This window comes from Blautia stercoris (assembly GCF_054657695.1).
In genome coordinates this window covers 1,026,029-1,135,000 of record NZ_BAAHYF010000002.1, presented here as the reverse complement: position 1 = coordinate 1,135,000, position 108,972 = coordinate 1,026,029, and the positions used below count along the sequence as shown (strand labels likewise).

Annotated in this window: 89 protein-coding genes and 1 riboswitch (2 of these 90 only partly in view); of the genes, 18 read left to right on the top strand and 71 right to left on the bottom strand. The window is 38.4% G+C overall.

The window, feature by feature from the left end:
* The 7 genes from ispD to tsaE all read right to left on the bottom strand — a co-directional run.
* Positions 1–512 carry the 5' portion of a 2-C-methyl-D-erythritol 4-phosphate cytidylyltransferase gene (gene ispD, locus ACYQ2D_RS14975; protein ID WP_022302609.1) on the bottom strand. It extends 187 nt beyond the left edge of the window, so the window shows 512 of its 699 coding nt (coding positions 1–512); it begins with the start codon at positions 510–512; its stop codon lies off the left edge, out of view.
* Positions 513–528: 16 nt separating this feature from the next.
* The gene (tsaD, locus tag ACYQ2D_RS14970) at positions 529–1,563 is read right to left on the bottom strand and encodes a tRNA (adenosine(37)-N6)-threonylcarbamoyltransferase complex transferase subunit TsaD (protein ID WP_022302610.1); all 1,035 of its coding nucleotides are present in this window, start codon (positions 1,561–1,563) and stop codon (positions 529–531) included.
* A gap of 126 nt (positions 1,564–1,689) precedes the next feature.
* Positions 1,690–2,604, bottom strand: a complete 915-nt coding sequence (locus ACYQ2D_RS14965) for a ribonuclease Z (protein WP_022302611.1) — start codon at positions 2,602–2,604, stop codon at positions 1,690–1,692.
* 75 nt (positions 2,605–2,679) lie between these two features.
* On the bottom strand, positions 2,680–2,928 hold the full coding sequence (locus ACYQ2D_RS14960) for a hypothetical protein (protein WP_022302612.1): 249 nt from the start codon (positions 2,926–2,928) through the stop codon (positions 2,680–2,682).
* A gap of 151 nt (positions 2,929–3,079) precedes the next feature.
* Positions 3,080–3,538 carry a ribosomal protein S18-alanine N-acetyltransferase gene (rimI, locus tag ACYQ2D_RS14955; protein WP_459786012.1) on the bottom strand — a complete coding sequence of 153 codons (459 nt, stop codon included), beginning with the start codon at positions 3,536–3,538 and terminating at the stop codon, positions 3,080–3,082.
* Positions 3,531–4,253 (bottom strand): tRNA (adenosine(37)-N6)-threonylcarbamoyltransferase complex dimerization subunit type 1 TsaB, encoded by a 723-nt coding sequence (gene tsaB / locus ACYQ2D_RS14950; RefSeq protein ID WP_372555304.1) that lies wholly within the window; start codon positions 4,251–4,253, stop codon positions 3,531–3,533. Before tsaB ends, rimI begins: the two co-directional genes overlap by 8 nt.
* Positions 4,254–4,289: 36 nt before the next feature.
* Positions 4,290–4,733 carry a tRNA (adenosine(37)-N6)-threonylcarbamoyltransferase complex ATPase subunit type 1 TsaE gene (gene tsaE, locus ACYQ2D_RS14945; RefSeq protein ID WP_117457158.1) on the bottom strand — a complete coding sequence of 148 codons (444 nt, stop codon included), beginning with the start codon at positions 4,731–4,733 and terminating at the stop codon, positions 4,290–4,292.
* 498 nt (positions 4,734–5,231) lie between these two features.
* Between tsaE and ACYQ2D_RS14940 the strand changes: the two genes are divergently transcribed.
* On the top strand, positions 5,232–5,750 hold the full coding sequence (locus ACYQ2D_RS14940; protein WP_022303615.1) for a peptidylprolyl isomerase: 519 nt from the start codon (positions 5,232–5,234) through the stop codon (positions 5,748–5,750).
* A gap of 93 nt (positions 5,751–5,843) precedes the next feature.
* On the opposite strand, the gene ACYQ2D_RS14935 is transcribed toward ACYQ2D_RS14940, so the two are convergent.
* The gene (locus tag ACYQ2D_RS14935; protein WP_459786010.1) at positions 5,844–6,500 is read right to left on the bottom strand and encodes a YigZ family protein; all 657 of its coding nucleotides are present in this window, start codon (positions 6,498–6,500) and stop codon (positions 5,844–5,846) included.
* A 174-nt stretch (positions 6,501–6,674) separates the two neighbouring features.
* Between ACYQ2D_RS14935 and ACYQ2D_RS14930 the strand changes: the two genes are divergently transcribed.
* Positions 6,675–9,170 (top strand): transglycosylase domain-containing protein, encoded by a 2,496-nt coding sequence (locus ACYQ2D_RS14930; protein ID WP_459786009.1) that lies wholly within the window; start codon positions 6,675–6,677, stop codon positions 9,168–9,170.
* Positions 9,171–9,270: 100 nt separating this feature from the next.
* Here ACYQ2D_RS14930 and ACYQ2D_RS14925 read toward each other — a convergent pair whose 3' ends face one another.
* The 4 genes from ACYQ2D_RS14925 to ftsH all read right to left on the bottom strand — a co-directional run bounded on the left by ACYQ2D_RS14925 (position 9,271) and on the right by ftsH (position 15,234).
* Positions 9,271–10,218, bottom strand: coding sequence for an ROK family glucokinase (locus ACYQ2D_RS14925; protein ID WP_459786007.1), 948 nt, complete (start codon positions 10,216–10,218; stop codon positions 9,271–9,273).
* Positions 10,218–11,159 carry an HPr(Ser) kinase/phosphatase gene (gene hprK, locus ACYQ2D_RS14920; RefSeq protein ID WP_117457160.1) on the bottom strand — a complete coding sequence of 314 codons (942 nt, stop codon included), beginning with the start codon at positions 11,157–11,159 and terminating at the stop codon, positions 10,218–10,220. Before hprK ends, ACYQ2D_RS14925 begins: the two co-directional genes overlap by 1 nt.
* A gap of 180 nt (positions 11,160–11,339) precedes the next feature.
* The gene (uvrC, locus tag ACYQ2D_RS14915) at positions 11,340–13,205 is read right to left on the bottom strand and encodes an excinuclease ABC subunit UvrC (RefSeq protein ID WP_459786006.1); all 1,866 of its coding nucleotides are present in this window, start codon (positions 13,203–13,205) and stop codon (positions 11,340–11,342) included.
* 79 nt (positions 13,206–13,284) lie between these two features.
* Positions 13,285–15,234: an ATP-dependent zinc metalloprotease FtsH gene (ftsH, locus tag ACYQ2D_RS14910; protein WP_022303621.1), complete on the bottom strand. Its 1,950-nt coding sequence runs from the start codon at positions 15,232–15,234 to the stop codon at positions 13,285–13,287.
* A gap of 215 nt (positions 15,235–15,449) precedes the next feature.
* Between ftsH and ACYQ2D_RS14905 the strand changes: the two genes are divergently transcribed.
* Entirely contained in the window at positions 15,450–16,925 is a 1,476-nt protein-coding gene (locus ACYQ2D_RS14905) for a DUF1846 domain-containing protein (RefSeq protein ID WP_459786004.1), read from the top strand.
* A gap of 86 nt (positions 16,926–17,011) precedes the next feature.
* On the opposite strand, the gene galE is transcribed toward ACYQ2D_RS14905, so the two are convergent.
* The 4 genes from galE to proA all read right to left on the bottom strand — a co-directional run bounded on the left by galE (position 17,012) and on the right by proA (position 21,397).
* The gene (gene galE, locus ACYQ2D_RS14900) at positions 17,012–18,028 is read right to left on the bottom strand and encodes a UDP-glucose 4-epimerase GalE (protein ID WP_117457162.1); all 1,017 of its coding nucleotides are present in this window, start codon (positions 18,026–18,028) and stop codon (positions 17,012–17,014) included.
* A 101-nt stretch (positions 18,029–18,129) separates the two neighbouring features.
* Positions 18,130–19,053: a nucleotidyltransferase family protein gene (locus ACYQ2D_RS14895; protein WP_372555308.1), complete on the bottom strand. Its 924-nt coding sequence runs from the start codon at positions 19,051–19,053 to the stop codon at positions 18,130–18,132.
* Between the two features lie 350 nt (positions 19,054–19,403).
* Positions 19,404–20,123 (bottom strand): CPBP family intramembrane glutamic endopeptidase, encoded by a 720-nt coding sequence (locus ACYQ2D_RS14890; protein ID WP_459786002.1) that lies wholly within the window; start codon positions 20,121–20,123, stop codon positions 19,404–19,406.
* Positions 20,120–21,397, bottom strand: a complete 1,278-nt coding sequence (gene proA, locus ACYQ2D_RS14885) for a glutamate-5-semialdehyde dehydrogenase (RefSeq protein WP_117457165.1) — start codon at positions 21,395–21,397, stop codon at positions 20,120–20,122. The genes ACYQ2D_RS14890 and proA overlap by 4 nt, the downstream gene beginning before the upstream one ends.
* 238 nt (positions 21,398–21,635) lie before the next feature.
* Between proA and trkA the strand changes: the two genes are divergently transcribed.
* Both trkA and ACYQ2D_RS14875 read left to right on the top strand, forming a co-directional pair.
* Positions 21,636–22,994, top strand: a complete 1,359-nt coding sequence (gene trkA, locus ACYQ2D_RS14880) for a Trk system potassium transporter TrkA (RefSeq protein ID WP_459786000.1) — start codon at positions 21,636–21,638, stop codon at positions 22,992–22,994.
* Positions 22,995–23,025: 31 nt separating this feature from the next.
* Positions 23,026–24,474, top strand: coding sequence for a TrkH family potassium uptake protein (locus ACYQ2D_RS14875; protein WP_118701100.1), 1,449 nt, complete (start codon positions 23,026–23,028; stop codon positions 24,472–24,474).
* A 50-nt stretch (positions 24,475–24,524) separates the two neighbouring features.
* On the opposite strand, the gene ACYQ2D_RS14870 is transcribed toward ACYQ2D_RS14875, so the two are convergent.
* The 10 genes from ACYQ2D_RS14870 to ACYQ2D_RS14825 form a co-directional block, all read right to left on the bottom strand.
* Positions 24,525–25,880, bottom strand: a complete 1,356-nt coding sequence (locus ACYQ2D_RS14870) for a sensor histidine kinase (protein ID WP_459785998.1) — start codon at positions 25,878–25,880, stop codon at positions 24,525–24,527.
* Positions 25,877–26,551: a winged helix-turn-helix domain-containing protein gene (locus tag ACYQ2D_RS14865; RefSeq protein ID WP_459785996.1), complete on the bottom strand. Its 675-nt coding sequence runs from the start codon at positions 26,549–26,551 to the stop codon at positions 25,877–25,879. The genes ACYQ2D_RS14870 and ACYQ2D_RS14865 overlap by 4 nt, the downstream gene beginning before the upstream one ends.
* Positions 26,552–26,592: 41 nt before the next feature.
* On the bottom strand, positions 26,593–28,377 hold the full coding sequence (locus ACYQ2D_RS14860; protein WP_459785995.1) for a Na/Pi cotransporter family protein: 1,785 nt from the start codon (positions 28,375–28,377) through the stop codon (positions 26,593–26,595).
* A 136-nt stretch (positions 28,378–28,513) separates the two neighbouring features.
* Positions 28,514–29,335 carry a purine-nucleoside phosphorylase gene (locus ACYQ2D_RS14855; protein WP_459785993.1) on the bottom strand — a complete coding sequence of 274 codons (822 nt, stop codon included), beginning with the start codon at positions 29,333–29,335 and terminating at the stop codon, positions 28,514–28,516.
* 62 nt (positions 29,336–29,397) lie between these two features.
* Positions 29,398–29,895, bottom strand: coding sequence for a transcription elongation factor GreA (gene greA, locus ACYQ2D_RS14850; protein ID WP_022303633.1), 498 nt, complete (start codon positions 29,893–29,895; stop codon positions 29,398–29,400).
* A 14-nt stretch (positions 29,896–29,909) separates the two neighbouring features.
* Positions 29,910–30,434 carry a transcription repressor NadR gene (locus ACYQ2D_RS14845; protein WP_117457172.1) on the bottom strand — a complete coding sequence of 175 codons (525 nt, stop codon included), beginning with the start codon at positions 30,432–30,434 and terminating at the stop codon, positions 29,910–29,912.
* 40 nt (positions 30,435–30,474) lie between these two features.
* Positions 30,475–31,332: a carboxylating nicotinate-nucleotide diphosphorylase gene (gene nadC, locus ACYQ2D_RS14840; RefSeq protein WP_459785992.1), complete on the bottom strand. Its 858-nt coding sequence runs from the start codon at positions 31,330–31,332 to the stop codon at positions 30,475–30,477.
* Entirely contained in the window at positions 31,329–32,648 is a 1,320-nt protein-coding gene (locus ACYQ2D_RS14835) for an L-aspartate oxidase (protein ID WP_187559300.1), read from the bottom strand. The genes nadC and ACYQ2D_RS14835 overlap by 4 nt, the downstream gene beginning before the upstream one ends.
* Positions 32,649–32,794: 146 nt before the next feature.
* Positions 32,795–35,536, bottom strand: coding sequence for an NYN domain-containing protein (locus ACYQ2D_RS14830; protein ID WP_459785990.1), 2,742 nt, complete (start codon positions 35,534–35,536; stop codon positions 32,795–32,797).
* Between the two features lie 301 nt (positions 35,537–35,837).
* A complete protein-coding gene (locus ACYQ2D_RS14825; protein WP_459785988.1) occupies positions 35,838–43,664 on the bottom strand; it encodes a DUF5695 domain-containing protein in 7,827 nt (2,608 codons plus the stop codon).
* A gap of 308 nt (positions 43,665–43,972) precedes the next feature.
* Between ACYQ2D_RS14825 and ACYQ2D_RS14820 the strand changes: the two genes are divergently transcribed.
* Positions 43,973–45,013: a LacI family DNA-binding transcriptional regulator gene (locus ACYQ2D_RS14820; RefSeq protein ID WP_372555323.1), complete on the top strand. Its 1,041-nt coding sequence runs from the start codon at positions 43,973–43,975 to the stop codon at positions 45,011–45,013.
* Between the two features lie 42 nt (positions 45,014–45,055).
* On the opposite strand, the gene ACYQ2D_RS14815 is transcribed toward ACYQ2D_RS14820, so the two are convergent.
* Both ACYQ2D_RS14815 and ACYQ2D_RS14810 read right to left on the bottom strand, forming a co-directional pair.
* The gene (locus ACYQ2D_RS14815; RefSeq protein WP_459785986.1) at positions 45,056–46,453 is read right to left on the bottom strand and encodes an alanine/glycine:cation symporter family protein; all 1,398 of its coding nucleotides are present in this window, start codon (positions 46,451–46,453) and stop codon (positions 45,056–45,058) included.
* A 110-nt stretch (positions 46,454–46,563) separates the two neighbouring features.
* Positions 46,564–47,397 carry a DNA adenine methylase gene (locus ACYQ2D_RS14810; protein WP_459785985.1) on the bottom strand — a complete coding sequence of 278 codons (834 nt, stop codon included), beginning with the start codon at positions 47,395–47,397 and terminating at the stop codon, positions 46,564–46,566.
* A 229-nt stretch (positions 47,398–47,626) separates the two neighbouring features.
* Between ACYQ2D_RS14810 and ACYQ2D_RS14805 the strand changes: the two genes are divergently transcribed.
* Positions 47,627–47,884 carry a hypothetical protein gene (locus ACYQ2D_RS14805; RefSeq protein WP_022303640.1) on the top strand — a complete coding sequence of 86 codons (258 nt, stop codon included), beginning with the start codon at positions 47,627–47,629 and terminating at the stop codon, positions 47,882–47,884.
* Positions 47,885–48,257: 373 nt separating this feature from the next.
* Here the strand turns inward: ACYQ2D_RS14805 and ACYQ2D_RS14800 are convergent, their stop codons facing one another.
* Positions 48,258–49,091 carry a helix-turn-helix domain-containing protein gene (locus tag ACYQ2D_RS14800; RefSeq protein ID WP_459785983.1) on the bottom strand — a complete coding sequence of 278 codons (834 nt, stop codon included), beginning with the start codon at positions 49,089–49,091 and terminating at the stop codon, positions 48,258–48,260.
* Positions 49,092–49,861: 770 nt separating this feature from the next.
* Between ACYQ2D_RS14800 and ACYQ2D_RS14795 the strand changes: the two genes are divergently transcribed.
* The gene (locus ACYQ2D_RS14795) at positions 49,862–50,101 is read left to right on the top strand and encodes a DUF6061 family protein (RefSeq protein WP_055306835.1); all 240 of its coding nucleotides are present in this window, start codon (positions 49,862–49,864) and stop codon (positions 50,099–50,101) included.
* A 122-nt stretch (positions 50,102–50,223) separates the two neighbouring features.
* Here the strand turns inward: ACYQ2D_RS14795 and ACYQ2D_RS14790 are convergent, their stop codons facing one another.
* The 10 genes from ACYQ2D_RS14790 to ACYQ2D_RS14745 form a co-directional block, all read right to left on the bottom strand.
* A complete protein-coding gene (locus tag ACYQ2D_RS14790) occupies positions 50,224–50,370 on the bottom strand; it encodes a hypothetical protein (protein ID WP_182436987.1) in 147 nt (48 codons plus the stop codon).
* A gap of 21 nt (positions 50,371–50,391) precedes the next feature.
* On the bottom strand, positions 50,392–53,505 hold the full coding sequence (locus ACYQ2D_RS14785; protein WP_270362727.1) for a type I restriction endonuclease subunit R: 3,114 nt from the start codon (positions 53,503–53,505) through the stop codon (positions 50,392–50,394).
* Positions 53,505–54,617 (bottom strand): ATP-binding protein, encoded by a 1,113-nt coding sequence (locus ACYQ2D_RS14780; protein WP_055306837.1) that lies wholly within the window; start codon positions 54,615–54,617, stop codon positions 53,505–53,507. The genes ACYQ2D_RS14785 and ACYQ2D_RS14780 overlap by 1 nt, the downstream gene beginning before the upstream one ends.
* A gap of 21 nt (positions 54,618–54,638) precedes the next feature.
* The gene (locus tag ACYQ2D_RS14775; protein ID WP_243093982.1) at positions 54,639–55,253 is read right to left on the bottom strand and encodes a restriction endonuclease subunit S; all 615 of its coding nucleotides are present in this window, start codon (positions 55,251–55,253) and stop codon (positions 54,639–54,641) included.
* On the bottom strand, positions 55,246–56,586 hold the full coding sequence (locus tag ACYQ2D_RS14770; RefSeq protein ID WP_459785981.1) for a restriction endonuclease subunit S: 1,341 nt from the start codon (positions 56,584–56,586) through the stop codon (positions 55,246–55,248). The genes ACYQ2D_RS14775 and ACYQ2D_RS14770 overlap by 8 nt, the downstream gene beginning before the upstream one ends.
* Positions 56,579–57,595 (bottom strand): virulence RhuM family protein, encoded by a 1,017-nt coding sequence (locus ACYQ2D_RS14765; protein WP_055306838.1) that lies wholly within the window; start codon positions 57,593–57,595, stop codon positions 56,579–56,581. The genes ACYQ2D_RS14770 and ACYQ2D_RS14765 overlap by 8 nt, the downstream gene beginning before the upstream one ends.
* Before the next feature lie 2 nt (positions 57,596–57,597).
* Complete coding sequence (locus tag ACYQ2D_RS14760; protein WP_055306839.1) at positions 57,598–59,145, bottom strand: type I restriction-modification system subunit M; 1,548 nt, start codon at positions 59,143–59,145, stop codon at positions 57,598–57,600.
* 169 nt (positions 59,146–59,314) lie between these two features.
* The gene (locus tag ACYQ2D_RS14755; protein ID WP_459785980.1) at positions 59,315–60,679 is read right to left on the bottom strand and encodes a plasmid recombination protein; all 1,365 of its coding nucleotides are present in this window, start codon (positions 60,677–60,679) and stop codon (positions 59,315–59,317) included.
* 241 nt (positions 60,680–60,920) lie between these two features.
* Positions 60,921–61,925, bottom strand: a complete 1,005-nt coding sequence (locus tag ACYQ2D_RS14750; RefSeq protein WP_055306841.1) for an AAA family ATPase — start codon at positions 61,923–61,925, stop codon at positions 60,921–60,923.
* 189 nt (positions 61,926–62,114) lie between these two features.
* Positions 62,115–62,357, bottom strand: a complete 243-nt coding sequence (locus ACYQ2D_RS14745) for a hypothetical protein (protein WP_055306842.1) — start codon at positions 62,355–62,357, stop codon at positions 62,115–62,117.
* Between the two features lie 148 nt (positions 62,358–62,505).
* Between ACYQ2D_RS14745 and ACYQ2D_RS14740 the strand changes: the two genes are divergently transcribed.
* On the top strand, positions 62,506–62,940 hold the full coding sequence (locus ACYQ2D_RS14740) for a helix-turn-helix domain-containing protein (protein WP_055306843.1): 435 nt from the start codon (positions 62,506–62,508) through the stop codon (positions 62,938–62,940).
* 56 nt (positions 62,941–62,996) lie between these two features.
* Entirely contained in the window at positions 62,997–64,052 is a 1,056-nt protein-coding gene (locus tag ACYQ2D_RS14735) for a tyrosine-type recombinase/integrase (RefSeq protein WP_055306844.1), read from the top strand.
* Positions 64,053–64,055: 3 nt separating this feature from the next.
* On the opposite strand, the gene ACYQ2D_RS14730 is transcribed toward ACYQ2D_RS14735, so the two are convergent.
* The 11 genes from ACYQ2D_RS14730 to ACYQ2D_RS14680 all read right to left on the bottom strand — a co-directional run bounded on the left by ACYQ2D_RS14730 (position 64,056) and on the right by ACYQ2D_RS14680 (position 74,672).
* On the bottom strand, positions 64,056–64,199 hold the full coding sequence (locus ACYQ2D_RS14730) for a hypothetical protein (RefSeq protein WP_182436986.1): 144 nt from the start codon (positions 64,197–64,199) through the stop codon (positions 64,056–64,058).
* 175 nt (positions 64,200–64,374) lie between these two features.
* Positions 64,375–64,767, bottom strand: a complete 393-nt coding sequence (gene rpsI, locus ACYQ2D_RS14725; protein ID WP_117457180.1) for a 30S ribosomal protein S9 — start codon at positions 64,765–64,767, stop codon at positions 64,375–64,377.
* A 16-nt stretch (positions 64,768–64,783) separates the two neighbouring features.
* Positions 64,784–65,212, bottom strand: coding sequence for a 50S ribosomal protein L13 (rplM, locus tag ACYQ2D_RS14720; RefSeq protein WP_459785977.1), 429 nt, complete (start codon positions 65,210–65,212; stop codon positions 64,784–64,786).
* 206 nt (positions 65,213–65,418) lie between these two features.
* The gene (locus tag ACYQ2D_RS14715; protein WP_022304325.1) at positions 65,419–66,060 is read right to left on the bottom strand and encodes an endonuclease III domain-containing protein; all 642 of its coding nucleotides are present in this window, start codon (positions 66,058–66,060) and stop codon (positions 65,419–65,421) included.
* Between the two features lie 54 nt (positions 66,061–66,114).
* The gene (larB, locus tag ACYQ2D_RS14710; protein WP_459785975.1) at positions 66,115–66,858 is read right to left on the bottom strand and encodes a nickel pincer cofactor biosynthesis protein LarB; all 744 of its coding nucleotides are present in this window, start codon (positions 66,856–66,858) and stop codon (positions 66,115–66,117) included.
* 300 nt (positions 66,859–67,158) lie between these two features.
* On the bottom strand, positions 67,159–69,975 hold the full coding sequence (locus tag ACYQ2D_RS14705) for a bifunctional diguanylate cyclase/phosphodiesterase (RefSeq protein WP_459785973.1): 2,817 nt from the start codon (positions 69,973–69,975) through the stop codon (positions 67,159–67,161).
* Between the two features lie 230 nt (positions 69,976–70,205).
* On the bottom strand, positions 70,206–71,123 hold the full coding sequence (nadA, locus tag ACYQ2D_RS14700; protein WP_459785972.1) for a quinolinate synthase NadA: 918 nt from the start codon (positions 71,121–71,123) through the stop codon (positions 70,206–70,208).
* Positions 71,124–71,234: 111 nt separating this feature from the next.
* Complete coding sequence (locus ACYQ2D_RS14695; RefSeq protein WP_459785970.1) at positions 71,235–72,422, bottom strand: PP-loop family protein; 1,188 nt, start codon at positions 72,420–72,422, stop codon at positions 71,235–71,237.
* A 6-nt stretch (positions 72,423–72,428) separates the two neighbouring features.
* Positions 72,429–72,752: a branched-chain amino acid transporter permease gene (locus ACYQ2D_RS14690; protein ID WP_118701111.1), complete on the bottom strand. Its 324-nt coding sequence runs from the start codon at positions 72,750–72,752 to the stop codon at positions 72,429–72,431.
* Entirely contained in the window at positions 72,749–73,429 is a 681-nt protein-coding gene (locus tag ACYQ2D_RS14685; protein ID WP_459785968.1) for an AzlC family ABC transporter permease, read from the bottom strand. The genes ACYQ2D_RS14690 and ACYQ2D_RS14685 overlap by 4 nt, the downstream gene beginning before the upstream one ends.
* 145 nt (positions 73,430–73,574) lie before the next feature.
* Entirely contained in the window at positions 73,575–74,672 is a 1,098-nt protein-coding gene (locus ACYQ2D_RS14680) for a hypothetical protein (RefSeq protein WP_459786191.1), read from the bottom strand.
* Between the two features lie 262 nt (positions 74,673–74,934).
* Here ACYQ2D_RS14680 and ACYQ2D_RS14675 point away from each other — a divergent pair, with 262 nt between their 5' ends.
* From ACYQ2D_RS14675 to ACYQ2D_RS14665, 3 genes are all read left to right on the top strand, one after another.
* On the top strand, positions 74,935–76,266 hold the full coding sequence (locus ACYQ2D_RS14675; RefSeq protein ID WP_459785967.1) for an MATE family efflux transporter: 1,332 nt from the start codon (positions 74,935–74,937) through the stop codon (positions 76,264–76,266).
* 159 nt (positions 76,267–76,425) lie between these two features.
* Positions 76,426–76,812, top strand: a complete 387-nt coding sequence (locus ACYQ2D_RS14670) for a cupin domain-containing protein (protein WP_444138935.1) — start codon at positions 76,426–76,428, stop codon at positions 76,810–76,812.
* A 95-nt stretch (positions 76,813–76,907) separates the two neighbouring features.
* On the top strand, positions 76,908–77,927 hold the full coding sequence (locus tag ACYQ2D_RS14665; protein WP_459785966.1) for a M42 family metallopeptidase: 1,020 nt from the start codon (positions 76,908–76,910) through the stop codon (positions 77,925–77,927).
* Between the two features lie 194 nt (positions 77,928–78,121).
* Here ACYQ2D_RS14665 and ACYQ2D_RS14660 read toward each other — a convergent pair whose 3' ends face one another.
* A complete protein-coding gene (locus tag ACYQ2D_RS14660) occupies positions 78,122–79,060 on the bottom strand; it encodes a GTP-binding protein (RefSeq protein WP_459785965.1) in 939 nt (312 codons plus the stop codon).
* Between the two features lie 204 nt (positions 79,061–79,264).
* Here ACYQ2D_RS14660 and ACYQ2D_RS14655 point away from each other — a divergent pair, with 204 nt between their 5' ends.
* The gene (locus tag ACYQ2D_RS14655) at positions 79,265–80,650 is read left to right on the top strand and encodes an MATE family efflux transporter (RefSeq protein ID WP_459785964.1); all 1,386 of its coding nucleotides are present in this window, start codon (positions 79,265–79,267) and stop codon (positions 80,648–80,650) included.
* A gap of 110 nt (positions 80,651–80,760) precedes the next feature.
* On the opposite strand, the gene ACYQ2D_RS14650 is transcribed toward ACYQ2D_RS14655, so the two are convergent.
* The 7 genes from ACYQ2D_RS14650 to ACYQ2D_RS14620 form a co-directional block, all read right to left on the bottom strand.
* Positions 80,761–82,377 carry a glycoside hydrolase family 36 protein gene (locus ACYQ2D_RS14650; RefSeq protein WP_459785962.1) on the bottom strand — a complete coding sequence of 539 codons (1,617 nt, stop codon included), beginning with the start codon at positions 82,375–82,377 and terminating at the stop codon, positions 80,761–80,763.
* A 10-nt stretch (positions 82,378–82,387) separates the two neighbouring features.
* Entirely contained in the window at positions 82,388–83,299 is a 912-nt protein-coding gene (locus tag ACYQ2D_RS14645; RefSeq protein ID WP_117457196.1) for an AraC family transcriptional regulator, read from the bottom strand.
* A gap of 17 nt (positions 83,300–83,316) precedes the next feature.
* Positions 83,317–84,225: an AraC family transcriptional regulator gene (locus ACYQ2D_RS14640; protein ID WP_117457197.1), complete on the bottom strand. Its 909-nt coding sequence runs from the start codon at positions 84,223–84,225 to the stop codon at positions 83,317–83,319.
* A gap of 3 nt (positions 84,226–84,228) precedes the next feature.
* Entirely contained in the window at positions 84,229–86,520 is a 2,292-nt protein-coding gene (locus ACYQ2D_RS14635; protein ID WP_459785961.1) for an alpha-galactosidase, read from the bottom strand.
* A 63-nt stretch (positions 86,521–86,583) separates the two neighbouring features.
* The gene (locus ACYQ2D_RS14630) at positions 86,584–87,426 is read right to left on the bottom strand and encodes a carbohydrate ABC transporter permease (protein WP_117457199.1); all 843 of its coding nucleotides are present in this window, start codon (positions 87,424–87,426) and stop codon (positions 86,584–86,586) included.
* Positions 87,427–87,441: 15 nt separating this feature from the next.
* Positions 87,442–88,341 (bottom strand): carbohydrate ABC transporter permease, encoded by a 900-nt coding sequence (locus ACYQ2D_RS14625; RefSeq protein WP_117457200.1) that lies wholly within the window; start codon positions 88,339–88,341, stop codon positions 87,442–87,444.
* A gap of 97 nt (positions 88,342–88,438) precedes the next feature.
* Positions 88,439–89,752 carry an ABC transporter substrate-binding protein gene (locus tag ACYQ2D_RS14620; protein WP_459785960.1) on the bottom strand — a complete coding sequence of 438 codons (1,314 nt, stop codon included), beginning with the start codon at positions 89,750–89,752 and terminating at the stop codon, positions 88,439–88,441.
* Between the two features lie 470 nt (positions 89,753–90,222).
* Between ACYQ2D_RS14620 and ACYQ2D_RS14615 the strand changes: the two genes are divergently transcribed.
* The gene (locus tag ACYQ2D_RS14615) at positions 90,223–90,882 is read left to right on the top strand and encodes a YesL family protein (RefSeq protein ID WP_459785959.1); all 660 of its coding nucleotides are present in this window, start codon (positions 90,223–90,225) and stop codon (positions 90,880–90,882) included.
* Between the two features lie 62 nt (positions 90,883–90,944).
* Here the strand turns inward: ACYQ2D_RS14615 and ACYQ2D_RS14610 are convergent, their stop codons facing one another.
* Both ACYQ2D_RS14610 and tnpA read right to left on the bottom strand, forming a co-directional pair.
* A complete protein-coding gene (locus ACYQ2D_RS14610) occupies positions 90,945–91,508 on the bottom strand; it encodes a DUF4430 domain-containing protein (RefSeq protein WP_459785958.1) in 564 nt (187 codons plus the stop codon).
* A gap of 78 nt (positions 91,509–91,586) precedes the next feature.
* On the bottom strand, positions 91,587–92,009 hold the full coding sequence (tnpA, locus tag ACYQ2D_RS14605; protein WP_459785957.1) for an IS200/IS605 family transposase: 423 nt from the start codon (positions 92,007–92,009) through the stop codon (positions 91,587–91,589).
* A gap of 96 nt (positions 92,010–92,105) precedes the next feature.
* Here tnpA and ACYQ2D_RS14600 point away from each other — a divergent pair, with 96 nt between their 5' ends.
* On the top strand, positions 92,106–93,485 hold the full coding sequence (locus tag ACYQ2D_RS14600; RefSeq protein ID WP_459785956.1) for an RNA-guided endonuclease InsQ/TnpB family protein: 1,380 nt from the start codon (positions 92,106–92,108) through the stop codon (positions 93,483–93,485).
* Positions 93,486–93,578: 93 nt separating this feature from the next.
* Here ACYQ2D_RS14600 and ACYQ2D_RS14595 read toward each other — a convergent pair whose 3' ends face one another.
* The 4 genes from ACYQ2D_RS14595 to ACYQ2D_RS14580 all read right to left on the bottom strand — a co-directional run bounded on the left by ACYQ2D_RS14595 (position 93,579) and on the right by ACYQ2D_RS14580 (position 98,090).
* Positions 93,579–94,460 carry an ECF transporter S component gene (locus ACYQ2D_RS14595; RefSeq protein WP_330600377.1) on the bottom strand — a complete coding sequence of 294 codons (882 nt, stop codon included), beginning with the start codon at positions 94,458–94,460 and terminating at the stop codon, positions 93,579–93,581.
* Positions 94,454–96,217 carry an ABC transporter ATP-binding protein gene (locus tag ACYQ2D_RS14590; RefSeq protein WP_459785954.1) on the bottom strand — a complete coding sequence of 588 codons (1,764 nt, stop codon included), beginning with the start codon at positions 96,215–96,217 and terminating at the stop codon, positions 94,454–94,456. Before ACYQ2D_RS14590 ends, ACYQ2D_RS14595 begins: the two co-directional genes overlap by 7 nt.
* 34 nt (positions 96,218–96,251) lie before the next feature.
* The gene (locus tag ACYQ2D_RS14585) at positions 96,252–97,211 is read right to left on the bottom strand and encodes an energy-coupling factor transporter transmembrane component T (protein WP_459785952.1); all 960 of its coding nucleotides are present in this window, start codon (positions 97,209–97,211) and stop codon (positions 96,252–96,254) included.
* Between the two features lie 112 nt (positions 97,212–97,323).
* Positions 97,324–97,513, bottom strand: a riboswitch (cobalamin riboswitch).
* 112 nt (positions 97,514–97,625) lie between these two features.
* Positions 97,626–98,090: an 8-oxo-dGTP diphosphatase gene (locus tag ACYQ2D_RS14580; protein WP_459785951.1), complete on the bottom strand. Its 465-nt coding sequence runs from the start codon at positions 98,088–98,090 to the stop codon at positions 97,626–97,628.
* A gap of 145 nt (positions 98,091–98,235) precedes the next feature.
* On the opposite strand from ACYQ2D_RS14580, the gene ACYQ2D_RS14575 reads away from it, so the two are divergent.
* Complete coding sequence (locus tag ACYQ2D_RS14575) at positions 98,236–98,748, top strand: DUF6512 family protein (RefSeq protein WP_459785949.1); 513 nt, start codon at positions 98,236–98,238, stop codon at positions 98,746–98,748.
* Here ACYQ2D_RS14575 and ACYQ2D_RS14570 read toward each other — a convergent pair.
* The 6 genes from ACYQ2D_RS14570 to ACYQ2D_RS14545 form a co-directional block, all read right to left on the bottom strand.
* Complete coding sequence (locus ACYQ2D_RS14570; RefSeq protein ID WP_459785948.1) at positions 98,745–101,297, bottom strand: ATP-binding response regulator; 2,553 nt, start codon at positions 101,295–101,297, stop codon at positions 98,745–98,747. The two genes, ACYQ2D_RS14575 and ACYQ2D_RS14570, sit on opposite strands and share 4 nt — an antisense overlap.
* A complete protein-coding gene (locus ACYQ2D_RS14565; protein WP_459785946.1) occupies positions 101,260–102,093 on the bottom strand; it encodes a substrate-binding periplasmic protein in 834 nt (277 codons plus the stop codon). The genes ACYQ2D_RS14570 and ACYQ2D_RS14565 overlap by 38 nt, the downstream gene beginning before the upstream one ends.
* Positions 102,094–102,137: 44 nt before the next feature.
* Positions 102,138–103,013 carry an alpha/beta hydrolase gene (locus tag ACYQ2D_RS14560; protein WP_118701123.1) on the bottom strand — a complete coding sequence of 292 codons (876 nt, stop codon included), beginning with the start codon at positions 103,011–103,013 and terminating at the stop codon, positions 102,138–102,140.
* A gap of 101 nt (positions 103,014–103,114) precedes the next feature.
* A complete protein-coding gene (locus ACYQ2D_RS14555) occupies positions 103,115–103,396 on the bottom strand; it encodes a hypothetical protein (protein ID WP_459785945.1) in 282 nt (93 codons plus the stop codon).
* Between the two features lie 72 nt (positions 103,397–103,468).
* The gene (locus ACYQ2D_RS14550; protein WP_459785943.1) at positions 103,469–105,010 is read right to left on the bottom strand and encodes an HAL/PAL/TAL family ammonia-lyase; all 1,542 of its coding nucleotides are present in this window, start codon (positions 105,008–105,010) and stop codon (positions 103,469–103,471) included.
* Between the two features lie 51 nt (positions 105,011–105,061).
* A complete protein-coding gene (locus ACYQ2D_RS14545) occupies positions 105,062–106,645 on the bottom strand; it encodes a BCCT family transporter (RefSeq protein WP_459786189.1) in 1,584 nt (527 codons plus the stop codon).
* Positions 106,646–107,018: 373 nt separating this feature from the next.
* Here ACYQ2D_RS14545 and ACYQ2D_RS14540 point away from each other — a divergent pair, with 373 nt between their 5' ends.
* Complete coding sequence (locus ACYQ2D_RS14540) at positions 107,019–108,677, top strand: sigma-54 interaction domain-containing protein (RefSeq protein WP_459785942.1); 1,659 nt, start codon at positions 107,019–107,021, stop codon at positions 108,675–108,677.
* A 66-nt stretch (positions 108,678–108,743) separates the two neighbouring features.
* Here the strand turns inward: ACYQ2D_RS14540 and ACYQ2D_RS14535 are convergent, their stop codons facing one another.
* Positions 108,744–108,972: the 3' portion of an ATP-binding protein gene (locus ACYQ2D_RS14535; protein ID WP_459785941.1), read on the bottom strand. 509 nt of this gene lie beyond the right edge of the window; 229 of the gene's 738 nt are visible here — the last part of the coding sequence; its start codon lies off the right edge, out of view — the gene reads right to left on this strand; the stop codon is at positions 108,744–108,746.

Below are 108,972 nucleotides of genomic sequence, written 5' to 3'. Positions count from 1 at the left end.
ATTTCCGGATAGGAGAAAATCTGAGGAGTCTGAATATTCCAGACTCGAGCCCGTTTTGGCGTAGATTCTACAAATCCCTCTTCATCCGTAATTTTCACTGTATCTTTGGATGGTACGCCTAAAACACACGCTCCACCTGCAATCACCGCTTTTTTTCCGCGCTCTATCATTTCCTCTGTTACAAATGGTCTTGCGCCATCATGAATAAACACATAATCACAGTTTTGACATGCCTTAAGTCCTTCATAAACAGAATCATAGCGTTCTTTTCCACCCGTAACGACTGCTTTTACCTTTTGGAATCCAAACGGCTCTACAATCTCTCTTTTTACATATTCAACGCTTTCTGCACCTGTTACAATAATGATATCATCAATTTCACTGCTCTTTTCAAAACAAGAAATACTATAAAACAGAACCGGTTTCCCTTTTAACAAAAGAAACTGCTTCTGTATTTTACTCTTCATTCGTTTTCCCTGGCCTGCTGCCAGCACAATTGCTGTACAGTTCATATTATCGCCCCTTATACTAACGTTCTCCCAATTTCAGGTTTGGAACTGCATTTAAATCCATTCCATGTCTCGTTCCCTTTAAAAATTCGTAATACGCAGCCACACCAATCATTGCTGCATTGTCCGTGCAGAAAATTGGTGATGGATGATAAAATTTTATCTGATTTTTTTTACATGCTTCCTCCATCGCACTGCGAAGTCCGCTATTTGATGCAACCCCTCCGGCAATCGCCAGTTTTTTAATATGATAATCTTTTGCCGCCATAATTGCGTGTTCCACAAGTACCTCAACCACACAGCGCTGAAAAGAGGCTGCAATATCTGCTGCTACAATCTCTTCCCCCTGCATTTTGCACTTGTTTAAATGATTTAATACCGCTGATTTTACCCCACTAAAGCTAAAATCATAAGGAGCATCTTCAATCTTAGCCTTTGGAAAATCAAACGCATAAGGATTTCCCTCTTTTGAAAGTTTATCAATTTTCGGTCCACCTGGATATCCCAATCCAATTGCTCTTGCAACTTTATCAAATGCCTCACCTGCTGCATCATCTCTGGTACGTCCTAAAATTTCAAACTCACCATAATCTTTTACAATAACCAGATGTGTATGACCTCCCGATACAACCAGACATAAAAATGGCGGTTCTAAATCCAGATTTTCAATATAATTGGCAGAAATGTGCCCCTCTATGTGATGCACGCCTACCAGTGGTAAATCTTTTGCAAAACTAATTGCTTTTGCCTCTGCCACTCCGACTAAAAGCGCACCGACAAGCCCAGGTCCATAAGTCACCCCAATCGCATCTAAATCATCTAAAGTAACCCCCGCTTCTTTCAGTGCCTCTTCAATCACCTGATTAATTTTTTCAATATGTTTTCTTGATGCAATTTCCGGCACTACTCCTCCATAAAGTTTATGAAGGTCTATCTGTGAAGAAATCACATTTGATAAAATAGTACGTCCATTTTTCACAACGGATGCCGCAGTTTCATCACAGGAACTTTCAATTGCAAGAATTTTAATATCTTTTTGTGTTTCTGTCTCCACGTTTTTTTCTCCTTTCCCATGTACTCCATTCCAATGTACGCTCGAAATTTTTCTGTTAAAAGCTCTCAAAACTCAAAACGTACCTCAATATCTACAATATCTATCTGATATCATCTTAAGTTTCTGCTACTCTTCTTCAAACTGCAGTTCTACCGACTGGCGATCTCTTGCTGCAATCGTATTTTGGAAAATTTTTGTTGCCTCTCCCAATGCTTCTTCCGGTCTTACCAGCGACGGACTGTAATGTGTCAGCCAGAGTTCCTTTACATTGGCACTTTTTGCTAATGTTGCAGCTTCTTTAAACGTCATGTGTTTATGTGCCTTTGCCTTTTCCTCTTCTTTATCCTGCTCTCCATACATTCCTTCACAGATAAATAAATCTGAGTCTTTCGCATGCTCTTCTATAGATTTGACCGGTCTGGTATCTGTCGTATAAGTCAGTTTAATTCCCTTTCTTGCCGGTCCTAATACCATATCAGGAGTATAAAGCATGCCATCTGCCTCTACTGTCTCCCCTTTTTGCAGTGGATTCCAATATTTTAACGGAATATTCTGTTCCTTTGCTCTTTTTGCATCAAATTTTCCATTTCTCTTGATTTCTATCGTATATCCATAACAAAGTACATTATGATTTACTTTATATGCCGTAATCTCATACCCATATAAAGTAAAAGTCTCTTCTGGCTGAGTCAACTCAATACATTCAATTTCAAAAGGCAGTTCCGGTGCAATCACACGAAGCGCATTTACCACACGGACAAGACCTTTTGGTCCAATCAAAGTAAGAGGCTCGGTTCGCTCTGCATTTCCCATTGTCAAAAGCAGTCCTGGAAGCCCACTGATATGATCTGCATGATAATGGGTAAAACAAATCACATCAATCGGCTTAAAACTCCAGCCTTTTTCCTTTACAGCAACCTGAGTTCCCTCTCCACAATCAATCATTAAATTACTTCCGTTATAGCGTGTCATTAAAGCAGTTAATTTTCGTCTTGGAAGCGGCATCATTCCACCGGTTCCTAACAGACAAACATCCAGCATCTATCTTTTATCCTCATTTCTCTCTGATTTTGCAGAGATATCTGCGTTTTTTATCTTAACACACATTTTTGACTGCTACAACAATTCCTTTTCTTTTTTCACGGTAAGCGGAATTACAAAATCTGCGGTTATTCTATCATAGCACGCTTCACATAAATCAAATTCATGGTGTTCTGTATCTTTATTTGAAAAATATCCCCATAAAATCTCTCCATGAAACATTCCTTCCTGAATCATTTCGTTTTTTATGGTTATTTTTTTTCCACATCCATTACAATAAATTTCTGCCAGTTTTTTTTCTTTTTGATTTTTATATTTTCTCATCCTTATCCTCCAAACGGATGTCATATACTTTCAAAATCTCTCTTTTTGATTTACTTTGTACTCTCGACTTGTTTCTTCTGTATTATACCGAATTTTTTTCAAAAATCCTATATGAAACCATTTTCAAATATAGAAAAAGATAGCAATTCTGCTATCTTTTACACATAACGATTCCATCTTCGACCGGCTCTTCATAAAACTTTTTCCGCACATCAATCTCTTCAAATCCAAAGGAACGGTATAACTTTCTTGCACGTAGATTACTCTCTCGCACTTCTAAAAAGAAAGACATCCCCCCTCTTTTTTTCGCTTCTTTTAAAAATTCCTCCATAAGATGCGTTCCGGCTCTTTGTCCCCAGCAGGACTTTTTAATTGACACATTTGTAATCTCGCCCTCATCTAATACAAGCCACATTCCTGCATAACCAATGATTTCATCTTGATTCTCAATCACCATGTACAACGTATTTTTAGAACGAACTGCATCTTCAAAATCCTTTTGCTTCCACGGCTTTGAAAAATTTTCAGCTTCAATTTGAGCAGTTTCTTCTGCATCCTCTATTGTCATTTCACGCACTTTTAATAAATTTTTTTTGATATTCTCACTCATGTTTTTCTTGTTTCAAACGTTCTGCACGTTCTCTTTCTGCCTGAGAAACACGAAGATACTCCGGCTTATGTTCTGCTGCACTTTCTGTTTTTCCCTCTTTAAAATAAAGAGTACCAAGCATGCCAACCGCCCCTGCACGCTGTCTGCTTAAATGTGCCGGTGCAAATGAATACGGCACTTTACAGCTTTCCTGAATCAATTCTTTATAAACCGGAACAGCGTCGCCAAGAAAAATTACCGGTCTTTCCATTTGATTTAATTCTTTTATCAATTCCTCTAATGCAACTGCATCCTGTTCTTTTACCACCTGCATCTGATGATTTAAAAAGCAATACATTCCTGTATAAACCTGTTTTCTTCTTGCATCCATAATCGGACAGATAATCGTATCTTCATCGGTATCATATAAATTATAAGCTAGTGCATCTACCGTCGGCACGCTGATTAACGGCTTATCTAATGCAAGTCCCAGTCCTTTTGCTGTCGCCGAACCAATTCTAAGCCCTGTAAAAGAACCTGGTCCTGCTGCCACTGCAATTGCATCAATTGAACTTAAATCCAAATCAATACTCTTTTTTATTTCTTCTAACATCGGAAGCAAAGTCTGGGAATGTGTTTTTTTATAATTCATCGTATACTCTGCCACAAGTGTTTCTTCTTCTATCACAGCCACAGAAGCTACAAGCCCCGAACTGTCAATTGCTAATAATTTCATTGTCTTCTCTCCTCTCTGGTTTCTTGTTCTGCTTTTTTATTCCATTTCTGTCTTAGCTAAACCATCTATTGTGATTTTTCGATAATCAAATCCTTTTTCCGGATTTTTTTCAATTGTAATTGCAATGATAGACTCCGGCAAAAGCTCTTCTATTAATTCCGCCCATTCAATCAGGCAAATTCCTTTCCCAAAAAAGTAATCATCGTATCCGATTTCTTCCATTTCTTCAATATCTCCAATTCGATAGACATCAAAATGATAAAATGGAAGCCGACCGCCTTCATATTCTTGAACAATCGTAAACGTCGGACTGTTTACCGGTTCTTTGATTCCAAGTCCTACAGCCACTCCTTGAGTAAATACGGTCTTTCCGGTTCCCAAATCTCCATTTAAGGTATAAATCTGTCCTGCAACCGCTTTTTCTCCAAGCCGTTTCCCAAGTTCAAATGTTTCCTTCGCACTATTTGTTTCTATTATCATATTTTGACTCACTTTCTGTTTCTATACAAAATGACATCATTTTTTGTTTCTTTCATCCGAGCGAGTATTCGTCAGAATATCGTTACGGTAAAACAGACATTTGCAATCCGCTTTGTTACTTGCTCACCACTTAGTGATCTGCGCACTTGAAGCAGGAGAATGCTTATCTGCGGTAAAGCGGACATTCGCAATCCGCTTCGCTACTTGCTCATGAACGCAGTCGCTTCGCGATCTGTCAGTGGGAGCTTTCAACTCCCACTGACAGAAGCATCCCCCTCACCCGCCGTTTAGTGCTCTGCGCACTTGAAGCGGGGGGAATGCTTATCTGCGTTCAAATCTCGATTCTACATTATAACACAGAAAATTATGGCTTGCACCTTTTATTTTTCCAGATTATAATGGTATCTGAACCTTTTGGTGCTGCCGGTTTTATTGTTTTGATAAGACTTTTTAAGTGCAGTAACCTGTTCGCAAAAAAAATTAAAGGAGATACAAATTATGGCTAATCCAATTGTAACCATCACAATGACAGATGGCAGTGTTATGAAAGCTGAATTATATCCGGAAGTTGCACCAAATACTGTAAATAACTTTATTAGTCTGGTTAAAAAAGGCTTCTATGATGGTCTTGTATTCCACAGAGTCATCCGCGGATTTATGATTCAGGGCGGCGACCCACAGGGAACCGGAATGGGCGGTCCTGGCTATTCCATCAAAGGAGAATTTACCTATAACGGTTTTTCCAATGATTTAAAACATACACCAGGTGTTCTTTCCATGGCTCGCGCAATGGACCCAAACTCAGCCGGAAGCCAGTTCTTCATTATGCATGAAACTTCCCCACATCTGGATGGACAGTATGCTGCATTTGGAAAAGTAACTGACGGACTTGACGTGGTAAATAAAATCGCTGAAGTTCCAACTGACTACAGTGACCGTCCTCTTGAACCACAGATGATTCAGAACATGACTGTAGATACTTTCGGAGTTGAATATCCAGAACCGGAAACTGTATAACAACCGTACTCATACCGGGGACAAGTCACCTTTTGTCCTCAATCTATACAAATGCAGGCCTTGTCAAATGAAGGCTACGATAAAATAATTTTATCAGTCTTCAAATGTAAGAACTTCTTTATCAAGAGTGGCATAATACAGTTCTTTTTCTGCCGTGACAGAAGCTTTTCCACTCGTTGCTTCCGTCACGGCTTTTTTTATGCGTTCTTCTTCTTTTTTCGGAACTAATACTTCAAATTCTACACTTTCTGCGTATCTTGAATCTAAAATCGGAAGATTCTCCTGTCCAAACAAATACTGCAGTTTTCCGACTCCATTATAATCTGTTCCAACTAACAAACATACTCCATGGTTTTTGGTAATTAAAATACTGTTTTTTAATCCTTCCTGAACGGCTTTTGAATATGCCCTCACAAGTCCTCCCGTTCCAAGCAAAGTTCCGCCAAAATATCTGGTTACTACAACCGCAATATTATACAGTTCTTCTCCAAGCAAAACATCAAGCATTGGTTTTCCTGCCGTTCCCTGTGGTTCTCCATCATCACTGCAGCGCATAAACTCTTTTCTTTCTCCAATCACATAAGCATAGCAGTTATGTCTGGCATCCCAGTATTTCTTTTTTATCTCCTCAATAAATTTTAAAGCTTCTTCTTCTGTTTTTACCAGACGGACAGTTGCGATAAAACGTGACTTTTTTTCTACAATTTCGCCCTCTCCGCCCTGATAGACTGTTCTATATTGTTCTAACATCTTTCTTATCCTTACCTGATTCTTTTTAAATTTTCTTCATCATACCACAGAAATTTACAGGTGCAAAGCAATAATTTCCCCCTGAAAAGTATCAAAAAGTGTGAATTTTATCAAGTTAGACTTTATTTCACACAGGGCATTTGCTATAATAAACCGGTAAAGGAGGCAAAATACATGAATTTTGGAAAACGTGCGACAAACAGAAAACGAAACGCCCTGTCCTCCCACTCCACAATGATAGGGAAAAAAGCAAATGTTTCTGTTCTACGCATTCTGTTTATTTCACTGATTGCAGTTTTTACCATCTGCTTATGCATCGGGGTAGGAGCTCTTAGAGGTCTGATTGACAGCGCACCGGATATCAATGATGTCAATATCATGCCTGTCGGCTCTGCAACTTTCATTTATGACTCAGACGGCAATCAGCTTCAGAAACTCACTGCGCCTAATTCCAATCGTATGCCGGTATCGATTGACCAGATTCCACTTGATTTACAACATGCAGTTGTTGCAATCGAGGATGAGCGATTCTACGAGCATAACGGAATTGACCTCCGCGGTATTATGCGTGCCGCTGTAAAAGGTATTACGCATGGATTCAATTTTTCAGAAGGTGCCAGTACCATTACACAACAGCTTTTGAAAAATAATGTGTTTACCGACTGGACAAATGAATCTACAATTGAACGTTTTAAGCGAAAATTTCAAGAGCAGTACCTTGCAGTCCAGTTAGAAAAGGAACTGAAAGACAAACAGACCATTCTTGAAAATTATTTGAACACAATCAATCTTGGAGATGGAAATTATGGAGTGCAGGCAGCCGCACACGGATATTTTAATAAAGATGTCAATGAACTGACCCTTTCAGAGTGTACGGTTCTTGCCGGAATCAGCCAGAACCCAACCCGCTATAATCCTGCTACAAATCCTGAGGAAAATGCAAAGCGTCGAAAAGAAGTACTCGACCACATGCTTGCCCAGAATTATATCTCGCAGGAGCAATACGATGAATGTCTTGCTGACAATGTTTATGAAAGAATTCAGCAGGTAGAGGCAGAAACTTCTCAGGAAGACACCACTTACAGTTACTTTGTCGATGAACTGACCAAACAGGTTGTCAGTGACTTAAAGACCCAGAAAGGATATTCTGACCAGCAGGCTTACAATGCACTTTACAGTGGCGGACTTCGTATTTATACGACTCAGGACCCTAATATTCAGCAGATTTGTGATGAAGAATATTCGAATCCTGCCAACTTTCCTTCTGGTACTCAGGTGGAACTGGAATATGCACTGACAATCCGCCGTCCGAACGGAACGGAAGAAAACTTCAGTCAGGAAATGATGCAGTCTTATTTCCAGCAGCAGGAAGGAGAAAATTTCAATCTGCTCTTTGACAGCGCAGAACAGGCTCAGAATTATATCGACACCTACAAAGCTGCTGTTACCTATGATGGCTCTGAAGTGCTCTCAGAAAGCATTACAATGGCACCTCAGCCACAGTCATCTGTGGTAATCATGGATCAGCACACCGGATATGTAAAAGCGATTGTCGGCGGACGCGGGGAGAAGACCAGCAGTCTTTCCTTAAACCGTGCAACATCCACTCTAAGACAGCCTGGTTCTACTTTCAAATTAGTATCCACTTATGCACCTGCTTTAAATGAATGCGGAATGACTCTTGCAACCACTTATACAGATAAACCAATCACTTATAAAGACGGTACACCGGTTAAGAATGCAACAAATTCTTATCGCGGAGAAACAACCATCCGCGAGGCAATTATTCATTCTATTAATACCGTAGCTGTTCAGTGCTTTACCGATGTCACTCCACAACTTGGATATGAGTATCTGAAGAAATTCGGATTTACCACTGTTTATGACAATATCAGTATTAATGGTAAGATTTATACTGACATTCAGCAGCCAACTGCACTGGGCGGTATTACGCGCGGTGTCAGCAATCTGGAACTGACTGGCGCTTATGCTGCAATTGCTAATTCCGGAACTTATATCAAACCAATGTTTTATACTAAGATTCTGGATGAGGATGGAAATGTTGTCATCGACAATACCCCAGAAGAAAGAAAAGTCATTAAACCAAGCACCGCTTATCTTTTAACCAGTGCAATGGAAGATGTTGTAAGCGAGGGTACCGGTACAAGACTTCAGCTTTCTAATATGCACGTTGCAGGTAAAACCGGTACAACCGATACCTACAATGATGTATGGTTTGCAGGATTCACCCCATATTACACCTGTACAATCTGGTCTGGATATGACGATAACACCAAAATTCCGGATACCGGAAATTACAGAACCTATCATCAGGACTTATGGAATCGTATTATGAGCCGGATTCATGAAAATCTCGAAGATAAAGATTTTGACAAGCCGGCTACTGTTGGTGAAGCAACCGTCTGCAAAGACACTGGCATGCTTCCAACTTACAATTGTCCAACTGTAACAGAACTGTTTGATACCACTGAGCTTCCAAACAAACGCTGTACCAAACACGGCGGTGGAGGCAGCAGCCGAAGCTATAATTCTTACAGTTCAAGAAATTCCTACAGTTATTCGGATAATGAAGATGACGACGAAGAAGATGATACCGATTCTTCTTCCTCTGATGACGAGGAAGATAATACCGATAACGAAGAAGAATAAACTGTAAAAATTTAAAAACACAACAAAAAAGACTCCGTTCTCGAAAAAGTTGAGAACAGAGTCTTTTTATTTACTATCCTGATTTTTTACTACAATCTTCTTAATTATCTTTGCTTAAAATTAATTTTGCAGCTCCATAAATTCCAGCATCATTTCCCAGTGTTGCCAGTTTAATCGGAGTTTCTTTGCTTGCAGTAAATGCATGTGCTTTATAATATTTTTCTACTGCATCAATTAAAACTTGTCCGGCTTTTGATACCCCACCACCGATTACAAATACATCAGGGTCAGAAACACAGGCGAATACAGCCAGTGCATTGCCAAGATAAGCAGCAAATTTATCAACAATTTTACCTGCCAGTACATCCCCTTCTTTATAGGCATCGAATACACTCTTTGCTGAAATATTTTTTACAGTTCTAAGCACAGAATCTTCTGCTTCACTTTCCAGCGCCTCTTTTGCAAGACGTGCAATACCGGTTGCAGAAGCATACTGCTCCAGACAACCCTTATTTCCACAGTTGCATGCTTTGGTTTCTGCCGGATTTACAAACGCATGACCGATTTCACCACCTGCTCCGTGTGCTCCGGTTACAATTTTTTCATTTATGATGATTCCACCGCCTACACCCGTACCTAAGGTGACCAGAATCAGGTTCTTTGCACCCTGTCCGCCACCTTTCCACATTTCACCAAGCGCTGCAACATTTGCATCATTTCCGGCTTTTACTGCAAGTCCGGTTAAATCACCAAGTTCTTTTTCAATATTTTTTCTTCCCCAATGAAGATTCACGGCGCATGGAATTTCTCCTGTTTCTTCTACCGGTCCTGGTACACCGATTCCAACACCTGCAACTTCTGCCTTATCAATTTTCTTTTCTTCAATTTTTGCAAGAATTGTTGCCGCTATATCCGGAAGAATTGCTTCTCCATTATTTTCTGTACGGGTCACAATCTCCCATTTTTCTTCTACTGTTCCATCCGTCTGAAACAGTGCACATTTTACAGTTGTACCACCAAGGTCAATTCCAAAACACCACTTTGCCATTATTCATCTTCCTCTTTTCTCTTTTTTGACATATTTTCCTGTACACGACGATACAGTTCCTGAGCTGCATTATAGCCCATCTTCTTCTGTCTGTGGTTAACCGCAGCCGACTCTACAATAACAGCCAGATTTCTACCTGGACGAATTGGCAGAGAATGGCATACTACACGGTTTCCCAAAAATTCAGTATACTCTTCTTCCAATCCAAGACGGTCATATTCTTTGTCTTTATCCCACTCTTCCAGCTTGATAACCAAATCAATAGACTGAGTATCTTTTACACTTTCTACACCAAACAGGGTCTTTACATCAATAATTCCAATACCACGCAGTTCAATAAAGTGACGGGTAATATCCGGTGCAGAGCCAACCAATGTTGCATCACTGACACGACGAATTTCTACAACATCATCGCTAACCAGACGGTGACCACGTTTGATTAACTCCAGGGCAGCTTCACTCTTACCGATTCCACTTTCACCCATAATCAGTACACCTTCACCATATACATCGACTAATACGCCATGAATGGAAATGCACGGTGCAAGCTCTACATTCAACCAACGGATAATCTCTGCCATAAAGGTAGAAGTTGTCTGGTCAGTTACAAAAATCGGCACATCATATTTAATTGCAAGATTAATCATATCTTCATCCGGTTCTGTCTTTGTACTGAAAATCACACACGGAATTTTACTTGCTACAAAACGTTCAAACGCTTCCATCTTCTTTTCTCTGGATAAATGCAGAAGATATGTGTATTCTACATATCCGATAATCTGAACTCTTTCATTTTCAAAATGTTCCAGATATCCGGTCAGCTGTAATGCTGGACGGTTAATATCCGGCAGGGTAATCCTCTTTTTTGAGATATCCACATCCGGTGTTTTATTATGCAGATTTAATTCCTGCACCATTTTGCTTAATTGTACACCTTTCACTTTTTAGGCCTCCTTGTTTTCCCTGAACGCAACCTTATGATAAACTATTTTTTGCGCACATTCGCTTTGATAATAGTTTATCATAAGGTGTTTAGAAGTTCAACTGCAACCATATCAAGAATTCGTCAACTTATGCCGTCAAAATCATATGTCAGTTCTTACAAATGTTTAACTTAAATTTCACGCATTTGCTTTATGAAAAAAGTCATACACTGCCTGCGCTGACTTTTCATTCATCGAAGAAACTTCAGCCAGTTCTTCCACTGTTGCCTCTTTTATTTTTTCCACACCCATAAAATGTTTCATCAAAGCTTTTCTTCTTGCCGGACCAATCCCTTCAATCTCATCAAGCACAGAATGAATCTGATTTTTACTTCTCAAAGAACGATGATATTCAATTGCAAACCGGTGTGCTTCATCCTGGATTCTTGTAATCAATCGAAACGCTTCACTGTCTTTTTCAATCGGAATTTCCTGATTTTGATAATAAAGACCTCTGGTTCTGTGTTTATCATCCTTTACCATTCCACAAACCGGAATCTCAAGTTTTAATTTTTCAAGCACGGACAACGCAGAATGAACTTGTCCCTTTCCTCCATCCATTAGAATCAAGTCCGGAAATTTCGTAAAGCTTCCATACTGTTCTTCCTGATTTTTTTCTTCCTGCTGTTGTTTTTCTTCCATTCCATGTTCAAATCGTCTTGTCAGCACCTCTTCCATGCTTGCATAATCATTTGAACCTTCCACAGTCTTTATCCGAAATTTGCGGTAATCACTCCGCTTTGGTTTTCCATTTTCATACACAACCATTGAACCAACCGACAAAAATCCACTGATATTGGAAATGTCATAAGCCTCCATTCTCTGCGTACTTGAAAGATTTAAAAGTTTACTGATTTCTTTTACCGCCCCGATGGTTCGTCCTTCTTCCCGCTTTAATCGTTCTTTATCTTTTTCAAGTACCAGCCTGGCATTATTTTTTGCAAGTTCTACTAATTTTTCTTTTGTTCCTTTCTTTGGCACACGAATCTGTACCTTTGTTCCTCTGCGGTTTGAAAGCCAGGTTTCGATTATTACACGATCCTCAATTTCGCTCTCAATCATAATTTCCTTTGGAATCATTGCAGTTCCTGCATAAAACTGTTTGATAAAACTCGATAAAACCACTGCTTTTTCTTCTCCTGCCGTGTGTAAAAAGAAATGGTCTCTTCCAATCATTTTTCCTCCACGGATAAAAAATACCTGAGCTACTACATCGTCATTTTCCTGTGCCACTGCAATCACATCCCTATCTTCTCCATGCTGGTCTGTGATTTTCTGACGCTCTGCAATCTTTTTTACGCTCTCTATTAAATCACGATACTGTGCCGCATCTTCAAAACGCAGTTCTTCGGACGCCCTTAACATCTTTTGTTCCAGTTCTTTTAAAATTTCTTTATGATTTCCATTCAAAAACGAAATCAGCTCTTCTACCTTTTTATGATACTCCTCTTTTGAAATATACCCCTGACAAGGCGCCTCACACTGATGAATCTGATAATACAGACAGGGTCTTTCTTTTTTGATGTCCTTTGGCAGATTTCGGTTGCAGGTTCTTAGACGGTATAGTTTTGTCACAAGTTCCACCACCTCTTTTACTGCAAAACCACTGGTATACGGACCATAATACTTTGCTTTATCCTTCTTCATCTGCCGGACAATCTGAATCCTCGGATATTCTTCCTGCAAAGTTACTTTGATAAATGGATAAGTCTTATCATCCTTTAACATGGTATTATATTTTGGTCTGTGTTCTTTAATCAAATTACATTCCAATACCAGTGCCTCTAACTCTGAATCCGTTACAATATATTCAAATCTTGCAATCTGTTGCACCATCTGTTCTTTCTTTATCCCCAGATTTCGACTGCTTTGAAAATACTGCCGAACACGATTTTTTAAACTGATTGCCTTTCCAATATAGATAATCGTATCCTCTGCATCATGCATAATATAAACCCCTGGTTTTCCCGGGAGCTTCTTTAATTCCTCTTCAATACAAAACAATTTTTCCCATCCTTTCTCCCTGTATTGAAAGAAGCTATCACATTCCTGCGATAGCTTCTCTGTTTCTTTAATCGTTTCTTTAATCATTTAGTTCGTTTTTAGCCAGTACTACTTTTGGTGTTTCCTTTTCTTCCACCTTATTTTCTACGATACGCGGTTTTTCTTTTGGTTCGCTTTCTCCCTTGATTTCACGGAAAATCTTCATAAATTCTTTTCCGGTAATCGTTTCTCTTTCAATCAAGAATTCGGCAATCTTATCAAGCGCTTCTCGGTTTTCGCTTAAAAGCCGTTTTGCTTCATCGTAGGAATATTTTAACAATTTCATAACTTCATGGTCGATTTCTGTTGCAGTGGAATCTCCACAGTTCATCACGGCTCTGCCATCGAGATACTGGTTCTGCGTTTCCGCAAGTCCCATCAGACCAAAGCGTTCTGACATACCATATTGAGTAATCATGGCTCTTGCCACTTTGGTTGCCTGCTCGATATCATTTGCTGCACCGGTTGTAACGGTATCAAATACAATTTCTTCTGCTGCACGTCCGCCAAGATAACCAACCAGCATTGCCTCGAGTTCTTTTTTGGTATTTAAGTATTTCTCTTCTTCCGGAACATGCATTACATAGCCAAGTGCGCCCATTGTACGCGGTACAATCGTAATCTTCTGTACCGGCTCAGAATCTTTCTGGAGAGCGCTGACCAGTGCATGTCCGACTTCATGGTAAGAAACGATTCTTCTCTCTTCCATGCTTAAGATACGGTCTTTCTTTTCTTTACCAACTAATACAACCTCAACGGCTTCTAATAAGTCTTTTTGCGAAACCGCTTTTCTTCCATTTTTTACAGCAAGAATGGCAGCTTCATTAATCATATTTGCAAGGTCAGATCCGACTGCTCCTGAAGTTGCAAGTGCAATTCCCTCTAAATCAACAGTTTCATCTAAAGATACATTTTTCGCATGTACTTTTAAGATGCTGACACGACCTTTTAAATCCGGACGGTCTACAATAACACGTCTGTCAAAACGTCCCGGACGAAGCAGTGCAGGGTCTAAGACTTCCGGACGGTTTGTCGCAGCAAGAATCAAAAGCCCCTTAGAAGTATCAAATCCATCCATTTCTGCTAACAACTGATTTAAAGTCTGTTCCCTTTCGTCATTGCCTCCAAAACGGGAATCCCTTGTTTTACCAATCGCATCCACCTCGTCGATAAAAATAATACAAGGTGCATTTTTCTTTGCTTCTTCAAATAAATCACGTACTCGTGATGCACCGACACCGACAAACATTTCCACAAAGTCTGAACCAGACAATGAGAAAAACGGTACGTGCGCTTCTCCGGCAACTGCCTTTGCAAGCAGGGTTTTACCGGTTCCCGGAGGTCCTACCAGCAGTGCCCCCTTTGGAAGTTTCGCACCAATCTCGGTATATTTTCCGGGATTATGCAAGAAATCAACAACTTCCTGCAAGGATTCTTTTGCTTCATCCTGACCGGCCACATCTTTAAATGTAACTCCTGTTTCTTTTTGTACATAAGCTTTTGCCTTACTCTTGCCAACACCACCCATCATACCACCGCCTTTATTCATACGGCGGAAGAATAATGAAATCAGTGCAAACATTAGTACAACCGGCACAACAAAACTTAAAATTGCATATAAGAGTTCCCCTGCCATGTTTGGTTTTTCACGTTTGAACTCTACATTTGCCTCATCAAGTCGTTTTGTCAACTCATTTTCATCTTCCGTGGCAATAACGGTTTTTGTGCCATTCCCTAATTTCCCACTGTTTTTCAACGTTACTTTCAAATCATCAGAATTTATCACTACACTTTCTACCTGACCCTTATCAAGCAGTTGGATAAACTCACTATAGGAAATTTCGCTGGATACATTACTTGTCATTCTGGACAGCATATTCATTCCAAACAGACTGACCATAATACAGATTAAAAGTACCAGAAGGGATTGTTTATTCTTAGGTCCCTTATTATTATTCGGGTCCTGATTGCGGTTTTGATTTTGATCCATCTTATTCCTCCTCATTCTGTCCTTTCTATTATACGAATAGCTTGTTAAAAAATCAATTAAAAAACTCGCTTCAAATCTAAAACTTTCATGAATTTATTTGTTATTCTGCCAAAAGTTTCTTTTTTTTGTTTCCCCTACTAGAATTTTGCCTGCTCTTTGTAGTATAATAAATTTTGTATGAGTAAAAACAGAGTAAAAAGAAAGGCATAAAGAAAATGAAGATAGGATTTGATAACGAAAAATATTTATCTATGCAGTCTGAACACATTCGTGAACGCATCAACCAGTTTGACAACAAACTGTATCTTGAATTTGGCGGAAAGCTTTTTGATGACTATCATGCATCAAGAGTTCTTCCGGGATTTGCACCGGACAGCAAACTGCGCATGTTAATGCAGTTAGCCGACCATGCAGAAATTGTCATTGTAATCAGTGCTGGAGATATTGAAAAAAATAAAGTTCGTGGTGACCTTGGTATTACTTATGATGCTGATGTACTGCGTCTTAGAGAAGTTTTTCAGGAGCGTGGACTTTATGTCGGAAGCGTTGCAATCACACAGTTTTCCGGTCAGCCGGCTGCTATTAATTTCAAAAAGAAACTGGAAAAACTCGGCATCAAAGTATATATTCTCTACTCCATTGATGGCTATCCAAGCAATATTCCGCTTATTGTTAGCGATGAAGGTTATGGAAAAAATGATTACATCGAAACAACAAGACCACTTGTAGTCATCACCGCACCTGGACCTGGAAGTGGAAAGATGGCAACCTGCCTCTCCCAGCTCTACCATGAACATAAACGTGGAGTTCATGCAGGATATGCCAAATTCGAGACTTTCCCAATTTGGAATATTCCGTTGAAACATCCTGTCAATTTAGCTTATGAAGCTGCAACTGCCGACTTAAACGATGTCAATATGATTGACCCGTTCCACTTAGAAGCTTACGGTGAAACAACAGTAAACTACAACCGTGACGTTGAAATTTTCCCTGTTCTTCGTGCAATTTTTGACCGTATTTTCGGAAAATGCCCATATCAGTCCCCAACTGACATGGGGGTCAACATGGCCGGAAACTGTATTATTGATGACGAAGCCTGCTGCGAAGCATCCCGTCAGGAAATTATCCGTCGTTACTATCAGGCAGTAGACGGACTTGCAGATGAGACTAAGACCCAGGACGAAGTGTTTAAAATTGAGCTGTTAATGAAACAGGCAAATATCTCCTTAGAAGACAGAAAAGTAACGGTTGCCGCAAAAAAACGTGCCGAAGAAACCGGAGCACCTGCTGCTGCAGTCGAATTAGACGATGGACGCATCATCACAGGAAAAACTTCTGATTTACTTGGTGCTGCTTCTGCGCTCTTATTAAATGCGTTAAAAGACCTTGCAGGGCTTCCTCACAATCTTCATGTAATTTCTCCGGCTTCTATTGAGCCAATCCAGAAATTAAAAACATCCTATCTTGGCAGCAAAAACCCTCGTCTTCATACAGATGAAATTTTAATTGCACTTTCAAGTTCTGCCGCAACCAGCGACGCTGCAAGACTTGCATTAGAACAGCTTCCAAAATTAAAAGGATGCCAGGTTCATTCTTCTGTTATGCTTTCTTCAACTGATAAAAAAACATTCCAGAAATTAAAAATGCAGGTAACCTGCGAACCGATTTTTGAACATAAAAAACTATATTAAGATTTCAAAAAGGGACAGACACAGCTAATCCGCTGTATCTGCCCCTTTCCTTTTTATTTACCAATTTTACCAATCAGAATTATCAATTAATCATCATAACCATTCGGGTTATTAGACTGCCATCTCCAGGAATCTTCACACATTTCTTTGATTCCATATTCTGCGGTCCATCCAAGTTCTTCTTTTGCTTTTTCTGCACTTGAATAGCAGGTTGCAATATCTCCAGGACGACGTGCTTTAATAACATAAGGAATTTTTACACCTGTTGCAGCTTCAAAATTCTTTACGATATCAAGTACGCTGTAACCTTTTCCAGTTCCTAAGTTATAAATCTTAAGACCTGCTTTTTCTTCAATTTTCTTAAGTGCTTTTACATGTCCTTTTGCAAGGTCTACTACATGGATGTAATCACGTACTCCTGTTCCATCCGGTGTATCGTAATCATTTCCGAATACACCCAGCTCTTTTAATTTTCCTACTGCTACTTGAGTGATGTATGGCATTAAGTTATTCGGAATACCGTTTGGATTTTCTCCGATTGTTCCGCTCTTATGTGCTCCGATTGGATTGAAATAACGAAGCAGTACTACGTTCCATTCAGGGTCTGCTTTCTGAATATCGGTTAAAATCTGTTCCAACATGGATTTTGTCCATCCATAAGGATTGGTACACTGTCCTTTCGGGCATTCTTCTGTAATTGGAACAAATGCAGGATCTCCATATACTGTTGCGGAAGAAGAGAAAATAATATTTTTTACTCCATGTTTTCTCATTACATCAACTAAAGTTAAAGTACCTGCAATGTTATTTTCATAATATTCCCACGGTTTTGCCACGGATTCACCAACTGCTTTTAAACCTGCAAAATGAATACAGGAATCGATGGATTCTTTCTCAAATACTTCATTTAATGCATCTCTGTCAAGAATATCTGCTTTATAGAAAGTCACCGGTTTTCCTGTGATTTTTTCTACTCTCTCCAGTGATTTTTCACTCGCATTACTTAAGTTATCTAAAACAACCACATCATAGCCTGCGCTCTGCAGTTCTACTACGGTATGGCTTCCAATATATCCTGCTCCACCTGTTACTAAAATTGCCATTTGTTGTTCCTCCTTTTAAAACCTCTAAGTTTTCTGTTTAGAAACATCTTTTATGTTCTATATTACTTTACCATTTTTTTTTGAAAAAGAAAAGCCTTAATTTATTTTTCCCATAAATATTCCGGATACAGACCTTCTGCTTTCATACGTTTAATTGCAGCCACAACTACCGGTTTGTCTTCTTTATAGGTTACACCATACCATTTATCTGTAGATTTTAAAACCTGAACAGTCGCTTTTTCTTCTGCCAGCAATTCTCCGACTACAGAAGGCAGGAAGTATTCACATTTTAACGGATTCTTTTCCAGATTTTCTTCTAAGAATTTCGGAAAACGATTTTTTAACTCTGTCAGCATACTCGGTGTAAATCCCCACATATTCATGGATACAATACTGTCATTTGGAAGTGCTGTCCATGTTTTTCCATCATCTTCTGTATATTCTGCCTGTTCTCCATGTTTTTCAATACGGGTTCTTTCACAGATTCCTACCAGATGACCGTTTTCATCCGTCTCGCAGACTCCTCTTGCCACATGTCCGTTTTCGGTCAATGTATTTTCCAGCACATAGCCAACCATAGTATAGCGGTATTTTTCATCATCTTCGTGTGTGGTTAAGAAATCATAGATTACCTGGAACGCATGAGAACCATAATAATCATCTGCATTGATAACTGCAAACGGAGCATCTACTTCGTTGATACAGCTTAAGATAGCATGACCTGTTCCAAATGGTTTGATACGTCCTTCCGGAACGGTAAATCCCTCCGGAATATTTTCCAGTTTCTGATAGACATAACTTACATCAATCACTTTGCTTAAGCGATCACCGATTGCTGCTTTAAAGTCTTTTTCATTTTCCTCTTTTATAATAAATACTACTTTTTTAAATCCTGCTTTTACTGCGTCGTAAATGGAAAAGTCCATAATGATATGACCCTGTTCATCTACCGGGTCAATCTGTTTTAATCCTCCGTAGCGGCTTCCCATTCCTGCTGCCATAACGACCAATATCGGATTTTTCATAATCTATTTCCTCCTTATAAAATCATCAGATTTCTTTCTAATTTTACCACATAACTATCTGTATCGTAAAGCTGACTTGAATTTCTCAACGAAAAAAGAGCCATTTCTTCTAATTTCGATTCTTATTTATTTTATATGATGCTAGGGTCAAAAGGTCAAAAAGCCGTTCATGCTTGCATGATAAGGCTTTTGAACTTGGGACCCGCCAAACATGAGAAAGTAGCGATTTACGTAGTAAATCAGCGGATTTCGAATGTTTGCAGAATTGCGGGAGCTGCTTCGCAGCGGAGCAATTCGTAGGCATCAGTTGGGGGCAAAATACCTTTTGACCCCAATATCTTTATATTAATTTAAAGCAGACTTAAAAGCTGTCCACTGAAATTAATTACAAAATGTAAATACATCGATGCTTTCAAAGTTCCATAACGTTTTACTACAGCACCAAGTACCATCCCCAATAAAAACGCATAGATTCCCTGTACCAGATTCAGATGAATCATACCAAAATAAAATGCCTGAATGATATTTGCCACCCAGAATGGAAACTCTTTTCTTAAAATCACAAGGCAAAGCCCCCTCATAAGCATTTCCTCTACAATTGGTGCCGTAATCACCACATAAAATACAGAAAAGAGACTCGGATTTCCACTTCCCAGATTCTCCATTACTTTTGTATAATTCTGCATCACATCCGGTCGAACAATATACACAAGATTCAAAAGAAAACTGATTGAAAACTGAACAAAAATTCCTAATACTGCAAGTTTTAAAAGTGCCGGCAGATTCAGATTCTTTTGTTGATCCCAGACCGGATATTTTCCGCCTGCCCGCATCCGTTTATACCAGAATACCCCAATCACAAAAAATATAAGGTATGCCAGAATACTAATCAGGTACAGCCCTTCCTGCTCTAAAAATCCAGAAAGCCAGTTACCAAATACTGTTCCTGACACCGCAGTCATTCCAATCATTCCTGTAAAAGTACAGCCACATGAAACAAGAATTTCTATTATAAAATAAACTGCAATCGGTGTCAGACTTAATAATAATGTCTTTATCTTTCTGCTCATAATTCTTTAAAGTGAAACTGGCTGTTTCCCTGTGCATAATCTGCCACAATCTGTCCCTGTCCGTATAATTTATATTTATAAGTAACAAGCCCCTCCAGTCCAACCGGACCTCTTGCGTGAATCTTTCCTGTACTGATTCCTACTTCTGCTCCAAATCCATAACGGAATCCGTCCGCAAATCGGGTGGAACAGTTTTGATAAACCCCTGCAGAATCCACTAACTGCATAAATTTTTCTGCAATTTCCTGATTTTCGGTAAGAATACAATCCGTATGATGCGAACCATAATGATTGATATGTGCAATCGCTTCTTCTTCGTCTTCTACCAGTTTAACTGAAAGCACCAAATCCAGATATTCTGTATGAAATTCTTCTTCTCCCATCACTTCACAAGAAATGATTTCACTGACTTCTTTTGTTCCACGAATTTTCACTCCTGCTTCTTTTAAAGCAGTTTCAAGTTCCGGTAAAAATTCTTTTGCAATTTCTCTGTGAACCAACAAGGTTTCCACTGCATTGCAGGCTGCCGTATATTGAGTCTTTGCATCCACAATCACCGGAATGGCTTTCTTTTTGTCATACTCTTTGTCTACATAAATATGGCAGACGCCGTCTGCATGTCCCATAACCGGAATCTTTGTATGATTCATAATATACTGAACAAAAGAATTTGAACCTCTTGGAATCAATAAATCGACCGATTCATGACAGGATAAGAGTTCATCAATCTCATTATGTTGTTCTGCCTGAAGCATACAGCCTTCCGGCACTCCGACCGAAGTTGCTGCCTTATAAATAATATCAAACAAAATCTTATTGGTTCTTGCAGTTTCTTTTCCACCTTTTAAGATAGCGCAGTTTCCGCTTTTTAAGCAAAGCGAAGAAATCTGAACCAGCGCATCCGGTCTTGCCTCAAAGATAATTCCAATCACGCCAATCGGACAACTCACACGATAAAGATTTAGTCCATCATCTAACTGTCGTGCCAGCTGTACTTTTCCAAGCGGATCCGGCAGTTTGATTAATTCGCTGATTCCGTTTACTACATCCATCAGTTTGTGTTCATCAAATTTCAGGCGTTTTTTCACCGCCGGTGCGATTCCCATTTTTTCTGCAGCTTCCATGTCTTTTTTATTTTCCAGAAAAATTGCTTCCCTATTCAAAAGGAGAGCCTCCTTTACCTTTTCAAGTGCCAGATTTCTCTGCGCTTCTGAAAGTCCCGCCAGCTTTGGGCTGTCCTGCTTCATCTTTTTTGTTGCTTCTTTCATATTCATACTGCCGATTCCTCCTGATTTTCGGGGATAATTTTACTTCTTACCGCTCATTATAGCTCGAATTTTCTTTGCTTGCAATCCCAATTGGAACAAAGTACATCATGTACCCAATTTTACCAAATGAAAATCTAAATTTTTTCATAATCCTTATTTAAAAATAGACATAGCAGTGCTATAATGTTCACACGGCATATCATAGTGATATGCAATTTTTCATATTCTTTAATTGGAGGATTTTATGAACATTATTATAGTAGGGTGTGGAAAAGTCGGACGCACCCTTGCCGAACAACTCAGCAATGAAAAGCATAATATCGTCATTGTTGATATTATTGAGAAAAAAATTCAAGACACTACCGAAGACATCGATATTATGGGATTTCTCGGAAATGCATCAAGTATCAATACCCTTCTCGATGCCGGAATTGAAACAGCAGACCTTTTAATTGCCGTGACCGGTTCTGACGAACTAAACCTGCTTTGCTGCCTGATCGCAAAAAAGGTAAGCAAATGCCACACTATCGCAAGAGTGCGTAATCCGGTCTACAGCAAAGAACTTGGATTTCTCAAGCAGAGTCTCGGAATTTCCATGATTATTAATCCGGAACATGCTGCTGCGATTGAAATTGCACGTATCTTACGTTTTCCATCCGCAATTAAAATCGACACCTTTGCCAAAGGCCGTGTGGAATTATTAAAATTTAAAATTAAGCCGGAATTTAAATTAAACAATATGTCCGTTATGGAATTTGGTGAACGCTATAAAAACCTGATTCTGATTGGTGCAGTCGAACGTGGAGAAGAAGTCAGTATTCCATCCGGTAATTTTATTTTAAAGGATAATGATACTGTGTCTGTCATCGCTTCACCAATCAACTCCGCTTTGTTCTTTAAAAAAATCGGAATCCATACACATCAGGTAAAAAGCACCATGATTGTAGGCGGTGGTACTCTTTCTTATTATCTTGCCAAGATTCTCTTAAGTATGAAGATTCGTGTTTTAATTGTGGAATCCAACGCTGCCCGCTGTGAACAGTTAAGTGAATTATTACCGGACGCTACCATTATCCACGGAGACGGAACCGATAAAAATCTGCTCTTAGAAGAAGGATTGACCCGTGTGGAATCTTTTGTTACTTTAACTAATCTGGATGAAGAAAACATCCTGCTTTCTTTATTTGCCAAGAAAAACAGTAATGCAAAATTGGTTTCAAAAGTAAACCGGATTGCGTTTGATGATATCATTGAAGGTCTTGATATCGGAAGTGTGATTTATCCAAAATACATTACTGCCGATTATATTCTTCAATATGTCCGTGCCATGCAGAACAGTATCGGAAGCAATGTGGAAACCCTTTATCAGATTCTTGATAATAAAGCGGAAGCTCTTGAATTTTCCATCCACGATGACTGTCCGTTTTTAAATATCCCGCTGGCTGACTTAGATATCCGTGACAACCTCTTAGTTGCCTGCATTAACCGAAATGGTGTCATCCTGATTCCAAGAGGTCAGGACTCGATTCAGGCAAACGATACAGTCATTGTTGTCACTACAGTAAAAGGACTCAATGATATTCAGGATATTCTGAAAAAATAGTTTACTTTATTACTAAAAGGAAAATTAAATTATGAATTACTCAATTATTGCTTATATCATTGGATGGATTTTAAACTTTGAAGCTTTATTTATGGCACTTCCCTGTATAACTGCAATTTTCTACCATGAACATTCCGGCTGGGCATTTTTCTTATCTGCTATGTTCTGCCTCTTAATTGGAATTCCACTGGTACAGAAAAAGACAAAAAATAAAATCTTTTATACCAGAGAGGGCTGTGTTACAGTTGCACTAAGCTGGATTATCCTTAGTATTATGGGTGCACTTCCATTTTTAATTGGCGGTGTTATTTCAAATCCAATTGATGCCGTATTTGAAACCGTCTCCGGTTTTACGACTACCGGTGCAAGTATTCTTCTGGATGTAGAATCGCTTCCAAAGTGCATGTTAATGTGGCGAAGTTTTACTCACTGGATTGGCGGTATGGGTGTTCTGGTCTTTATTCTCTGCCTGCTTCCATTAACAGGAGGTGACGGCGGTTATCATGTCAACCTGATGAAAGCCGAAAGCCCTGGACCATCTGTCAGTAAACTCGTTCCTCAGGTTCAGTCTACTGCCAAAATTTTATATTCGATTTATCTGACTTTAACCGTTATCGAATTTGTATTACTTTTATTTGGTAAAATGTCTGTTTTTGATGCACTTACCACCTCATTTGGTACAGCCGGAACCGGTGGGTTTGGCATTAAAAATGACAGTATAGCGGGTTACTCGCCTTATATTCAATATGTAGTTACGATATTTATGATTTTATTTGGAATTAATTTCAGTGCTTATTTCCTGCTTTTAAGCAAGAAACTCAGACAGGCAATCCATATGGAAGAAGTACGCTGGTATCTGATTATCATCTTTGCTTCCATTGTCTTTATTTCTTTTAATGCAAGAGCAATGTTTTCTACTTTAGAAGAAACCATAAGACATGTCTCATTTCAGGTAGCTTCGGTTATTACGACAACTGGTTTTGCTACAACGGACTTTGATTTGTGGCCGGAATTTTCACGTACGATTCTGGTTATTTTAATGTTTATTGGCGCTTGTGCCGGAAGTACCGGTGGTGGAATCAAGGTTTCCAGATTTATTTTATTAATCAAGACCATGAAAAAAGAACTTCACACTTACCTGCATCCAAGAAGTGTAAGAAAAATTCAGCTGGATGGCAAAGTGGTAGAACACAATGTCCTTCGTTCTACGAATGTTTATATGATTGCCTATATTCTGATTTTTGTGGCCTCGGTTTTACTAATCAGCCTTGATAACTTTGACCTTACCACAAACTTTACAGCAGTTTCTGCAACCTTAAATAATATCGGTCCGGGGCTTGAACTGGTTGGACCGACCCAGAACTTTAGCCTCTTTTCCAATGGAAGCAAGCTGATTTTGATTTTTGATATGCTTGCGGGACGTCTGGAATTGTTCCCACTTTTACTTTTATTTGTAAGAGATTCCTGGAGAAGATTTTAACCGAATAAAAGAAGTCTTCCTCACTGAAATACCAAAAAAGCAGATGAACATCACTTCTGATGAACATCTGCTTTTTTTAATATCAATATAATCTTTGTTCCTCTTTCCGGCTCACTGTCAATTTCAATCCTTGCATCATGGAGAATCGCTCCATGTTTTACAATCGAAAGTCCAAGTCCTGTGCCTCCGGTCTTTTTTGAATGACTTTTATCTACACGATAGAACCGCTCAAAAATACGTTCCTGTTCTTCTTTTTTAATTCCAATTCCATTATCTTCAATGGAAATTTTCACCTGATTTTGATTCTTCTTAACCTTTACTTTTACATAACCACCTTCATGATTATATTTAATCGCATTATCTGCCACATTGTACATCATTTCATATAAGATATGGCGCACTCCATTTACCATTGTCTGCTTTTCTGCTTCCACAGACAGCTTAATCTTTCGTTTTTCTGCTTCCACAAGCAGAGTCGTGCCGATTTCTTCTGCCAGCTCACTGACATCCACCAGTTCAAACGGCATGCTGATTCCCTCATCCAGCTTTGAAATTTCAATAATGTCCTGTACCAGATTTGTCAGTCTGCTTGCCTCTTCATAGATTCGTCCGGCAAAATCAGGAACTTTATCCGGCGGAACCATATCATTCTTCATAATCTCCGCATAACCGGAAATTGACATTAACGGTGTTTTTAATTCATGAGAAACATTTGCTGAAAATTCTTTGCGAACTTCTTCTGCTTTTTTTAGTTCTTCCAACTGTTGTTTTAACTGATGATTCTGGTCGTCAATTCTTACCAGCAGTGGTCTCAGTTCTTCATACACCACACTGGAAAGTGGTTCTTCTAAGTCCAGCTGGTTAATCGGTTTGATTAATTTTGAAGTCTGTTTTTCAACTAATACGAAGGCAAATGCCAAAATTAAAATCAGCAGGATTCCCATCAAAAAAAGTCCGGAAAACATGGTTTGAAATACACTGTCTGTCGTTTTTGCCACACGCACCAGTCGTCCATCATCTAATCTCAGGGCATAATAAAAGGTCTTTTTTGATAAGGTCTCTGAGAAACGAATGGTTTCTCCTTCCCCTTCTTCCATCGCCTGTTTTACTTCCGGGCGATCCTTATGATTTCCCATTGTTGCAGAATCTTCTTCCGAATCATACTGAACAGTTCCATCTTCATTTAATATGGTGATTCTGCTGGTTGTAAATGTTCCTGCCTGTTCTTCCCATCCACTGTCTGTCGTCTGCTCTAAAAGCAGACGGACGTACTGTGCTTCATTTCGTACGTCCTGTTCCATCCATTCATTTGTCTTTACATACATAATGACGCTTGCTGACACGAAGGTCAGCACCATCGAGAGAATAATCATAAACCCTACATAATTTAAGATTCTTTTTCTCATTTTCTGTCTCCAATTCGATATCCTACCCCTCGGATAGTCTCGATCAATGCTCCTGATTCTCCGAGTTTCTGTCTCAATGTCCGGATGTGTACATCTACTGTTCGAGTTTCTCCATCAAAATCATAGCCCCAGATATGTTCCAGCAATTTATCACGAGTTAACACAATGCCCTGATTCTCCATCAGATAACGGAGCATTTCAAATTCTTTGTATGTCAGTTCCACCTGACGTTCTCCATCTAATACCCGGTGGCGTTCCACATCAATTGAAAGATTTCCACAGCTTAAAAGTGTATCTTTCATCTGTTTTTTGCTCCTTCTAAGCACTGCTTTTACTCTGGAGATAAACTCCATCATTCCAAATGGCTTTGTAATATAATCGTCTGCTCCACTATCGAGTCCACGCACTTTATCATACTCTGCTTCTTTCGCAGTCACCATAATCACCGGAATATCTCTGGTCTTCGGATCTTTTTTTAACTTTTCAAGAATGCTGTATCCGTCCTGACCCGGAAGCATGATATCCAGCAGAATCAAATCCGGCAATTCTTTTTCCAGACATCGGAATAATTCTTTTCCTTCCTGAATTCCTATTGCTTCAAATCCTGTTGTTTCTAATGTATATACTAACAACTCACGAATATTTCTTTCATCTTCTACACAATAAATCATACTTCCACCTCTTCTGGTTTTTCTCTACCAGAAAAGTATACTTAATTTTTTACGGAAATACAAGATGGGAGCGCATAGCGTGCCCGTGCAACTCGGGTAACACTTTGAAATTCTACACTGCTTTTCTTCATTTTTTCCAGGTAGCTGTGTGTATCAAAGGCATCCTCCTGCACCTGACAGATACAGACTGCCACATTCGAACAATGGTCCGCCACTCTCTCAAGACTTGCTGTAATATCGGAAAGTACAAACCCCTGCTCAATCGTACAGTTTCCATTTCTAAGACGTCTGACATGACGGTTCTTTAATTCAATCTTTAATTCGTCAATGACTTCTTCAATCGGCTCTACGCTTCTTGCAATACTTTCATCTTTTGTTTCAAATCCTTTTACGGCAGCCTCAACCACATCTTCTACTGCTTTTGTAATTACTTTTAACTCCGCAAGTGCTTCATCCGAGAATTTTAGATTTTTCTCATACAGCTCTTTTGCCGAGCGCATGATGCTGACTGCATGGTCGGAAATTCGTTCGAAATCACCGATGCAGTGTAACATGATCGATAAGTCATGGCTATCCTTTACATTTAAATCTTTCTGACTCAATTTTACCAGATAAGTTCCAAGTCCATCCTCATAGCGGTCCACCTGCTCTTCTTCCGCTAAAACCTGTTCTGCTTTTTCCGAATCATAATGTTCGATAAGCCCAATTGCTGTATTGATTGCATCTTTTACTTTATTTGCCATTTCAACTGCAACTCTTCGACTTTGTTCTACTGCTAAAGCCGGTTTATCTAAGAAACGGCTGTCCAAAAGTTCCATTCCGGTTGCTTCTGTTTCTTTCTTATCTTCCTCTTTGTCACGAATCGTAAGAATTGCAAGTTTTTCAAGTACTTTTGAAAATGGAAGTAACAAAAGGGTTGCAAATACATTAAAAGTCGTATGCACAACTGCGATTCCTGCTGCATTTGCTGCCTGATTCATAAACGGAAACTGTACAACTGCATTGATTGCATAAAACAGTACCATAAAGACAACTGTTCCAATAATATTGAAGTAAAGATGTACCATTGCTGCACGTTTTGCATTTTTCTTTGCACCAATTGCAGATAATAATGCCGTAATACAAGTACCAATGTTCTGACCCATGATAATCGGAATGGCTGCACTGTAGCCGACTGCTCCCGTTACGCAAAGTGCCTGTAAAATTCCGACAGATGCAGAAGAACTCTGAATCACTGCGGTTAAAATCATACCTGCCAGAAGACCTAAAATCGGATTGGAAAATTTTGTTAAAATTCCGGTAAATTCCGGTACATCAGCAAGTGGTTTTACTGCGCCGCTCATACTTTCCATACCAAACATTAATACTGCAAATCCGATGAAAATCGTTCCAATGTCTTTTTTCTTTTCACTTTTTGCAAACATTAAAAATGCAACACCAACTAATGCCAGAACCGGTGAGAATGTAGTCGGCTTAAATAACTGGATAAAAAAGTTATCACTCTGAATACCAGATAAGCTTAAAATCCAGGAGGTAATCGTAGTACCGATATTTGCTCCCATGATAACGCCTACTGCCTGAGATAATTTCATAATTCCAGAGTTTACAAAACCTACAACCATAACTGTTGTAGCCGATGACGATTGGATAACTGCGGTTACCGCAGCTCCTAAACCAACTGCCTTAAGTGGATTCGAGGTAAGTGTCTCTAAGATTTTTTCCATCTTACCGCCCGAAACCTTTTCCAGACCGTCCCCCATCACATTCATTCCATATAAAAACAGGGCAAGTCCTCCAAGTAAAGTCAAAATACTAAAGAAATCCATAATTTCCTTCCTTTCTCTTTCATTTGACCTTATTCTATCTATCTTATGTTAAATTCTTTCGAGACAAATGTAAAATCTATGTAAAATAATAATAGATGAAGCCATCGCACAAAAGTACCCTGACTTCATCTATTGTTTAAATTGCCTGAATCAGTTCTGTAATCAATTCCTTAAATCTTACAGACACTTTGTCAGCAGTCTCCTGTACTTCTTTATGAGAAAGAGCCTGTTTGCTCATCCCTGCTGCCAGATTTGTAATGCAGGAAATTCCGCATACTTCCATTCCAAGATGCCTTGCTGCCATTGCTTCACATGCTGTACTCATTCCAGCCGCATCTGCTCCCCAGCTTCTTGCCATCCGGATTTCCGCCGGTGTCTCATAATTCGGTCCGGTAAACTGCACATAAACCCCTTCCTGAATCGGAATCTCCAGCTTCTTAGCACAAAAGATTGCTATTTCACGCATCCTTTCGCTGTATACTTCACTCATATCCGGAAAACGCGGTCCTAATTCTTCTATATTCTCTCCAATCAACGGACTTGGAACTGCTGTTGTGATATGGTCTTTTAAAAGCATAAAATCACCTGGGCGATAATCAAAATTAATTCCCCCCGCTGCATTCGTGAGAATCAGCTTCTTTGCTCCTAAAAGTCCCATCAGACGAATGGGCAAAACCACATCACTCATCGGATATCCTTCATAGTAATGCACTCTTCCCTGCATGATGACAACCGGAACGCTTCCAATATAGCCAAATACAAATCTTCCCTTGTGTCCGGCTACTGTAGATACCGGAAATCCCTCAAGGTCTTTGTAATCCACAGTTTCTTTCACTTCAATGTGTTCTGCATAATCTCCAAGTCCCGAGCCAAGCACCAGTGCTACTTCCGGCTTAAAATCTGTTTTTTTCTTCAGACTTTCCAGACACGAAAATAATTTTTTCCTTACCTGATTCATAAATTATCCTCCAATCATACATTACTGTGAACTACTCGGCTACAAGTAACCGAGCTTCTTACTTAAAAACTGCGGATATCATCCTCCCCATCCGCTTCCTGAATGGAACGGATTTCTACCGGATAGCTCACAGAATCATTGACCTGTACTAAAACAGTCTCCCCGGCTTTATGTCCAAGGATTGCTTTTCCAAGCGGAGATTCTATGCTGATTCGGTTATCCAGAGAATTTCCACGAATCGATGTTACCAATTTATAAGTCTCTGTCTCATCATCCTCCGGGAAATAGATTTCTACCAAATCATTTAATCCTGCTTCGTCTTTTTTTGTTGTATCTGTTACAATCTTTGCAGTTTTTAACATTCTTTCCAAATATCGAATACGGCTCTCATTTTTATTCTTATCTTTTTTTGCCGCATAATACTCAAAGTTTTCGCTTAAATCCCCTTGTGCTCTTGCTTCTTTTACTGCCTCAATTGCATTTTTACGCACGACTAATTTTCGGTAGTCAATTTCTTCCTGTATTTTTTTTACATCACTTTCCGTCAATTGTTCCTGCATAATCTTCACCTCTTCTATGATATCTTAGAATCCACCTGTGCCAGAAATCCTCTGCGTGCCAGTTCTGCTTCAATATCATCTAATGTGCTTTCACTGTCCGCTAAGATTGTATGATAATGATATCCCGAAGTAATATTTTTAAGCGGGCTTGACTGCCCACTTTCAATTTTTGCCACAAAATCGCCAATCTTCTTTCTTGAATCAAGTCCAAGTTCTGCAGACAGACAACCATAAATCTTATGATTGATAAATACATCCGCTACTTTTCCGCCACAATCTACAATCAGATTCAGCTCCTCCTGAATTTCTTTATCCGTATGGCAGACATAAATGACACGTGACGCAAACACCGGTGTCTGCAGCACATATCCTCTATGTGTTGAAAGAATATCCTGATTTTGTGCACGTAAAAGTGCAACATCCTGTACAATTACCTGACGGCTGACGTCAAATTGTTTTGCCAGTTCCGTGCCGGAAACGGGCTTGGGACTCTGCCCGATAAATTTTAAGATTTCTTTTCTTCTTTCTTCACCGTTCATCCTTCACCTCTTCCTTCCTGTTACGTCTTGCAACAGAACTCTATTGATTTACAGGATGAAGATTTTTCATGGAAATATCAAGTATCGGTGCAGAATGTGTTAATGCTCCGCTTGAAATATAATCCACTCCGACAGAAACCAGTCTTGACACATTTTCTTTTGTGACATTACCGGAACACTCTGTCTGTGCTCGTCCGTCGATGATTTTGATTGCCTCTCTCATTTCATCCGGTGTCATATTATCTAACATGATAATGTCTGCACCTGCTTCCACTGCTTCTTTTACCATTTCAAGATTTTCTACTTCGATTTCAATTTTACGGACAAACGGAGCATATTCTTTCGCCATCTCAATTGCTTTTGCAACACTTCCGGCTGCTCCGATATGGTTATCTTTTAATAAAATACCATCGGATAAGTTATATCTGTGATTACATCCACCGCCTACTTTGACCGCATATTTTTCAAATACACGCATATTTGGTGTCGTCTTTCTGGTATCAAGCAGTCTGGTCTTACTACCTTCTAACAAATCGACAATGCTTCTTGTATAAGTTGCAATTCCACTCATACGCTGTAAGTAATTTAACGCAACTCTCTCTCCGGAAAGCAGAACGCGAATATCTCCACGAACCACACCCATCAGCTGTTTATTTTTTACGACATCACCGTCTTTTACATAAAATTCAACTTCAGTTTTTTCATCTAATAATTCAAATACTCTTTTATAAACTTCAAGACCTGCAATGACACCGTCCTGTTTACAGATTAACTGAACTTCTCCAGGGCAGGCTTCTCTCATCACTGCATTTGTTGTAATGTCCTCACTTGTGATATCTTCTTTTAATGCCTCCATAATCAAATGGTCTGCATTTAATTTCATTGTAATCTGGTTCATACTGCTTCTTCCCTTACCCTTTCAATTTCTTTTCTTACGCTTTCTGCATATAATTTCTGAAGTTCTTCTTTTCCTAAGAATTTCGTTGCGTCTGCTTTTTTAAGCAGTGCATTTTGTACATTTTCTTCTTCGGCAGTTTCTTTTGTTTCTAAAATCTTTGTAATCTGTCCTGCGGCACGTTTTGCAAATACCAGACTTTCTAATAAAGAGTTACTTGCCAGACGATTTGCTCCGTGAACTCCATTACAGCTTGTCTCACCGGATGCATACAGACATTTCATGGTTGTGCGGCTGTATTTATCTACTTTTACTCCACCCATGAAATAATGCTGTGCCGGAACAACCGGAATACATTCTTTTGTCACATCAAAGCCTTCTTCCAGACATTTCTGATAAATATTCGGAAAATGTGTTTTAATCTGTGCTTCTCCGAGTGGACGCATATCAAGCCATACATAAGGTTTATGGTCAATCTCCATCTGTTTTCTTATCTCAGCTGTCATCAAGTCCCTTGGCAGAACTTCATTTGCAAAACGTTCCATTTTTGCATTGTATAATTTTGCTCCCTCTCCACGCACGGATTCAGAAATTAAAAATCTTCTTCCTGGTTTTGGAGAATACAAAGTCGTCGGATGAATCTGAACATAATCCGGATGTTCCAGTTCAATTCCATGTTTTAAGGCAATTGCCAATGCATCTCCGGTTAAATGTGGGAAGTTCGTAGAATGTTCATATAATCCTCCGATTCCACCACAAGCCCATACAACCGCTCTTGCAGTCACTGCAAACAATGTTTTGTCCGCGCTTCTTGCCACGATTCCATAGCACTGGTTTTTCTCTTCCAGTATATCAATCATTGTGGTCTGTGTCAAAAGTTCTACATTAGAAAGTTTCTGTACACAGGCAAGCAGCTTACTTGTAATTTCTTTTCCTGTCACATCCTGATGATATAAAATTCTTGATTTAGAATGTGCGCCTTCTCTTGTATAAGCCAGCTCTCCGTTTTCTTTTTTATGGAATTCTACTCCGCAGTCGATCAGTTCGTTAATCACTTCTCTTGAAGAACGAATCATAATATCCACGGATTCTCTGCGGTTTTCATAATGACCGGCTTTCAACGTATCTTCCATAAAAGAATCATAATCCTCTTCATTTCGCTCCACACAGATTCCGCCCTGTGCTAAAAAAGAATCACTGTTTTCAAGTTCATCTTTCGTAATCATAAGAATTTTTTTGTCTTTTGGTAAATGTAAAGCGGCAAATAATCCTGACACGCCCGTTCCTACAATTACCACATCTGCTTTTACGTGTTTCATTTATTTCCTTCTCCTATCCCTTCACATTAAAATTGCTCAGTTTTTGAAATTATACATCTTTTCTTTACATCTGACAAGACAGATGTAAACTTGTACTAAAACAAGTACAAAAAAAGAATCCCAGCCAAGGGATTCTCTTGTCTTTTTTATTTCTGAAGTTTTTTCTTTCCCAACCGTACTTCTTCCATCAAATCTGCCATTTCTTCATCTAAATGGTCAAACAGATAATTTTTCTCTTTCGATGTCTTTTTTTGCACTTTCTTTGAAATCTCGGCTTCTACTGCTTCTACTTCTTCTAAAAGATTTGCAGCAGAAAGCCGGTTTCCACCCTGCCCTAAGATAATCACCTGTTCTAAGGCATCCGAAGTGGCAACTGTAACCTGATATTTTCTGCCAATTTCATGTACTGTTTTTTCAATATACTGGTCGGCGGTTTCTGCTTCTTTGGTATAGACCACATAAATATTGTGGTATTTCATTACACTTCCTGGATTGCCTTTGACTTTATAAGCATCAAAGACCAGAATCAAAGTCATTTTTTTATACCCCTGATAATTACTTAAACGGTCCATCAGCTTATTTCTTGCACTTTCAATATTGATTTTTGAAAGTTCATTTAGATCTTCCCATGCAAATATAATATTATAACCATCCACAAGCAGATATTCTTTTATCGGTTCTCGTTTTTTCTCTTTTCTGGTATTTTCTGTCTCACTGCTTCTGACACTTGGATTTCTGTTTGGATTTCTTTTTGAAACCCGCTCCCAGCCCTGTCGTTCTCTTTTTACTGCACCATACGTACGCTCAAAGATGGCTCTTAGTTCTTCTTCATTTTGAACCCCTTCTTTTAGATAAGCTTCGGCTTCTTTTGGGGTTCTTTTTGGCATTGGAAGTTCTTCTTCTACCCGTTTTTCCGTCGGTGTCTGCAGTTCCAGATGCATATAGTCTTCTACTTCATACCACGGCACAATAAATCCTGCCCCATGCGCACAAAAGACAGAACCTGTTGGATTTTCCAAATCGCTTTCGGAATCGTAGTTCATCTCTTCAATCACTTCATCCGCATTATGGCACGGCATATAGCCTTTCAAGGTACAAAACAGTCTGCCGTGCCCGCTTGTATAAGCCATCACTTCTTTTTGATAATCACGCATCAAAGAAACCGGCGCAAAACCAGTCACTACGGAATATTCTCCTTCGCTGTCTGAAAGCTGAAATTCCCCATACATTTTCTGAATATCCGCCATTGCCCTTCCCACTTTATCTGCAGGCAGTTCCAGCCGAAATTCATAGACCGGCTCTAATAAGACACTCTTTGCTTTTTTCAGTCCCTGACGCAGCGCACGATAAGTCGCCTGTCTGAAATCTCCACCCTCGGTATGTTTTAAATGTGCCCGCCCGCTTATCAGCGTAACCTTCATATCTGTAATTTCCGAACCGGTTAAAACTCCTTTATGCATTCGTTCTTCTAAGTGCGTCATCACCAGTCTCTGCCAGTTCCTGTCTAATAAATCTTCACTGCAGTCTGCAAAGAAATGAAGTCCTGTGCCTCTTTCCGCCGGCTCTAATCTTAAATGCACTTCGGCATAATGGCGAAGCGGTTCAAAATGTCCGACTCCCTCGACGCAGTCTTCAATCGTCTCTTTATAGACGATTTTTCCGCTGCCAAACTCCACTTCTGTCTTATAGCGTTCCCAAATCATGCGCTTTAAAATTTCAATCTGCACTTCGCCCATAACCTGTGCATGGATTTCCTGTAATCTCTCATCCCACACAATATGAAGCTGCGGTTCTTCTTCTTCCAGTTCTTTTAGTTTGATTAACATACTGTGCACATTACAGCCTTCAGGCAGTCCGATTTTATAAGTTAAGACCGGCTCTAAAACCGGTAAAAACGTATGGGCTTCGATTCCAAGCCCCTGTCCACAGTAAGTATGAGAAAGTCCCGCCACCGCACAGACGCTTCCGGCTTTGGCTTCTTTTACTACCTCAAAAGAATTTCCGGAATAAATCCGAATCTGTTCTGCTTTTTCTTCCCAGAGTTCTTCTTTTCCTTCTCCTGCCTCTTTTTCATTTGATAACAGCATTTTTACTTTTAAACTTCCGCCGGTTATTTTTAAATAAGTTAATCGGTTTCCCTGTGCATCTCTTGCAATCTTAAAGACCCTTGCACCGAATTCTTCAGGATAGGCACATTCTCTTGTAAAGGTTTCGATTCCTCTTAAAAATTCTTCGACACCCTGAATCTTTAAAGCCGAACCAAAATAACAAGGAAAGACTTTTCTCTTTGCTATTAAGTTTATGATTTCTTCTCTCTCAATTTCTCCGCTTTCCAGATAATGTTCCAATACTGCCTCATCACAGACTGCAAGATTTTCCTTTGCCTCTTCTGTTTCAAGTCCGGCACTGAAATTAATACATTTTCCATCCAATCTTTTGGTTAATTCTTCCATCAGTGCATTTTCATTGGTATCCGGCTGATCCATTTTATTGATAAATAAAAAGACCGGTATCCCATACTGTTTTAAAAGACGCCATAAGGTCTGTACATGTCCCTGTACGCCATCTGCTCCACTGATAACCAAAATGGCATAATCCAATACCTGAAGGGTCCGTTCCATCTCAGCCGAAAAATCCACGTGTCCCGGGGTATCAAGCAGGGTAACTTCCCGCTCTCCTAATCTAAGTTCCGCCTGTTTGGAAAAAATAGTAATTCCACGCTCCCGCTCCAATTCATAAGTATCCAAAAATGCATCCTGATGATCCACACGCCCCAGTTTCCGGATGCTGCCTGTCAGATATAAAATACTTTCTGCAAGCGTCGTTTTTCCGGCATCGACATGTGCCAGAATCCCGATTGTCAGTTTGTTTGTATTCTCTAAATCCATCTATATTATAAACCTACACTTTCTGCATTTGACTTTTTTGTATTATATCAAAAAGAACGTGAAAAAGCAAAACAGGGACAAAAGCCCTTTGATAAGCTTCTGCCCCTATTTTTTGTTTCATTAGTCAAGCGGATATTCGCAATCCGCTTTCGCTACTTGCTCATAACCAAATAGCTGCTACGCAGCTTATCAGAAGGGGCTTGCCCCCTCCTGATACAAGCAAGTCCCCACCCCTGCTTATTGCTTTTTGCAATTGAAGCAGGGGACTTCCTTGATTTGGTTAAATCCTTTTAAAAGAGTTTTATTTGCTCTTTTTTGTTTTGCTCCAAACTCCGGAGTTATCTAAGTAATAATCGCCAACCCATACATTACTCTTCATAGAACCATCCTGTTCTCCTCCAAAGTAATACCATTTGCCGTTGATTTTCTGCCAGCCGGTTTTCATTGCGCCATCGTTTGCACTTCCAAGGTAATACCATTTACCCCAGATTTTCTGCCAGCCTGTCTTCATTGCTCCGTCATTATTATTTCCAAAGAAGTACCATTTACCGTTAATCTGCTGCCAGTAAGTCTTCATGGAACCATCTTCAGCAGAGCCAAGATAATACCATTTACCGTAAACCTGCTGCCAACCGGTCTTCATTGCGCCATCGTTTGCACTTCCGAGGTAATACCATTTACCGTAAACCTGCTGCCAGCCGGTCTTCATTGCGCCATCGTTTGCACTTCCGAGGAAATACCATTTGCCCCAGATTTTCTGCCAGTAAGTTCTCATGGCACCATCGTTTCCAAAGAAATACCATTTACCGTTAATCTGCTGCCAGTAAGTCTTCATTGCTCCGTCGTTTTCCTCTCCGAAGTAATATTTCTTACCGTCGATTTCCTGCCATCCTGTTTTCTTTATACCGTCTTCGCCATAATAGTATTTCTGACCATTGATTACCTGCCATCCTGTCTTGGACAGTAATGCTTCCATTGCTTTTTGCAGGTTTTCTTTTGCAGCTTCGATTTCTGTCTGCGTTGCATCGTCTAAGTCGAGCACTGCTTTTGCAGCTTCTAATGCCTGTGCAAAATTGTCCCAGGTAGATGCTACATAGTCGTCTTTGTTTAATTCTTCCGCTTTTTCTACTAATGCTTTGAGCTCTTCAACAGATGGTTTTTCTTCTCCACCATCTACTTTTTCAAGCTGTGCCATTGCACTTTCCAGTCCGCTTACTGCTTCGTCTACTTCTTCCTGTGCTGCATTTTCATTTCCAGCTACTCTCTGTGCTTTTTCGAGTGCTTCTGCAAAAATGTTCCAGGTTTCTTCTGTATAGTCTGCTCTTGTTAATGCTTCTGCTTTTTCAAGTGCAGATTCCAATTTGCTCTTATCTGCCGGATTTTCCGGTTCGGTTGGTTTTGCAACCAGATTTGCCATTGCTGCATTTAATAATGCAGTCTGGTTATCCACTTCTTCCTGTGCTGCATTTTCATCTGCATAAACTTCTTTTGCAGATTTTAATACACGTTCAAAGCTTTCAAAACTTTCTTCTGTGTAATCCTCTTTTACTTTCTTGTCTGCTTCTTCAATTGCTGCCTGTAATGCGCCTTTGTTTACTTTCTGTTTTTCAACAAGATTCTGCATTGCTTCTGCAAGTGCAGTTTTTGCCTCATCTACCGCACTCTGTTCTGCATTATCATCTGCGGCTACCTTTTCGGCTACATCCAATGCAGTCTTAAATATTTCAAAGCTTTCTTTTGTATAGTCTGCTTCGTTCTTTTCTTTTGCACGTTCGATTAATGCAGTTAATTCTGTCTTGTCTGCTTTTTCTTTTAATGCTTTCATAGCAACTTCAAGTGCAGATACTGCCGCATCTACTTCTTCCTGAGTTGTATCTTCTTTTGCATAAACTTCTTTTGCCACATCGAAGGCTTCCTTAAATGCATTCCAGCTATCTGTTGTATATGCATTTTCTTCTTTCTGTTCTGCAAGCACTAAAGCTGCAGATAATGCTTCTTTATTTACGATTTCCGGTTCTTCTTTTGCGTAAACTCCATTTACTTTCCATTCGATGATACCGGTTCCTCTTGAGGCGTCTTCTGTTGCGCCTTCACGAAGCTGTGGTACTACAGTCAGGCGTACTGCTGTTGTCTTAAGCTTTCCAAGTGCAATTGTATTGTATTTATCTGCTGCACATTCTAAGTTCTGTGCATCTGCAACTTTTACCCAGTTACCATTTTCATCTAAATATTCTACGCCTGCGGACTGTGGCAGGAAGTTTCCGCCGCCATCCTGGAAATAATACACATCCATGCTTTCAATTTCAACCGGTTTTTCCCATGTATAGGAAACCCATCCATCTACAACACTTCCGTCTTCTGCATAGCGATTATGCCAGTTGTGCCATACACCATTTGAGGTATCTGCGGAATTTGCCGGTTCTTTTTCGTTATTCAAGCTTGCAAGACCACCAAGGTCATCGATTCTGCCGTCTAAACCGTCATAGTTGCAAAGTCCGTCTGTTTTTGCATCTGGTGCAAGATTTTTTACCTCTGTATCCGGTTTGGATAATTCAAGATTTGCCATTGCTTCTTTCAGCTTGGAAAGTGCTTCTTCAATCTGTTCTTTTGTAGCGTTTTCTGCTTTTTCTACTTCTTTTGCCGCATCAAGTGCTGTCTTAAATGCATTCCAGGACTCTTCTGTATAAGCTTCCTGCTGTTTGGTTTCTGCTTCTTGAATCATTTCCGTTAAAGCAGTCTTATCCGGGGCTTCTGTAACTTCTTCCAGATTGTTCTGTGCTTTAATCAGGGCTGAAAGTGCAGTTTCTGCTTCTTTCTTGCTTGCCTGTGCATCAGCTTCAATTGCTTTTGCGTTTGCGAGTGCTTTTGTAAATGCAGTCCAGCTTTCTTCTGTATAAGAGCCTGCTTCTAATTTTTCAGCTTCTTTGATTGCCTCTGTCAGCTCGCTCTTATCAACAGGCGCTAACGTACCATATACTTTCCACTCTACAACACCTACACCTGTATTATCTTCTGCCTGTTTGTTTAAGGTCACACGAATAGCGGTTGTTGTTACTTCATCAAATGTAGTTGCATTAAATTTGTCGATATCTAAATTATAATCACTTGCATTTGGTACTTCTTTCCAGTTTCCATCTGCATCCAGATATTCATATACATAAGAAGTCGGAAGATTAATTCCACCGTTGTCAGTTTCTGAACCATCATACCAGAAGTAAATATCACTGCCTTTTAAGGTTACTTCTGAACCCCAGGTATAAGTAAGAGTTTCGTATTTACTTGTGTTGCCCCATGTTCCGTATCTTGCGATTCCCGGATTATAAGATTTTTCCGGAACAAGACCATCGTTGATACCAGAAAGTTTTTCCCAGCCGGATACAAAGCTTGTAGAAGCAGTTGCGCTAAATGCAAGGTTTCCATCTTTTGCCGGAAGAGAAGCAATGACTCTTTCGAGTTTTGCTGCTGCTGCATCTACTTCATCCTGGGTTGCTTCTTTGTTGTCGTAAACTGCCTGTGCTTCTTCGATTGCTGCACTTAAAGTAGCATCTGCACCTTCTTCAAATAAGGAAGTGTCAACAGATTTTGCTTTATCCAGTGCAGATTTTAATAACTGTTTGTCTGCTGCCATTTCATTCGAATAGCCATAAACTTTCCATTCAATAACACCACAGCCTAATGTTTTTGGTTTCATCCACATACGGATTGCAGTTGTTGTAACCGGAGCAAATGTAGTCTTGTTGTATTGATTGAGTTTCACTCCAAATCCGTCTCCATTTTCTACTTCTTTCCAGTTTCCGTCTGCATCCAGATACTGATAGCTTACGGATGCCGGTGCAAAATTTCCATCGGTAAAGTAGTAAGCATCTGTTCCTGTAATTGTTACTTCGTTATTCCATGTGTACTGAACCCATGCATCTCCTGACTGATTTCCTCCCTGCCAGTTATGCCATACTCCGTGAGAAGTATCTCTTGAACTTGCCGGGTCATAACCATCATTTAAGCCTGCCACACCGCCTAAATCTTCCGGTGTATTTACAATTGCAGTTGGTGTTGCAATCAAAGCAATGTTCTGCTCTTTTCCTTCTACTACCTGTACTTTGGTAGATACCGGATAATCAATTGCTTCTAATTTACCGTTTGCTTCAAATTCACCACGTTTTGTATATAAGGATTTTTCAATGTCATCCCATGTGATGGATTCATATTTGCATAAGCCGTTTGAGTATTCTACTTTTGCTGTCTTTGGCATATTTGGTGCAACTCCAACGGAGGTAATCACCGGTGAAATTACAACATTTTTAATTGTAGTTTCTGCTTCAGAACCATATTCTTTCTTTAATTCTTCTGCGCTTACCGCTTTAGAAAGCATCTTAAAGTTATCATAAGTTCCGTTTAACCACGGAGAACTTTCAGAACTTGCACGACCGATAAAGTTTTTCTGTGTTTTTCCAAGTTTATCAAAGGAAAATCCTGCATCTTTGATTTGGGCATACGCTTCTCCGTTGATATATAAAACTGCGATATTATCTTTTAAGGTTACTTCTACATTCTGCCAAGAACCAGAATTTAAAAGCACACCTGCTTTTGCAGTTTCTGATTCATTGGTTTCAAGATTGGTTACTGTCATAGACAGCTCGTTTGCACTTTCAAAAGATACCTGGAATACATTTCCATCCATATCGCCAAATTCAAACAGTCTTGTTCCATTTGTCTGCGTACCGTTTAATTTCACATCCATGGAAATGGTTGCTTCTTTTGTGTTCTTTGTCAAGTCACTGGAAAGTTTGACATAACCACCGATTTCTCCGTCCATGGAAATACCGTTTCCGCCATCTTTTCCTTCTGCAACTTCTACATTTCCTTTTTGCTGTGCATCAATACCGGAACCGCTGATATCTTTTACTTTCTTATTTGCAGTGTCCATATTGGCAGCTTCAAAATCATACTGTGCCAGTACTTCCGGCAAGTCCTCTTCTCCTTCTACCGTAACTTTTACAGTATCGGATGCACTGTTACTCTTGCCTTTGGCTGTTAATTTTAAGGTGTATTCACCAGCTCTTGTAAAGCTTACTTTTGTGGAAGTTGTTTCTTTATTTGAGAAGTTTACTTCTGCTTCTTCCGGAGCTTCTTCTACACTCCATTTTACAGCCGGTTCTGTATGTAACCATGCATTGTCTCTTGCGCTTCCATGAAGCATCACTGTTTCATTTACAGCTGTTGTTACATCTTTTCCTGCATCAACTATAGGTGTTGTGTTTTCTAATAAATCTCCGGCTTTGATTTCTACTTTTGCGCTGTCTCCTGCCGGAAGAGGAAGAGCGACTGTTGTTGTACCTTCGCCTGCGATAAAGCTTCCTGCTACTTCTCCATTTACCAGTACCTGATAATTTCCTGCCGGAATACCTGTCAGGTCTAAGTTAGATTCATGTTCTACACCGGTTACATTTACAATGTTCATGGAAATTGTACTTCCATCTTTTGATACGGTTGCGCTGTCATACTGGTCACGATACAGTTCTAAAGAAATCTTATTATTAATCAGGTTTAATCTGTGGTAAACACCATCTAACGGAACAACACTGTAAGAAGCACCATTATCTTTCACTTCACAGCCATATCCAAATAAACCGAATACCGGGTCGACTGCAACATCAGAGGAAGCGATACGAACTGCACCAAAAAGCGCAAGGTCAGCTTCACCAGACATCTGTCTCCAGCCATTATGAAGTTTTCCACCGCCGGTTCCAAGTGCAGTATCATTTCCCATTTCTGACTGATAAGTCCAGGAAACGGTTCCGATGTTTTCTGAGTCAGCATCAATCTGTCCGGAGTTAATTACGGTAAAGTTTGCAAGTTTTCCTGCATAGTTAATTCTCTGTGCTTCACCCATTTCGTCACTGCTTAAGCCATTATTTTCAAAACGAAGCCAGTCATCCATACAATATCCTGCAAGAGAAGCAGTATACTGGAAGTTGAACCAGTTTTCACCACAGATTGTGGTTGGGTTTCCATAATGATACCAGATTGGCTGTACACCACGGCAGGCTCTTGTTTTTTCATTGACTTTTGACATAACGGAATCATTTCCAAACATTTTTGCCAGAGTGTAGATTGCTTCTTCACTGGTATTGTCATAAGGATATTCTGAGATATATGGATATGGGTCATTTGCAAAATTCTGGAATTTTTTCTCCATGATACTTGTTAAATTTTCCGCTTCTTCTTCATATCCACGTTCCTGTAAAGCTTCAATGATATCCGGTGTAGTAGATTCTCCCATCAGACCAGTTGCCCAGTTATAACCAACGGTTCCTTCATTGTATAACGCATCCATAATGTTATAACAACGAAGCAGGTATGTATCTGCATCTTCGATATAATCAATTAAGTCCGGATATTGTTTTGCAATTTTATACATAGCAAAGTAAGTATTGTAGATATGCGGGTATGCAAATCCACGGTAAGTCGGTGTATTGTTCGGCTCTTCCATTAAGAAGTCGTGAATCAGATAATCTTCCTGATGTTCTCCCATCAGATTCTGCCAGATTGCTACATTTAAGTATTCATCTAATGCCTGTACCTGCTCTTTTACCGGATTGTAGGAGTTCATTTCTGCAAGATATTCGCCATGAACATATCCCCAGTCATCACCCCAGCCCCAGTAACCATCAAAAGAGCCTCGTTTGGACTTGGTATCCATCATCCAGTCATCAAATACTTTATCCTGAATCTCACCTGCTGCATCCCACTGTGTTTTCAGTAAAAAATCAGAGTGAGTAGACAGTGCAGATTTTAAATCATCCATCATATAGAACTGCAGCATGGTTGTTTTTTCTTCTCCATCCTGTTTGTAGTTTACAATGATGTCATTTTGTCCTAAATCTCCAAAAGCAATTTCATAAATATGATACTGCTCTCCATTGATTTCTTTTGTTTCCAGATATTTTGCATAAGTGTTTTCGTCTGTGCGTTCACACGCAAGATTATTGGAAACGGTATTTGTACCTTGATGAAGATTATTGGTATGCGGACAGCGATATTCAAAAGAAATATCCTTTGCATCTACCTTTGTATGAAGATACATTTTTGCCGGCATATCTTTTGCAAATGTCATGCCCGGAACTGCAACTGCATCAATGATTCCCTCATCATAAAGTTCGGTTTTCATCTCAGATTCATCTGCTACTCCTGTAAAATTAAAGGAATAGGTTTTGCTTTCTCCGGCTTTTAAAGTCATGCTGGAACTTTCCATGTAACCTTTATTTCCGGATTTTGCATCTTTACTGATTGCATCAGAATGAATATAGAATACATTCAGACCGTTTGCCCAGTCTGCCTGATCCATACACCATTCTTTTTCTTCTGCACGTCTCTGTCCCACCTGCCAGTGGTCCTGATATTCAAATCCGGCACCTGTTTCTGTTTCCGGTGTCATTAGCAGGAAATGACCCTGACCACTCGGTCTTGTTGCATATACATAAGAGGAGTCTTTTCCAACAAAGCTATGGTCGACTGTGCAGGCTTCATAAGCTTCTCCCTGATTCACCCAGATTTCATGAAATGCAAGCGGAACTCCGAAATCTCCAAATACCAAATCAGAATCATTGGTATTTTCTACAGTGATATCCCATTTTAACTGGTCATCCACTAAAGAATAGGTTTCTACCAGTTTAAAATCTTTAATGGCACGAGTGCCTTCTGCTTTTGAATTATCATAAGTCACAATAATTTTGTTATCTTTTAATTCAACCGTTCTTCCTGCATCAGAAGAATTGGTAAGAGATTCACTCCAGGAATCTTCACCATCCTTTTTGGTCTTGAACATCAAATCTCCAAGCCATTCATGTGCACCGGTGTCCTGTTTTGGATTATCCTTCACATTCATGACATAGTTTGTGTCAAATTCGTCCCCCACAATTTTCAATGACGTGATTTCTCCATATTTACCGGTCTCTACGTCAAAGTAATCATTTTTTAAATGATATCCATTTTCTGTCTTCTCCGCAATCATTCCATCTGTTGCTGCAAGTACATCAATACTACCCAGATATGGAAGATAATTTCCAAGCACCATAATCGTGGAAATTGCGATTGAAAGAATCGAGCGCGGTACTTGTTTCTTATCCATAATAATTCCTCCTTCTTTTTTCACTGCCTCTTTCAGATACGCACAGTCTTTTTTGTATCTTTTTTCGCAGCTTTGTAAAACGTTTTACCATTTTCTTTCTCAGTATACTCTCATCGAGCAACTTATTCAATGTTTTTGTGATTATATTTTACATTTTAGTTGTTATTTCTAATTTTTAGTCTTATTTTTTATAGAATTTTACTATAAAATAACGTTTTACTTATTTTTCTTTTCAATTCATTGACTTAACCGAAACTTCTCCCTATAATAAAAGAAAAATACCAAAAAACTACACTTTACTTTAGGGGGTGATTTTTATTGCAACAATAAAAGAAATTGCAAAGGCGTGTAATGTCTCAATTTCTACCGTATCAAATATTTTAAATGGAAAAAACAAAGCCAGCGATGAAGTGAAAAAACTGGTCTTGGAAACTGCAAAAGAAATGAACTATGTGCCAAACTATATGGCAAAAAACTTAAAACAGAAAAATACGAAAACCATTGGAATTATTGCCGAGGATCTCACTATCTTCCATACTCCATCGATTATCGACGGCATCAGTGAATTTATGGAAGAAAAAGGGTATACGCTCTTAATGGGAAATATGCGGCTTTATCAGAAATATGGAAATTTTTTTTATAAAGAAGAAAATTATGACTCGCTTGTCGAAGATGAAGTACAGCAGATGCTCGCCAAACGGGTGGAAGGAATTATTTACATTGAAGGACATTACCATGTCATGGATAATATTTCCGAACTCTTCTCCGTTCCGCTTGTCGCAGTCTATGGACGAGTAAAAAATCCTGAGATTACTTCGATTATTTACGATGACGAACAAGGGGGGTATGAAGCTACAAAAGAGCTGATCGCAAACGGACACAGAAAACTTGGGCTTATCAAGGGAACAGAGGCCAGCTATCATACCCTTGAAAGACGCAAAGGATTCTTAAGAGCACTTTATGAATATCAGATTCCGTTTAATCCATCGTGGGAAATCAGTGGTGACTGGAACCGGATCGATGGCTATGAAGGTGCAAAGCGTCTGGTCAAAGAAGGCGTGACCGGAATCTTTGCCATGAATGACTTAATGGCAGCAGGCGTTTATGATTACGCTGCCAAACACAATTTGACTATTGGAAAAGACCTTTCGGTTATTGGATTCGATAATAGGGAAATCTGTGCCGCATTTACCCCTGCCTTATCTACTATGGCACTTCCTTTAAGAAAAATGGGAACCATTGCAGCAGATTATTTAATTCAAAAAATCGAACATCCCGAACCATCCCATCAGGATGAATATAAAATACCATGTGAAATCTTAAAAAGAAAATCGGTATGCAGACTTTAGTGCTCTGCATACCGATTTTTCTTTTTTTACCAATACGAATTCTTATTTCCACACCGTATCTTTAATTCCAATATCGGATTCTTTAAACACCGGATTCTTTCCAGCTTTTTTCTGTTCTTCATAATTTTTCAGTGCTTTAATTGCAGTCTTTCTAAGCAGCATAATCGCAATAATATTAATGATTGCCATCAACCCCATTGTGATATCTGCGATATTCCAGACTACGGAAAAATCCGCCTGTGCCCCAAGGAAAATTGCTACGACACAGGTAATGCGGAAAATATTTAATAACACTTTACTGTTTTTAATAAATAAAATATTGGATTCCGCATAATAATAATTTCCAACCAGACTGCTAAAAGCAAAGGCAAAGATAGAGACTGTAATAAAATGAATTCCCCACTGTCCAATGTTCGCACGGATTGCTTCCTGTACAAAAGGGATTCCATCTAATACTCCACTTTCTCCCTGCACTCCGGAAATCAGAAGCATCATAGCCGTGGTACTGCAGATTAAAAGTGTGTCAATAAATACAGAAATCACCTGCACCATCCCCTGTTTGACCGGATGGTCAACATCTGCAGATGCCGCTGCGTTTGGCGCACTACCCATACCGGCTTCATTTGAAAACAGACCCCTCTTGATTCCAATCATCACCGCACTTCCGGCAAATCCTCCGGCAAAAGAACGGGCACTAAATGCATTTTCAAAAATCATACCAAATACATGCGGAATACTGCTTAAATTCGTGAGCATGGTATAGATTCCAATTAAGATGTAAACAACTGCCATAACCGGAACAATAAAAGAAGTAATTACTCCGATTCTATGTGCACCGCCCCAGATAACTGCAGCAAATAAAACAGCCAGTACAATACCAACCACCATCGGTACATGGGTCTGCGAATAATTTGGAATGTAATACTCTAACGCGGAGGACATATTAAAGGACTGAAGTCCGTTAAATCCATAGGCAAAGCAGATAATCAATGCGATGGAAAACAGGATTCCAAGCCAGCGTTTTTTTAATGCTTTTTCCATGTAGTAAGATGGACCACCTCGAAACTGTCCATTTTCTTCTACCTTATAAATCTGAGCCAGCGTACTCTCAATAAAAGCAGACGCACTGCCGACCACTGCCATAACCCACATCCAGAAAACCGCTCCCGGTCCTCCCGCTGCGATTGCAGTTGCAATTCCGGCAATGTTTCCGGTTCCTACTCTTGAAGCAGTAGAAATCATCAATGCCTGAAAAGAAGAAACCGATTTTTCTCCCTCATTTCCGGTTTTCTTTTCCATAATGGATTTTAGTCCATCTTTCAATAAACGAATCTGAACTCCCTTTGTAAATACGGTAAAAAATACACCAGCACCCACAAGCAAAATCAGCAGAATATACGTGTACATGAAATCGTTTATTCCTGTCAGAATCTGGTTCATACCTATCTCCTTTCAAAATGCGTATATTCTGCCATTATACCGTATTTTAAATTTGTGTCAAGTCAGTCCTGTAAAGTGAAAATACATTCCTGCAAAGTCTCTAACTTCTTCTAATAATTACATATTATTACTTCTTCTCCCACTCTATTAGATGCATCAGAATTAATCATACGCCTGACACTTACAACATCTATTTTATAACCTTTATTTCCATACAACTCGTTTATCAAGTCTGTATTATGATTTGTAAGCATACAGTAACATCCTCTCGTTGTTAATTCATCATAAAGTTTTGCCAGTCTCTTATGACTTTCTATATCAAATCCCTCTTTTGTGTAGGATTCAAACGAAGTAGGATTCAATGGCGCATAAGGACTGTCCAAAAATACAAAATCTCCCTTTTTCGCTTCTTTACAAGCATCCTCAAAATCTCCCTGCAAAATCGTAATATTCTGAAGATATTCTGAAACAGCCCAAATTACATTTTCTTCTACAGATGCTCTGCGACTGTTATTATATGGCACATTAAAAAGACCTTTTCCATTTACCCGATACAAACCATTAAAACAATGTTTATTTAGAAAAACAAATAATGCCGCCAATTCTACATCATATTCCGATTTCATTAACTTATCATTATAACGTTCCCTAATGCTATAATAATACTGTTTTCCATCTTCCCACATCTCAGAATCTATTTTATTTACTTCACTTAAAAACTCTTTGGGACTGTTGCAGATTCTTTGATAAGTATTAATCAACGCTTTATTAATATCATTAATTAATGCTTTTGAAGGCTGCGTCCCAAAAAACACAGCACCGCCTCCCACAAACGGTTCAAAATAATGATTATAATTTTCAGGCATTCTCTCCTGAATCTGGCTTAATAACTGACGTTTTCCACCTGCCCATTTCACAAAAGGCACAATCTCTGTTTTTCTCATTCCACTTCCTCTTCTTTATGTTTACATTTCTTTTCAATAATCTCTCTCGTCTATTATACTTGCAAACAGCCAAAAGAACAACCTCAGTCTTTACTCTTTACTTTTGGAATACAAAAATATATTCATGCTTAATGCCCAAAAACAGATTGCTATCTATACAAGAAAATGATAAATTTATTATTAAGAATAATCTATTTTTCAAAAAATAAATACCAGGAGGTTTCACGCTATGGCTACTTGCAACAAACAACATCGTTATTTAGAAGGATTTAATGAACTTCCAGAAGCTCAGGATAACAGAAATGGAGGACGACATATCTGTGCAGCTTGTGCTTATGAAGAAGGCTTAAAAGATGCTTTAAACGGTAATCTTCCGCAATCTGACCTTTCCCACCTGCCTGATAGTCAGGCTGGCACTGTACGCCATAAAAGTGCAATTGCCGCCTATAACCTTGGATATCAATATGGTAAAAAAATTAGTTGTTAAACAATACTATTGTTAAATTTTCAAACTTCTTTTTCAAAAAACAAAAATCCCCGAAAGCATAGCTTTCGAGGGTTGATATTTTCTCCGAAAAATAAGAGAGATTATCTCTTTGAGAACTATGGATGCCCGTAAAATGGGGCTTTTCGGATATGCGTGCTGCATACGTGATGCAAACCCACAGCATCCCAGAACAACCGAGCACTTCTCTTCATGGCCAGGTATCAGGAATGGTGCCTGGTCATTGTTTGGGATTATATTTTTATTGAAAATCATTCTTTCGCTATTCCCAGACACATAATATAAAAGAAAGCTGAGCATAAATGACCGGGATCATGCTCAGCTTATGAAATCAAATCGAACATATACTCTTCTATCAACTTATGTCTATTGCATTTTGGCGTTTAATCCATAATACATACGTTTGATATATTACTAGACAATGTATTGCTATCTCAAGTACAAGTCTAACCGTGCTATTCATAGACAGATACTGATTTGTATGAACTATAAGATTATAATTTGAATAAATGATACGGAACATTCCCCAAATCGCAGCCAAATAAATTATCATAGAATATATCTTACTTTTCTTACCCGAAACAAAATAAGCGAATGTTGCTACAGCACCAACTATATTCGGGATAATTAAAACAATCCACCATAAAACAATCTGAACATTTGAATTAATTACCATATTTCCAGTAATACAGGTCGCAGCAAAAAATGCAACAATTACGGCACCCATCCTTTTTGGTGATAGCATTCCTCGTATAGCATTAACAAAACCATACGCAAAGAAAACAATCTGAATAAGCAATGCCAATACATTTATTACAATCGCTTGAATATCATTATAATCAATCATCTCTGATTGCAACGGGAATCTAATTATAATGTCCACAATAGTGATAAAAAGTGAAATTACCACAAACGCATAAAGAGCTATCATTATGTTATTGACGCTTTTCTTTTCAATAACAGGGTTACGTTCTACTACTTTTTCCATTTCTTTTCCAGATAACAGATCGTCAAGACTCACTTCCAGAATCTGCGATATTTTTTTAGTAGTAAGTAAATCAGGGTAACGATCCCCACATTCCCACCTTGATACTGCCTGTCTAGTTACATATAATTGCTCGGCAAGAGACTGTTGGGTCATTCCCTTTTCTTCTCTCACTCTCCTTAGTTGTTCGCCAAATTCGACCATATTAAATCTACTCCTTTCATAATTAGTTCATCTGCAGATGTAACCTTAGTATCACAAATTACTAGAACAACTTCAAGCAACACCTCAATAACTCATGTCACCATTATGGTGCGTCCGCTAAAATCAAGCATTTATCCCATTTACAAATCTATCGTTAAGTAAATCGGGAGTTGTCGACTTCCCCAAAAGATTCTTTCTAGCATGCATCTTCTTTCGCCCTTGATAAGAACTATCTCAAGTTCCTATAGACTCGGTAAACTCCAATTTTTCTATCTCATAGACGCAATCAACAAAACCTTAGAAAATAAGACCACGGTAATTGCTGATGCAGAATCTGCATAACAAAAGGACGCTCTACAGTGTCTATCACCGAAAAGTATCCTATATTTAACGCTTACCTATATTTTTAGATATTTTTGTTGCAAACCGAATAAGTTTCACCACATTTCTAGACATTTCATCAAAATTTAAGGGTAAAGAAAAACCCCAGAAACACGATGTTTCTGAGGTTTGTAATCTCTTCGAATTGTAATTCTCTTGCGAGATAATTATCTCTTTGAGAACCAAATTTAACGTTTTGATATCTTGAAAAGCCCAGAAATACAGGGTTTGTGAAAATTAGTGTTGCATACCTGTTGTATACAGTAGACTGCCTATGACTGTCCACGGCTACTATTAACACTCCCTATGGTTGTTTCCAGAATGGAAAATACCTCTTACTCCTGTAAACATAATTACAAATCAAATTGCTTAAAGAAAGGACTCATATTATGAAAATACATTTTGCTTACTACAACCAATTCAAAAATGGCATTGATATTGCCTTTGCCGATAATACCCTGCTCTTTTTATCCTGTGTCGAAGCCGAAAAGGAATTGCATACTACGCCTAACTCACAGAGATTGATTGACAATCTGGCTATTGAAGATCCATTGTCTTATGTTGCTATGGCATTGGATGGAGAATTACAGGCTTGGGCGGATGCTATGGATGAGGATTGGTATCTGTAATGGATATACGGCATGACCATCATTTACATCAAACAATTTATATTTCTTTTTTAATAATACAAAGCTCGTTGTCGCAAGAAATACCAGTATCCATATACCTACTAAAACCATACAACTCCAAATTATTTTTTTATCATCCCCTCTTGCATACTGGAACAATCTGTCAATGGAGCAAATAATCCTATAAACCCTATAATTGCAAATATCGCACCCGTATGTTTTCTTGATGTCACTAATATATAGGACATGTTCGCTAATATTTTCTTCATTTGTTTTTCTCCAAACACCAATTAAATCACACCACCAACACCTTTAAATTTCTCTACAAAAGTAGATATCTTTTCAAATACGCTTTGCTTCTTAGTATGATATTGAGGATTAAGTGGACTCATTTTAGGAAGAATTTCATTCAAATCTGTCCCATTTTCACTCGCATATTCTTTTCTTAATGAGGTCAGAATATATCTTTTTGCAGCTTCCTCGTTAAGCTTCTCCTCCATTATCAATTCTTCTGCTTCTCTCTTTTGTTCCTTCTGTGCGAATTGAAAGAATGCATCAATAATACTTGCTTTATCTTGTATCTCATCTAAATCTGTCTGATTAATAAAAGCAACAATTAAGCTTTCCTTTGCACGATTTCCCGTACTAGCCCTTACGATTCGACGTATTTCATCAATCAATATATTTTTATCTTTTGTATTTTTGTTTTTTTCATAAATCAACTCCAAAATATAATCTAAATTAATTTCTTGAGATTTTAACAAATCAACTTCAAATACAACATCATCCCAATCTATCTTGGAATTACCTTTTTCTTTTCCTTCTCTTTCTCGACGAATCCATTCTCGAATATCATTATATTTAGAACGATAATCTTGTACAGTTCTTTCTTCTAATATATCCACTAATTGCATCGCTTTAATGTCTTCATCACTAACAAAATGTGTTGACTTAAATATTTCTAAAGTTTCCGAATCAGCTAAATCAATCTTCTGTAATTCTTTTAAATTTGTAAACTCATCATAATTTTGTAGAATATTTTCTATCTTTAAGTATTCGCCAAATAATTTTACAAATTCCTTTTTTTCTTTCTCTGTGGTAATTTCATCCACATCTGCGAAACGAGATTTCAATTCTTGAACAACATCTACGTATCCTCGACGTGCTTCGCCTGTAACAATATCTTTAAAACCATTCATATATTCCTGATAGCTTTTTTCAAGAACTATGTTTTTTGTATTATCGTCACCAAAACACTTTATCGCATCAATTGTAGCTTGTTCCAAATCTCTGAATGTAACAATATTTCCAAATGTCTTTGTAGAATCATAAATACGATTTGTTCTGGAAAAAGCCTGCATAAGTCCATGATAACGAAGATTCTTATCTACAAACAAAGTATTCAGTGTCGGTGCATCAAATCCTGTCAAAAACATACCAACAACAATCAAAAGGTCTACTTCCTGACTTTTCACTCTATTTGCAAGGTCTCTATAATAGTTTTGAAATTCTTTACTTTCAACACCAAAATTGGTTTTGAATTTTTTATTATAGTCGTTAATAGCCATCGTCAAGAATTCCTTTGCACTACTGTCCATCGCAGTTGGTTCAAAGGTTTCATCTTGAATTTCTCCGATTGCATTCTGTTCTTCATTCACTGCAAAAGAAAAAATGGTAGCTATCGTAAGAGGCTTTTCACATCCCTTTTGCAAGTTATTCAACGTCTCATAATAAAGTTTTGCGGCTTCAACACTACTAACTGCAAACATTGCATTAAACCCCTTAGCACCAATATGTGCACGATGGGTTTTTACTCTGAAATTATCTAATATATATTGAGATATTTCTCGTATTCTCTCCGGATGTAACAATGCTTCTTTCGTTTCAGCGGCTGTCAATTTCTTCTCATCCTGTTCCATCTCAATATCTTTAAACTTCGGACGAACATCATTATAATCCACTTTAAACTTTAAAACTTTTTCATCTCTAATTGCATCTGTGATAACATAAGAATGTAACTCTCTGCCAAATACTGATGCCGTTGTTTCAGCTCCCAAAGCATTTTCTGGAAAGATAGGGGTTCCCGTAAACCCAAATTGATAATACCTTTTAAATTTCTTTTTTATATTTTTTTGTGCTTCTCCAAATTGTGAGCGATGAGCTTCATCAAAAATAAATACAACCTGCTTATTATAAATTTCCAAATTCGTCTCTGATTTTATAAGATTATTCATCTTTTGAATTGTAGTAACAATAATTTTATTGTCATCCTTCTCAATATTACGTTTTAATCCAATGGTATTTTCCGAACCATTTACACTGTCAGGTGAAAAACGCTGGTATTCCTTCATCGTCTGATAGTCCAAATCTTTTCGATCAACCACAAAAAACACCTTATCAATATAATCCAGTTCTGTTGCTAATCTAGCCGCTTTAAAACTCGTAAGTGTTTTACCCGAACCTGTTGTATGCCAAATATATCCACCACTTTCTGTTGTTCCCCACTTTTTTGCATTATAAGAGCTTTTGATTTTCCACAAGATTCGCTCTGTTGCTGCTATCTGATAAGGACGCATAATTAATAAGTTATTACTTGTATCAAAGACGGAGTACGTCAATAAAATCCTTAAAATCGTATTTTTTTGAAAAAATGTCGCAGTAAAATCTTTTAAATCTTTAATCAATGTATTATCTGCTTTCGCCCAGTTCATCGTAAAATCAAAACTATTCTTATTTCTTTTTGTTGTATTTGCAAAATATCGACTATCCGTACCATTAGAAATTACAAATATCTGCAAATATTTATATAAAGAATTATCTGAGTTAAAACTCTCTTTACTATATCTATTTATCTGGTTAAAAGCCTCTCGAATAGCGACTCCCCTTTTCTTAAGTTCAACTTGGATAAGTGGCAAACCATTCACCAGAATCGTTACATCATAACGGTTAGCCTGCGTTCCTGTTTGCTCAAACTGAGAAATAACCTGTACTTTGTTCTTTACTATATCTTTTTCATCCTTCTTTACAAGATATATATTTTTGATATGACCATCATCAAATACAAAATCATAAATATAATCATCATGAATTTTGCGAGTTTTGTCTATATGATTATCACTTGCTTTATCTAAATATTCCTCACAAAATCTTGTCCACTCAGAATCAGTAAATTTAACATCGTTTAATATCTGCAATTGTACTCGCGCATTCTCAAACATTGCTTCAGGTGTTGTTAGGTCTGGTAAATATTCATACCCTTGATTTCTTAAATCCTGTATGAATTCATGCTCCAAATCAGCTTCTGTCTGATATGTACCAGTTTCACGCACACATGATGCATATTTTTCATATTTGTCTAATACAATAAAATTATTTGATTCTGCGATAGAATTATATTCATACATTATTCTGCCTCCTTCCAAAATTTTGCGTTATCTATTAAATGTTCGAGTAGTAGTTTCACCGTTTGTTTTTCCGCTTCTGTTGGCTCTTTTACTTCTTCATTTAATAATGTCCTATGACTATAAAAATTCATTACACGTTTCGCATACACTTCTTTATCGTCAGGTAATAAATCCGACCACTTCTCATATCCTAGAAAATTGGCTGCCTTTTCATATAGATTTCTCAGCAACGTAAAATGATACTTTTCAACCTTATTTTCTTCAATTGCTCGCTTAAGTATCCCTATCAGATGATGATGATAAGAAAAATTTTCATTAGAATCACCAAATTTTGTATCTAACTCATAACTTCCGTCCTCATTTTTCTCCAACATATATCCATTATTTTTAATTTTAAGTTCGTTATATAACACGTTATAAAAAAGCGGACTATGTGTTGTAATAATAAATTTTAAATCTGATTCACTTTTACGAATTACATCCGAAAGATTCACAGCCATCTGAATCAAATGATTATCATCCAGCGAAGTCACTGGATCATCAATGAATATGTATTCCAGTTGATTCAACTTGTCTGTCTCCCTATCGCTTTCCTCAGGCACATTTAATACTGATACAACCTGTTCTAACAAACTATAAAAAATGCTCCAGACAAAGTTGCTTTCTTCACCTTTAGATATTTTAATATTTTCTATGTCCTCATCATTTCCCTTTTTTAGTGAAAACGTAACCTCTGAAAAATCTTCATTAAATTTCGGTGTTAATGCATGATTATTAATGTACTCTTGAAAATTACTAATCACATTCAATTCCTGTCCCTGTTCAACAAAGACCCACTCTGTAAACGCATTTGGATGAATTTTCAATTTTAAATTAGTATCATTATCCAAATCATTATCCCAATAAAATAAATCTTCGGTAAAGGCATTGTAATATAGTATCTTTTTGCTCGCCAATCCGTTTTCTTCTTCTAATTCATTTTTAGGTGCAATCAATTCTTTAAATGCCCTCGAAAGTCGTGTTTTACCAGTACCATTAAAAGCATATATTAGCTGTACTTTTTTATTGCACTCCTTCAGTTGTATTGCAATCTCATCTAAACTTTTCCCCATAGTATACCTCTAGTTCTTCATTTAAAATGATAATAGTTTATCTCTATAATATTCGTATTGCTTTTGTCTCTGCTCAATTTCGGCAGGCAGCCCGTCTACAATATCATTACAAAGTATATCAAAACGATTGAGAATATCTACAATTCTATTTTGTTCAGCTATTGATGGTAATGGAATAATAACATCATTAAGTTTATCCGGTGTCACCTCGATTACCTTTGTTCCATGTGCATATTTTTGCTTTTGGCTAAAAAACATACTTGTGTGAAAATAATACGATAAATACTTTGCATTCTGATTATGATGTAAAATAGCTGTATGCCCACTCACTGCAATCTTATTTTTTCCCGTCCAAGCTACACATTTGCACACATCTTCAATATTTTCGCTTGTAACTGCCATTATAATATCATTGGGTTCTGCAAATTTTGATTTATCTGCGGCAGTTTGGGTAATCATTGTAATTGTCTTACTAGCACTCGTTCCATAATAAGTATATATTTGCCCATAATGAATGCATGGAACTCCCTCTTCACAAAAATCTTTTTTCTGAAAGTTTCCTCCTCTTGTAATCGTAGCAATATCACTTAATTTAACAACCGCATAACCAAACACGTACTGTAAAAGTTTAATCAAGCTCTGTCTGTCTGTCTGTCTGTCTGTCTGTCTGTCTGTCTGTCTGTCTGTCTGTCTGTCTGTCTGTCTGTCTGTCTGTCTGTCTGTCTGTCTGTCTGTCTGTCTGTCTGTCTGTCTGTCTGTCTGTCTGTCTGTCTGTCTGTCTGTCTGTCAAGATTGTGTTACCTGTTTCGGCAAATGTCAACAACTGATCTCGATAAAATTCATATTGTTTATTTCGTAATTCTATTTCCGCAGGTAATCCAATATTAAGATTCGAGCAAATTGATTCAAAATTGTCTAGCACATTTGCAAAACGTTCCTGTACCTCTAATGGTGGAAGCGGAATCTCTATGTTTTCTATTGATGGGACATTAGAGTGAACCACTTTGCTTTTTATTTTTCCTTTACTTTTTTGCAATCTCGCGTTATATGTCGAAAGAACATAAGAAAGATACTTAGGATTTTGTTTATGTTTCATAACAACAATATCACCACCAGCCAAACACTTTTCATGTCCTATATAAGCAATAGACTTTGCAATATCTTCAACACTTTCACCGGTAATAGCAAATAAAATATCTCCATGTTCAAAATACTTTGGCGATGAAACATATTCTAATTTTGTATGAGATATACACTTTTCAAACCACGTATTATAAGTAGTGTATATTTCTCCATATCTAACACAAGGAATCCCCTCAGATGTCACTTGGTCACGTTTAATTCCTGAACCACGATACATCTCGGTCGCAATATCTTTTAATTTGACAATTGGAATTTGCGTATCTACTGATAACATTGTATCCCGATAATATTCATACTGCTTTTTTCTGGCTGTAAGCTCGGCTGTAAGCTCGGCTGTAAGCTCGGTGAAATTGTCTAGAATGCGGACAATTTCACGTTGTATTGGCAATGGTGGAACAGGTATTTGAATATTTCCCATTACATTACTCATAAGCTTAGGATTCCCCATGCCACGTCTTACATATTTAGGTGCTTCTACTTTCAATACATGATAGAGATACTTTATCATACAATCTGAATTTATAACTTGAAGCAATCCACAGACATTTGTTACATTGAATTTTCCTTCTCTATAAAAGACCGTTCCGGCATTTGCCCCATCAGTCGTCCACGTTAGATATTCACCATCATAAGCATAAGTATTGATTTTTCCCAATTCACCATTATTTTCGGTTTGCGACGAATACACTGGATAATCTCCCACATTATTACTAATATCCTCTTTCGATATTACAATTCCTCTGCTTATACAACAAAGTTCTGATATCTTCTTTGATTGAACTCCATCTGGACACATCTCAGCAATCAGTTCATCTAATTTACTCATTTCCACCTTCACCTCCCTGCAACATTTTCTTTACTTCTTTATCAAAATCCGAAACAATTTTCTGTGTTTTATTAAATTCAACATATTCTGAAACAGCTTTTCTATCTGCTGTCTTCTTTGAGATTCTACCTTTGCCTTCCAGAACATCATATTTTCTAAATGCTAAAAATTCATTAATACTGGCTGCAAATTCCGTCATAGTAAATGTGTTTTCTCTCTCTATCAAATCTTCTATGTAATCAAAATATCCCGTGACAGCTCGTTCCAACTGACGAATCTGTTTCTCATCAAGATAATTCTTTGCAATCGTAACATCTGATTTTAAGATTCTTCCATCAGGAGAATTTTTCCATGTAGTTAATCCCATATGTTCTTTGGTATGGTCTGCTTTTGTGTCAATGATTTCTGCAGCAGTTTGTCCGGTAATTGCGTAATGAAACTTGTTTTGAACCATTGCATAAAAATCATGTGTTGTTTGAGAATCTTTGTCATAGTCAATACTGCACTCTGCAAATATGTCTGTTATCTGCTGCCATATTCTTCGTTCGCTTGCTCGGATAGAACGTACTCGTTCCAACAGTTCTTTAAAATAATCTTTACCAAACGCTGTTTTTCCCTGCTTCAAGCGTTCATCATCCATCGCAAAACCTTTTATCATATATTCCTTCAGAATCCCTGTTGCCCATATTCTAAAGTTTGTTGCTTTTCTTGAATTAACACGATATCCAACTGAAATAATTGCATCAAGGTTGTAGAACTCCATATTTCTTTTTATATCCCTTGAGCCTTCTTGTTGAACTATTTCCATTTTGGAAACAGTTGAAATTTCATTTAATTCACCCTCTGCATAAATATTTGCAAGATGCTTACTTATTGCTGGAACACCAACACCGAACAATTCAGCCATAGCTTTTTGTGTCAGCCAAATTGTTTCATCTTTTATTACGGCATTAACGGAAACATTTTCTTCAGGAGTATTATAAATCAAAAATTGTAATTCTTTATCCATAGTTACCCCTCTATTTCCGCAATAATTGCATCTATTTCAGAACGTAGTCTATCTATATTCTTCACTGTTTTCTTTATTTCTGCATTTAAAACATCAATATCAATAACCTCTCTTGTATCTTTCTTTTCCACATAAGAGCTTACAGATAAATCATAATTGCCTTCAGCTATTTTTTCATTATCAACATTTTGGGAAACATATTCTTTTTCTTCCTTACTATCAAATAGCTGCATGATGGCATCAATATGTTCCTGTGACAATACATTATTATTTGTCTCTTTTTTATAAAATTCTTCTCCACTTGCATCTATAAACTGAATTTTCGTGTCTGTTTTATGTTTTGAAAGCACCAGTATATTTACCGCTATGGATGTACCATAAAATAAATTTGGTGCAAGTGAAATAACTGTTTCAACAAAATTATTGTCAACTAAATACTTTCTAATCTTCTGTTCTGCTCCTCCTCGATAAAATATACCAGGAAAACACACAATAGCTGCCCGCCCTCTACCAGAAAGATAGCTAAGGCAATGCAGAACAAATGCAAAATCTGCCTTAGATTTCGGAGCAAGCACTCCTGCAGGTGCAAAGCGATCATCGTTAATCAGTGTTGGATCATCACTACCAATCCAGTTTATAGAATAAGGTGGATTAGACACAATTGCATCAAAAGGTTTTTCATCTCCAAATTGTGGGGCAGTAAGGGTATTTCCCAATGCAATATTAAACTTATCATAATTGACATTGTGCAAAAACATATTCATACGAGCAAGATTATATGTTGTATGGTTTATCTCCTGGCCAAAAAAGCCTTCCTGAATCACATGGTTATCAAATTGTTTCTTTGCTTGCAATAATAACGAACCAGAACCTGCTGCTGGATCATAAATCTTGTTAATTGTAGTTAGACCATGTGTCGCTAGTTTTGCTATCAATTTTGATACGCTTTGAGGCGTAAAAAATTCTCCGCCTGACTTACCAGCATTTGCAGCATAATTTGAAATCAAATATTCATATGCATCTCCAAATAAATCTATCTGATTATCCTCAAAGTTTCCAAAATCAAGTCCTTCAATGCCTTTAATAACCGCTGCCAAACGTGCATTTTTATCTTTTACTGTATTTCCCAATCGGTTGCTCGTAGTATCAAAATCAGCAAATAACCCTTTAATATCTTTTTCTGAAGGATAACCACTTGCCGAATTTTCAATAGCATCAAATATCGCTTTCAAATCTGTATTCAAACTTTCATTTGTATTTGCATTTTTAGCGATATTAGAAAATAATTGGCTGGGATAAATAAAATACCCCTTCGTTTTAATTGCATCGTCTATAATTTCTTTTGTAATGATTTTATCATCTAACTCTGCATAGTTTACACTTTCATCTCCACCTTCAATATAATTTGAAAAATTTTCACTGATAAAACGATAAAAAAGTGTTCCTAGTACATATTGCTTGAAATCCCATCCGTCTACAGAACCACGAACTTCATTTGCTATTTTCCATATTTGAGATTGTAATTCTGATCTTTGTGCCGCACTTGACATACCGATACCTCCAATGTTATATTAACCTCTATATAAGAGTCTTTATTCAAAAAAATCTGTAACCATTCAAATCCGAACAGTTACAGGATATTATACCACATTATAGCCAAAATCGAAAGTAAAGATCAATGTCCAAAAACATAACTTTTTCGTTACTTCTCCGTTGTTATCATCTCATTTTATCTTTGTGTAACTTTCTTACCAACACCTCTGTTTCCTCAATCCTCCTCTCCAACTGTTCCAGCGTTCCCACTCGGTTCTCCGCTTTTATCTCCTCCTGCACGCTCTCCACACTATACTGCTCTTTCGTCACAAGATTCTGATATGCCACCAGCCTATAATTATATCCCTCATTCCGATAATCTGAGAACACTGGTGCCACTTCTCCCTTACTCGTCTGCCACCTCATCAATCTTGGAAACCAACAGATTCCATCCACTATCAACTCCTTGAACGAATTAAGCAACTCTCCTAATGCAGTTAGGAGACCTCGGAAGCTATTGCCTGCTTGAATTTCCCTCTTTCCCTCTACGGCATTGGCATATTCCTCTATCAATGGAGATAATGGCATATAGGAAGCAATATACTGTTTCAGGTTAGATAGACTTTCCTTAAACTTCTCAAGCTTTGAAGCTTCTTCCTCATACTCATATAATTGCGATTTCATAATGGTAATCTGATAATCTAATTCCTCTGCTTGTGCCTCCTTGCTGCTAATATCTTTATTTATTTCATCCAGCTTCTCTTTTTGTGTTTTACTCACTTCCTTATATGCCAGTTTCTTTGCAAATAAATCTAGATCTGAATCCTTGACCTGCTCCTGCAATTCTTCCAAACGCTCAGTTTCTTTGACAACTTTATATTCCATAACCGACAAATCATGATTCCGTCCCAGCTTTTTCTCAGCAAGTTCTTCCTTCACATTGAACTTGAAACACGAACCTGCTTCTTCCCTTAGTTTATCCTGTAATATTACAGATAAACTTTCCGGAGTGAATACATTACGCTTGGACACCTTCTTTGCCAGTCCTTTTTTAGCACCTTCCCATACCGGAACTCCTACCACATGCATATGAGGACTTGCCTCGTCAAAGTGTATCACTGCATTTGCCACTTTGAAATTCGGAAGAAATCTTTCCATTGTGGATAACAGATAAGCATACACATTGTACATCTTTTCCTTTTTATCCGTATGTTCTTCCCAGAACTCCTTATCCCCACATTGAAAGATAATTTCAACTGCCATATCCTGATTCAGATTGGCTACATGTTCAAAGTAATCCTCTATCCGTCTGTCAGCCCGCTTTTGCTTTTGATTATATTGTTGTACCGCTTCGTCAAATTCCTGATGATAGACATTTTTCACATCCTGATACAAACCTTCCGTTCCCCTCAAAAGCAAAATATTGTCGGAACTGTATTCCGGCGATTTATACTTTCGCAAATTGTGTTTTGCTACTCCAAGCAATTTACTCTTACTTGTTATGGCACTCTTTCCATTGCTAATGTGTGCCGAGTAAGAAACATTACCCATAGGCACCTCTCCTTCCTTCTTAAATCAGATTTCCCACTCGCTTATCATCTTGGCTTTGCCATAGATGATAACCCCCTAGCACTTTTGTCAAATCCAATGTTCCATTGTCTCTGCCAAAAATGCGGGGCTCTCCGAGGGGTTTATCTTGCTACCGCAAGAGTTTAATAATCCGTACTTTTAATAACAGCAGATTCTAAATTCTTCTACAATTTAGAATCTGCTTTCTCTACTTTACAAATTCTTAAACTCTTTTCTCAGGCATAATCCATGTCCAGAAAGCTGTTCCATCTTCCTGCTTTCCTTTACCCGAGACAATCCCTAATTTCTTCTTAGCAGATAATAAAGTATTTCTCTTAATTCCCCTATGAGATGCTTCCTCGATAATGTCATTTGATGCAATCTCACTAGCACTTCCAAAAAACTCCTTTATAAATTCCACTGCTACATCCAACTTTTTCTTACCTCTGCCTTCATTTCCCATCAATAATTCATCAATGGTAATGTCATAAGGTCCGATACAAGTCATCCCTCTATCTTCTGTCATCTCAAATCCAATGGCATCTCCTGCCGGTGCTAAAGAGGATTTATCCTGTGCCATAATGCGAATATTCGGTTTATCCCGAAGTCTTGCAACTAAGAGAACACTTCTCGCTGTTGCTTGAATATCAATAGAACCAAGTCCCCTATAAGTTGATTTGCTTCCAGATGCTTTATTCATGTGACCAATCAAAATCACTGCACATTGATACTTTTCTGCAATCATTCCAAGCTTCTTTAATACCGGACGAATCTCATTTGCCCGATGCATATCTACTGTTGCTCCAATATATGCCTGAATCGGATCTAGAATAATCAGTTTTGCATTTGTCTCTACAATTGCCTGCTCTAACCTTTCATCCGTCATGCTAAGTTCTTTTTCTGTTTCATCAATTACTCGAATCATAGAACAATCTGCTCCATTTTGTTCCAGTCTCGGCTTAATCGTATCGTCAATTCCATCTTCTGCGGTCTGGTAAATAATATGAATTGGTTCATAAGGTCTATCATCATCACAGGGAAGTGGTAGACCTTTACTCAACATTGCTGCTAATTTTAGTACTAATGTTGTTTTCCCCTCTCCTGGATCTCCCTCAATAACTGTAATCTTTCCATATGGAATATAGGGATACCATAACCAGCTCACCTCTTTTGAAACTACTTCTTCCATGTGAATTAGCTTCAATTCTACTTTCTGTTCTTCGTTCATTGCTTTTTCCTCCTAAATTTTGTGTTGTCGGTATTAGGAGCCAATGGTATAATCATCTTGTTACATATGATAACGAGTGGCTCCGCTACTCTTATCCAAGTCCGAAGCTCTGCAAAGCCTCGGACTTTTCTTTTTTATCATCTGAATGTCTATTAGCACATCTTCATCACCACCTTTTCTTTTTATCTGTCATACTGCTTGTGATTCATTTCTGAAATATCCAGTCTCTTCCCAAACTCTTTTATCTGAACAGTAATAACTATATTCCGACGAATCAGCAATCTTTATTGCTGTCCCAAATTTGAGAATTCCTTGTTGAAGTCCAACCCTTACATACTGTGCATCCTTCCCAATTGCTGCTGCAATTTCCTTTATTGGTACATTCCGTCCTGTAAAAGCTGGTAAATCAACCTTATAGATTACTTCCGGCATCTCTACCACCTCCCTTGTTATAGAGCATTATTTGCTCTGTTGTGTTTTGTATTATACAGACCTTTTATTGCTCTGTCAATAGTTTATAATTTGATGTTGACTATTTAATTTTAATATGTTACTTTAACTTATACAGGAGGTTGATATCATGAATACAGGTAAAAAAATTAAATTAATCCGAACTTTTCGTGGATTAACACAGAAAGAGCTTGGAGAAGCGTGTGGCATACACGAGGTAGCCATTCGCAAGTATGAATTAGGGAAGAATATTCCAAAACCAGAACAACTACGTAAAATTGCAGAAGCTTTGAATGTTAATGTAAATGCACTAGTGGAATTTGATATTGAAGCTGATGGAGACGTATTACCATTACTCTTTGCAATTGATGAAGTATTTGATATTTCATTAAAAGAAGTCGATGGAGAACCTGGTATGTTTTTTAATAACAAAAGTCTCATTCAATTTTTAAAAGACTGGCAGGCTATGAAAGAGTTACTCGCATCCGGAAGCCAGACCGCAGACAATTATGAGATATGGAAAACCATACGTCCAAGTGTTACAAAAGTAGTCCATGAGGATTAAGTATTTATCTGTTCGCTTATCAGCTTGCTGAATTTAAAGCGAAAGGAATGGTGCTTATGAAGTTACCCAACGGATACGGAAGCGTTGTAAAACTTTCCGGAAAAAGAAGAAAGCCTTATCAGGTCAGAAAGACAACAGGCTGGCACTACGATAAGGAAAAGGACAGACAAGTTCAGGATATGATTACAGTTGGATACGCTGCTACAAGAGCTGAAGGCTTACAGATGCTTGCAGAGTACAACAATAATCCATTCGATACCAAAGCTGCCAAGATGACCTTCTCTGATGTATATGAAGAATGGTCCAAGCGTAAGTATCCTACTGTATCCGAATCCAATGTCAAAGGATATACCGCATCCTATAAAGCCTGCGGTACCCTCTACAACAAAGTTTTTAAGGATATTCGATTAGTGGATTTGCAAAATGTCATTGATACCTGTGGTAAGAATTATCCTACTCTCAGGAAAATCAAAGTGCTTTTCAATCAGCTTTACGATTACGCCTTGAAAAACGATATTTGCAACAAAGATTATTCCAGTTTTGTGGATGTAGCACAGTACAAAGACCGCAACCCGAATAAGTATGACAGAAACAAATTTGAAAAGGATGAAATTGAGAGAATCTGGGAACAGAAAGATGATAAGTATTATCAGATTGTTCTGATGCTTCTCTACAACGGAGTCAGAATTTCAGAATTGCTTGATTTGAAAAAGGAACATGTTCACCTCGATGAACAGTACTTTGATGTAATCAGCAGTAAAACAGAAAACGGCATCCGAAAAGTGCCGATTGCCGACAAGGTTCTTCCCTTCTACAAAAGTTGGTACGAATCCACCCCCGACTGTGCATACTTGCTGCATACGGAAGACGGTAAGCATTTTACCTACAGAAACTACTATGACAGCTACTTTCATCCATTAATGGAGCAGTTAAAGATTAACCGCACACCGCACTGTTGCAGACACACATGCGTGTCCATGTTGGCAGAAGCTGGCGTAGATCAGACGATTATTAAGAAGATCGTGGGGCACTCCGGAGCTATGACACTTACAGAAAAGGTATATACCCACTTTGATATTAAGGAGTTAGTAGATGCGATTAATCGAATTTAGCAATCAATCGGTGTCATTCGCAGATTGCAAAGCAATCTTGCTCATGTTGCGCTGGCGCGCTATATCATCCAGCAAATATATTTCGATTGATGCAAGCATCATCTCAATATATTCACTGTCTGCTGCACCGCTTGTAGTAACGCGCAAAAAGGACATTCCCAGATTGCTCTGAAAATGTCCTATACATATCATTGATATATTTGTTGCATACTTGTTGCATATGTGTTGCATTCCATTGAAATTCCAGCACATCTGACAACTTCCCACAACCTCTGTAACCCTTGTAAAATGGGCTTTTCTTGATTTCTCTGTATGAGAAAAATTATCTCTTGCTGAACTGCGGAGCACGACGTGCTGCTTTGAGACCTGGTTTCTTTCTTTCTTTCATTCTTGGGTCACGAGTTAAGTAACCTGCAGATTTTAATACTGGTCTGTATTCAGCGTCTGCTTCAAGCAGTGCTCTGGAGATTCCGTGACGGATTGCACCAGCCTGACCTGTGAATCCACCGCCATGAACGTTTACTAATACGTCGAATTTGTCTGCTGTTTCAGTAGCAACTAACGGCTGGCGAACAACAACTTTGAGTGTTTCTAATCCGAAGTATTCGTCGATATCTCTTTTATTAATTGTAATTTTACCTGTTCCCGGTACTAAGTAAACACGAGCTACAGATGATTTTCTTCTTCCTGTTCCATAGAATTTTGTACTAGCCAATGTTCTTTACCTCCTATTAAAATGTTAATACTTCTGGTTTCTGAGCTGCATGGTTGTGCTCTGGTCCAGCGTATACGTGAAGTTTTTTAATCATGCTTCTTCCTAAAGGTCCTTTTGGAAGCATACCTTTAACAGCGAGTTCAAGAACCTTTTCCGGTTTTTTAGCCATCATTTCTTTTAATGTGGTTTCTTTCATTCCACCAACATAGTCTGAGTGATGGTAGTAAATTTTCTGTTCCATTTTTTTACCGGTTACAGCTACTTTATCAGCGTTAACGATGATTACATAATCACCTGTATCTACATGAGGAGTATAAACTGGTTTGTTTTTTCCTCTTAAAACTTTTGCAACTTCAGATGCAAGACGACCTAATGTCTGGCCTTCAGCGTCCACTACATACCATTTTCTTTCAATCTTATCCGGATTAGCCATATAAGTGTTCATGGTTTTACCTCCCTAATTTTCAACATATCATAATCTGATTACTTCATAAATAAAATTTATATGAAAATACTATACCGGGGCTTTTGGCTAAGTATTTTCGCACTACGTCACATTGAGATATTATATTATACTTACCCTTTAATGTCAATCTTTTTTTAAGAAATATTACAACATGAAACGCAAAATCTTTCTTGTTCTTTTTTCTCTCACGATTCCACTCCGATTTTCGGACAGATATCATTTAAGCAACATTTTTCACAATGCGGTTTTGTTCTCGCCGAACAGACTTCTCTTCCATGATACACCAGTCTGTGACAGAATTCACTGCCTTCTTCCGGTGGAATAATTTTCCAAAGTGCCATCTCCACTTTCTTTGGCTCTTTGATTCCATCTACAAGCCCCATGCGGTTTGTCAGGCGGATACAATGCGTATCTGTGACAATCGCCGGCTTTCCAAATACATCCCCCATAATCAGGTTTGCACTTTTTCTTCCGACTCCAGGCAGTTTTAATAATTCATTAAAATCATCCGGAACTTTTCCGTTATATTTTTCTTTTAACATACGCATGCAGGCACTGATATCTCTCGACTTGCTTTTTCCAAGCCCACATGGTCTTACAATTTCCTCAATTTGCTCCGGTTCTGCTTTTGCAAGTGCATCCACATCCGGATATTTTTCATATAATTTTTCTACTACAATATTCACTCTTGCATCCGTACACTGTGCAGCAAGACGCACGCTGACCAGAAGCTTCCAGGCTTCATTGTAGTCTAAGGTGCAATCAGCATCCGGATATTCCTCTTTCAATCGTTTTATGACTTCCAAAGCCATTTCCTGTTTTTCCATCGTATTTTTCTCCCGATTATCTTTGTAAAGCGGACATTTGCAAGCCGCATTCAATTATTTTATCGCAAGCCGGTTAATCTGTGTTGCAAGATAACCTGCACCATATCCGTTATCAATATTGACTGTTGCAATTCCATTTGCACAGGAATTAATCATTGTAAGAAGTGCCGATAATCCATGAAAACTTGCACCATATCCCACAGAGGTCGGAACAGCAATCACCGGCACATCTACGAGACCACCAATTACACTCGCAAGTGCTCCTTCCATTCCGGCAACCGCAACTACACAATTCGCATCCTGAATTTCTTTAATATTAAAAAGCAAACGATGGATTCCACTGACTCCCACATCAAATACTCGCTCTACTTTCGTTCCAAAGTATTCTGCCGTCTGTGCTGCTTCTTCTGCCACTGCAATATCTGCTGTTCCGGCCGTACACACTGCAACCAGACCCTTTTTTTCTCTTTTCTTTCCATCTATTTTTAAAATTCCGGAAATCGGGTCATATTCTGCAACCGGAAATTTTTCTTTTACCAGCTCATATTGGTGTACAGAAGCCCTTGTCCCAAATACTTCTCCGTTTTTTTCATATAACTTTCCTACAATATGAAGCAGGTGTTCATCCGCTTTTCCACTACAGAAAATCACTTCCGGAAAGCCGGAGCGAACTTCTCTATGCATATCCAGTTTCGCATATCCCATTTCTTCAAACGGCTCTCTCTTAAAATAACTTTCTGCTTCTTCTATTGATATTTTTCCTGATTTTACCTGTTCTAATAATTCCCTTGTTTCCATTTCTATTTCGATTGCCCTTTCTGACTGTCAAATAATTTGAACGCAGATAAGCATTCCCCCGCTTCAAGTGTGCAGAGCACTAAGCGGGGGGTGAGGGTATGCTTCTGTCGGTGGGAGTTGAAAGCTTCCACTGACAGATCACAAAGCGACTGCGTTCATGAGCAAGTAGCAAAGCGGATTGCAAATGTCCGCTTTACACAGCTTTATTATAAGCATTTCACTAAAAGAAAGTCAATCTTAATGTACTCGCTCAAAAAAGAAGTACCTGCTCATTTTTGCAAATACTTCTTTTTTCAAAATTTATACCTTTCGATACGGCATTTTCTGATACATAATTTGTTCAAATTCCTCGACAGGCATTGGATGTGCAAACCAGAACCCCTGTGCCTCTTCACATCCTGCTTTTCTTAAGACCTCAACCTGTTCCAGATTTTCCACGCCTTCACAGACCACACGATAACCAAGCCCTTTCACTACTGCAACAATCTGATGCAGAAAATACATTCCACGTTCACTTGTCTTACAGTTATCCATAAAAACTTTGTCAATTTTTACCGTATTAACCGGAATGTCAATCACTGTGTTTAAAAGGGAATAGCCTGAGCCAAAATCATCCAGCGCAGTCTGCATATTGACTTTCTGAAATCTTTCAAACAATCGTTTTACGTTGTCATAATACGATACCGTCGCGGTCTCTGTCAGTTCAATTTCAAGCAAAGCAGGGTTAATTCCATAACGATTTAAAATCTCCAGATAATGCTCAACAGTATCACAATCTCTTGCGTGGAGGATTGAAGCATTTACCGAAATCGGAATCAATTTTCTGCCCTTTTTCTTATTTTCTGCAAGAAACTTTACAACTTCTTCAAATACAAAAAAGTCCAAATCAATAATTCTTCCATTTCTTTCATATAAAGGAATAAATGCATCCGGTATCATAACAGTTCCATCCGGTCTCTGCCATCTTACCACCGCTTCCGCACCGATAATCGAATAATCAAAAAGGGAAACTCTTGGCTGTAAATAGATTTTAAATTCTCTGTTTCGCATTGCGAGGTCGAATCCATTGATAATTTCATTTTCCACTCTTTGTTTTTCTTCCATCTCTTTTCCGTAAACCTTCACACTGATTCCTGTTACCTTTGAGACTTGTTTCCTTGCATAATTTGCCGCATCAATTGCAATAGACGTATTTCCATTTGCTTCTTCAATAAAATAAATTCCTGTCCGAATCCGGATTCTGGTATCCGGAAAAATTCTTTCCTGCTGTTCTACAAAGGTTTGATTTAACCGATCTACTGCCTCTGCGGTATCACTTCTTTTTTTATACGGCATAAACAACAAAAACTGGTCGGAAACTACGCGGGTAAAATAAATCTGTTCTTCCTGCTGCATCGTTCCGATAATATAATTACTGAACTCTCTCAACAGACGGTCTCCCATCTGATATCCCCATTTCTGGTTAAAATACTTAAAGTTCTCAAAATCTGTATATACCATCACATAAGAACTGATGTTGTCATCAGCAAGCACTCGTTCTACTTCTTCTTTAAAACGGGTAAAAGAAATCAAACCGGTCAAATCATCAAACTCCGGATTTGTAAACATTCCATTACTCATGGAATTCATTAAAAACAATTTTCCAAGATGTGCTGCAATAATCTTTGTAATTTCACCTAAAATCTGCCGTTCTTCTTTCTTCCAACTGCGTTTCTCTTTACAAACCATATAAGAAACCGAACCTGCATATTTCCCCTCAGAATAGATTGCAGTATGCACCGCTGTTTTGGCATCTCCATGAAGCAGGGTTTGAATTCCATATTCACTATAACCAAGTGATTTCATCTCGTCTTTCTGGAGCACCGTCGTTCCATTCTCATCATAACTGTAAAATAATTTTAAGAAATCCTCTTTTTTATAACTTATTTTCTGTTCCAATGCCTGCGGTACATTGTCCGCTGTCCACTGATACATCTTCTCGCACATATTAACCTTAATATCCGTACGAAGCACAGTAACACGATCCAAATTAAAACTTTTACCTACAACTTCTAATAAACTGTTTACTGCGCTGTCAAAATCACATGCTTTTTCAAATGTTTCAAATGCCGTTGCCACCAGACTTCCCCTGTATCCGGATATCGGTCTTTTTCCTCTTTTGTGTTCTTCTCTTTTTTCCGTCTTTTCTTCTACACTTTGAAAGCGCTGAAGATTATCACAAAATACATACCTGTCTCTTCCGTTTTCTTTTGCACGGTATAACGCCCAGTCTGCATTTTTTAATATCTGTTCATAAGTATATCCCGAAACATTTTCCGGAAGATAACACACTCCAATACTACAGGTCATAGAGTATTCTTTTTCCTGAAAAGTCTGATTCCGAATCGAATGAACTAACTGCATAGCTTTACGAACCAATGCTTTATTGGGAATATCTTTAAATAAAATTACAAATTCATCACCGCCTGCACGCATTACAACATCTTTTTTATCACAGACCATAAGCAACAATTTTGCCAAATCTTTTAATACAACATCTCCAAATAAATGTCCATAATTGTCATTCACATCTTTAAAATAATCCACATCAATAATCATCAGACCACAAGCGGAATAAGGGTCTTTTGTTCTTAGATATTTTTCAATTAATTTCGTTCCCGCCCTTTTATTATAAAGCTTTGTGAGTGGATCTCTCTGCGCTTCTTCCTGCAGTTGCTCTTCCCTTCTTCTCTCTATCGTAACATCTCTGATACTTCCCAGAAGCACCGACTCTTCATTCAGACTTTTTGGAAGATAAACCGAATTTAAATTCTTTCTTGAAATCAAACCTTCCCCCTCTACATATCTGATTTCAATCGAATTTCGTACTTCTCCATTGCAAAATCCTACCATTTTCCACTTATCTTCCGGATGAATTTTATCTTCTTTTTGCAGATATTCCATAAAATGTTCAATTTTTTGAAGCATCTGAAACTGACCGTCATATAAAATAAATACTTCCCTTTCCGGGAAATATTCAAATAATAATAATTCTTTTCGTTTTATCATAGAAGCCAAAATTGCCTGCCTGTGTTTTACCCTCATAACCGCTTCCGTATCTTTGCATTCACCTTTCATACCTCTTACTCCCTATATTTTTTATATCCATACTATACCGCTCTCATACCTTATTTTAAAATTATACCAATTTTTTTTAATTTTGTATACTAGCCAAACGGCTTGTATTCTGTTTTAAACTGCGTTTTTTAACCGAATCAAGCAAGTCCCTGTCAGTAAAAAAAAGATGACTACACAAAATTTAAAGTGTAGTCATCTTCTGTCTATTTCTTATTTTTCTATAACGTATTTTAGTTTGCTGCAAGCTCTAACATTCTCTTTAATGGTTTTCTTGCTGATTCACGAAGTTCTTCATCTAATTCAATTTCCGGTGCCATTTTTTCAAGGCTTTCTAATACATTTTCCAGATTCACTTTTTTCATATTCGGACAGAACTGACGATGTCCAACCGAATAAAATTTCTTCTCTGGATTTTTCTGCATTAATTCATAGAAAATTCCCATCTCTGTGCAGATAATAAAGCTGGTTTTTTCTGAAGAAGTTGCATAATCAATAATCTGTGAGGTACTTCCAATAAAATCTGCTACAGAAAGTGTATCCGGTGTACATTCCGGATGCGCCAAAACCATTGCTTCCGGATGTACTTCTTTTGCTTTTAAGATATCTTCTTTATGAATGCTCTTATGTACATGACAGAAACCGTCATTAAAAATAAAATGTTTGTCCGGCAGTTTTTCTGCTATATGGCGTCCCAGATTTTCATCCGGAATAAAGAAAATATGTTCATTTGGAAGCTTCTTTACGATCTTGAGCGCATTAGAAGAAGTCACACAGACATCAGAATGTGCTTTAATCTCGGCTGTTGAATTGACATAACAGACAACTGCAACATCCGGGTACTGTTCTCTTACTTCTTTAATTTTTTCAACATCTACCATGTGCGCCATTGGACAATCCGCACTGGACTCTGCCATTACTACTTTTTTCTCAGGATTTAAAATTTTTGCACTTTCTCCCATAAATGAAACTCCACAGAACAAAATTGCATCTTCAGATACTGTTGTAGCCTTTTCTGCAAGATAATAAGAATCTCCCACAAAATCTGCAATTTCCTGTACTTCCCCATCCACATAATAGTGTGCCAGTATTACTGCATTTTTCTCCTTTTTCAGTCTGGCAATCTTTTCTTTGATTTCTTTATTGCTCATATTCCTTCCCCTTTTCATTTGGTTTAATTTTTAAAAAGCACACCAAAAGCGCACTTTCTTATTATTCTTTATTATTCTTTATTATTCTTTCTTATTATTTACTTTTTCTTATTACTCTTCCTGACTGTCACTCTTTTTACTTCCGCGCAAATCATAATCATCCAGAAAATTGTAAGCTTCTTTGTCTTTGTGATAACCGATAACCGTTCTTAAATTTATATTACGGACACTGTTAAAAATATTGGTTTCGATCACATCGCTGGTCTTTCTAAACTGCGCAATCAGTTCTTTCATCTCATCACGTTTCGAACCTCTGCCTCCGCCACAGCTGACGCAGTTTTCTGTAAAACGACATGCACACTGGATAAAATGCAGTCCGTTGTAATCTCTCCATGCTTTAATCGCATCTTCTTTTACCATGTATAATGGACGAATTAATTCCATTCCCTCAAAATTCTGGCTGTGCAGCTTCGGCATCATGGTTTCTACTTTTCCACTGTATAACATTCCCATTAAAATGGTTTCGATTACATCATCAAAATGATGTCCCAGTGCAATTTTATTACATCCCAATGCCTTTGCATGAGAATACAGATAGCCTCTTCTCATACGTGCACATAAATAACATGGATTTTTTTCGATTGTTGCTACCGTATCAAAAATTTCACTTTCAAATACAGTAAGTGGAATTCCAAGTAAATCTGCATTATCCTGAATAATTTTCCAGTTATCTTCATTATAGCCTGGATTCATTACAAGAAAAACTGCTTCAAAATGGATTTTTCCATGACGTTTTAATTCCTGAATCAGTTTTGCAAGCAGCATGGAATCCTTTCCACCGGAGATACAGACTGCAACCTTATCTCCCTCCTGAATCAGTTGATATTCATTTAAGGCTTTTGTAAATGGACGCCAGATGGATTTCCGAAATTTCTTAATAATACTTCTCTCAATTTCTTTTGTCTTTTCTTCTTTGCTTTCTTTTGTATCTTCCTCCAGAAAACGACTTAAAGAAAGACGCAGATAAGCCCGATATCCACCTTCTACATTAAAAGCATTGTATCCGGCTTTTGTCGCTGTTTCAATATAATCCTTACTTCTCTCTCCGGTATGACAGATAAAGTAAATTGGTTTCTCTTTTTCCAGCACTTCTTCATATCGTGAATCAAACTCTTCCATCGGCAGATTCACTGCCCCCGGAAAACTTCCTCTTTTGTATTCTTCCTCCGGACGCAGGTCAATCACCTGAATCTCATCTGCACTTAACTGTTCTAATTCTTCTACCTGAATTGTTTTCATAACTTCCTAAATCACCTGTATTAAAATCATATTTACGGCTGTTCCAAGCAAAATACTAAGAAACGTATTATGCTTCCATTTATAACTGACTGCAACAACTGCCACTGCCAAAAAATTTGCGATTCCTGTGTGAGAAAAATCACTCCCTGTTTCCTTTAAACAATACACAATCAGCACAGCCATAATTGCTGATGGCAGGATTTTTCCAAGATAAATCAGTTTTTCCGGCATTTTGCGTTCCCCACGAAATGCAAGAAACGGCAATGCACGCAAAAAAAATGTAATCCCCGCCGACACTGCCACAACCAGAAAAAAGAACTCTATTTTCATGACTGTGCCTCCTTTTCTCTCATCAAAAGCAGAACACCTGAAACAAGAATTAAAGAAGGCAGCATAAAGCTTCTTGCTCCTGCTATAATCAGACACAGCATTGAGATTCCAAGACCTAAAACGGCCGGTACATGATTCTTTGTTTTCTCCCAATTATCGATAAAAATAATGACAAACAATGCAGTCATGCAAAAATCAATTCCCTCTAATTTTATCGGAATCAGCTGCCCTAAAACTCCGCCTGCAATTGTACCTGCCATCCAATAACATCTTGACAGAAACGCAATCACAAACATCATGTCCTCTTTTTCTTTTCCGGTTTCCGTCAGGCTTAAATTAACTGCATAAGTTTCATCTGTCATTGTATGAATCATATAAAGAAGTCGTTTTCCCATCTTCTTAAATTCATCTACAAACGTTAAACTATAAAAGGTCTGCCTGCTGTTCATCAAAAATGCAGTCACCGCAATCGTAATAATAGAAGTTCCACCACTTAAAAATGAAACCAGCACAAACTGAAATGCTCCGGTATACACAACCAGGCTGATAAGCAGTGACTGATACCAGGCAAATCCTGCTTCTTCCATTGTAATTCCATATGCCATACTGACAAACACATAGCTGCATAAAATCGGAATTGACTTTAAAAATGCTTTTTTTATGGTTTCTTTTTGCATAAATTTTGTCCTAAAGTATCGCCAAATTTTGGTTTTCAATCCGTTAGTGGCATAGTATCACTATTGAGAAACCTTGTCAAGTGAACTACTCTGCTACAAGTAACCGAGCTTCTTGCTTCAATCACCACTCTTCACTTCTCTCGTATTATCGGTCACTCCATTCTTCTTTTGATTTTAAGTATTCCAATCTTCTAAAAAACATTTCCTGATATTGAGGAAGATTTTTAAAACAAACCTCATTTACAGGTTTTATCTGATTCAATCCAATTTTTTTAACAGCTTCTTCGGCAGCCTCTTTTTGTGTTGCATGGCTTCCAAATAAAGTCTGACAGTTTGCGCCTTCTAATGTATCATAAGCATGAAATGCCTGATTGAAATCCATTAACTTATGAAGTGAAACCGGTTTATTTGTTGAGTTTTTTACTAAGACTCCCCAGTTTCCCCAATGCCGGTCTGTATTTCCAATTAAATAATCTACAATGTTCATCATATAATAGGCACGCTTGTCCAAGTTTAAAATATACTTTTTGACATCTTTTTCTTTATTCATGCAGTAAACTTCAAAGGCTTCCATCGAAACGATAGAATATTCTCTCGAAGTAATATTGTCACTTACACTGACTTCTTCGCTATCAAAAAAATCTCTTTCATAATATACTTGGTCTACATTAAAGCATCTGCAGATTTGACTTGCAAGAAGTTCTCTTTCCACTACTTCTTTTCCGCCATCTTTTAAAAGCCGAAAACCATTCTTTGTTCTCTGCCATGCTTTAGGAAAACATCCATTCGTAGCCAAATCCCTTGCCAATGCTTTATTTTCTACTGTATATTGTTTTCCTCTTAAAGAAATATCAATAAACGTATTATCCAAATGATTCTCGTATAAATTAATTTCTGAAAATCGTACTACTTCTTCAAATTTTTTAACCCAAAATACATCCGTTAAAGATGCACAACGATAAGTAAGAGCTATTTTCGCACGCTCTCTGTCGGTTACTGCCTGCAACATTCCAATACTGTTTAAAATTTCTTTGGCATAGACACGGTCTAAGGTTAAAACTCGTGTCGAGCACCAATAATAAAAATTCGTGATATTATTTACAAGAGTATCAATATCCTCCTCTTCTTCAAGATAAAGATTATAAGGCATAAAAGATTTAAAATAAATTTTACAGTGCCCTGTTTTATCAATTCTTGCAACTCGTCTGTCTTGGTGCATAATTTCGTAAACATCGTCTTTTATTTTTACCATCTGTTTTCCTCTGAATTTAATAGATTTGTTTTTATTATACTGAATAATGGAGCAAAATGTCATCTTTTATTTTGGAATTTTATATTGACTTTTTGCCAGATTCTGCTAGAATAATGCTTTGTAAAATTAAGTAGTGGATTTTTCCTGACGGATAAAACCGTCTCTTTTCGCCACACAGCAAGAATGCTGTGTGGCTTTTTTTATCTCCAAAATCTGCTGTATTTATAATTCAAAACGAAAGGAAATTAAACACATGAATGACAATTTTATGAAAACCAAACCGGTTTTACCTTTGCTTTTATCTTTAGCTCTGCCCATGATGCTGTCCATGCTTGTAAATTCCCTTTACAATATTATTGACAGTTTCTTTGTTGCAAAAATCAGCGAAGATGCCATGACCGCACTTTCTTTAGTCTTTCCAATTCAAAATTTTATTAATGCCGTAGCAATTGGATTTGGTATCGGAATTAATGCAGTTGTCGCATATTTCTTAGGCGCAGGCGATAAGAAAAGTGCAAATCAGGCAACAACATTAGGTATAATTCTTGCCATTATCCATGGAATTCTCCTGACTGCCGGAAGCATTTTACTTATTCCATATTTTTTAAAAATGTTCAGTCATTCCGAAAACGTAATTTCACTTGGAATTGAATATAGTAATATTGTATTTGCTTTTTCACTGATTATTATGTTAAATGTTGGATTTGAAAAAATTTTCCAGTCTGTAGGGAAAATGAAAGTAACAATGTTTAGTATGATGGCAGGCTCTATAACGAATATTATTTTAGACCCGCTTCTTATCTTCGGTATCGGTCCATTTCCAAGAATGGAGATTAAAGGAGCTGCTATTGCAACCAATATCGGACAACTTGTCTGCATGACTATTTATCTTTTGATTTTTATTTTCCGTCCGATTCAGGTAAAAATTCAGAAAAAATATGCGACACTGGATTTTGATTTAATCAAACGTTTATATGCAGTTGGGATTCCGGCAACTTTAAATCTTGCCCTGCCATCCCTGTTGATTTCTGCCCTAAATGCAATTCTAGCTTCTTTTTCAGGAGTTTATGTATTAATTTTGGGTGTCTATTATAAATTACAGACCTTTTTGTATCTTCCGGCAAACGGAATCATTCAGGGGATGCGTCCGGTAATTGGATTTAATTACGGTGCAAGAGAATATAAGAGGGTGAAAAAAATTTACAAAATTGTCCTTCGTATGAGTGCTGGAATTATGCTTGCCGGAACACTTATCTGTTTTATTATTCCAGATGTTTTAATCGGATTATTTACAACAAATCCCGAAACTATTGAGGCTGGAAAGACTGCTCTGCGTATCATCAGTATTGGATTTTTAGTATCTTCTGTCTCCATTACTTCTTCCGGTGCTTTAGAAGGTCTGGGAAAAGGAGTGCAGTCCTTAATAATTTCACTCTCTCGATACATAGTTGTAATTATCCCTGCTGCTTTTCTTTTATCACGAGTTCTTGGTGCAGCAGGTGTCTGGCATGCTTTCTGGGTATCAGAAGCAATAACGGCAATCGTATCTTTAGTTATTTATCAAAAAACAGTAAAACTAAATTAGACTTTTATTTAAAAAGAGCAAATAGCCAGTACTTGTACTTATTCCTGACCATTTGCTCTTTCTTTTCTGCTTTTTAGATTTGAAACTTTGCACCTATTTCTTCTTTTTCTCATAACATGATATCATATCCTGCCTAAAAAAGAAATGAGGTCTCCCTTCATGAATTCTTATTGCAGTTCCCTCCTTTTTGACCACGGTCCGAATCCCTTTACAATCAATCTTAGAAATGCTGCTTCCCATAACTGCAATTCCTGTACTACCCTCTGGAGCGGTTCTTCTCTTGAACTTAAACTTCTAAACATTCTGCCATGGAAAACGACCGGATGGAAACAGCATCCTGAAACCGATCAGATCATTCGTATTGAATGTGGCACGGCTCTTCTGATTCTCGCTTCTAAAAAATGCCATCCTAATTCTCAAAAAACGCTTCATAACGGAGACGCCGTCTTTATTCCAGCTGGAACATGGTATAACCTAAAAAATATCAGCAAGTGTCCGTTAAAACTTTCTTTGGTACAGATTTCATCCAATAACTTCAAAAACTAATTTTATGTTTTTTGGATATCATAGTTCTATGTTCTGTGGTAAAATATTGTAAATGTCAAAATCTAATTTTTTACTGAACTAGGAGATGAAAGAACATGAAACACTACATTGATTTTATTGCAGAACAATTAAAGACATTAACTGCAATCCCAAGTCCATCCGGCTATACCAAAAATGCAACGGACTACCTGATGAAACTGCTTCAGGACATGGGATATGAACCGAAATTATCCAGAAAAGGAAATGTGTTTGTAACCCTTGGAGGGGACGGTGAACCTCTGGTTTTAGCTGCGCATGTTGACACACTTGGTGCTATGGTTCGCTCAATTAAAGACAATGGACGCCTTCGCCCGACCACACTTGGCGGACATGTCTGGAGCACTGCCGATGGTGAAAACTGTACCATTCATACAAGAGATGGCAAGGTCTACACCGGTGTTGTCTTAAACACTGAGCCATCCACCCATGTTGCCGATAAAAAAGTAGAAACCCTTGAAGAAAATATGGAAATTTTACTAGATGAACCGGTTTCTACAAAAGCTGAAACGCTTGCGCTCGGCATCCAGACCGGAGATATTATCGCCATGGACCCTCGAACAGTCATTACCGAAAGCGGTTACATTAAAAGCCGTTTTCTTGATGATAAGCTTTCTGCTTCTATTCTTCTTGGAATCGCAAAAATTGTAAAAGATGAATCTCTTTCCTTTCATCGAAAAGTTTCTTTATTATTTACCGTCTACGAAGAAGTCGGACACGGCGGAAGTTTTGTTCCAGAAGATACAACCGAAATGATTTCTGTCGATATGGGATGCGTTGGGGCAGACCTTGGCTGTACTGAACGGATGGTTTCTATCTGTGCAAAGGATTCCGGTGGTCCTTACAACTATGATTTAGTAACGGAACTTTCCAACATTGCAAAAGAAGAACAGCTCGATTATGCGATTGATGTCTATCCGCATTACGGCTCTGATGTAGAAGCAACTCTTCATGCCGGTTATGATATCCGTCATGGACTGATTGGTCCTGGAGTTTACGCTTCTCATAACTATGAACGTTCTCACCTTGATGGTGTAAAAAACACATTTTTATTGCTAACAACTTATATTACCCGATAATTTTTTAACCAAATCAAGGAAGTCCCCTGCTTCAATTGCAAAAAGCAATAAGCAGGGGTCGGGACTTGCTTGTATCAGGAGGGGGCAAGCCCCTTCTGATAAGCTGCGTAGCAGCTATTTGGTTATGAGCAAGTAGCGAAAGCGGATTGCGAATATCCGCTTGACGTATTCAAAAATCCGCAGCCACCGGAAAGTTAAACTTCCCAGTAACTGCGGATTTTTTCTTCGTTTAGATGTTCCCCGATTACAATCTGAATTTCCTGTCCCTGAGGAATCGGACTGATACAAAGTTCATCCTGCGTTGCATTTAATTCAATCCAGCTTCCATCTTGATTCTGACTAAATCCCTTGATACGAAATACCTTGCCACAAGATGTATCTTCTAAGATTTTTTTCACCTGTGTTTTTAAAGTCTCGGCATCTAATTTCACATCCATAAAATAAAGAGATTCAAACCCACTTTCCTGTGATATATCCCTCTTTTCATAAGACTCCTGAACATATCCGGCTTCTGCAATCTCGGAAAAATCATCTTCTGATAATTCACTGCCATCTCTTCTCATAAGCATCTCATCTCCTAAAATTCGATTGCACTGAATCTCTTTCAAAGACTGATTTAAAGTGGCAATAGTTGTATTGATTTCTTCTTTCGTCGCTTCTTCTGAACGGCTCAAAATAATCTTTCCAGCATGAGCAGCTTCTGATGCCAGAAGATACCTTGCTTCCTCTGATAAATTTTTCTCTAATTTTGCATTTACAACCGTAATCACACTTCCGATTTGATACCATTTATCTAACGGTTCGTCCCGAAGTACGTCAAAAAATTCATCTACATCATAAATTCCGGAAGGCTCTACTAAAATTCGGTCATAACCACACATTCCCATTGCAATTAATTTTGTGCGAAACCGTCTTCTATGTGTCTCTTTATCACAGCCTCCGGCTATCATTTCGAGTTCACATTTTTCGCCCTCAAGTTCCTGTAACAGCATCATATCTACATTTACAGCGCCATAATCATTTTCCAAAATCCCGATATTAAGTCCTTGACTTATTAAATATTCTGCATATTTTTTTATGAAAGTGGTTTTTCCCGAGCCAAGAAAACCAGTAATTAAATCAATTGTAACCATATTTACGATCCTCCTTTCTTTGTTCCTGATACATCTTTTTCCCTCAATTTTCTTCGGTTTTTCGCATATCATTCTATCATATTTTTTTGGAGCAGACCAGATATTCTGCCTGAACTTTTTATTGACTTTTTTTATCAATCAGCGTAACATAAGCTACCGAAAAAGAATTTTTTACCAATTATAAGGAGAATGATTTAAGAATTTATGACAACAATGAAAACGCAAAATCCCCTCGGTTATGAAAAAGAATCCAAATTGCTTGTCAATTTTGCAATTCCCTGCATTATCTCAATGCTGGTGACCTCCCTTTATAATATTGTAGACCAGATTTTCATTGGACAAGGGATTGGCATGCTCGGAAATGCCGCAACTAATATCGCATTTCCGCTTTCCACTACCTGTACCGCACTTTCTCTTTTACTCGGAATCGGAAGTGCAACTAATTTTTCCCTGTATTTAGGGGCTGGAGAAAAAGAAAAATCTGCCCGCTATGCCGGCAACGGAATCTTTCTGATGGCAGTATTCGGACTTTGTCTGTTTCTTGCAACTACACTTTTTTTAACTCCAATGTTAAAATTTTTCGGTGCAACCACTGAAGTCCTGCCTTATGCCAGACAGTACACCCGCATTACAGCCTTTGGTTTTCCATTTTTAATTGCCAATACCGGAATGAGTAAATTAATTCTGGCAGATGGAAGTCCACGATATTCCATGATTTCTATGTTAATCGGTGCGATTGTAAATACAATCCTTGACCCGATTTTCATTTTCGGTCTGCATCTTGGAATGACCGGTGCTGCTCTTGCAACCATTATCGGACAGATTGTTTCTTTTAGTATCAGTCTTCATTATATGTTTCACTTTAAAAATATTGTGCTGAATCGAAGCTGCTTTCAAATTCAGCTGTCTTACTGTAAAGAAATTTTCCGACTTGGCGCAAGTGCCTGTTTTAACCAGATTGCCATGACTGTCGTACAGATTGTAATGAACAACACACTGTCACACTACGGGGCAAAATCCATATACGGAGGTGATATTCCTCTTGCCTGTGCCGGAATCATCACAAAAGTAAATATGATTTTTATGTCCTTTGTTATTGGAATTTCACAGGGTGTTCAGCCAATTATCGGATTTAACTATGGAGCCAAAAAATATAAACGTGTACGAAAAAGTTATCTGCTTGCACTTGGCGTTGCAACTGTACTTTCCGGCATTGCATTCTTCTGTTTTCAGGTTTTCCCAAGACAGATTATCAGTGTATTCGGTGAGGGAAGTGAGTTATATTTTCAGTTCTCAGAACGTTACTTCCGAATTTATATGTTTTTAACCTTAATCAATGGAATCCAGCCGGTTACTTCAAACTTTTTTAACTCGATTGGAAAAGCTCAACTCGGTGTCTTTATGTCACTCACCAGACAGATTTTATTCCTGCTTCCATTAATTATTATCTTCCCACTTTTTATGGGAATCGATGGTGTCATGTATGCAGGACCGATCGCCGATGCAGCTGCGGCACTTGTCTGCGGCTATTTTACCATTCGGGAATTAAAAGAGTTGACACAATTGGAAAAATTAACTCTGAATCTTTAAGTTCATGAACAAAAAAGCTTGTCCTGAATAAATTCATATTCAAGACAAGCTCATTTTAAACTAAATTTTAATTGACTTTACTTCATTTTCTTTTCATTTCAGTTTTGAGATTAAGATAACGGAATATACCGATAATAATGACAACTGTTTCCTCTCGTTTCCGGTCCGGCTTCTTCATACCAGTTATACTCAATTTCTTCGTTTTCGTCTGCCCAAAGTTCCGGACAATCCGTATACTCCCAATCCACCGGAATCTTATGTTCTTCCTGCAAGGATGCTTTTAACATCATCTGATGCAGTTCTTCTTTTTCGGTTTCATTTAATACACCCGGTTTTGCTGACACAAAAAGTGATGTACCGGAGCGTGTTACTAAATCTGCCCACTGTGAATTTAATTTCCACGGAATATTTCCCATAATTCCAACGCAGTCTGCATCAATATCAAAAAATGTTCCATGCTGAGGCAGACAAAATGCCAGCGTATTGACTCCCATCATTTTGGTACGCTCCCAGGTTTTTCCACTGGTATCATCCCCGGTTCTCTGCATGTGCATCAGTCCTGCACCTAGATGTCCGATTGTATTACATCCAAGAATTAAAACCTGATATTCTTTTGCAACTTCATAGATTGCACGATATAACTCTACTACAATTTCAGCACTTGTTTTGGATTTATCATAAAAGCTCCAGCCATCCGAGGTTGGGAACGGATTCATCTCAAGTCCCCATCTGCCAAATAAATCAAAGGTTGTAAAATCATGTTTGATTAAGGTATATCCCCACTCGCAGATTCGTTTGACATCTTCTTTAATATAAGCAAGCGCCTCCGGATGTGACGGGTCGAGACAGCCGTTGTGAGAAATTCTCCATTCTTCCGGAATCGTCTCTTCCTCATTTAAGAGGAAACGAACCCAGATACCCGGACGTACCCCTTTTTCTTCTAATTTTTTTGCAAGTGCTCCCATGTCCGGGAATTTTTCATTTCCTTTTTTCCATGGTCCTCCATTGTATTCGTCCAACCGATGATGTTCCTGCCAGCAATCGTCAATGACCATATAAGGACGATTTTCTGCGCCTTTTGTAATATCTACAATATAATCGGTATCCTGTAAAATTTCTTTTTCTGAACTGTCTCCATATGCATAATACCAGTTGTTGCTTCCATAGACCGGAAAATCCGGAAAAATCGGATCCGTGCACATGCATTTACAAAATGCTTTTGCTGCTTCAAAAGAGGTACAATCATCCGCACGCATTGCAACAATCTCAGCTGCTAACAGCTTTCTTCCAGAAAGCACAACACCCGTTCCACCACAGCGTACATCCAAAACTAAGGTAATTCCTCTTGTATCAGCCTCCCAGAAACACATGGCAGAAGGACGAACTTTTACACCATATCCTGTCACGACTCCTTCATTCAATGCAAGAAAATACCAAGGCATAAAGCGTGTTCCGCTCATTCCCTTCCATTCTGCATCTCCATAAGTTCTCTCCCAGACTCCGCCAAGAATCTTTGACGTACGCTCAAGCGGAGTATTCCAGCGAAGCTTTACTGTTTTTACCGGTGAGTTATCTGCCGTAAGCCAGATTTCTCCATTTTCATTTGCTTCAACACAAATATCTTCTTTTTCAAATTTTGAACTGTTTTGTTCTCCAATAAAAGAATCTTCTTCACACTCTACTGTAATGTAAGATGGTATTCCTAATTTTATTTCTCTTTTCTTCATAACTTTTTCCTCATCCTATTTCTCCATGAAATGCACCTTTTCGGTTTTCAAATACCAATTCTTCTTTTGTCTGACGAAACGCTTTCGGACTTATATTTGTATAGAGCCGGAACATTTTCGAAAATGCAAGCTGATCCGAATATCCAACTGCCTCTGCCACCGCATTAATCGGCATATCTGTATTCTTTAACAGATTTTTTGCTTTTTCCATCCGAAATTCTACCAAATACTCCTGGGGCGAACATCCAATTGTTTTTTTAAACATATTCGTCAGATAACTGCGATTAATCCCGATATATTCTGCCAGCTCATTAATCTTTATTTTTTCTCTGTAATGATGTTTTATATACTCCATTGCATGTTCTACATATACAGTCCCCGGATAGGTATGCTCCGGCATCGTTTTTGTATTAAATTTCTCATTGTCTTCTATTAATGTCGCCAGAAACAAATTCAAATACCCATTCCTACGCATCGATTCCTCCGTTGTAAGTCGATGCACTTCAAGTATCTCATCCACATACGATTTTAAAAGTGCTGTACATTTTAAACTTCGAATTGATTTCTCTTTTGAAAATCCCGCATACTGCATTACTTTTTTTACTTTATAACCATACAGCCCAATCCATGCATAGGCCCATGGCTCTTTCTTATCCGCTTCATACCAGGCTTCTTCTTCCGGACAAAGTAAAAAAGCATCGCCGGTTGTTAGATGAAATACTTCACCATTCTTTTCCAGCTTCCCTTTTCCATTTGTAATAATATGAAGCACATAATAAGTCCTTTTGTTTGGTCCAAACCGATGTCCGGGATAACATCGCTCCCATCCACAATATCCAAGACTTAATTCTGCCGAATCAATCGGCAAATCTTCCAGGCATTTATATCTCCCCTCATTCGTATATGCCGTTACCTGTGTCATATCACACTTCCTCTTTTTTATAAATGTGATGCGGTAAAGTCACCTTTTACAGTTCCCAATTGAAGTTCTTCTTTTGCTTTTCGATATTCTTTTGGGCTCACTGTAAAATTCTGTTTAAATATCTTTGAAAATGCAAGCTGATCCTGATATCCAACTGCAGCTGCTACCGCATTAATCGGCATATCTGTATTCTTTAGCAGATTTTTTGCTTTTTCCATTCTTAAATTCACCAAATATTCCTGTGGAGAACAGCCTACTGCCTTTTTAAAACTGCTCGTCAGATAACTACGGTTTACCCCAATGTAATCTGCCAGCTCATTAATTTTCACCTTTTCCTGATAATGATGTGAAATATATTCCATCGCATGACGTACATAAACCACTCCGGGATAAGAGTGCTGCTGTGCTGCTGGTTCCGTCTTCTTATAATCTTCAATCAAGGCAGCAAAAAACAACATCAGATATCCATTTCGTTTCAGCTCATCGGTGTAGGAAAGCTGATGTGCCGCCAAAATCCCATCCAGATACTGATTCAACTGTTCTTTACATTCTACATGCCTGATAGGATTTCTCCTCGAAAATCCCGCATGTTCTGCATTTTCTTCTGCACGGTAGCCAGTAAATCCAACCCACATATAACACCAGGGGTCTTTCTTATCTGCTTCATACCAAGCTTCCACTTCCGGGGCAATGAAAAATGCATCGCCCTCTTTCAACTCATATTTATGTTTATTAATTTCAAGTATTCCTTTTCCGCTTCTCACAATATGCAGTACATAAGAAGTCCGAAGATTCGGACCATACTTGTGTCCCGGATTGCAGTATTCCCAACCACAGTAAATCAGACACAAATCTGCTGAATCTTTTTGCAAATCTTCCAGACAACGAAATCTGGCAGAATTGGTATATCCGGCTACGTGTTTCATTCTTTACTCATCCACTTTCTTTAAGGTATACAGAAGTGATGCAAAATCTCCGCCTTTTTTATTCAATTCTTCTCTGTCAATTGGAATTCCGGCGCTCATCAACTCATCACCATAAGCCTGATAGGTTTTTACACTGTCTTCCTCTGTTTTATGACCATAAGCTTCTGCAATTTTTGCATCATAAGAAGTAACCGGCGCCATATCACAGCTCACTTCATATTTTGTATTGGCATCAAGTCCATCCAGTTTTAAACGAAGCCAGGATGCATTGACTTTATTTAATCTCTGATAGAACGCAGCCACCGCCTGTGTTTTATCGCTGGAAACTACCATCCATGCAGTTTCATTTCCTTCAAATGGGCTCAACAGACGATAGAAATCACCATCCATTTGAATTAACTCTCTGTGTTCTTTCATAAATGCAATCTGTTTCTTTACTGTCTCAATTTCGGCATCGCTAAGTAAGTTTAAATCCAGCTCATAACCAAATGTTCCAAAATAGGCAACATTTGCTCTTGTCTCAATCGGAGTAATTCGATGCATCTGATGATTCGGAACTGCTGAAACATGGGAACCCATACTGACAATCGGATAAACATAAGAGGTTCCATACTGAATCTTTGTTCTTTCACTTGCATCGGTATCGTCAGAGCACCAGGTCTGCGGAGCAAAGTATAACATTGCAGGATCAAATCTTGCACCACCACTTGCACAGGACTCAAATAAAATATGCGGAAATTCTGTCGTCAGTCTGGTATATAAATCATAAACTCCAAGGATGTATTTATGCATCACTTTTCCCTGCTCACAAGGCGCACTTCCTTTGCTGTAAGGTTCAGACATATAGCGGTTCATATCCCATTTAATATAAGAAATTGAAGATTCGCGGATTACTTTTGCAATCATCTCATAAATATAATCTACCACTTCGTTTCTTGAGAAGTCCAGTACATTTTGATGTCTCGCATGAGACTCAAAACGATTTGGTGCACTGATAATCCAGTCCGGATGTGCACGATATAAATCACTATCCTTGTTAACCATTTCAAGCTCTACCCAAAGACCAAATTTTAACCCCAGTTCTTCTACTTTTTTAGAGAGCCCCGAAATACCATCCGGCAATTTTTCCAAGTTTACATACCAGTCACCAAGACCTCTGTAATCATCATTTCTTGCACCAAACCATCCATCATCAAGTACAAATAATTCTACACCTGCTTCTTTTGCTTTTTTTGCAATTGTTAAAATCTTTTCTTCATTAAAATCAAAATAGGTTGCTTCCCAGTTATTTAATAAAATTGGGCGTGCCTTATCTCTCCATTCTCCATGCATCAGACGTTTTCTGTATAAACGGTGATAGGTCTGACTCATTTTATTTAAGCCCTTATCACTGTAAACCATAACAACCTCCGGAGTCTGGAAGCTCTCTCCACTCTTTAATTCCCAGCTGAAATCTTCCGGATTGATTCCCATCATCACACGAGTCATATCAAAGGTAGAAACTTCAACCTGTCCTAAATAGTTACCGCTGTAAACCAGGCTGAATCCATAGACTTCTCCCTGACTTTCTGTCGTATGTGGACGTTTTAATGCAAAAAATGGATTATGCTCTGCGCCACAGCAGGTTCCATTTAAACTCTGAATACTCTGGATTCCCATTTCCAGCTTTCTGTTTTTTACGTAACGCTCACGTGACCATCCACCGGAAAGCTGAACCATTTCATAATCCATATCCAAAAATTCCACACTGGCACTCATGGCACGTTCTAATACAATTTTTTCTTTCCCTTTATGTACAAACTTCGTATTTCTTGTAATAACCGGATACGCCTCATAAATGGTATAAGACAAAATCAAATCAGTATCCATCACGTTATCATGCAGGGTGACTTCAAGAGTCTCTGCTTCCTCTTTTTCCTCTACATAAGTTGCCGGAAGTGGAAGGATTTCTTTTTTCCCTGAATAGATTTCATGACCTGCATATTTAAAATCAATAATACGGCTTCCATTTTCCTGTGCAATGGTCACTGCCGGACTTCTATAGTCACCGGTTCCATAACTTGGATATTCCTGTCTGGTATACTGCATGGACAACAGACCCGGCTCCGGAATACAAACGGACATCTGAGAACGCATTGCTTCATCATGGAAATAAGTAAAGTCTTCTTTGTCATGGATTTTCTTTCCATAATATAAATTTTCAAGCTGTCCATTTTCCATAATACGCATAATATAACTTACTTCATTGTTGTAAAGATGAAAACATTTGCTTTGTTTGTGAAAAATAATTGCCATATCTTTTTTCTCCTTTTTCTAAAAAGACCGACGTAGAACTCTACGTCGGTCTTAAATTCATAATTAAAGTTTTCCACCACTTGTTGCAATACCTTCGATAAACTGTTTCTGGAAAATCACATAAAGAACAATCATCGGAATACATGCAATCAGAGAAGCAGCCATCAGTTCCGGGAACTTCGCAGCATACTGTCCCTGCATCTTTGCAAGTGCGGAAGAAAGTACCAACATGTCTTTATCCGTATTTACAATCATCGGCCACATCAAATCTTTAAATGCAAACACTGCGGTAAAGATGCCCAGTGCTACCATACTGGATCTGGTAAGTGGTGCCATAATGTATAAGAATGTCTGTCCGATATTACATCCATCCAGACGTGCAGCCTCTTCCAAGTCATTTGGAAGTCCCATATACCCCTGACGGAGCAGGAAGGTACCAAATGCGGTAACCATACCCGGAAATACCAGACCAAAAATTGTATTTAACATTCCCATCTTACTTACCATAATATACTGAGGTGAGATGAAAATCTGTGCCGGAACCATCATCTGCAGCAGTACTAAAGAGAAACAGAAATCTCTTCCTTTAAAATGCAGACGACCAAACGCATATCCTGCCATTGTCGCAGTTAACACTGCACAAAGTACACGGAAGAAAATCATTAACAGTGTATTTTTGTATAATACAAAGAAGTTCATGTTACGAATGACTTCTTTAAATGAATCCGTTCTCCATACCTTTGGGAAAATAACAAACGGATCGACACTTGTTGCCTCTGTAACTGTTTTAAACGCGGTTAAAATCATCCATATAAAAGGTACCAGCATCGTAATGGATACAAGAATCAAGATTACATGGATTAAAACTTTCGTAAAGTTCTCTTTTGCTTTCATGTTGCCTTCCATACTGCTTCCCCCTTCCTAGTTGTAGAATACCCATTTTTTCTGTGCAGTCATCTGGATTGCAGTGATAATCAAAGTAATCACCAAAAGCAGAATAACAATTGTAGAACCATAACCTATGTTCTTATTTGTAAAGGTATATTTATAGAATAAGAATACTAAGGACTGTGTTTTATTAAGTGCCGGATTTGTTTTATCCATAACCATGTAGATCAAATCGAATACCTGTAAAGCACCAATAATACGTGTAATCATAACAAAAAAGATGGTTGGGGATAACAACGGCACCGTGATATTGAAGAAACATTTGATTCCTGTTGCACCGTCAATCTCAGCCGCTTCATAATAATCATGCGGAATTTCCTGCAGTCCGGAAATAAACAATACCATGTTATAACCAATGATAGACCAGATACCGATTACTGCAATTGAAAAAACTGCAATCCTTGGGTCTGAAATCCATTTTGTATGTAAATGAAACAGATTGTTGATCAGACCAAAATCTGAGTTAAATAACCATCTCCATACCATGGCAACCGCTGCCGGAGCTGCAACCATCGGAAGAAAGATAATGGTACGATAAACAGAACGTCCGATCATCTTTCGATTTAAGAACACAGCCAGTACCAGCGCGATAATAATTGAAAATGGCACTTCTACGATTGCATACTTAAATGTATTAAGCAATGCCTGCCAGATTTCTTTATCGGCAAATACTTTCTGATAATTTTCAAGTCCAACAAAGATATTTCCTCTTCCGAAATCTCCGGTTTTAAAGAAACTCTGATAAATCGTCTGGAAAATCGGGATAATATTTAATACAATCAAACCGATTACTGTAGGGAGAATAAAAAGCCAGCCCCAGATAAATTCACTTCGTTGTCTTCCGGTTGTTTTTACTTTCGTCTTACCTGCCAAACCACTCACTCCTTTTTTAATACAGGCAGATTCTTTCGAACCTGCCTGTGTCTCTTGCTTTCATTCTACTTCGTTACACTATAAATTGCGTTACAAATTACTGCTGTTCTTCAGCCAGTGATTCGTTCATCTGCTCTGCCATTTCTTTGCAGGCATCTGCCATAGTTTTGTCACCGCTGTAAACACTCTTAAGAATTTCACTATTCTTGTTTTCCCATGTTACTGTAGAACGGGAGTATGGTCTGATCTCCATATCATCCATCATATTGATGTAAGCCTGAAGATTAAAGTTTGCGGATTTTGCCCATGCTTCAGATGTTCCGGTATAAGCAGACATTGTAACACCCAGTTCAGCCTGTTTTTCCTGTGCTTCTTTCGAACCAAGGTATTCGATTAACTGCCATGCTTCTTCCGGATGCTCGGTATTTGCGGATGCTGCCCATCCAAGACCATTGTAAAGAGAAGCTCTTCTGCCTGTTGTTGCGCTCTTTGGAAGTTCTACACAATCACAGTTCTCTGCGGTGTATTCGTTATCACGGAATGCTGCGATCATCCAGGAGCCCTGTGGAACCATTGCCACTTTACCGGATTCTAATAATACATCTTCACCGTTTTCAGACATTGTCTCGATTGGAGGAAGCACACCGTCTTTGATCCATCCTTCTAACATTTCCATTGCTTCTACCGTTTTTGGATCATCCATTCCGGATTTTGTTTTGTCATCATTGATAATATATCCGCCATTATCATAGATCAGGTTGTAGTAACCAGCCTGATTGTTATCATTTCTAAGACATAAACCATACTGGCTTCCATCGTCTTTTGTCAGCTTCTTCGCTGCTTCTGTCACGTCATCCCATGTCCAGTCAGCGGTCGGATACTCTAATCCGGCTTCGTCAAACATTTTTTTGTTATACCATAAAGCAATCGTATCGATATCTTTTGGAACTGCGTAATATTTGTCATCGTATGTATACAGTCCCCAGATATCTTCCGGATAGTTTGCAGGGTCAATTTCACTGCTCTCTGCAATTTTATCAGTCAAATCTAATAACATGTCATTTGACATATAACGCTGACTTTCGTTAGAATGCATCCAGAATACGTCCGGTAAAGAACCACCTGATGCACCAGATTCCAGAAGTGTCCAGTATTCATCCCATTTTACAACAGAAACTTTGGTTTTGATTCCAGTTTTTTCTGTGAAATCATTCATAATTTCTGTTAAACCTGGTTCCTGGTTGGAATCCCAGATTGTTACGGATAATTCTACGTCCCCTGAACCACTCTCTGATTTTTTGTCTGAGCTGTCGCCTGAACTTGAGTCTCCGCTTCCGCTGCTTCCACATCCTGCCATGGTAAATACCATTGCGCCTGTCAGTAATAATGCCATTGCCTTTCTGAATTTCATAATTTTTTCCTCCTTTAATGAAAAAGAATATTCTCTATAAGTAGGGTTGCTTCGTCCCTCACTCATTTGATGAATTCATTATATCGAGATATGTCAAAATGTAAAATGGAAATATGTTTTTAATATATGGAGAAATGTTGTTTATTTGTGCATTTTCTATATTTTTTTGTCTTATTTTCTTTTTCAACAGTCATTTTTATATTTGCATGTCTGGTTTTTCACAATTTTGTTCGGTGTTTTTCCAACAAAGCTCTCTTTATTTTTCCGATTTTGCTTTCATTTTTCCACATATACATAACATTTTTCCATATCCTTTTCTTTTTATTTGTTTTTAAACTATATTTATATTCAAAATACCCGATATCTGGAATTTTTCTTTTTTATTTTTTGCATTTTGACATATTCAATGTTAAAATAAGGTATCGTGCAATTTTACATCACTTGATTTTTTGACGAAAGGATATGATTTTATGAATTTTATGAACCAGGACAACATTGTCGTAATTGCCTTAAACCGGATTGGAGACATTATCATCGCAAATCTGCTTTTTCTTCTCTGCTCCATCCCCCTTGTCACCATCGGTCCATCCCTTACTGCACTATATCACTGCATGTTACGTATCGTAAAAGGAAATGAAGACAAGGTTACTAAAACTTTCTTTCGGGCATTGCGTCAGAATTTTGTGCAGTCTTTGATCGCCTGGCTTGCACTTGTTATCGTTGGTGTGATTTTGTTTTTGAACACTCACTTTCTCCTGCAGAATACTTCAGAAGCCGGAAAAATCTTTTATTATCTGTCCGGGCTGGTACTTGTACTGCTTGTTATTATCGCACTTTACATCTTTCCGGTCATTGCGGCATTTTCCAATACCTTAAAGAACCTTGTTAAAAATTCTGTTATTTTTGCATTTATGCATATTCCGTCCACCTTGTTGATTGCGGTTATTTCTATCCTGCCAATGTATATGACTTATCAGGATTTAACGCTTTTACCACTCTATAGCTGCTGCTGGTTTTTCTTCGGCTTTGCATTGACCTGCTATATCAATTCGTTCTTGTTCTACCGGATTTTTAAACCGTATCTGGAAACAAGCGAAGAAACCGAAGAAATAAAAGAAGTCTCCAAATAAAAAAATTTCCGAATAGTAAAATACCGACAAATGAATTTTTATTCTCATCTGTCGGTATTTTACTATTCTTCCTCAAATTCATCTCCCACATCTTTCCCAAGGTCGCAGGTATAACGCCATTCAATTACATCCCCGTCACTGACCTCATATTTGGAACATCCATAATTGGGAAAATATCCATTCACGCTGTAAGTCCATCCAGAACGTTCTCCACAGTCAAATTCATACAACTGATTAATTCCTTTTACATAATACGCAGAATAAAGCGGAGTATAGTTTGCATCCAGCTGAATTTTTTTCTCTTTACAGACACGCACAAGTATATCATAGACGGTATCACCCGTTTCATATTTCACCTCTATCGGTTCTAAAATCCAGCCATCTGACGGAACAAATTCCTTTTTCGATGCTTTTAACTCTTTCTCATTATCCAAAATAGTAGAACATTCAATGGAAACCGTACATGTATTCTTTTCTACATTCTGTTTATTTGTCTGCTGTTTCTCTTGTTGTGTTTCTTTTGTTTCCAGTTTTGTAATCTCACTGCTGTTTGTCATTCCACCACAGCTTGTCAAAAGAAAAAGAAGTGTCAGACACCCTAAGATTTTTCTAAATTTTTTTCTCATCCTTTAATCCTCTTCTATCATATCAGCCAGAGTACCACGTCTATAATACTTGCATAGGCGTGGGTGAATGGCTGTGTTTTATTTTATTCCCTGATTTTTAATATAATTTTTCACTACATCCAAAGTATTTTCACTTATGGTTGCAATAAAATAACTGTCAGACCAAAAATAAGGTTTCCAGTAATACTTTTTAAGCAGTGTATCGCCATAAAGCTTACGAACTTTGCGGGACGTCTGAGTTTTTATTACATTGACAAGTTCTGACGGAGAAGTCTGCGGGTCCGCTTCAATAAGCAGATGTATGTGATCCAGTTCCCCATTTAACTCAAGTATATTAAACCCTCTGCTTTCAGCTACATAATTAATCCGTTCATAGACAGCAGTTTTTACATCGCCGGTAAGAACCGGATGTCTGTATTTTGTTACAAGTACTATATGATACTGCAATAAAAAACAGCTGTGCCTGTTTGTATAATATTCGTACCCTGTTTTCTTTTTCATAAGGATCAAATTCTCCTTTACATCCAAATATATGTTTGCTATGATTATATCAGAGATAATCCATGTTTTCAATACTTACAAAAGGAGTGCAGCTATATGTCTTATAAGGTAATCCAGTGTCAGATAGCACAGGACAGCTTAATATATGATTACTGCGACAGCAATGCTCAAAAAGCAAAGCTGTTGTATAATGCTGCGCTCTTTCGTATCAGACAGATTTTCACAGGCTGGGATAAAGACTCTCGTACGGACAATGAGAAAGAAGTCTTTGCTGAAGTAGATCTTCTGCAACAGACTTATCCTTCTGTTAAAGTGAAAAAGGTCATTTCATACGGTCACCTTGAGAAACTGATGCGCGTTACGCATAACCCTGACTTCTTTGCAGGACTTCCAATGCAGACGGCACAGGCTGTTGTCAAACATGCAGGAACCGATTTCTCAAACTGGCTGAAATCCTTAAAGGCTTACAAGCAGGATCCGTCAAAGTTTTTAGGAAGACCGCAGATGCCGCACTACCAGAAGCGTAATATTATCACATTTGGTATTACGAATCAGGATGCTGTATTATATCCCGCAGATCATGGTGTTAATTTAAAACTCCCGGGTAGAAAGGAACGCCTTTATCTTTCAAATGTAGAAGCGGATTCCGTCCTCAAAGAGGTTAAAATCAAGCCTTATTATGGAAGATACATCCTGTGTCTTACCCTCGAAAGTGAAAATTTTGCCGCAGATAATACAGACATGCCCAACCTATGCGCCATAGACTTTGGTGTGAGCAACTTCGCAGCTGTCGTATGCAATGATGGTTCATCAATGCTGTACAAGGGCGGAGCGGTTCTGTCAGAGTGCCAGTGGTTTCATAAAAAGAGAGCCAAAGCTGTCAGCATTATCACAAAAGGCCATGAACACATGCATGCCAGCTCCAGATACCTGAGCGCCTTAAGCAGGCATCATGCCGATTTCATTAAGGACCAGTGCCATAAAATCAGCCGCAGCATTATAAACTACTGCATGGAACATCACGCCGGTACACTTGTTCTTGGCGAAAACAAACGCTGGAAACAGGACTGCGACATGGGTTCACAGAACAACCAGAACTTTGTCTCAATACCTACAGGGCTGCTCAAACAGATGATTATTTACAAAGCATCTGATGCTGGAATAAAGACAATCATGCAGGAAGAATCATACACCTCACAGGCTGACATAACAGCAATGGACTACATTCCTGTTTATGGCGTTGATGCCGAAAACGCAGTATTTTCTGGCAGGCGCATAAGCCGCAGTCTCTACCGCTGCTTTAACGGAATGATCATCAATGCCGACTGCAACGGTGCCGCAAATATCATGCGCAAGGCCATAACGGATGCATGGAACAGCATAACTGATTTTTCATTCCTCGCATCACCTGAAGTGTCAGGATTCCACGAACTGAATCCCCTAAGTATTTCCGTAAAAGGGATAGCGGCCGCGTGAACGGCCTCGGCAGGTGGTGGACAGCTTATTTTTAGGTTCGAAAGACGACTTATAAAGTGTCCTGCTGCCACCCAGATACCACTTCCATAGGAGCTATGCACCGCATGGGAGTTGGTAATTCATCATTCCATACTTCACTTTGATTCTCTCCAGTTTTTCAATCATTGGCTTACTTGCAATCCACAAAAAGATTACCGTTGCCGATGCATGAACCAAGTCTACCGGAAGCCCTGACATATAAATTGCCAGCAGATTTCGCTTGGTAATTGCATAGGAGGTCATCACAAGGGAAGCCGGGTTCATGATTCCTCCATAGATAAACACGGTCGCTAAAAATCCATAAATACAAAGCGAAATCTTACGTGCTTTCAACCAGCCTTTTTGAAATAAAATACCTGCCAAAAATCCGATAATTCCAGCAGCAAACATCTGCCACGGAGTCCACGGTCCCTGTCCAAAGAGCATATTCGAAGAAAGCATGGAAAGCGCACCAACTAAAAAGCCCGATTCTGCACCAAAGCAGACGGCTGAAATAATGGTCACAGCCACAACCGGTTTAAAGCTTGGCACCATAAAAAATGCTGCACGGCCTGCAACTGCAATTGCAACCAAAACCGCAATTGTAAGCAGTTCTCTTGCCTGCGGTTTTCTTCCTTCAAAAATCAAAAAGAACGGCAGCATGCAGTAAACTGCAATCGCCAGACTGATGACAAAATATTTTCGGTCATCAAAAAGCGTGATTCCAATCCAGATTGTAACCGGAATTAAAATTAAAATCAAAAACATAGATGCAATCGTACGTTTTGACAGCTTTCCCTTGTGTTTTGGCGCTGTCAGTACATCCTGCGCTTCCCAGAAATCGTTTTTTTCCGGTTCTGATTTCTCATCCCAGAAATCCAGGTCTGTTTCCTGTGCCGGTTTCTTCCCATCTAAAAAGGCATCCAGAAAGACATCTAATTTTTCTTCTTTCAGCACGACACCGCCTCCTCTTCTGTCTGATTGATTGCTTTTACCACATCCTCTACTGTTACCGCATTTGGAAAATAATTTCTTGCCATACGGTTTGCAGCAGTGGTATAAAAGTTATTTCCGGCAAAAAATTTTTTCGATTCTTCACTGGTTACCACATTTCCCTGAAAGAACAGTCCGGTACGATCCGCATACTGCGCACAAAATTCTACATCATGAGAAATCATCAAAATCGTTACACCATGTTCACTTAATTTTCTTAATATCTCTCCGAGTTCTTTTTTATAATGATTATCGATTCCTTTGGTCGGCTCATCCATCAAAAGAATTTTCGGGCGAAGCAGAAGTACTTTTGCAAGTGCCAGTCTCTGCTGCTCTCCACCACTTAAATCATAGGGATGCCGGTCTAAAAGCCCTTCTAATCTTGTTAACGAGACAATTCCCTCAACTGCATCTTTTTTCTTCATTTCAATTGGATATGCCTCACTTTTTCTTTCCCGTTTTCCATCTATCACTTCATATAAATCCTCTCTTACGGTTTTCTTCACGAACAGACTTTGCGGATTTTGCGGCATTACTCCTAAGAACCCATGATAGAGGTCATCATCACTGTATTTTCCGATTTCTTTGCCTTCCAGATAGATTTTACCACGGTACGGAAAACGAATTCTTGCAATCAGACTCATCGCTGTACTTTTTCCGGTTCCGTTTCCTCCTACCACTGCAAAGATTTCTCCTTTTTTGATGTCCAGGCTTAACCCTTTTACCACATCCGGCAAATCCCGTTCATAGCGAAACCAGACATCTTTGATTCGGATTTCCGGAATTTCTTTTTCCGGTTCTTTTTTCAGACTTGAAAGTTTTCCAAAAATAGAATTCTTCTTTTTTGCTGTCTCTTCCTGATTTCTTTCTTTTTTTATTTTTATACTTTTTGTCTCTAATTCCTCTGACAGCCAGCGTCGTCCCTGACTAACGGTAAGCGGGCAGCGAAGGGAACTGTTTGTTCCGGCATAAATCTGCATCGGTGCCGGCATAGAAAGAAACATATCATGTCCCATTGTTCTTAACTGCTCCCCAATTTCATTCGGTGTTCCGTCTGCTATCATCCTTCCTTTATCCATGACATATACTTTATCTGCCCATGGAATAACATCTTCTAAGCGGTGTTCGGTTAAAATCACAGTCGTTCCGATATCCCGGTTTATTTTTCGTACAGTTTCTAAGAAATCAGAAGCAGCAATCGGGTCTAGCTGGGAAGTCGGTTCATCTAAAATCAAAAGTTTCGGGTGCATTGCCATAACAGAGGCAAGATTTAAAAGCTGTTTTTGTCCTCCCGATAATTCACTGACATTTTTTAAAAACCAGGAATGGATTCCAAAATAAGAAGCCATCTCTGCCACCCGAAGCCGAATCGTAGGCGTATCATAGCCAAGGCTTTCTAATCCAAAAGCAAGTTCATGCCAGACTTTATCGGTTACAATCTGATTATCGGGATTTTGAAGCACATATCCAATCTCTGCACTTTGTGTCCGCAAATCCACGTCTTCCAGATTCTGCCCGCCGTATAAAATTTCTCCCTTCTTTTCTCCATGTGAAGCAAGCACACTTTTAAACTGCCGAAGCAGAGTGCTTTTTCCGCACCCACTCTTTCCACACAGTACAACAAACGAACCTTCTTCTACTTCCATGGATACCTGATAAAGTGCCACATGGTTTTCTTTTGGATATTGAAAACTAAAGTTTTTTACTTCGATACAATTCAATTTTTTATAACCTGCTTTCTTTTATTTTTGGTGCTCACATCATTTTTTTCGGGTCTGTCAAATACCATGGAAGCCTGCGCTCCATATCCGCCATTTTTTTAAGTTTCTCAAATCTTCTATCCTCAAGCACACCTAAAATCACAGGAAAGAAACAAAATCCTGCCCACGCCACATAAATAATGACGCTAAGGGGGGTCAGCGGAAGTCCGCCGATTTTAATCTGTGGGTCATACTGTGCAAAGCTAATGCCCGCTGCCATTCCACCAAAATACACTCCCATCAATGCCAGTAAAGTGCCTGTTACAATCCCATCCCTATTATCAAATCGAAAGATCGCAAAAGCACTTCTCCCTTTTAAGCCATATCCTCTTGCACGCATCGAATCTGATGTATCAATTGCATTTTCCAGTGCCCAGGTAACCAATACAGAAAAAATCGTAATACCGTGACGCATTTTCTTAAAAATATTTCCGTTCTTTACATCTCTTCCAATTGCTTTTTGTCCATTTCGGATGACGGTCAGCTGCTGTCCAAATCTCGGCACAAACCGAAATACCATAGATAATACCAAAGAAAGTGCCGGAATCACACGACCAAACAGATACACAAATTTATCTGTTGTCATCACTTTGTTGTAACAGGAAAACCATAGAATCGAAATAAAAAGCATCGATGCCAGTACCAGTCCATATATAATTGCCTCTAACGTAACCGGTCCGGTTTTTAGATAAAATAACATCGTCACTCCATAATGATTAAAAGCAGGATTAATAAATGCCACAATTATCATTGCCGGAAGTGTTGCAAGCAGATTAAATTTTAATACTCTCTGCCAGCCTTGAAGTCTGGATGCATAACAAAATGCTCCCAGGAACGAAATTCCCAGAAAAACCGGATGGCTGTTCAACATTGTTATCAAAATGACTGCTGCAAACCAGAAAAAGTTCACCGCCGGATGACAATCTGAAAAAGCATCCCCTCTTTTTTCTTTCATCTTTTGCCCTCTTTTCATTTTTATTTTCAAAAAACTGCTTTCAAAATCAATGAAAATAAAAATTTATCGTACAAAAAATTTGTTTCCGTCTATGCCTGCGGAAACAAATTTTGTGTTTTAATCTCCAAATGCCTGTATCCTGGCTCGCAGTTCTAACCTACTTGCTGCCCTTCTCAGAAGAAATTTCTTCCAATGGATTCGCAGTTTTCGTCCTGATTACAGTAGGGATAAAGTCTGTTGCGGAATCTCACCGCACGTTCCGAAAATCATCCGATTTTCATGCATTTGTACTATCGATTCATTTATTTTATTTCATTGTTTTGTTGAATTTTGTCATATTTCTTTCATAGTACGCTTTATCATAGAGTTTGTCAAGCGGTCTTTCTTTCCCCAAATTTCCGGTTATCGCTTTGATTATCCTACCAGCGTTCCATCCTCGTATTTTCCATCTTTAAACGCGAAGAAAAATTCAAAGAAATCATCGGTTTCATAAATTTCCATTAGTTCATTCAAATTCCAAATCGGATTTAAAGATGAAAGGTTTTCCCGTTCTACCCAGAACACCTTCCCCTCTTCTGAACTTTTCAATTCTCCTGTAAATTCATCCGTCTTATATAAAAGTACAAGATACCTTGTTCCATCCTCCCGAATCCAGTCTTTTATCCCGCAAAGCTTTGGATTTGAAATGATAAGACCGGTTTCTTCTCTCATCTCACGAATAACGGAATCCTTAAGAGATTCTCCCGGCTCTACATGCCCACCCGGAAAGATAATTCCCTTCTCATTTTCTCCGAGTATTTTTTCCTCTACCAGAACACGTCCCTTCTCATCATAGAGCATACACATGTTGGCTAATTCCATTGGTTGGCTTCTATCCATTGCATTTTCCTCCATTTTTGCAGATTTCTATCAAAAAATATACCATATCAAGTATCTCTTTTCTACATCATTTTTACTTTTTTGTATATCTCTTTCTCCATCTGCATATACTATCAGAAACCTTAGATACTGCGAGGATTTTATTATGACTTTAAAAACAAATATTTATCGGTTTCTTTTTATTTCCATTCTCGGCACTCTGCTTCATTTTACTTACGAATGGTCACAAAACAATGCCATTGTCGGGCTTTTTTCTGCCGTAAATGAATCTACCTGGGAACATTTAAAATTATTATTCTTTCCCATGTTTTTTCTGACTATTTTTGAGCTTTTTTTCTTTCGGGATAGGCTTCCCAAAAACTTTTTACAGGTCCGAACCTGTGGAATCTTTCTTGGCATGGGGCTAATTGTAGTTGTCTTTTATACTCTGCTTGGTGTGATTGGAACATCCATTGATTTTCTAAATATCGCACTGTTTTTTGTTGCTGTTTTCTTCGCTTTATGGAGCGAAAATAAGCAGTATAGAAATTCGGAATCAAAGAAAGAAACTTCTTCTACCGCATTTTCTATCCTGCTTATCTTTACCCTGCTATTTTTCGTGTTTACCTTTTTACCACCTGATATTGGACTGTTTTGGGAGATTACAAAAGTTTGCTAACTTCTATTTCTTTCTACTTTCTTTCGATACTTCCCAATCCTCTTCATCATCTCGTCAAAATCTATCGGTTTCGACAAGTGCTCATTCATTCCGCTTTTCTTACTTGCCGCAATATCATCCGAAAAAGCATTTGCCGATACCGCAAAGATCGGAATCTCTCCGGCATCTTTTCGCTCCATTTTCCGGATTGCTTCTGCCGCTTCATATCCATTCATTCTTGGCATCATGATATCCATCAAAATCAAATCGAATTCCCCAATTTCTGATTTTGCAAATAACTCAACTGCCTCTGTTCCGTCTTTTGCCGGAGTGACCAAAACTCCTTGTTCTTCCAGCATATAAGTCTCTATTTCAAGATTTAATTCATTATCTTCGGCCACCAAAATATGCATTCCCGAAATAGAAATCTCTTCTTCCCTCTTCTGAACTTCTTCTTTTTCAGCTTCATAGGTTTGGTCAATTTTTAAGGTAAGCTCCACAGTAAACACCGTACCTTTTCCCTCTTCACTGACAAAATCTACTTTTCCTCCAAGCAGATCCACGGTCTTCTTTACGATAGAAAGCCCAACCCCGCTTCCATTATAAGTGGTTCTCGCAGTCTTATGTTCCTGTGCAAAAATTTCAAATGCATGTTTTTGAAATTCTTTACTCATTCCAATTCCGGTATCCCGACAGATAAATAAAATTCTTGCACATTCTCCATCGGATTCCATCTCCCGACAGGAAACCTGCACAAGCCCTCCCGGGTGATTATATTTTACTGCATTGCTCATCAGGTTCTGAAACACTCTTTGGATGTTTAGAGGGCTTCCAAGCAGATAGCAATGCTCATTTTCAACCGACTCATACCGAAATTCAACTCCTGCATTTTTCGCCTGCACGGATACAATTGTTACCACATTGTCTAAAATTTCCTTCAAATTAAATGACTCATTTTTACTTTCCATTTCCCCGGCTTCCATTTTACTCATATCCAATATGTTATTTACCAATTCTAAAAGGAAATCCGAGGCGGTATAAATCTTTTCAAAACAGTCTTTCACGCGAGAAGGCTCTTTTACACATTCCAGTCCAATCTCTGTCATTCCGCGGATTCCGTTAATCGGTGTCCGAATATCATGACTCATTCGACGAAGGAAATCTGTCTTCGAGGCATCTGCGGTTGCCGCTTTTTCTGCACTGATACGAAGCTGTTCCTGATAATCCATCTCCTTTTTCTTTTGTTCACTGACATTTCTTATAAGAAGCAACACCGATGTCTGTCCATTTTCATCATCACGTTTTTTAGAAACTAATAGCATCTGGTACCATTTTCCGGTAATTGCTTCAATCGTACAACCTAAAAAATTGCGCTCTTTCATTCTTTCTGAAAGTGTTGTTAAGTCTGTAAATTCCAAAAAAGTCTCTCTTGCCGATTCAAGCATCAGTTTCCGCGCAAATTCTGTAAGCATCTTATCGGCTTCTTTAATTCCGGTAATTATTTCTTTTAATTGCGAAGTTTCAACAACCGGCTCCCAGGTATTTTCTTTTGGATACAGAATTAAATTCACATCATAAATACTTGAAATTGCCTGAACCAAATAAAATTCTTTCTCCATCCGATCCATTTTTTCTCTCTTCTGAGACTGGACAAACAATAATACAACCAGAGCAAAAATCAAATACAAACCTGCTGCAATGCCAAGCGTCAGTAACATCCTCGGATAAATTTTCTGAGCACGAAAAAACACATACAGATAATAGTTTCGGTACATATCATGTTTTCCAAACCAAGTTTTTCCCTCACTTTTTAATTCAATCAGATTTTGATCCTCTGGAGTTTGGTCGTTCTTTAAAACACTTGAAATCGGACACTCAGAAATCGAAAGTCCTTCCAGTTTTCCCGCACTGCTGCTGATTACATTTTCTCCATCTGTCACAACAAGCACTTCATTTTTATTCTGCACAAGATTATCTAGCAGATTACTAAGTGAGATTTCGTACTTATCATCTTGAAACTTCGTTGTATCGTAATAACAGATAATGATTCCAGACTCATCAACTCTTGAGGCAATAGCATATTCATAACTCTTTCCATCTACTTCCACACTGTCAGCAAAAACTTTTTCCGGAAACTGTAAGACTTCTTTTACCTGAGAATCCTCTAAAATAAGTTTTAAAAATGTCTCATTTTCTGCTTTATCTAATTTTACATTTTCTGCCACCTGCAAATTTTCATCTAATAAAATCACTCCGGAAAGATACTGGTTTTCGGCCTGCTCTAACAGTTCTGCTTTTTCTTCCTCTTTTGTATAATATTTCAGCACATTGATTTTATTAATCATATCCTGTAAATCTTTAGTTGTAATTCCCATCTCATAATCCAGATATTTTTGACAGGTTGTTTTTGCAAGATTTAAGGTGCTTGATACTTCTCTTTCAATTGCCTTTTTCTGATGCCTGAATGAAAGCCCAAGCGTTAAAACAAATAGAACAATTCCTCCTAAAATTAGCCCAAGCAGAATATACTTTTCACTCGGACTGCTCCTTCGCTGTTTCTGTTTGGTCATTCTCCGCTCCTCCATATACATTTTTTTCTACATCTAACCCATATTTTTCTACAATTTTCTCCATTGTCCCGTCCTTGCGCATTTCCCCAAATGCCTCATTGAGTCTTCGGACGGCACCCGCATCTCCCTCTTTTCGAAATGCCACTCCCACAGCTTCACTTCTTAGACTCATATTTAAGAAACGGTACTCTCCCGGATATTCCTCCGTATACGTCTGTAAAGAACCCTCATGTCCGATGATGGCATCTACATATCCTTTTCTTAACGCTGTAAATACTTCATCAAGTTCTCGAAAACAGGTCAACTGCTCTAATTTAGGAAAATTCGGATTCACTTGTTTTAAGATAATCTTTTCTGAGGTAGAACCTGCCTGTACTCCCACACGTTTCTCTTCTAAATCAGCAAGCGATTGTATCGTGCTATCCGAATGAACTACAACCACACGCTGTGTATAAAGGTAAGGATTTGTCCATAAATATCGGTCTTCTCTTCCCTCTATTGTCAGATAAGACCACAGACAATCCACCTTCTTATTTTCCAGTTCTACAAAACGCTCTTCAATCGGTATCATCTGAAAAACAGGTGTATATCCCGCTCTTTTACACGCCTCCTTTGCCACATCCACATCGATTCCCGAATAATTTCCATTAATATCCTGATAAAAATAAGGAGTATACGAAGTTCCTCCAATTATCAGTCCTGGAAAAACTGCTTCTTTTTTTTGTTTTGTTCCACACGCACAGACACCTAAAATCGCTGCGAGCGCCACTACAAGTAATACCCCTTTTTTCCTCATAGCTGTTCCCCTTTTTACTTACTCCAGAATTTCTTATGTCACTATTAATTTTTTATATTTTCCTCACAGATACGTGTCAGCTTTTCTTTAAAAAATGAAATCATCCTCTCCCATACTTCATCCTGAAAGAACTGTAAATCCGCATGGTCTGCTCCTTCCAGAGCTAAAAATGTCACATCACAACCATTTTTTTCTAAGCTTTCATAAAGACTTTCACTTTGTGAAAACGGCACAGTACGATCATTTGTTCCATGAATAATTAAAAACGGTGGTGCTTCTTTTGTCACTTTTGAAACCGGTGAATTTTCATATCCTTTTTCTGGATTTTTCATGACATTAAAGCCCAGCAACAGGGATTCCGGTGATGCTGCACACTGTTCTGCCTCTTGGTATTGAAACTTCGAGGTATCAGTTGGAGGATACCATGGGCAGGCAGCCTGAACCTTGCTTGACTGCTCCAGATAATCTCCAACATCCAGTGAAACATCTTCATCAAGTGCCGCCATACAAGTTAAGTAACCACCTGCGGATTCTCCAGTCACCCCAATATATTCTGCATCAATTCGATACCGGTCTGCATGCGCTCTCAAATAGCGAATTGCCGCTTTTACATCCTGAATCTGCATTGGATACTCTCCCTCATTGGAGGTTCGATACTCTACACTTGCCACTACAAATCCGCTCTGTGCAAGCTTGCTAAGATAGGATAAATGCGCTGACTTATCCATGCGAAGCCATGCCCCGCCACAAATCCAGACTACACAAGGATATGTTTTTCCACTAAAATCCTCCGGATAAATCAAATCCAGTTTTAAATCTCTGCGGCAGTGCCCATACCAGGAATCCACCTGTGCATACGTGATTCCCGTAATTGTCACATACTGCGGTTTTTCCACCTTAATTTTTAATACTTCTTTCATTCGTTTTCCTCCGATCACCTTTTTCCTTTATTTTATCATACCCTTTGTCAAAAAAAAAGAATCCTGGGAGGACAGGATTCTTTTTTCGGGTATTCTATGCTTTATCGTTTTCTTATTTTTATTTCTGTCTGTTTAGAAAATTCTCTTTTCCGAAACAAACTTCTGAGCAGTACCATCCACCCCCACGAAATAGAAAGTGCCGGAAGTGCGGAGATTATGATTCCTCTGACCGGAGAGATTTCTGAAAACACAGTTGGTCCAAAAAACATGATAAACACAACTGTCATCATGACAATCAATGTAATTTTCTCTTTCATGGTATTCGGGGGTGTCAGGAAAATCTTTTTTAAATCCATCTCAAGTCTTTCTGGTTCTTTTTTCATTTTAAAAATCCTTTCGTCATCGGCATAAAGCCAGCACTTTCTTTTTCTTGGTTTTCATTTACTAAACTAAATTTACTGCAGTTTACCTGCTTTTGTTTCTGCGAGTTCTAATATTCTGCCACTATGAATCACATCTCTCAAGTACTCAATATGCGGATATAAGAGCATATCATTTTCCATAACCGGGATCTGTTTTCTGAGTTCTCCATAGACAGCCTGAGCAACGCCACATGTTTCTACATCTTTATCCAAAAACTGCTGTGCCTGATAATCAGAAAGCAGTTCCATTGCAAGAATGTACTCTAATTTTTTTGCAATCTGTCCGGCTTTTTTGCAGGCAAAAAATCCCATTGCAACATAATCTTCCTGATTTCCACAGGTCGGTGTATTATCGATGGTCGCCGGTGAAGCCAGCACTCTCATTTCATTTAAAAGACCTGCCTGTGTATATTGTGGAATCATAAGTCCTGAATTTAGTCCAGGTTTGCTGATACAAAACCACGGATAACCGGAAAGACTCTCATCAATAATTCTGTTATTTCTTCTTTCAGACATTTTGCCCAAGGTGCACGCTGCAATGCAGGCACTGTCCATCTCGATTCCAACATAGGAAGAATCCGGATTGCAGGCTGAAATCACATCTTCTTCGCCTTCCTCTGGCCAGATAATCGGATTATCGCAACAGGAGTTCATCTCTGTCTCAATGGTACGTTTTGCATCTTCAAGCGTTTTTCTCGAAGCTCCGTGAAGCTGTGGAATGCAACGCAGAGACAGGGCATCCTGCACTTTACTTCCTTTATATTTTTCAATGATTCCTGAGTCTTTTAAGATAGTTCTTACATTTGCGGCAACTCTTCCCTGCTCGCTGTGAGGACGAATTCTCATCACTCTTTCATCAAACGCATTCATAACTCCTTTTAAGGTTTCTACACTTAATGCGCCAATAACATCTGCAGTTTTTGCTGCCTGAAGTAAATCATATAATGCCAGTGCTCCAAGTGCTGTTGGAGAAGTTGTTCCTGATACCAGTGCCAGTCCTTCTTTAGAACTGAGTCTGACCGGTTCTAACCCGGCTCTTTTGAGCGCTTCTGCTCCACTTAAAAGTTCTCCCTGATACCATGCTTCTCCCATTCCCATCAGTACCAATGCACAATGTCCTTCTAAAGAAAGATATCCTACACTTCCGTCTGCCGGAACTCTTGGAGTGACACCACGGTTTAAAAATTCTTTGTATGCTTCTAATACTTCTATACGGACACCAGAGTAACCCTGACCAAGGTTTTGAAGTACCATAAGCAGAATTCCTCTTACTCCCTCTTCACTAAGCGGGTCTCCGACAGAAACCGCATGCGTCAGGATAATGTTTTCCTGAAGCTGTTCGGTATCTGCTTTTCCAATTGCTTCTGTACATAATGCACCAAAACCAGTGGTCACACCATACATTACTTTTTCTTCTTCCACCCATTTTTCTACCAGAGTTCTGCTTTTTGACACTCTCTCGATATACTCCTGTGAAAAAGCAACCTCTGCATGGTATCGGGCGATTGCTACAAATTCTTCTAAATGAAGAAAATCACCTAAGATAACTTTTTCTATTTCCTTGCTTGTTTCCACTTTATGCCTCCTGGTTTTCCTGTTCTTTCTAAACTTTTTCTTATTTTCTTTTTAATCTCTATATTTGCTTCCTTCTTCAATATCTTTTTTCGTTTCTTTATCAAAGAAGAATAATTTAATTGCAGATGCGACCTGGAAAATGAAGATGATTAATACGACAAATCCACCGCAGGCAGCCAGATATTTTACACCATCAACACCCTGTGCGCCACCGCCAAAAGCAACCATAACACATGCGATCACACCGATAGAAACACCCCATACGATTTTCTGCCAGATTGCCGGCTCTTCATCATGACGTGCACCTTTTGTACATAAAGCTGCGATTGTTGTCGACATGGTATCGGCAGTTGTTGAGAATGCCGCAATCAATGCAATGATAATAACCGGAATAATAATACTTCCAAGTGGAACATGTTTTAAAAATTCCCAGATACCTGCAACTGCGCCTTGCTCCTGAATGGTTGCAATAATATCTGCTTTTCCGCTAATCTGCCATTTTAAAGCAGTTCCACCCCATACGGAAAACCATACAAAACCAAATGTGGATGGTAAAATCCAGTTAATCACTAAAAACTGACGAATGGTTCTTCCATAGGCAATAATTGCAAAGAAAATACCCATCAACGGTGCATAGGCAATCCAGATTGCCCAGTCGTACATGGTCCACCATGTTACCAGCGCTTCTCCTCCCACTGTATATGGGTCAAATCCCCACATCCAGAAACGATCCAACCAGTATCCAAGTCCTACGTTTGCCATATTTAAAATATACAGTGTCGGACCTAATATAAATAATACAATTAAAAGTACATAGAAAATCTTAGAAGTAAGACCTGCCAACCATTTAATTCCTTTATCAATTCCGGTTACTGATGCAACCGTAAATGTAATTGTGATAATAGCAGTCAGTGCAATCCATACAATCGGTCCCTGGGCAATTCCATAAGCAGAAGAAAGACCTGTTCCAATTAAGGCAAGACCTGCACCAAGAGAAGATGCAAGACCAAGTGCAATTGCAAGAACAGATAATACATCAATTAAAGCTTTCCAAAAACCATTCATTACTTTATCTCCAAACAGAGGAGTTAATGATGCCGCAACCGATAATTCTGTTTTTCTGTTGAAATACATATAAGCAATAATTACACCTGATAAAGCATACATCGCATAAGGAATGAATGTCCAGTTATAAAAACATCTTCCCATTGAAAAATAAGCAGCTTCATCGCTAAGTGCTGCAATTCCGTAACCGTCCAGTTCTCCATAAATATTTCCATAATAAATCAGAACTTCATTTACACCATAAGTAATCAATCCGGTTGCAATTCCGCCTGTTAAGGTCATTGCAAACCAGGAACCAAAGGAATACTTTGATTTTGCGTCCTTTCCGCCAAAACGGATATTTCCAATCTTAGTAAATGTCAGCAGTGCTACAAGAATTAATGTCAGCATTGCAATAATCTGGTACAGCCATCCAAAAGAACCAAGTGACCATGAGAAAATCTCATTCGTTACCGCTGTCAGCCACTCATTGTTTACAATTCCCAAGATAGCTGCCCCGCCAATCACCAGAAAACATGGGATAAAGACATTCCATCTTATAGGTTTTTTGTTTTTTGTATTTTCTTCCATGCTTTTTTTGGTCAATATAAAATTCATAAAACCCTGTCTGGTCAAAACAAAGATTTCAAAAATTTTTATCGACTCTCTCCCTTCTTTCTTTATTTGTTACTCTAATATATAAGCAAATTTCGTGCCAACTTTTCAGATTTTTCCAATTTTTTCTTTGTTTTTTTTATTTTTCCCTAAAATTCGACTCAGAATTTCAGTTTCATACCAAATTTCGTCGTAATGTTTCCTTTTTTTCTTTATCATTTCATATTTTCACTTTCACAAGTGCATAATTATTTTGCGCTCTGCCAATTCATTATGCACTTTCTTCTTGTTTTTTTTCCTGTTTCCTGCTATATTTTTTATAAATTCATTCAGAGCGGAGGCTTATATTATGAAACTATTTTTTGATATTCTTTTTCTTACAGACTACGAACTTCAAATTATTCAGGCAGATTTTGGAACTGACACTACGAAAGAAACCTACAACTTGCTCTTTAAAAACTGGGTTCATGAAAAACGGCATATTACTTCAGTTTTTCCGATTTCTGCCTCAGAAACAGAAGGAAGTTTTATCTGGGATGAAGAGCAGTTTTATTTTAAACGTTTAAATGCACCCGATAAAACCTTCTATTACCTCCTGCTTCGTCAAGATTACACAGAAGATTTATTTAGAAATGCCTTAGATTTGGTAAATGATGGTGTACAGATTTATGACCAGAGCGGACATGCGCTCTTTTTCAACCGTGCCAGCCGTAAAATCTCTCAGATTCCATCAACTCTCGATGTAAATGGCCGCCATCTGCTTGACTTATTTGCGATCGATGAAGATATCAGCACCACTCTTACTGCTCTCAGGAATCGTGCTCCGGTTGTAAATCGTGTGGACAATTTTCGTACGACAGATGGGGTTCTGGTTTCCTCTGCCAATACTTCCCATCCAATCAAACATGGAAATCAGATTATCGGAGCAGTGACCTTTGAACAAACTTCCGAAATTGTAAAAGCCTACAAAGAAAAAATGCAGAAAATCGAAAAAGCGCTTCAGTCCTTTCAGCCTGCTTCCTCTCCTACCCGTTTTTCCGGATATACCTTTGAGCATGTAGTGGGACATGGCGAAGCTCTTCAAAGAGCAATCATTATTGCTCGAAAAATTGCGCCTCAGGAAAGTTCTGTTCTGTTGGTCGGAGAAACCGGAACCGGAAAAGAAGTATTTGCCCAGAGTATTCACAGATGCAGCTCCCGAAAGGACAAAAAATTTGTTGCCTTAAACTGCGCTGCAATCCCGGAATCTCTGATTGAAAGTCTTTTATTTGGAACTCAAAAAGGAAGTTTTACCGGAAGTGAAAACCGCACCGGCTATTTTGAAGAAGCAGAAGGCGGAACTTTGTTTTTAGACGAAATGAATTCCATGAGCCTTGCCATGCAGTCAAAAATTCTGCGTTCTCTTCAGGAGCGCTCTTTCCGTCGTGTTGGCGGACAAAAAGATATCAAAATGAATGTACGGATTATTTCTTCCTGCAATAAAGACCCATTTCAGTGTATCAAAGACAATGAACTGCGAAGAGACCTTTTCTACCGTCTTTCTACTGTTATGATTGAACTTCCTCCTCTTAGAAAACATAAAGAAGATTTAGAAGAATTAACGAACTACCATCTCTCTTCTACCGCTTTTCAATATGTACATGGTTTAAGCGAAGTCAGTTCTGAAGTCATGGATATTTTCCATGCTTATGACTGGCCCGGAAATGTACGTGAATTATTCCATGTGCTTGACTATGCACAGAACGTCGTAGACGGACCGCTGATTTTACCAGAGCACCTTCCTTCTTACCTGCTAAAACAATCGCCCAGAGAAAAACCTGACTCAACTCGAGCTTCCATTGACTTTCAAGATACTTCTTTACAAAACTTGATGGACGATTATGAACACAAGCTGATTCTAAAGGCATTAGAACACTTTGGATACAACATCACAAAAACTGCAGATGCACTCGGATTAAGACGCCAAAGTCTGCAGTACCGGATTCATAAATATGGAATTGTAATTTAACCAACTCAATCAAGTCCACACCTCAAAATCGGCAGGAACGAATTTTTCGCTCCTGCCGATTTTAGTTTAATCTTCTTTGATTTTTCCATCAATTGTAATCGTTACAACCTGCCACGGAATAAATTTCCCACTGTCTTTTAAAGCGGTTACTGCTGCTCGTTCTAACCCTCCACAGCAAGGAACTTCCATACGAAGCACCGTCACACTTTTAATGTTATTTTCAGCAATAATCCGGGTCAGTTTCTCACTATACTCTACGGAATCCAGTTTTGGACAGCCAATCAATGTAATTTTT

What these genes read in the sequence shown, in the direction of transcription:
- ACYQ2D_RS14670 (WP_444138935.1), top strand. Translation starts at nt 76,426, where the DNA reads ATGAATTCTTATTGCAGTTCCCTCCTTTTTGACCACGGTCCGAATCCC.
- ACYQ2D_RS14690 (WP_118701111.1), bottom strand. Translation starts at nt 72,752, where the DNA reads ATGAAAATAGAGTTCTTTTTTCTGGTTGTGGCAGTGTCGGCGGGGATT.
- ACYQ2D_RS14765 (WP_055306838.1), bottom strand. Translation starts at nt 57,595, where the DNA reads ATGGATAAAGAATTACAATTTTTGATTTATAATACTCCTGAAGAAAAT.
- ACYQ2D_RS14610 (WP_459785958.1), bottom strand. Translation starts at nt 91,508, where the DNA reads ATGAGAAAAAAATTTAGAAAAATCTTAGGGTGTCTGACACTTCTTTTT.
- ACYQ2D_RS14545 (WP_459786189.1), bottom strand. Translation starts at nt 106,645, where the DNA reads ATGGAAGAAAATACAAAAAACAAAAAACCTATAAGATGGAATGTCTTT.
- larB (WP_459785975.1), bottom strand. Translation starts at nt 66,858, where the DNA reads ATGGAAACAAGGGAATTATTAGAACAGGTAAAATCAGGAAAAATATCA.
- ACYQ2D_RS14655 (WP_459785964.1), top strand. Translation starts at nt 79,265, where the DNA reads ATGACAACAATGAAAACGCAAAATCCCCTCGGTTATGAAAAAGAATCC.
- ACYQ2D_RS14790 (WP_182436987.1), bottom strand. Translation starts at nt 50,370, where the DNA reads ATGAAGAAAATATTAGCGAACATGTCCTATATATTAGTGACATCAAGA.
- ACYQ2D_RS14585 (WP_459785952.1), bottom strand. Translation starts at nt 97,211, where the DNA reads ATGAAAGAAAAAAGAGGGGATGCTTTTTCAGATTGTCATCCGGCGGTG.
- rplM (WP_459785977.1), bottom strand. Translation starts at nt 65,212, where the DNA reads ATGAACACTTATATGGCTAATCCGGATAAGATTGAAAGAAAATGGTAT.
- ACYQ2D_RS14770 (WP_459785981.1), bottom strand. Translation starts at nt 56,586, where the DNA reads ATGAGTAAATTAGATGAACTGATTGCTGAGATGTGTCCAGATGGAGTT.
- ACYQ2D_RS14940 (WP_022303615.1), top strand. Translation starts at nt 5,232, where the DNA reads ATGGCTAATCCAATTGTAACCATCACAATGACAGATGGCAGTGTTATG.
- ACYQ2D_RS14695 (WP_459785970.1), bottom strand. Translation starts at nt 72,422, where the DNA reads ATGAAAACAATTCAGGTAGAAGAATTAGAACAGTTAAGTGCAGATGAG.
- ACYQ2D_RS14965 (WP_022302611.1), bottom strand. Translation starts at nt 2,604, where the DNA reads ATGCTGGATGTTTGTCTGTTAGGAACCGGTGGAATGATGCCGCTTCCA.
- ACYQ2D_RS14565 (WP_459785946.1), bottom strand. Translation starts at nt 102,093, where the DNA reads ATGAGGAAAAAAGGGGTATTACTTGTAGTGGCGCTCGCAGCGATTTTA.
- ACYQ2D_RS14660 (WP_459785965.1), bottom strand. Translation starts at nt 79,060, where the DNA reads ATGGTTACAATTGATTTAATTACTGGTTTTCTTGGCTCGGGAAAAACC.
- ACYQ2D_RS14635 (WP_459785961.1), bottom strand. Translation starts at nt 86,520, where the DNA reads ATGGCAATTATTTTTCACAAACAAAGCAAATGTTTTCATCTTTACAAC.
- galE (WP_117457162.1), bottom strand. Translation starts at nt 18,028, where the DNA reads ATGGCAATTTTAGTAACAGGTGGAGCAGGATATATTGGAAGCCATACC.
- ACYQ2D_RS14795 (WP_055306835.1), top strand. Translation starts at nt 49,862, where the DNA reads ATGAAAATACATTTTGCTTACTACAACCAATTCAAAAATGGCATTGAT.
- ACYQ2D_RS14735 (WP_055306844.1), top strand. Translation starts at nt 62,997, where the DNA reads ATGAAGTTACCCAACGGATACGGAAGCGTTGTAAAACTTTCCGGAAAA.
- ACYQ2D_RS14750 (WP_055306841.1), bottom strand. Translation starts at nt 61,925, where the DNA reads ATGAACGAAGAACAGAAAGTAGAATTGAAGCTAATTCACATGGAAGAA.
- ACYQ2D_RS14640 (WP_117457197.1), bottom strand. Translation starts at nt 84,225, where the DNA reads ATGAAACACGTAGCCGGATATACCAATTCTGCCAGATTTCGTTGTCTG.
- ACYQ2D_RS14740 (WP_055306843.1), top strand. Translation starts at nt 62,506, where the DNA reads ATGAATACAGGTAAAAAAATTAAATTAATCCGAACTTTTCGTGGATTA.
- ACYQ2D_RS14935 (WP_459786010.1), bottom strand. Translation starts at nt 6,500, where the DNA reads ATGTTAGAACAATATAGAACAGTCTATCAGGGCGGAGAGGGCGAAATT.
- nadC (WP_459785992.1), bottom strand. Translation starts at nt 31,332, where the DNA reads ATGAACCAGATTACAATGAAATTAAATGCAGACCATTTGATTATGGAG.
- ACYQ2D_RS14755 (WP_459785980.1), bottom strand. Translation starts at nt 60,679, where the DNA reads ATGGGTAATGTTTCTTACTCGGCACACATTAGCAATGGAAAGAGTGCC.
- ACYQ2D_RS14780 (WP_055306837.1), bottom strand. Translation starts at nt 54,617, where the DNA reads ATGGGGAAAAGTTTAGATGAGATTGCAATACAACTGAAGGAGTGCAAT.
- ACYQ2D_RS14665 (WP_459785966.1), top strand. Translation starts at nt 76,908, where the DNA reads ATGAAACACTACATTGATTTTATTGCAGAACAATTAAAGACATTAACT.
- ACYQ2D_RS14855 (WP_459785993.1), bottom strand. Translation starts at nt 29,335, where the DNA reads ATGAATCAGGTAAGGAAAAAATTATTTTCGTGTCTGGAAAGTCTGAAG.
- ACYQ2D_RS14800 (WP_459785983.1), bottom strand. Translation starts at nt 49,091, where the DNA reads ATGGTCGAATTTGGCGAACAACTAAGGAGAGTGAGAGAAGAAAAGGGA.
- proA (WP_117457165.1), bottom strand. Translation starts at nt 21,397, where the DNA reads ATGAATATGAAAGAAGCAACAAAAAAGATGAAGCAGGACAGCCCAAAG.
- ACYQ2D_RS14845 (WP_117457172.1), bottom strand. Translation starts at nt 30,434, where the DNA reads ATGAACGGTGAAGAAAGAAGAAAAGAAATCTTAAAATTTATCGGGCAG.
- ACYQ2D_RS14785 (WP_270362727.1), bottom strand. Translation starts at nt 53,505, where the DNA reads ATGTATGAATATAATTCTATCGCAGAATCAAATAATTTTATTGTATTA.
- ACYQ2D_RS14835 (WP_187559300.1), bottom strand. Translation starts at nt 32,648, where the DNA reads ATGAAACACGTAAAAGCAGATGTGGTAATTGTAGGAACGGGCGTGTCA.
- ACYQ2D_RS14540 (WP_459785942.1), top strand. Translation starts at nt 107,019, where the DNA reads ATGAAACTATTTTTTGATATTCTTTTTCTTACAGACTACGAACTTCAA.
- ACYQ2D_RS14960 (WP_022302612.1), bottom strand. Translation starts at nt 2,928, where the DNA reads ATGAGAAAATATAAAAATCAAAAAGAAAAAAAACTGGCAGAAATTTAT.
- ACYQ2D_RS14875 (WP_118701100.1), top strand. Translation starts at nt 23,026, where the DNA reads ATGAATTACTCAATTATTGCTTATATCATTGGATGGATTTTAAACTTT.
- ACYQ2D_RS14685 (WP_459785968.1), bottom strand. Translation starts at nt 73,429, where the DNA reads ATGCAAAAAGAAACCATAAAAAAAGCATTTTTAAAGTCAATTCCGATT.
- ACYQ2D_RS14555 (WP_459785945.1), bottom strand. Translation starts at nt 103,396, where the DNA reads ATGAAAAAAGAACCAGAAAGACTTGAGATGGATTTAAAAAAGATTTTC.
- nadA (WP_459785972.1), bottom strand. Translation starts at nt 71,123, where the DNA reads ATGAGCAATAAAGAAATCAAAGAAAAGATTGCCAGACTGAAAAAGGAG.
- ACYQ2D_RS14575 (WP_459785949.1), top strand. Translation starts at nt 98,236, where the DNA reads ATGACTTTAAAAACAAATATTTATCGGTTTCTTTTTATTTCCATTCTC.
- ACYQ2D_RS14760 (WP_055306839.1), bottom strand. Translation starts at nt 59,145, where the DNA reads ATGTCAAGTGCGGCACAAAGATCAGAATTACAATCTCAAATATGGAAA.
- ACYQ2D_RS14615 (WP_459785959.1), top strand. Translation starts at nt 90,223, where the DNA reads ATGAATTTTATGAACCAGGACAACATTGTCGTAATTGCCTTAAACCGG.
- ACYQ2D_RS14675 (WP_459785967.1), top strand. Translation starts at nt 74,935, where the DNA reads ATGAATGACAATTTTATGAAAACCAAACCGGTTTTACCTTTGCTTTTA.
- ACYQ2D_RS14645 (WP_117457196.1), bottom strand. Translation starts at nt 83,299, where the DNA reads ATGACACAGGTAACGGCATATACGAATGAGGGGAGATATAAATGCCTG.
- ACYQ2D_RS14865 (WP_459785996.1), bottom strand. Translation starts at nt 26,551, where the DNA reads ATGATTTATTGTGTAGAAGATGAAAGAAATATTCGTGAGTTGTTAGTA.
- ACYQ2D_RS14805 (WP_022303640.1), top strand. Translation starts at nt 47,627, where the DNA reads ATGGCTACTTGCAACAAACAACATCGTTATTTAGAAGGATTTAATGAA.
- ACYQ2D_RS14810 (WP_459785985.1), bottom strand. Translation starts at nt 47,397, where the DNA reads ATGAGAAAAACAGAGATTGTGCCTTTTGTGAAATGGGCAGGTGGAAAA.
- tnpA (WP_459785957.1), bottom strand. Translation starts at nt 92,009, where the DNA reads ATGAAAAAGAAAACAGGGTACGAATATTATACAAACAGGCACAGCTGT.
- ACYQ2D_RS14870 (WP_459785998.1), bottom strand. Translation starts at nt 25,880, where the DNA reads ATGAGAAAAAGAATCTTAAATTATGTAGGGTTTATGATTATTCTCTCG.
- ACYQ2D_RS14620 (WP_459785960.1), bottom strand. Translation starts at nt 89,752, where the DNA reads ATGAAATTCAGAAAGGCAATGGCATTATTACTGACAGGCGCAATGGTA.
- ftsH (WP_022303621.1), bottom strand. Translation starts at nt 15,234, where the DNA reads ATGGATCAAAATCAAAACCGCAATCAGGACCCGAATAATAATAAGGGA.
- ACYQ2D_RS14860 (WP_459785995.1), bottom strand. Translation starts at nt 28,377, where the DNA reads ATGGATTTCTTTAGTATTTTGACTTTACTTGGAGGACTTGCCCTGTTT.
- ACYQ2D_RS14930 (WP_459786009.1), top strand. Translation starts at nt 6,675, where the DNA reads ATGAATTTTGGAAAACGTGCGACAAACAGAAAACGAAACGCCCTGTCC.
- ACYQ2D_RS14570 (WP_459785948.1), bottom strand. Translation starts at nt 101,297, where the DNA reads ATGACCAAACAGAAACAGCGAAGGAGCAGTCCGAGTGAAAAGTATATT.
- ACYQ2D_RS14905 (WP_459786004.1), top strand. Translation starts at nt 15,450, where the DNA reads ATGAAGATAGGATTTGATAACGAAAAATATTTATCTATGCAGTCTGAA.
- ACYQ2D_RS14825 (WP_459785988.1), bottom strand. Translation starts at nt 43,664, where the DNA reads ATGGATAAGAAACAAGTACCGCGCTCGATTCTTTCAATCGCAATTTCC.
- ACYQ2D_RS14890 (WP_459786002.1), bottom strand. Translation starts at nt 20,123, where the DNA reads ATGAGCAGAAAGATAAAGACATTATTATTAAGTCTGACACCGATTGCA.
- ACYQ2D_RS14630 (WP_117457199.1), bottom strand. Translation starts at nt 87,426, where the DNA reads ATGGAAGGCAACATGAAAGCAAAAGAGAACTTTACGAAAGTTTTAATC.
- tsaE (WP_117457158.1), bottom strand. Translation starts at nt 4,733, where the DNA reads ATGATAATAGAAACAAATAGTGCGAAGGAAACATTTGAACTTGGGAAA.
- ACYQ2D_RS14650 (WP_459785962.1), bottom strand. Translation starts at nt 82,377, where the DNA reads ATGAAGAAAAGAGAAATAAAATTAGGAATACCATCTTACATTACAGTA.
- ACYQ2D_RS14815 (WP_459785986.1), bottom strand. Translation starts at nt 46,453, where the DNA reads ATGAACCAGATTCTGACAGGAATAAACGATTTCATGTACACGTATATT.
- ACYQ2D_RS14600 (WP_459785956.1), top strand. Translation starts at nt 92,106, where the DNA reads ATGTCTTATAAGGTAATCCAGTGTCAGATAGCACAGGACAGCTTAATA.
- ACYQ2D_RS14925 (WP_459786007.1), bottom strand. Translation starts at nt 10,218, where the DNA reads ATGGCAAAGTGGTGTTTTGGAATTGACCTTGGTGGTACAACTGTAAAA.
- ACYQ2D_RS14830 (WP_459785990.1), bottom strand. Translation starts at nt 35,536, where the DNA reads ATGGATTTAGAGAATACAAACAAACTGACAATCGGGATTCTGGCACAT.
- ACYQ2D_RS14715 (WP_022304325.1), bottom strand. Translation starts at nt 66,060, where the DNA reads ATGGAAAAACAGGAAATGGCTTTGGAAGTCATAAAACGATTGAAAGAG.
- tsaB (WP_372555304.1), bottom strand. Translation starts at nt 4,253, where the DNA reads ATGAAATTATTAGCAATTGACAGTTCGGGGCTTGTAGCTTCTGTGGCT.
- greA (WP_022303633.1), bottom strand. Translation starts at nt 29,895, where the DNA reads ATGCAGGAACAATTGACGGAAAGTGATGTAAAAAAAATACAGGAAGAA.
- rimI (WP_459786012.1), bottom strand. Translation starts at nt 3,538, where the DNA reads ATGAGTGAGAATATCAAAAAAAATTTATTAAAAGTGCGTGAAATGACA.
- ACYQ2D_RS14560 (WP_118701123.1), bottom strand. Translation starts at nt 103,013, where the DNA reads ATGAAAGAAGTATTAAAAATTAAGGTGGAAAAACCGCAGTATGTGACA.
- ACYQ2D_RS14895 (WP_372555308.1), bottom strand. Translation starts at nt 19,053, where the DNA reads ATGAAAAATCCGATATTGGTCGTTATGGCAGCAGGAATGGGAAGCCGC.
- ACYQ2D_RS14705 (WP_459785973.1), bottom strand. Translation starts at nt 69,975, where the DNA reads ATGAAAGGTGAATGCAAAGATACGGAAGCGGTTATGAGGGTAAAACAC.
- ACYQ2D_RS14580 (WP_459785951.1), bottom strand. Translation starts at nt 98,090, where the DNA reads ATGGATAGAAGCCAACCAATGGAATTAGCCAACATGTGTATGCTCTAT.
- trkA (WP_459786000.1), top strand. Translation starts at nt 21,636, where the DNA reads ATGAACATTATTATAGTAGGGTGTGGAAAAGTCGGACGCACCCTTGCC.
- ACYQ2D_RS14745 (WP_055306842.1), bottom strand. Translation starts at nt 62,357, where the DNA reads ATGCCGGAAGTAATCTATAAGGTTGATTTACCAGCTTTTACAGGACGG.